Source organism: Rhodopseudomonas palustris BisB18, from assembly GCF_000013745.1.
In the GTDB taxonomy this organism is placed as follows: domain Bacteria; phylum Pseudomonadota; class Alphaproteobacteria; order Rhizobiales; family Xanthobacteraceae; genus Rhodopseudomonas_A; species Rhodopseudomonas_A palustris_F.
The window spans coordinates 2144539-2259881 of sequence record NC_007925.1 but is presented as its reverse complement, the minus strand read 5'-3'; the positions used below and the strand labels follow the sequence as shown (position 1 = coordinate 2259881).

General features: G+C 64.2%; 90 protein-coding genes and 5 pseudogenes (1 of these 95 running past the window's edge). 23 read left to right on the top strand and 72 right to left on the bottom strand.

Annotated features, from left to right (window positions below):
* The 3 genes in view from RPC_RS10325 to RPC_RS10315 are tightly spaced (at most 42 nt apart) and all read left to right on the top strand, a layout consistent with a single transcriptional unit that may run on beyond the window.
* Window positions 1–1405, top strand: the 3' portion of a protein-coding gene (locus RPC_RS10325; protein WP_011472518.1) for a sensor histidine kinase. It extends 197 nt beyond the left edge of the window; the window shows 1405 of its 1602 coding nt (coding positions 198–1602); its start codon lies off the left edge, out of view; the stop codon is at window positions 1403–1405.
* A gap of 42 nt (window positions 1406–1447) precedes the next feature.
* Window positions 1448–1669 (top strand): DUF1289 domain-containing protein, encoded by a 222-nt coding sequence (locus tag RPC_RS10320; protein ID WP_011472517.1) that lies wholly within the window; start codon window positions 1448–1450, stop codon window positions 1667–1669.
* A gap of 10 nt (window positions 1670–1679) precedes the next feature.
* The gene (locus RPC_RS10315; protein ID WP_011472516.1) at window positions 1680–2192 is read left to right on the top strand and encodes a TIGR02281 family clan AA aspartic protease; all 513 of its coding nucleotides are present in this window, start codon (window positions 1680–1682) and stop codon (window positions 2190–2192) included.
* A gap of 396 nt (window positions 2193–2588) precedes the next feature.
* Here RPC_RS10315 and RPC_RS10310 read toward each other — a convergent pair whose 3' ends face one another.
* The 15 genes and pseudogenes from RPC_RS10310 to RPC_RS10240 all read right to left on the bottom strand — a co-directional run bounded on the left by RPC_RS10310 (window position 2589) and on the right by RPC_RS10240 (window position 32744).
* Window positions 2589–3629, bottom strand: coding sequence for an IS110 family transposase (locus RPC_RS10310; protein ID WP_011471442.1), 1041 nt, complete (start codon window positions 3627–3629; stop codon window positions 2589–2591).
* A 193-nt stretch (window positions 3630–3822) separates the two neighbouring features.
* The gene (gene dusA, locus RPC_RS10305) at window positions 3823–4815 is read right to left on the bottom strand and encodes a tRNA dihydrouridine(20/20a) synthase DusA (protein WP_011472515.1); all 993 of its coding nucleotides are present in this window, start codon (window positions 4813–4815) and stop codon (window positions 3823–3825) included.
* A gap of 265 nt (window positions 4816–5080) precedes the next feature.
* Window positions 5081–6253, bottom strand: a pseudogene (locus tag RPC_RS10300) (aspartate aminotransferase family protein).
* Between the two features lie 84 nt (window positions 6254–6337).
* Window positions 6338–7765 (bottom strand): KamA family radical SAM protein, encoded by a 1428-nt coding sequence (locus RPC_RS10295; protein WP_157043180.1) that lies wholly within the window; start codon window positions 7763–7765, stop codon window positions 6338–6340.
* 219 nt (window positions 7766–7984) lie between these two features.
* Window positions 7985–8755: an acyl-CoA dehydratase activase gene (locus RPC_RS10290; protein ID WP_011472513.1), complete on the bottom strand. Its 771-nt coding sequence runs from the start codon at window positions 8753–8755 to the stop codon at window positions 7985–7987.
* A gap of 13 nt (window positions 8756–8768) precedes the next feature.
* On the bottom strand, window positions 8769–9986 hold the full coding sequence (locus tag RPC_RS10285) for a 2-hydroxyacyl-CoA dehydratase family protein (protein WP_011472512.1): 1218 nt from the start codon (window positions 9984–9986) through the stop codon (window positions 8769–8771).
* A gap of 9 nt (window positions 9987–9995) precedes the next feature.
* The gene (locus RPC_RS10280) at window positions 9996–11126 is read right to left on the bottom strand and encodes a 2-hydroxyacyl-CoA dehydratase subunit D (protein ID WP_011472511.1); all 1131 of its coding nucleotides are present in this window, start codon (window positions 11124–11126) and stop codon (window positions 9996–9998) included.
* Window positions 11123–20431, bottom strand: a complete 9309-nt coding sequence (locus RPC_RS10275) for a non-ribosomal peptide synthetase (RefSeq protein WP_011472510.1) — start codon at window positions 20429–20431, stop codon at window positions 11123–11125. Before RPC_RS10275 ends, RPC_RS10280 begins: the two co-directional genes overlap by 4 nt.
* Window positions 20415–23627 (bottom strand): non-ribosomal peptide synthetase, encoded by a 3213-nt coding sequence (locus RPC_RS10270; RefSeq protein ID WP_011472509.1) that lies wholly within the window; start codon window positions 23625–23627, stop codon window positions 20415–20417. Before RPC_RS10270 ends, RPC_RS10275 begins: the two co-directional genes overlap by 17 nt.
* On the bottom strand, window positions 23624–26935 hold the full coding sequence (locus RPC_RS10265; protein WP_011472508.1) for a non-ribosomal peptide synthetase: 3312 nt from the start codon (window positions 26933–26935) through the stop codon (window positions 23624–23626). The genes RPC_RS10270 and RPC_RS10265 overlap by 4 nt, the downstream gene beginning before the upstream one ends.
* Window positions 26936–26947: 12 nt before the next feature.
* A complete protein-coding gene (locus tag RPC_RS10260; RefSeq protein WP_011472507.1) occupies window positions 26948–28105 on the bottom strand; it encodes an acyl-CoA dehydrogenase family protein in 1158 nt (385 codons plus the stop codon).
* Window positions 28102–29880 carry an asparagine synthase (glutamine-hydrolyzing) gene (gene asnB / locus RPC_RS10255; protein WP_011472506.1) on the bottom strand — a complete coding sequence of 593 codons (1779 nt, stop codon included), beginning with the start codon at window positions 29878–29880 and terminating at the stop codon, window positions 28102–28104. Before asnB ends, RPC_RS10260 begins: the two co-directional genes overlap by 4 nt.
* 2 nt (window positions 29881–29882) lie before the next feature.
* Window positions 29883–30914, bottom strand: coding sequence for a hypothetical protein (locus RPC_RS10250; RefSeq protein ID WP_011472505.1), 1032 nt, complete (start codon window positions 30912–30914; stop codon window positions 29883–29885).
* Window positions 30914–32443 carry a class I adenylate-forming enzyme family protein gene (locus RPC_RS25035; RefSeq protein ID WP_167532071.1) on the bottom strand — a complete coding sequence of 510 codons (1530 nt, stop codon included), beginning with the start codon at window positions 32441–32443 and terminating at the stop codon, window positions 30914–30916. Before RPC_RS25035 ends, RPC_RS10250 begins: the two co-directional genes overlap by 1 nt.
* A 31-nt stretch (window positions 32444–32474) precedes the next feature.
* Window positions 32475–32744, bottom strand: a complete 270-nt coding sequence (locus RPC_RS10240; RefSeq protein WP_011472503.1) for an acyl carrier protein — start codon at window positions 32742–32744, stop codon at window positions 32475–32477.
* Here RPC_RS10240 and RPC_RS26480 point away from each other — a divergent pair.
* Window positions 32737–33057 (top strand): hypothetical protein, encoded by a 321-nt coding sequence (locus RPC_RS26480; protein WP_167532070.1) that lies wholly within the window; start codon window positions 32737–32739, stop codon window positions 33055–33057. The two genes, RPC_RS10240 and RPC_RS26480, sit on opposite strands and share 8 nt — an antisense overlap.
* On the opposite strand, the gene RPC_RS10235 is transcribed toward RPC_RS26480, so the two are convergent.
* Window positions 33045–33494: a hypothetical protein gene (locus RPC_RS10235; RefSeq protein ID WP_011472502.1), complete on the bottom strand. Its 450-nt coding sequence runs from the start codon at window positions 33492–33494 to the stop codon at window positions 33045–33047. The two genes, RPC_RS26480 and RPC_RS10235, sit on opposite strands and share 13 nt — an antisense overlap.
* 526 nt (window positions 33495–34020) lie before the next feature.
* On the opposite strand from RPC_RS10235, the gene RPC_RS25030 reads away from it, so the two are divergent.
* The 4 genes and pseudogenes from RPC_RS25030 to RPC_RS25815 all read left to right on the top strand — a co-directional run bounded on the left by RPC_RS25030 (window position 34021) and on the right by RPC_RS25815 (window position 36795).
* Window positions 34021–34686, top strand: coding sequence for a 4'-phosphopantetheinyl transferase family protein (locus tag RPC_RS25030; RefSeq protein WP_157043177.1), 666 nt, complete (start codon window positions 34021–34023; stop codon window positions 34684–34686).
* A 181-nt stretch (window positions 34687–34867) separates the two neighbouring features.
* A pseudogene (locus RPC_RS10225) lies at window positions 34868–35319 on the top strand (transposase); the annotation flags it as partial.
* 199 nt (window positions 35320–35518) lie between these two features.
* Window positions 35519–36579: pseudogene (locus RPC_RS25465) on the top strand (IS630 family transposase); the annotation flags it as partial.
* 12 nt (window positions 36580–36591) lie between these two features.
* On the top strand, window positions 36592–36795 hold the full coding sequence (locus RPC_RS25815) for a DUF2892 domain-containing protein (protein WP_085978916.1): 204 nt from the start codon (window positions 36592–36594) through the stop codon (window positions 36793–36795).
* A 119-nt stretch (window positions 36796–36914) separates the two neighbouring features.
* On the opposite strand, the gene RPC_RS10210 is transcribed toward RPC_RS25815, so the two are convergent.
* The 11 genes from RPC_RS10210 to RPC_RS10160 form a co-directional block, all read right to left on the bottom strand.
* On the bottom strand, window positions 36915–37439 hold the full coding sequence (locus RPC_RS10210; protein WP_011472496.1) for a GNAT family N-acetyltransferase: 525 nt from the start codon (window positions 37437–37439) through the stop codon (window positions 36915–36917).
* A complete protein-coding gene (locus RPC_RS10205) occupies window positions 37436–38671 on the bottom strand; it encodes an ABC transporter permease (RefSeq protein ID WP_041801634.1) in 1236 nt (411 codons plus the stop codon). Before RPC_RS10205 ends, RPC_RS10210 begins: the two co-directional genes overlap by 4 nt.
* Window positions 38668–39369 carry an ABC transporter ATP-binding protein gene (locus tag RPC_RS10200; RefSeq protein WP_011472494.1) on the bottom strand — a complete coding sequence of 234 codons (702 nt, stop codon included), beginning with the start codon at window positions 39367–39369 and terminating at the stop codon, window positions 38668–38670. The genes RPC_RS10205 and RPC_RS10200 overlap by 4 nt, the downstream gene beginning before the upstream one ends.
* Window positions 39366–40673 carry an efflux RND transporter periplasmic adaptor subunit gene (locus RPC_RS10195; RefSeq protein ID WP_041801632.1) on the bottom strand — a complete coding sequence of 436 codons (1308 nt, stop codon included), beginning with the start codon at window positions 40671–40673 and terminating at the stop codon, window positions 39366–39368. Before RPC_RS10195 ends, RPC_RS10200 begins: the two co-directional genes overlap by 4 nt.
* Window positions 40674–40686: 13 nt before the next feature.
* Window positions 40687–41484, bottom strand: coding sequence for an ATP-binding cassette domain-containing protein (locus RPC_RS26795; RefSeq protein WP_415914840.1), 798 nt, complete (start codon window positions 41482–41484; stop codon window positions 40687–40689).
* 833 nt (window positions 41485–42317) lie between these two features.
* Entirely contained in the window at window positions 42318–43256 is a 939-nt protein-coding gene (locus RPC_RS26790) for an alpha/beta fold hydrolase (RefSeq protein ID WP_011472491.1), read from the bottom strand.
* The gene (locus RPC_RS10180) at window positions 43253–44041 is read right to left on the bottom strand and encodes a S49 family peptidase (RefSeq protein WP_011472490.1); all 789 of its coding nucleotides are present in this window, start codon (window positions 44039–44041) and stop codon (window positions 43253–43255) included. Before RPC_RS10180 ends, RPC_RS26790 begins: the two co-directional genes overlap by 4 nt.
* Window positions 44038–44619 carry a hypothetical protein gene (locus RPC_RS10175; protein ID WP_011472489.1) on the bottom strand — a complete coding sequence of 194 codons (582 nt, stop codon included), beginning with the start codon at window positions 44617–44619 and terminating at the stop codon, window positions 44038–44040. The genes RPC_RS10180 and RPC_RS10175 overlap by 4 nt, the downstream gene beginning before the upstream one ends.
* Window positions 44616–45536: a lysophospholipid acyltransferase family protein gene (locus tag RPC_RS10170; RefSeq protein ID WP_011472488.1), complete on the bottom strand. Its 921-nt coding sequence runs from the start codon at window positions 45534–45536 to the stop codon at window positions 44616–44618. Before RPC_RS10170 ends, RPC_RS10175 begins: the two co-directional genes overlap by 4 nt.
* On the bottom strand, window positions 45533–46978 hold the full coding sequence (locus RPC_RS25025) for a radical SAM protein (RefSeq protein ID WP_011472487.1): 1446 nt from the start codon (window positions 46976–46978) through the stop codon (window positions 45533–45535). Before RPC_RS25025 ends, RPC_RS10170 begins: the two co-directional genes overlap by 4 nt.
* 67 nt (window positions 46979–47045) lie before the next feature.
* Window positions 47046–47252 (bottom strand): hypothetical protein, encoded by a 207-nt coding sequence (locus RPC_RS10160; protein ID WP_041801631.1) that lies wholly within the window; start codon window positions 47250–47252, stop codon window positions 47046–47048.
* A gap of 300 nt (window positions 47253–47552) precedes the next feature.
* Between RPC_RS10160 and RPC_RS10155 the strand changes: the two genes are divergently transcribed.
* Complete coding sequence (locus tag RPC_RS10155) at window positions 47553–48203, top strand: acyl-homoserine-lactone synthase (protein ID WP_011472485.1); 651 nt, start codon at window positions 47553–47555, stop codon at window positions 48201–48203.
* Here the strand turns inward: RPC_RS10155 and RPC_RS10150 are convergent.
* Window positions 48193–48951, bottom strand: a complete 759-nt coding sequence (locus tag RPC_RS10150; RefSeq protein WP_080507327.1) for an autoinducer binding domain-containing protein — start codon at window positions 48949–48951, stop codon at window positions 48193–48195. The genes RPC_RS10155 and RPC_RS10150 overlap by 11 nt on opposite strands.
* A 731-nt stretch (window positions 48952–49682) precedes the next feature.
* Between RPC_RS10150 and RPC_RS10145 the strand changes: the two genes are divergently transcribed.
* Window positions 49683–50423: a hypothetical protein gene (locus RPC_RS10145; protein ID WP_157043174.1), complete on the top strand. Its 741-nt coding sequence runs from the start codon at window positions 49683–49685 to the stop codon at window positions 50421–50423.
* 444 nt (window positions 50424–50867) lie between these two features.
* Here RPC_RS10145 and RPC_RS10140 read toward each other — a convergent pair whose 3' ends face one another.
* The 6 genes from RPC_RS10140 to RPC_RS10120 are packed head-to-tail and all read right to left on the bottom strand — an operon-like array spanning window position 50868 to window position 56319.
* Complete coding sequence (locus tag RPC_RS10140; RefSeq protein ID WP_011472481.1) at window positions 50868–51590, bottom strand: alanyl-tRNA editing protein; 723 nt, start codon at window positions 51588–51590, stop codon at window positions 50868–50870.
* Entirely contained in the window at window positions 51587–52588 is a 1002-nt protein-coding gene (locus RPC_RS10135) for a serine O-acetyltransferase (protein WP_011472480.1), read from the bottom strand. The genes RPC_RS10140 and RPC_RS10135 overlap by 4 nt, the downstream gene beginning before the upstream one ends.
* A gap of 14 nt (window positions 52589–52602) precedes the next feature.
* Complete coding sequence (locus RPC_RS10130) at window positions 52603–53517, bottom strand: PLP-dependent cysteine synthase family protein (RefSeq protein WP_011472479.1); 915 nt, start codon at window positions 53515–53517, stop codon at window positions 52603–52605.
* A gap of 27 nt (window positions 53518–53544) precedes the next feature.
* Window positions 53545–54945, bottom strand: a complete 1401-nt coding sequence (gene moeB, locus RPC_RS25460; RefSeq protein WP_167532068.1) for a molybdopterin-synthase adenylyltransferase MoeB — start codon at window positions 54943–54945, stop codon at window positions 53545–53547.
* The gene (locus RPC_RS26475; protein WP_011472477.1) at window positions 54942–55436 is read right to left on the bottom strand and encodes a Mov34/MPN/PAD-1 family protein; all 495 of its coding nucleotides are present in this window, start codon (window positions 55434–55436) and stop codon (window positions 54942–54944) included. The genes moeB and RPC_RS26475 overlap by 4 nt, the downstream gene beginning before the upstream one ends.
* A complete protein-coding gene (locus RPC_RS10120; protein WP_208855643.1) occupies window positions 55420–56319 on the bottom strand; it encodes a DMT family transporter in 900 nt (299 codons plus the stop codon). Before RPC_RS10120 ends, RPC_RS26475 begins: the two co-directional genes overlap by 17 nt.
* Window positions 56320–56487: 168 nt before the next feature.
* Here RPC_RS10120 and RPC_RS10115 point away from each other — a divergent pair, with 168 nt between their 5' ends.
* A complete protein-coding gene (locus tag RPC_RS10115) occupies window positions 56488–57915 on the top strand; it encodes a PLP-dependent aminotransferase family protein (RefSeq protein ID WP_041801628.1) in 1428 nt (475 codons plus the stop codon).
* Window positions 57916–58336: 421 nt separating this feature from the next.
* Here RPC_RS10115 and RPC_RS10110 read toward each other — a convergent pair whose 3' ends face one another.
* The 8 genes from RPC_RS10110 to RPC_RS26120 form a co-directional block, all read right to left on the bottom strand.
* Window positions 58337–59803, bottom strand: coding sequence for a sensor histidine kinase (locus RPC_RS10110; RefSeq protein WP_011472474.1), 1467 nt, complete (start codon window positions 59801–59803; stop codon window positions 58337–58339).
* A complete protein-coding gene (locus tag RPC_RS10105; RefSeq protein WP_011472473.1) occupies window positions 59803–60474 on the bottom strand; it encodes a response regulator in 672 nt (223 codons plus the stop codon). Before RPC_RS10105 ends, RPC_RS10110 begins: the two co-directional genes overlap by 1 nt.
* A 582-nt stretch (window positions 60475–61056) precedes the next feature.
* Complete coding sequence (locus tag RPC_RS10100) at window positions 61057–62058, bottom strand: helix-turn-helix domain-containing protein (protein WP_415914821.1); 1002 nt, start codon at window positions 62056–62058, stop codon at window positions 61057–61059.
* Window positions 62059–62192: 134 nt separating this feature from the next.
* Window positions 62193–63956, bottom strand: a complete 1764-nt coding sequence (locus tag RPC_RS10095) for a hypothetical protein (protein WP_011472471.1) — start codon at window positions 63954–63956, stop codon at window positions 62193–62195.
* A 7-nt stretch (window positions 63957–63963) separates the two neighbouring features.
* A complete protein-coding gene (gene flgK / locus RPC_RS10090) occupies window positions 63964–65820 on the bottom strand; it encodes a flagellar hook-associated protein FlgK (RefSeq protein ID WP_011472470.1) in 1857 nt (618 codons plus the stop codon).
* 31 nt (window positions 65821–65851) lie between these two features.
* Window positions 65852–67246 (bottom strand): flagellar hook protein FlgE, encoded by a 1395-nt coding sequence (locus tag RPC_RS10085; protein ID WP_011472469.1) that lies wholly within the window; start codon window positions 67244–67246, stop codon window positions 65852–65854.
* A 227-nt stretch (window positions 67247–67473) separates the two neighbouring features.
* A complete protein-coding gene (locus RPC_RS10080; RefSeq protein ID WP_011472468.1) occupies window positions 67474–69192 on the bottom strand; it encodes a flagellin in 1719 nt (572 codons plus the stop codon).
* Window positions 69193–69388: 196 nt separating this feature from the next.
* Window positions 69389–69550: a hypothetical protein gene (locus RPC_RS26120; RefSeq protein ID WP_157043173.1), complete on the bottom strand. Its 162-nt coding sequence runs from the start codon at window positions 69548–69550 to the stop codon at window positions 69389–69391.
* Window positions 69551–69854: 304 nt separating this feature from the next.
* Between RPC_RS26120 and RPC_RS10075 the strand changes: the two genes are divergently transcribed.
* On the top strand, window positions 69855–70895 hold the full coding sequence (locus tag RPC_RS10075; protein WP_011471442.1) for an IS110 family transposase: 1041 nt from the start codon (window positions 69855–69857) through the stop codon (window positions 70893–70895).
* 809 nt (window positions 70896–71704) lie between these two features.
* Window positions 71705–73123, top strand: coding sequence for a sigma-54-dependent Fis family transcriptional regulator (locus tag RPC_RS10070; protein WP_049766196.1), 1419 nt, complete (start codon window positions 71705–71707; stop codon window positions 73121–73123).
* Between the two features lie 88 nt (window positions 73124–73211).
* Here RPC_RS10070 and RPC_RS10065 read toward each other — a convergent pair whose 3' ends face one another.
* The 13 genes from RPC_RS10065 to RPC_RS10005 form a co-directional block, all read right to left on the bottom strand.
* On the bottom strand, window positions 73212–74204 hold the full coding sequence (locus tag RPC_RS10065; protein WP_011472466.1) for a CBS domain-containing protein: 993 nt from the start codon (window positions 74202–74204) through the stop codon (window positions 73212–73214).
* A 5-nt stretch (window positions 74205–74209) separates the two neighbouring features.
* Entirely contained in the window at window positions 74210–74395 is a 186-nt protein-coding gene (locus RPC_RS10060; RefSeq protein WP_157043171.1) for a hypothetical protein, read from the bottom strand.
* 11 nt (window positions 74396–74406) lie between these two features.
* Window positions 74407–76542 (bottom strand): phosphate acetyltransferase, encoded by a 2136-nt coding sequence (gene pta / locus RPC_RS10055; RefSeq protein ID WP_011472465.1) that lies wholly within the window; start codon window positions 76540–76542, stop codon window positions 74407–74409.
* A 23-nt stretch (window positions 76543–76565) separates the two neighbouring features.
* A complete protein-coding gene (locus RPC_RS10050; RefSeq protein ID WP_011472464.1) occupies window positions 76566–77810 on the bottom strand; it encodes an acetate/propionate family kinase in 1245 nt (414 codons plus the stop codon).
* A gap of 218 nt (window positions 77811–78028) precedes the next feature.
* Complete coding sequence (locus tag RPC_RS10045; protein ID WP_011472463.1) at window positions 78029–79201, bottom strand: acetyl-CoA C-acetyltransferase; 1173 nt, start codon at window positions 79199–79201, stop codon at window positions 78029–78031.
* 132 nt (window positions 79202–79333) lie between these two features.
* Window positions 79334–80053 (bottom strand): 3-oxoacid CoA-transferase subunit B, encoded by a 720-nt coding sequence (locus tag RPC_RS10040; protein ID WP_011472462.1) that lies wholly within the window; start codon window positions 80051–80053, stop codon window positions 79334–79336.
* Window positions 80046–80708 (bottom strand): CoA transferase subunit A, encoded by a 663-nt coding sequence (locus RPC_RS10035; protein WP_011472461.1) that lies wholly within the window; start codon window positions 80706–80708, stop codon window positions 80046–80048. Before RPC_RS10035 ends, RPC_RS10040 begins: the two co-directional genes overlap by 8 nt.
* Window positions 80705–81685, bottom strand: coding sequence for a 3-keto-5-aminohexanoate cleavage protein (locus RPC_RS10030; RefSeq protein WP_011472460.1), 981 nt, complete (start codon window positions 81683–81685; stop codon window positions 80705–80707). The genes RPC_RS10035 and RPC_RS10030 overlap by 4 nt, the downstream gene beginning before the upstream one ends.
* 34 nt (window positions 81686–81719) lie before the next feature.
* Complete coding sequence (locus RPC_RS10025) at window positions 81720–83117, bottom strand: GntP family permease (RefSeq protein WP_011472459.1); 1398 nt, start codon at window positions 83115–83117, stop codon at window positions 81720–81722.
* A 56-nt stretch (window positions 83118–83173) separates the two neighbouring features.
* Window positions 83174–83953: a 3-hydroxybutyrate dehydrogenase gene (locus RPC_RS10020; protein ID WP_011472456.1), complete on the bottom strand. Its 780-nt coding sequence runs from the start codon at window positions 83951–83953 to the stop codon at window positions 83174–83176.
* Between the two features lie 743 nt (window positions 83954–84696).
* On the bottom strand, window positions 84697–85503 hold the full coding sequence (fabI, locus tag RPC_RS10015) for an enoyl-ACP reductase FabI (protein ID WP_011472458.1): 807 nt from the start codon (window positions 85501–85503) through the stop codon (window positions 84697–84699).
* 120 nt (window positions 85504–85623) lie between these two features.
* Window positions 85624–86178, bottom strand: coding sequence for a MaoC/PaaZ C-terminal domain-containing protein (locus RPC_RS10010; RefSeq protein WP_011472457.1), 555 nt, complete (start codon window positions 86176–86178; stop codon window positions 85624–85626).
* Between the two features lie 130 nt (window positions 86179–86308).
* Entirely contained in the window at window positions 86309–87088 is a 780-nt protein-coding gene (locus RPC_RS10005; RefSeq protein WP_011472456.1) for a 3-hydroxybutyrate dehydrogenase, read from the bottom strand.
* Window positions 87089–87492: 404 nt separating this feature from the next.
* Between RPC_RS10005 and RPC_RS26785 the strand changes: the two are divergent.
* Window positions 87493–87755: pseudogene (locus tag RPC_RS26785) on the top strand (transposase); the annotation flags it as partial.
* Here RPC_RS26785 and RPC_RS26780 read toward each other — a convergent pair.
* Window positions 87751–88266: an HlyD family efflux transporter periplasmic adaptor subunit gene (locus tag RPC_RS26780; RefSeq protein ID WP_415914839.1), complete on the bottom strand. Its 516-nt coding sequence runs from the start codon at window positions 88264–88266 to the stop codon at window positions 87751–87753. The pseudogene RPC_RS26785 and the gene RPC_RS26780 overlap by 5 nt on opposite strands.
* Window positions 88267–88823: 557 nt before the next feature.
* Here RPC_RS26780 and RPC_RS09995 point away from each other — a divergent pair.
* A complete protein-coding gene (locus RPC_RS09995) occupies window positions 88824–89726 on the top strand; it encodes a LysR family transcriptional regulator (protein ID WP_011472453.1) in 903 nt (300 codons plus the stop codon).
* Between the two features lie 33 nt (window positions 89727–89759).
* Here RPC_RS09995 and RPC_RS09990 read toward each other — a convergent pair whose 3' ends face one another.
* A complete protein-coding gene (locus RPC_RS09990) occupies window positions 89760–90614 on the bottom strand; it encodes an AraC family transcriptional regulator (protein WP_011472452.1) in 855 nt (284 codons plus the stop codon).
* A 50-nt stretch (window positions 90615–90664) separates the two neighbouring features.
* Here RPC_RS09990 and RPC_RS09985 point away from each other — a divergent pair, with 50 nt between their 5' ends.
* Genes RPC_RS09985 through RPC_RS09975 form a run of 3 tightly spaced genes read left to right on the top strand, consistent with a single transcriptional unit; the run spans window position 90665 to window position 93896 of the window.
* The gene (locus tag RPC_RS09985; protein WP_011472451.1) at window positions 90665–92773 is read left to right on the top strand and encodes an FUSC family protein; all 2109 of its coding nucleotides are present in this window, start codon (window positions 90665–90667) and stop codon (window positions 92771–92773) included.
* Window positions 92770–92985: a DUF1656 domain-containing protein gene (locus RPC_RS09980; RefSeq protein ID WP_041801625.1), complete on the top strand. Its 216-nt coding sequence runs from the start codon at window positions 92770–92772 to the stop codon at window positions 92983–92985. The genes RPC_RS09985 and RPC_RS09980 overlap by 4 nt, the downstream gene beginning before the upstream one ends.
* Window positions 92982–93896 carry an efflux RND transporter periplasmic adaptor subunit gene (locus RPC_RS09975; RefSeq protein WP_011472450.1) on the top strand — a complete coding sequence of 305 codons (915 nt, stop codon included), beginning with the start codon at window positions 92982–92984 and terminating at the stop codon, window positions 93894–93896. Before RPC_RS09980 ends, RPC_RS09975 begins: the two co-directional genes overlap by 4 nt.
* 47 nt (window positions 93897–93943) lie before the next feature.
* On the opposite strand, the pseudogene RPC_RS26775 reads toward RPC_RS09975, so the two are convergent.
* The 7 genes and pseudogenes from RPC_RS26775 to tsaA all read right to left on the bottom strand — a co-directional run.
* Window positions 93944–94114 (bottom strand): annotated as a pseudogene (locus tag RPC_RS26775) (type IV secretory system conjugative DNA transfer family protein); the annotation flags it as partial.
* A gap of 276 nt (window positions 94115–94390) precedes the next feature.
* Complete coding sequence (locus RPC_RS09970) at window positions 94391–95182, bottom strand: TOBE domain-containing protein (RefSeq protein ID WP_011472449.1); 792 nt, start codon at window positions 95180–95182, stop codon at window positions 94391–94393.
* A gap of 91 nt (window positions 95183–95273) precedes the next feature.
* On the bottom strand, window positions 95274–95807 hold the full coding sequence (locus tag RPC_RS09965) for a DUF2478 domain-containing protein (protein WP_011472448.1): 534 nt from the start codon (window positions 95805–95807) through the stop codon (window positions 95274–95276).
* Window positions 95808–95824: 17 nt separating this feature from the next.
* Window positions 95825–96610: an ABC transporter ATP-binding protein gene (locus RPC_RS09960; protein ID WP_011472447.1), complete on the bottom strand. Its 786-nt coding sequence runs from the start codon at window positions 96608–96610 to the stop codon at window positions 95825–95827.
* Complete coding sequence (locus RPC_RS09955) at window positions 96607–97629, bottom strand: FecCD family ABC transporter permease (protein ID WP_011472446.1); 1023 nt, start codon at window positions 97627–97629, stop codon at window positions 96607–96609. The genes RPC_RS09960 and RPC_RS09955 overlap by 4 nt, the downstream gene beginning before the upstream one ends.
* Before the next feature lies 1 nt (window position 97630).
* Complete coding sequence (locus RPC_RS09950; RefSeq protein WP_011472445.1) at window positions 97631–98689, bottom strand: iron ABC transporter substrate-binding protein; 1059 nt, start codon at window positions 98687–98689, stop codon at window positions 97631–97633.
* Window positions 98686–99180, bottom strand: coding sequence for a tRNA (N6-threonylcarbamoyladenosine(37)-N6)-methyltransferase TrmO (gene tsaA / locus RPC_RS09945; protein WP_011472444.1), 495 nt, complete (start codon window positions 99178–99180; stop codon window positions 98686–98688). Before tsaA ends, RPC_RS09950 begins: the two co-directional genes overlap by 4 nt.
* Window positions 99181–99787: 607 nt before the next feature.
* On the opposite strand from tsaA, the gene RPC_RS09940 reads away from it, so the two are divergent.
* Window positions 99788–101971 carry a TonB-dependent receptor gene (locus tag RPC_RS09940; protein ID WP_011472443.1) on the top strand — a complete coding sequence of 728 codons (2184 nt, stop codon included), beginning with the start codon at window positions 99788–99790 and terminating at the stop codon, window positions 101969–101971.
* Between the two features lie 253 nt (window positions 101972–102224).
* Here RPC_RS09940 and RPC_RS09935 read toward each other — a convergent pair whose 3' ends face one another.
* From RPC_RS09935 to exbB, 3 genes are read right to left on the bottom strand one after another with little or no spacing between them, the layout of a single operon-like run.
* Window positions 102225–103025 (bottom strand): energy transducer TonB family protein, encoded by an 801-nt coding sequence (locus tag RPC_RS09935; RefSeq protein WP_011472442.1) that lies wholly within the window; start codon window positions 103023–103025, stop codon window positions 102225–102227.
* Complete coding sequence (gene exbD, locus RPC_RS09930) at window positions 103022–103495, bottom strand: TonB system transport protein ExbD (RefSeq protein WP_011472441.1); 474 nt, start codon at window positions 103493–103495, stop codon at window positions 103022–103024. Before exbD ends, RPC_RS09935 begins: the two co-directional genes overlap by 4 nt.
* Window positions 103496–103501: 6 nt before the next feature.
* On the bottom strand, window positions 103502–104368 hold the full coding sequence (exbB, locus tag RPC_RS09925; protein WP_011472440.1) for a tonB-system energizer ExbB: 867 nt from the start codon (window positions 104366–104368) through the stop codon (window positions 103502–103504).
* Between the two features lie 142 nt (window positions 104369–104510).
* Between exbB and RPC_RS26115 the strand changes: the two genes are divergently transcribed.
* From RPC_RS26115 to RPC_RS09910, 4 genes are all read left to right on the top strand, one after another.
* On the top strand, window positions 104511–104936 hold the full coding sequence (locus RPC_RS26115) for a hypothetical protein (protein WP_011472439.1): 426 nt from the start codon (window positions 104511–104513) through the stop codon (window positions 104934–104936).
* 198 nt (window positions 104937–105134) lie between these two features.
* Window positions 105135–105650, top strand: a complete 516-nt coding sequence (locus tag RPC_RS09920; protein ID WP_011472438.1) for an RNA polymerase sigma factor — start codon at window positions 105135–105137, stop codon at window positions 105648–105650.
* Window positions 105651–105803: 153 nt separating this feature from the next.
* The gene (locus tag RPC_RS09915) at window positions 105804–106808 is read left to right on the top strand and encodes a FecR family protein (RefSeq protein WP_011472437.1); all 1005 of its coding nucleotides are present in this window, start codon (window positions 105804–105806) and stop codon (window positions 106806–106808) included.
* A gap of 162 nt (window positions 106809–106970) precedes the next feature.
* Window positions 106971–109409, top strand: a complete 2439-nt coding sequence (locus RPC_RS09910) for a TonB-dependent siderophore receptor (protein WP_167532066.1) — start codon at window positions 106971–106973, stop codon at window positions 109407–109409.
* 90 nt (window positions 109410–109499) lie between these two features.
* On the opposite strand, the gene hutX is transcribed toward RPC_RS09910, so the two are convergent.
* The 5 genes from hutX to hutW all read right to left on the bottom strand — a co-directional run bounded on the left by hutX (window position 109500) and on the right by hutW (window position 115206).
* Complete coding sequence (hutX, locus tag RPC_RS09905; protein ID WP_011472435.1) at window positions 109500–110015, bottom strand: heme utilization cystosolic carrier protein HutX; 516 nt, start codon at window positions 110013–110015, stop codon at window positions 109500–109502.
* Between the two features lie 36 nt (window positions 110016–110051).
* The gene (locus RPC_RS09900; protein WP_011472434.1) at window positions 110052–110390 is read right to left on the bottom strand and encodes an antibiotic biosynthesis monooxygenase family protein; all 339 of its coding nucleotides are present in this window, start codon (window positions 110388–110390) and stop codon (window positions 110052–110054) included.
* Window positions 110391–110504: 114 nt separating this feature from the next.
* Window positions 110505–112856 carry a TonB-dependent hemoglobin/transferrin/lactoferrin family receptor gene (locus tag RPC_RS09895; protein WP_011472433.1) on the bottom strand — a complete coding sequence of 784 codons (2352 nt, stop codon included), beginning with the start codon at window positions 112854–112856 and terminating at the stop codon, window positions 110505–110507.
* Window positions 112857–113054: 198 nt separating this feature from the next.
* Window positions 113055–113729, bottom strand: a complete 675-nt coding sequence (locus RPC_RS09890) for an SDR family oxidoreductase (protein WP_011472432.1) — start codon at window positions 113727–113729, stop codon at window positions 113055–113057.
* Window positions 113730–113790: 61 nt separating this feature from the next.
* Entirely contained in the window at window positions 113791–115206 is a 1416-nt protein-coding gene (gene hutW / locus RPC_RS09885) for a heme anaerobic degradation radical SAM methyltransferase ChuW/HutW (protein WP_011472431.1), read from the bottom strand.
* Window positions 115207–115343: the final 137 nt, after the last annotated feature.

Genomic DNA, 115343 nt, shown 5'->3' with positions numbered 1-115343 from the left:
GATCGTGGTGATCCTGCTGGTGGTGGCGACCGGGCTGTTGTTCGCGATCTGGATCCAGCCGCTGTCGGCGGCGGCCTGGACCTGCGGCATGCTGTGCATCCATGCCGTGATGATCCGCAATTGCGGCCGCTTCCTCGGCGAACAGCAGTCGCCGTTGCGGACCCGCAAATGGCGAACCCGCTTCGTGCTGCTCGACCTGTTGTATGGCGTGTGCTGGACCGCGATCCTGGTGCACCCGCCGGGCGTCGAGGTGGTGTCCAACACGCTGTTGATGTTCCTGATGCTGCTGGTGGTGGCGGTGTCGAGCATGCTGGCGGCCAATCTGCCGATCGCCGCGCTGGCGGCGACCGCGCCGGTGACCGCGGCGATCGCGGCCAACTTCCTGTTGAGCGGCACGTTCGACAACTACATTCTGGCGCTGCTGACGGTGGCGGCGGAAGGTTATTTCGCGCTGCTCGCGCACCGGCTGCATTCCACCACGCTGGCGACGCTGGAAGCCCGCGCCGAAAAGGACGCGCTGATCGGCGAACTCGAACAGGCCAAGGCGATCTCCGACGAGGCGCGGCATCGCGCCGAAGCCGCCAACGTCGCCAAGTCGCGGTTCCTGGCGCAGATGAGCCACGAACTGCGCACCCCGCTGAACGCCATCCTGGGCTTTTCCGAAGTGATGAAGAGCGAGATCTTCGGCGCCCACGCGGTCGCGGTGTACAAGGACTACTCCGCCGACATCCATAATTCCGGCGTGCATCTGTTGAACCTGATCAACGAGATCCTGGATCTGTCGCGGATCGAGGCCGGCCGCTACGAGCTCAACGAGGAAGCGGTGTCGCTGGTCCACGTCGTCGCCGACTGCCATCATCTGTTGAAGCTGCGCGCCTCGAGCCGCGGCATCACCATCCACGAGGTGTTCGAACAGGGCATGCCGCGGATCTGGGGCGACGAACGCGCGGCGCGGCAGATCGTGCTCAACCTATTGTCGAACGCCATCAAGTTCACCCCGCAAGGCGGCGAGATCTGGCTCAAGGTCGGCTGGACCGCATCCGGCGGGCAATATCTCAGCGTCAAGGACACCGGCTCGGGCATCGCCGAGGACGAAATTCCGATCGTGCTGGCCTCGTTCGGCCAGGGCTCCAACTCGATCAAATCCGCCGAACAGGGCGCCGGGCTCGGGTTGCCGATCGCCAAGAGCCTGATCGACATGCACGGCGGCACTTTCACGCTGAAATCGAAGCTGCGGATCGGCACCGAAGTGATCGTCACCTTCCCGCCGGAGCGGGTGATGTCGGCGCTGGCCCCGATGGCCGACGAGGCGCCGCCGCTGCAGCCGTCCTACGACATCAGCCTGTCGGATGAAAACCGCAGGGTTCGCAACAAACCGATCATGAGCGCGGGGACCGGATTGTGATCCGGTGTCGCGCCCGTCGCCCCCACTGCCGAGCGATTTCCAATGAGTGAAGCATCGCCCTGCATCGCCGTCTGCATCGTCGATCCCGACAGCGCGCTCTGCATAGGGTGCGGCCGCACGGTTTCGGAGATCACCGGCTGGCGCCACCTTGCAAGCGACGCGCGCCACGCCATCATGGCGGCGCTGCCGGACCGGATGATCGAGGCCGGGCTGCGGCCGCGGCCTGCTGCCGAACCGGAACTGCCCACGGAAACCAACCGATGAGAGGCGCGAGGTGAGCCGCATTCTGCTTGTCGTGATCGTGCTGGTGGCGACCGCCGGCGCGGTGGTGGCCTATGGCGATCCGGAACGGATCGCCTCCGCCCGCGACGTCGTCTCGCGCATGCTGCACCAACGCGCCGCGCCGAAGCCGCGCGTGGTGCAGATCGATCGCGGCCAGAGCGGCGACTTCGTGCTGCGCGCCAAGGTCAACGGCGTCTCGACGCCGATGGTGATCGACACCGGTGCCACCTCGGTGGTGCTGACCTACGAGACCGCCAAGGCCGCCGGCCTGCCGCTGGAAGTGCTGGACTTCAACGTCGACGTCGAAACCGCCGGCGGCCACACCAAGGCGGCGCGGCTGTCGCTCGACAGCCTGGCGATCGGCAAGCTGGTGGAGCGCTCGGTGCCGGCCCTGGTGGTGCCGCGCGGCCAGATGAAGACCAACCTGCTCGGCATGAGCTTCCTCGACCGGCTGGAGCGCTGGGAAGTCAGCGCCGACCGGCTGCGGCTGCACGGATATCCGTAGCAAAAGTAAAACGCGCGCGACGGACTGAGGCGCGTAAGTTCGCGCCGTCATCGCATTTAGTTGGATTGAAGCATCCAACCCAAATGCACCCGTCATTCCGGATTGCGAGTTCGAAGAACGAGCAAGTCCGGAATCCATATGTGGACGGCCCCCGAGCCACAAGAGTTTTTGATGTCGGATCGGATCGCTTGCATCCATATGTCCGGCCTGTTGATGCGGTCGCTTTGGACCGCTGGCCAAGATGGTTTCCGCGACGCGAGCTCCACACATAGTCACGACCTTTACGTGCCAATGGATTCCACGGACTGTCTCGCCTCTCGGATCGATCGATCGCGCCATCTGTCTCCTCTTGCAGCTCCGGCCCGGCCGGCGGGCGAATGCCTGCCGGCCGATCTCTCAGGCGGCGTGCGGCGATGCGTTCAGCATCCGCGCGCCGTCGTAATTTTCTCCGGTCAGCATCAGCTTCCAGGCGATCCGGGCGATCTTGTTGGCGAGCGCTACCGCCGCGAGCTTGGGCGGCTTGCGCGCCAGCAGCGCCAGCAACCACGGCGACGCCCGGCCGCGGCCACGGCGCACCTGCTGGATCACCGCGGTCGCTCCCGCCACCAACAGGCTGCGTAGCAGTTCATCGCCGGCGCGGGTGATGGTGCCGAGCCGAAGCTTGCCGGCGGTGGAATGATCCTTCGGCGTCAAGCCGAGCCAGGCCGCAAAGGCCCTGGCCGAGGCGAAGGTCTGCGGCACCGGCGTTTTCATCACCAGCGCACTGGCGCCGATCGGTCCTACTCCGGGAATCTGCGCCAGCCGCCGGCTGCAGGCGTCGGCGCGATGCCAGGCCAACAGCTTGGCGTCGATCACCTTCAGCTCATTCTGCAGTCGCGCGTAGTCCTGGCCCTGCAGCGCGAACAGCTCGCGCGCCAGCGTCGGCACGGTGTCGTCCTGCGCGATCCGCAACAGCAGCGGCTCGATCTTGTCGAGACCTCTCGGCGAGATCAGGCCGAATTCCGCGGCATAACCGCGAATCGCATTGCTCAGCTGGGTACGCCTTGCGATCAGCTGCTGCCGCAGTCCCATCAGCATCAGCGCCGCCTGCTGCTCCGCGGTCTTCACCGGCACGAACTCCATCGTCGGCCGGCTCATCGCCTCGCACAACGCCTCGGCGTCGCGCCCGTCGTTCTTGTTGCGCTTGACGTAAGGCTTGACGTGCTGCGGCGCCAACAGCTTCACCACGTGGCCGAGTTTGCCCAGCTCCCGCGCCAGGTAGTGCGCCGCACCGCAGGCCTCGATCCCGATCGGCGTCGGCGGCAGCTTGGCGAAGAACGCCAGCATCTCCTTGCGCCGCAGCTTCTTGCGCAGCACCGGCTTCTCGGCGGCATCGACCCCGTGCAGCTGGAAAAAATGCTTCGACGTATCCATCCCAATGCGGATAATCTGCTCCATGGACGGCTCCCATGTTTGAGTTTGCGACAACCTCATTCTGGCACAAAGCGATGCCGTAGGGGGCCGTCCACACCATCATAACCCCTGCAGGGGTTATAGATTCCGGGCTCGTTCGCAGCTGACGCTGCTCGCGCCCCGGAATGACGGCCTGGGATTTTTGAAGCGCATCAATCTAACTCGAAAAATCATTAACTCACGCGACTTCGACGACGCGATCCTCGACCCGCGCGATCGCCTCGCGCAACACGTCGATTCCGGCGTCGGGCTTGACGCCCTGCTCGGCGAGATGGCGGCGGAACGCGCGGGCGCCGGGCACGCCGTGATAGGCGCCGACGAAATGCCGGGTGATCGAATGCAGCCGCGTGCCCTGCGCCAGTTGCGCTTCGATATAGGGCGTCATGGCTTGCAGCGCCGCGGTCATGCTCGGATACGGCGCCGGCTCGCCGAACAATTCCGGATCGACCGCCAACAATCGCCACGGCTCCTGATAGGCGGCGCGGCCGAGCATCACGCCATCGACATGGCCGAGATGCGGCTTGGCTTCGGCGATGCCGGCGATGCCGCCATTGATCACGATCGGCACGGCGGGCAACGCCGCCTTCAGCCGATACACCCGGTCGTAATCGAGCGGCGGCACGTCGCGGTTCTCCTTCGGCGACAGCCCGTTCAGCCAGGCCTTGCGCGCGTGCACCACCAGCAGGTCGGCGCCGGCGGCGACCACCGCGCGCGCCAAACTATCCAGCGCCAATTCCGGATCCTGGTCGTCGATGCCGATGCGGCACTTCACCGTAACCGGAACGCTGACCGCGCGCTTCATCGCGGCAATGCCTTCGGCGACCAGCGCCGGCTCAGCCATCAGGCAGGCGCCGAACCGGCCGTCCTTCACCCGATCCGACGGGCAGCCGACGTTGAGATTGATCTCGTCGTAGCCGAAATCCTCGCCGATCTTCGCGGCAGTGGCGAGATCGGCCGAATCCGATCCGCCGAGCTGCAGCGCCAGCGGATGCTCGCTGGCGTCGAAGCCGAGCAGCCGCTGCCGATCGCCATGGATCACCGCGCCGGTGGTCAGCATCTCGCTGTACAACCGGGCGCGGCGCGACAACCGCCGGTGGAACACCCGGCAGTGCCGGTCGGTCCAATCCATCATCGGCGCGACGGAAAACCTAAATGATTGATCTATCGGCATTTTCCGATTGAATTCCGACTGTCAGAGCGGGGCTTGTGGACACTATTGTACGCCATGATGCGACGTCTGAACCGGCTTTTCGACGCCTCAGCGGATCATTGAGTTCGCTATAGATTTTTTCGCAGTCAGAATGGCGACTACGCTCGGTCGCTCGTTCTCACGTTCCCGAAACGAATCTAAAAGAGCCGAGCGGCCGCTGCATCCGCTGCCAACTTGTCGAGCGAACGGGCGATCCGTTCCCGGATGAGGTCGATATCCGCGCGGGTCACCACCAGGGGCGGCGCAACGATGAACCATTGCCCGAACCGGCCGCCCGCCGTCTCGCAGGCGTAAACCAGGAGGCCGAGGTCGAGCGCGTGGCGGCGCAGCCGACTAATATAAGGGCTTGGAACTGCGCGACAAAGGGAGCTTTGGTCGATTTGTCGGCGACCAGTTCGACCGCGAGCAGCAAGCCCAATCCACGCACATCGCCGACCAGAGGGCAAGATTCCTTCAGCGCCTCAAGACCGATCCGCAGCTCCGTTCCCCGCCTTGTGGCGTTGGCGCAAAGATCGAGCCTGTCGAACTCGTCGAGCACCGCCAGTCCTGCTGCGCACGACACCGGGTTCGCATTGTAGAAATAGCTGAAATTGAACCCACTCAGGCGCGCCAGCGTATCGGCATGAGTTGCTGACACGAACATCGCTGCGAGCGGCGCGTAGCCGGCCCCCAGACCCTTGGCCTGCACGATGATGTCGGGCCGGCTGGCGGGCCAGTGATGCGCTGCGAAGAACTTGCCGGTTCGGCCGGCGCCGCAGACCGCCTCGTCGAATATCAGGAATACGCCGTGACGGCTGCAGGTGGCGCGAATGGCTTTGAAGAAACCCGCTGGCGGCGCCACGGCGCCGGTGGAGACCCCGCCGATCGTGAACGGCGCCGGCACCGCGTGCACCGCTTCGGCGAATCCTTCGAAGAAAGGCTGCAGCAGATCGTTTCCGCCAGCTGCCAGCGACGCGATCGTCGCCCCATGATAGGAGGGATTGAGAGAAATGATCCGGCAGGGCGATGCCTGATTGGTCGCAAGCGCATATTGGCGCGCAAACTTCAGCGCATTGTCGATCGCCTCGCTGCCGCCCGACGCGAAACTGATACGTTCGACCCCGACGCCGGCCATCCCGCACAGCTGCGCGGCTTAATCGAGGTTGGTCCGGCTTCGGGCGACCTGGGTGTAGGCGTAATCGAGCTGCAAAGTCTGGCGCGCCATTGCGGCGACGACGTTGCGATTGCCGTGCCCGAGCACGCTCACCATGGGGCCGGACGATGCGTCGATGTATTCCTTGCCGTCCTCGTCCCAGAAACGAATCCCCTCGGCCCGTGCCATCATCGGGAGCGGCACCACCTGCGGCCGGGCGTAGAACACATCCTGGGTCCCGCCGATCTCGGGGAAATCGATCGCCATCAACATCATCCTTCGGAAGGCCGGGTCCGACCGTCGTCGGGTCAACACCATCCCGGACTACGGCTCGCCTTCCTCCGCAGGGCATCAGTCCAGCAGGCATTCGGTGAGCGCGTGCAGCGGAGCTGTTCGATCGCGGTCGCCGGCCTGCTCGAAGGCAAACCGCTCGCCCCCGAATGCCGGCCGCATCTGATCGAGCCAGGTCGCGCCGGGATCGAAGGCGGCGAAGAACACCGTCTGGTTCAGTCTCGCGTCCCGTGCCTGAAGGAAATCGCAGACCAGAATCTGCTCCTGCGGATCGGCCGATGGCATGGCGCCGCCGCCGTTGTGCAACACCGCGGGCTGCTGACTATCCAGCAATTCGCTGCGCGCGACGACCCCCAGGATTCTGATCTTTCCGGGAAGCACCGACATCGTCGGCCCTTGCGCCGCGCGCGCCAGGCCGGAGACGTTCGCGGCGGCACGCCGGAAGATCTCGTGGGCGCGGACCAGCGGCACCGAGAAATAGTCGCGGGGGCCGGTGTCTCGCTCGATGAACATGTAGTACGGGATCAGTCCGAGCCGCACGCCGGTGCGCCACAGTTCCGACCACAGCTCGGGGGCATCGTTGACGTGACGGATCAGCGGCGCCTGCATTCTGATCTGGGCGCCGGTGTCGCGGATGCGCCGGATCGCCTCGCGGGCAAGCGCGGGGTGCAGTTCGACCGGATGAGTGTAGTGCCCCATGATGGCGAGATGGCGGTTTGCCGCAGCAACCTCCTCGAACAGTCTGAGGCAGTCGTCGGCGTCGGCATCCGACACGAACCTGTGCGGCCAGTAGGCGACCGATTTGGTGCCGATCCGGATGTTCTGGATGTGCGACAGCTCGGGAACCAGCAGCGGCTCGATGTAGCGCCGGAGCGTTCGGGTTGCCATGATCATCGGATCGCCCCCGGTGATCAGGACGTCGGTGATTTCCGGGTGCGCACGGAGATAGGCGACGAGCTCGGACGTGCTCCTGGTTTCGATCCGCATGCCTTGCATGCCGACGAACTGCGCCCAGCGAAAACAATAGGTGCAGTAGGCGTGGCAGGTCTGGCCCTGGGCCGGAAAGAACACCACGGTCTCGCGATATTTGTGCTGCACGCCAGGGAGCGGACGGCCGGCGAGCGTCGCCGTGTTGTGGGTGAGCTGGCCGCCGGGATGCGGGTTGAGGCGGCGGCGAATCCGTTCGACGGCGCGCGCCAGCGCCTCGCTATCGTCGGAGCTTTCCACCAAGGTTCGAACGTCGTCGAAATCAACCTCCGACAGCATGCCACGCTGCGGAAACACCAGCTGAAAGATCGGATCGTCCGGCACCCGCGACCAATCGATCAGGTTTTCCACCACGTAGCGGTTGGTCCGGAACGGCAGCACCCGCGCCACGATGTCGATCTCGCGACGAAGCTGCGCGTCGAGTCTCTGCCACTCTGGCAGTTCGGAAAGGTTGCCGCGGCCGATCGCGTGGTAGCGGGTCGGCTCTGTCGAACCGGACATCGGCACAATCGTCATGGTAGCCCCCCGAACAAGCCGTCGCGTCGCCGTCGCGCCAACCGCCGCATGGCAACAATTCTCGGAGCCGTCCCCCCGCTCCGCCCCTGCCGCTTCAACCTGGCCTTATCCGAGGATCGGTGCTTGGTTCGCGGGATCATGCTCTCGGTTCCCATTTCATATCGATCTTCGATCGGACGGTCGGCGCTGATTTTGCGGACCGCCTCAGGCCAGTCTCTGGGCGATGTAAGCGGCACCGATCGCGCCGCGCACCTGCGGATTGTCGACGATGTAGATGCTGGTCTGCAGTTTATCTTCGAGGGCACGGACCACGCCGCTGTTGAGCGCCACGCCGCCGCTCATCCCGACCGGCCCGCTGATTCCGACCTGGCGCAGCAGCACCACCGCGCGCTGGGCGATCGAGTCATGAACGGCGCGGACGATGTCAGGCACCGGCGTTCCGACGGCGACGAGCGAGACGATTTCGGTCTCGGCGAAGACCGCGCAGGTGCTGCTGATCCGAAGCGGGTTGCGCGCCAGCGCCGAGGCTTCGCCGAGTTCGGAGAGTCCGATCCCCATCGCGCGCGCCGTCACCTCGAGAAAGCGTCCGCAGCCGGCGGCGCATTTGTCGTTCATGACGAACTGTTCGACGCGCCCGCCGTCGTCGATCCGGATTGCCTTGCTGTCCTGGCCGCCGATCTCCAGGATGGTCCGGATGTCCGGGTTCCTGAGATGCATGCCGATGCCATGGCAGGTGATCTCCGAAACGTGCTTGTCGGCGAACGGCAGATTCTCCCGCCCGTAGCCCGTCGAGACGACGAACTTCACGTCGCCCCGCGTCAACCCGGACGCCGCGAGGACGTTTTCAAACGTCGTCTCGGCGGCTTTGCGGTTGGTGCCGCCGGTCAGGACCACGTCGAAAGCCACCACCTCGTCGTTCTCCATCAGGACCGACTTGGTCGAAAGCGAACCGATATCAATGCCGAGCGTAATCATCGCATCCTCTCATTCACTGCAATGTTTCCAGAAACGCGTCGACGCGGTTCTTGATATGGGGGAAGGCGTAATTGTTGCGATCGACGGGATCGATGCTGATCGTCAGGTTCTTGATTCGCTTGCGCGCCGCCAATGATCGAAACGTCGGACCGATGGCCATCATGTTGCGGCATCCCCAGGTGTTGGCGATGATATATCCCTCGACCTGGTACGCGTCGCTGATGTGATCGAGGTCGCGTTCCATTCGTTCCGCGTTCCAGTGATAGCGGATCGCACGCTCGGCGATGCTGCGCAGCGGTTGCTCCTCGTCGAGCGCCACCAGGTTCGCTTCCCACAGCGGCGCCCAGTACAGCACGTCGACGGACCGACCGAGATGCCGAAGCAATTCGTCGGATTCCCCAGGTGTCTGGCCGATCCACATCACCCGCGGGCGCTTCGGCGCCCCGGTCTCGGCCAGCACCACCGCCTCCTCATACAAGGTCTTGCAGAGATCGATGTTCTCCGGGGCGCCGAAATAGTTCATCCCGAAAATTTCCAGGAGCTCGCGCGCCACGCCGGGCAAAGCGTGGCGTTCGAGCAGCAGAGCCGCTTTCCGGTAGTACTCGCGGGCGCGATTCGAATTCACGATGCTGCTGCGCAAGAACTCCGGATCCGGATCTGACTGAAACACCCCGGCGATCCGGGTCAGCATGATCTCGATCTGCTGGACGAGATAGTCCAGCACATCCTGATCCAGCAGGTTCGGCGTGTGCAGCGCGAAGGTCGGCACCCCGTAGCGCTTGCCGGACATGAAGATGGTCTTGAGAAGCCCCTCGCAGGGCTGGTCGTTGGTGAGCACGAAGTCGGGCCGCGGATAGCATTCGGCGAGCATCATCCCGAACGGCCCGCGAAGGAACGAGCAGATATCGCGGGACAGCTCGCGTTCCTGGGTGAGCCGGAACACCTGGTCGATATCGAGCGACTGGGCCAGCATGTTCGACATCGACTCGATGTTCCACGGCAGAACACCGGCGGCGAACACGATCTCGGTCGGGAATTGCTCGGAAACGTACGCGACCTTCGCATCGGCCCTGTAGGCCTCGGCGATCCGGTCGCAGTTCACGACCGAGCGCATCCGGGTCGCGGCGAGCGCCGGCGCGGCCTCTTCCGATGGCGCCCGCTGGCGCCCGATCAGACGCAGCATGTTCTCGTATTGAGTGGCGCGCTGCTGCGCGATGTTGTCGAGGTCCATCTCGCCTCCTCAGAAAAACCGCGGCTCCAGGAACGTCTCGATGCGCGTCTTGATGCTGGCGATATTGCTGCCGTTGTGCTCGCCTTCGATGAACAGAACGGGGATCTTCTGCTCGCGCAATTTTTCCTTGATGTAGGGGTAGTCGTGCAGATTGGTGTCACAGAATTTCAGGGCGAAGTAGATCACCGATTCCACGCGATAGTCCCGCACCAAGTCGAACAGGTGCCGCAGCCGGATGTCGGTATCGATGCAGCGCGCGCTGGTGTGCTTTTCGAGATAGTAGTCGGCGATGGCGGCAACCGGCTCCGCGTCGGCATCGATCCTGCCTTCGAAATACTTGACCCCGTTGCTGATATCCCCGCAGACGATGTCGGCGCCGGTGGCCTCGATGACCTCCACGATCGCCGGTTGGTCGAAATAGCTGCCGCAGATCAACACCCGGTGCCGCTGCCGACCGGCCCGGGGTTGCTGCGAAGCCGCGGCGTCGAGCAGCGCCGCCAGGCGATCGTTGAATTCGTCCTTCAGCCCCGTTGTTGCCGCCTTCACGAGTTCGATCGACTGCTGGCCCGTCAGCAGCGGGCCGCCGCGCTTGTTGCCGTCGTAGAGCCGCTGCATCAGCTCGCGCGTGCGGTTGCACCGCGCGATGCCGTCGCGCAGCGCGCCCTCGCCGATCGGCCGGCCGTAGCGTTGCTCCAGCCGGCGGATCAGCTTGCGAAGCTGACCGGCGAAGAACGATTTCGACAATGGACTCGCGTCGTTGGGAAGTTCGAGGAACCAGCTTTCACAACCGGGAACGGTCCGAGCCCAGGTCTCCCACAGCCGCTTGCGCATATCGCAGGCATCGACGAACACGACCGCATCCGCGAAGCCATAGACGCCGGCGAGTCCCTCGCCGAAGCAGCTTAGCACGTAGGAACAGTAGTTGCTGCCAAGATGCACGCTCGCCCTATCGGTCTCGGTGCTGTACTCGCCGGTCAGCCGGAACGGGATCGCGCCCGCGGCCAGCAGGATTTCCTCGGGGGTCTGAATCGACAGGTAACCGATCTTCGGCCGGTCGATCCCGGCGAGGAGCGCGAGGCGATCGCGGTGCAGGTCGAGGACATCCTGCACCGCGGCAGCGATGGAATCCGGTCGCGTCATGGCGGCGTCGTTTCCTCTGTTGGCGTGATGACCCGGCGTTCGCCGCGCAAAGCCTCCGAGAGATGGCGGGAAAGGTTCGCGACCGACGGCGCCTGCAGCCATCGGCACAGGTCCGGGGCGACGCCGAACCGGGCCGCGAGGCGCGCCTGCAACGTCATCGCCGCAAGCGAGGTCAGGCCGACACTGCGCAGGTCGGCCGCGGGGTCGACTGCGGACGCGCCGACAAGCTCCTCGACGATGGTCCGGATCTCGGGAACGAGGCTCGGCTCCGCGGCATCTTCCGCCGGCATCGGCGGCGATGGCTGCTCCGGTATCGGCAGAGCCTCGACTTCGACCCGATCCGTCTGGTCGCGCGGGATGGCGGCGACCTGGACATAGGCCTCCGGGATCATGTAGCCCGGCAGCCACTCGGCGAGATGTCGCTTCAGGTCGCGGACCAAGGCCGAGGCCGATTCCGGCAGCACGCCGGTCGTGACGATGAGCGCGCACAGCGTCGGCTGGAGCTGATCCGCATCGCCCTGCACGATGGCCGCGTCCGCAACGTTTGCATGCCCGCGCAAGCAATGTTCGATCTCGGCCAGATAGACGCGATGGCCGTCGATCTCCACATCACCGACGCGGTCCATCAGTTCGATGCCGCCGTCCGCGAGCCGTTTTGCGCGAAGACCGGAGCGAAAGATGCGACCGTCGGGGACGTGCGGGTTTGCCGTGAAACGCCGCGAGGTCGAAGGCTCCTCGCCGAGATATCCGCGCGCCAGGCCGGTCCCGCCGAGGCAGAGTTCGCCGGTGACCCCGATCGGCAGAAGGCTGTCGTCGTGACCGAGGATATAGATCTGCGAACCGGCGATAGGCGCGCCGACGAGGCTTCCGGCGGTCTCGGCCGTCACCGGCTTGCACGTCGTCACCTCGCTGTGCTCCGGCAGCCCGAAACAGCTGACGAGTTCGTAATTGCCGCGCCGCAACGGGGTGATGGCGCCGCCGGTTGTGATCAGCGTCCGCAACGGCAGATCCACGGTCCCGGCGAGCCGTTCGCACAGCGTCGCCGGCAGCCAACCGACCGTCACGCCGTGGTCGCTCACGCCCTTCACCAGCGTCGTGGCAGACCGGCGCGCCTCCTCCGGTGCGATCCAGACCGAGGCGCCCGCGCACAACGTCGAGATCAGCGTGAGCAAGGCAGCGCCCGAGCTCAGGTCGCCGCACATCACAGTACAATCAGCCTCGACGATCGCGAACCTGGCGACAAACCATCGGGCGCGGTCGAGCAGTGATCGGTGCTCGATCATGACGTGCTTCCGAACGCCGCTGCGGTCCGTCGCCACGCCGACGACGGCAAGCGCATTCGGATCAGCCGGACCATCGGGGAGAGCCGCGACCGTTTCCGGTTCGCTCGCGCCGTCGAGCAGCAGCACCGGGATGCCGAGTTCGTCAGGTTTGGAATCGTGGTCGCAGACCAGCAGCGCCGCGCCGGTCTCGGCGAGCCGGGCCGCGACCCGCCGCGGCGGATCGTCGGCTGCGAGCGGAGTGCAGACTGCGCCGGTCGCCCAGATTGCAAGGACCGCGGCGACCATCTCCACCGAGGGACGAGCGAGGAGCGCCACAATCATTCCCGGCCCGACACCTTCCGCCGCCAACCGCCTTCCGAGCCGCCGCGTGCGTTGGTGGAGGGCGCGGTAGGTCACGGTGCCGCCGTCAAAGGCCACGGCGACGCGATCCGGAGCGGCGCGGGCCCGCCGCTCGAACAGGGTGGCCACGGTTGCCGCCGCCCAAGCGTCGTCGTCGCCGGCCGGAGCGGCGTCCCCGATGCCGGTTAGCAAGGCCGCCTTTTCGGCCGGCGTCACGATCTCGATTTGCCGCAGCGTCCGGCTGGGATCCGCAACGACCTGGCCGAGAATGTGCAGATATTGGCCGACAATCCGCGCCGCCGTACTGCGGCGGAACAGATCCGTGTTGTATTCGATTTCGATATCGAGGCGCCCCGGACGCTCGACCGCGCCCATCGTCAGGTCGAACTTCGCCACGTTGTAATGCGGGTCGATCTCTTCGATCTCGAGGCCCGGAATCTCGATGCTGGTGAAGGCTTGATCCTGAACGACGAACACCGCGCTGAACAACAATTTCCCGGTGGCGGCGTTGTGCTGCACCATGATGTCCCAGAGCTGATACTCCTGGTGCTCGACGGCGCCACGCACCCCGGCCTTGACCTCCTGAAGGAATTCGTCGAAGCGCCGCTCGGCGCGCGGCCGGCTGCGGATGACGTGGGTGCTGACGAACATCCCGACCACGTCGTGAACGTCGGCGAGATAGCGGCCGACCGTCGGCACGCCGACGATGATATCCTCGCTGCCGCTGTATTTGGAGAGCAGCACGTTGTAGGCGGCGAGCAGCAGCACGTAGACCGTGACGCCCTCACGCGTGCAAAGCGCCTTGAGGCCGTCGTGCAGCGCCGCATCGGCGGTGCAATTGATCCGGCTTCCGGCGAATGCGAATGCCTCCTTGCGCGGAAAATCCGAGTCGATCCGGATGGTGGCGGGAGGCGAATCCAGGACCCCGCGCCAATAGGCCTCATGGGCGCGCATCCGATCGCTGCGCAGATGGCCTTGAAGCCACTCCGCGAAATCCTTGTAGGTGATGGCGGGACACGGCGGATGCGAACCGGCGTAGAGCGCCGCGATCTCCTTGAACAGCAAGCCCATCGAGGTGCCGTCGCTAACCAAATGGTGCATGTCGATCAGGAGAACATGGCGGCCGGGGCCGCGCGGCACCACCGCCGCGCGGATCAGCGGCGGCGCCGACAGCTGGAACGGCCGGATGAAGTCGCGCGTGACCTCCCCGATCTCCGCGTTGCCGCAGCCGGGCAGACGGGCGATCGAGAAATCCACCTTCGGCACGACGTATTGAACAGCGCCGCCGTCCACGCTGATGAAGCCGGTGCGCAGCGCTTCATTCCGGTCGATGACCTCGCGGAACGCGGCTTCGAGCCGGGCAATGTCGAGGTCGCCGCCGATCTCGAACGCCATCGGAAGGTTGTATTCGACGCCGCCGCGGGCCGTGCAGACCGCATAGAGCAGCGCCTGGGTCGGCGTCGTGGCGTAGTGCAGGCGGTTCTCCACCGGCACCAAATGCGGCGTCGCGCTCTCCGAGCCAGCCGCGAAGTCCTCCGCCAACCTGGCGACGGTCGGCCGGTCGAATACCGCGCCGAGCCCGACGGCGGTGCCGAACGCCTTGTTGGCCTTGGCGATCATGATGGTGGCGCGCAGCGAATCGCCGCCGATCGCGAAAAAATTATCGTGAATGCCGACATGCTGCCGGTCCAGAACCTGTTGCCAGATCGCGGCCAGCCGAGCTTCGGTGGAGGTGCGGGGAGCCTCGCCGGTGTCCGGGGCGTCGTTGTCCGCGGGCGGCAGCGCCGCCAGATCGACCTTGCCGCGTGCATTCAGCGGGATTTCGTCCAGCGTCACGAAAAATGCCGGCTGCATGTAGTTAGGAAGCCGCTGGCCGAGAGAGCCGCGCAGATCGGCGAGGCGCGCGGCGGCGCGCCAGGCGATATAGGCGTAGAGCTGGTTGTCGCCCGTGCGATCTTCGCGAGCGACGACGACGGCATCCTGCACCGCCTCATGGGCGAGGATCGCGGTTTCGACCTCGCGCGGCTCGATGCGGCAACCGCGAATCTTCACTTGGCCGTCGCTGCGTCCGAGATAGTCGATCGATCCATCCGGCCGCCACCGCGCCACATCCCCGGTCCGGTACATCCGTTCGCCCGGCTCGAACGGGTTGGCGACGAACTTCTCGGCGGTCCGCACCGGATCGCCGAGATAGCCGCGCGCGAGCCCTGCTCCGGCGATGCACAGTTCGCCCGGAACGCCGATCGGAACCGGCTTGTCGGCCTTGTCGAGCAAGTAGACGCGGATATTGCCGATCGGCTTGCCGATCGATATCGGACCGTCGGCCGCAACGACCAGGCCGCTGGTGGTCACCACGGTGCTCTCGGTCGGCCCGTAATTGTTGACGAGCTGGTAGCGGCCGCGGCCGCCGCGGCGCAGCCGGTCGCCGCCGGTCAGCAACAGCCGCAGCGACCGATTGTCGAACTGCATGAAGAGTTCGCAAATCTGCGTCGGCAGAAAGCTGACGGTGATGCCGGCGTCGTCGAAATAGCGCGCCAGCCGGGCGAGGTCGAGCCGGATCTCTTGCGGGACAATGTGCAGCGCGGCGCCGGCCTGCAGCGAGGGAAGGATCTCCCACACCGAGGCATCGAAACTGAAGCGGGCGTATTTGGTGGTCCGGTCGGCGCTGGACAGCGCGAAGCTGCGGATGTGCCAGGCGCACAGATTGTTGACCGCGGAATGCTCGACCATGACGCCTTTCGGCACCCCGGTGGTTCCGGAGGTATAGATGACATAGGCGAGGTTTCGACTCGATGCGGTGACCCCAAGATTGTTGTCGTCGCCCTGGTAGAGCGCCGGCTGGCTCAGGTCGAGCGATGGCCGCCCCGCCTCGCCCCACGGCTCGACGCCGGCGAAAACGACCAGCTTGGCCTTGCTATCCTCAAGCATCATCGCGGCGCGATCGGCAGGGCAGTCGGCGTCGATCGGCAGATAGGCCGCACCGGCTTTGAGGATCGACAGGATGCCGATCATCATCTCCAGCGACGGCTCCGCCACGATGCCGACCACATCCTCGACGGCGATGCCGGTGCTAACCAGCTGGCGCGCGAGCTGGTTGGCGCGTCGGTTCAATTCCCCGTAAGAGAGCGTCTGCGTGCCGGCCACGACCGCCGCTGCATCCGGCGTCCGGTCCGCCTGCTCCTCGATGAGTTCGTGAACGGTGCGGCTTTCCGGATAGCTGGCCTCGGAGCGGTTGAACTCCACCAGGACTTGCCGGCGCTCCTGCTCAGTCAGCGGATCGAGATCGCGGAGCAGCCGCGCCGGGTCGGATGCGATCTGCTGCAGCAGATGCACGAAGTGGTCCGCCATGCGCTCGATGGTGTCGCGCCGGAACAGGCCGGTGCAGTACTCCAGTTCGAAAACAATGCCGTCGGCGCGCTCTTCGGCCAGCAGCGTCAGGTCGAACTTCGAGATCTTCCAGGGCACGTCCTCGAGCCGAACGGTGACGCCATCGGCCTGGAACGCCCTGCGTCCGCCCTCGAGTGTCGCAAACACCGTGTCGAACAGCGGATTCCGGTCGAGGTCGCGTTCGATCTCGAGCCTGTCCACCAACTCTTCGAACTGGTAGTCCTGGTTGCTGTAGGCGTCGAGCCCGTGCGCCTTCACGGTGTCGAGATAGTCGACGAAGCGAAGCTCGCCGCGCGGCCGGTTCCGCGTCGCCAAGGTGTTGACGAACATTCCGACCACCCGCTGCAGCGAGGCCATCCTCCGCCCCGCCACCGGGATGCCGACGACGATGTCCTCCTGGCCGGTGTACTTCGACAGCAGAACCGTGTAGGCGGCCAGCAGCGTCATGAACGGGGTCGCGCCGGCCGCCCGTCCGATCACGCGCAGCCGTTCGGCGAGCGCCGCATCGATCGTGAAGCGCACGAGGTCCCCATCGAACGAGCGGATGGCCCCGCGCGGAAAGTCGGTGGGAAGCGCAAGGGCCGGCGCTCCCCCCTCGAACACCGCTCGCCAATACGTCTCCTGGTCCCGAACCTCCGCGCCCGCGGAACGGAGCTGCTGCCAGGCGGCGTAGTCCTTGTACTGGACAGCCGCGCCCTCCAGCGTCCGGCCTTCGTAGAGCGCGCGCAGATCGTCAATGATGATGTCGATCGAAAGCCCGTCGGCGACGATGTGGTGGAGGTCGACGAGAATCCTGTGCTCGACCGGGCCGGCCTCCAGGATGGTCGCTCGGAGCAGCGGCGCCCGCTCGAGGTCGAACGGGCGGACAAACCCCTCGATCGCCTGCGCAAGCGATGCGGAGGCGCCGGAAGGCTGGCCTTCGAAGGCGAAATCGATCTTGGCATGCACCTTCTGAACGATCTGGTCGTCGATCAGCAGGAACGAGGTCCGCAGCGACTCGTGCCGCGCCAGCAGCGCGCGGAAAGCGCCTTGCCAGCGCGCCCGATCGAACGGCCCGGTCACGTTCAAAGCGAACGGCACGTTGTATTGAACATCCTGTGGCGCGAGCTGATGGATGATGAACAGCCGCTTCTGCGCCGCCGAGACCGGGTAATCGTCCCGCGGAGCGACGGCTGCTATTTCTGCGCGCGGGTCCTCCCCGGCTTCACCGACCAGGCCGGCGAGGCCGCGGATGGTCCGGTGCACAAAGGCGTCGCGCAACGTGACACCGGCGTGCAGCTCGCGGTTGACGCGGGCAATCATCAGGGTCGCCTTCAGCGATTGCCCGCCGAGATCGAAGAAGTCATCGTCGAGCCCGATCCGCTGAACGCCCAGCACCTGCTCCCAAATGGCGGCAATCGCGCATTCCACCGCGGTGCCGGGCGCGGCTGAACTGCGGCTTCCGGTCGGCTCGCCCGGGTCGGGCAGCGCTGTGCGGTCGACCTTGCCGCTGCGCCCGATCGGAAGGCGATCGACGATCACCACGCGTGACGGCACCATGTGCGCCGGCAGGCGCTGCGCCAGACGACGATGGAGGTCGGCGGTCTCGATCGCGCCGGCCGCGACGACATAGGCGCATAGATAGCCATCGCCGGCGGCGTCGGTCCGTGGCGACACTACGGCATCGATCACCCCGGGGCAGCGCAGCAACGCCGTCTCGATCTCTCCGAGTTCGATCCGGAAGCCGCGCAGCTTGACCTGGTCGTCGTTGCGCCCGAGGAATTCCAGCGCACCGCTTGGCAGCAGGCGCGCAAGATCGCCGGTCTTGTAGAGACGGATCTCGCGGCCGCCGAGACGCTGCATGCCAAACCGCTCGGCCGTCATCTCCGGATTGTTCAGGTAGCCGTCGGCCAGACAGGCCCCGGCGATATGCAATTCGCCGATCGCTCCCCTCGGCACCGGCAGCCCGTAGCGGTCGAGCACCAGGACCGCGACATTATCGATCGCCGTTCCGATCGGTACCGACGCCGCCTTGTCGAGCGCCGGGTCGAATTTGTAGATCATGCAGCCGACCGTCGCCTCGGTCGGTCCGTACTCGTTGTAGAGCTCGACACGACCGTCGAAGCCGCTATCGACTTTCCTCGCCAGGCCGGTCTTGAAATCCTCACCGCCGACGATCAGCGCGCGCAGCCGGCGGTTGGCGGGAGCACCATCGCGCATTGTCTCGGCGAGCAACGCCAGATGCGTCGGAGTCAGCTTGAGCACCTCGATCTGATCGTCGCGAAGAATATCCCGCATCAATCCCATGGCGTCGTCGTTCCGGTAAACGACGATCCGGTTTCCCGAGACCAGCGGCGCGAAAATAGATGTAATGGTGAGATCGACCGAAAGCGGCGAATGCAGCGCGAAGGCGGCCGGCGCGTCGCCGATATAGGTCCGCACCGCCCAGCTGACGTAGTTGGCGAGCGCGCGGTGCGAGATCATCACGCCCTTCGGCATGCCGGTCGAGCCGGAGGTGTAGATCACGTAAGCAAGGTCGTCGCCGGTCACCGCCGCGCGGTCCGACAGGTCGCCATCCACGTCGCTGGCGACGCGGTCGAGGGTGAGATCCACTGGACCGAGGCCCGCGAGCGGATGGGCGTCGGTCGGCAGCAGCACCACCGCCATCCCCGACCCCGCCGCGATCGCCCGGAAGCGGTCTGCCGGCGTGCTCGGGTCGAGCGGAAGGAATGCGGCGCCGAGCTTGAGGATGCCGAGGATCGCCGCGACCGCTTCCATCGACGGCGCGGCGACGAGGCCGACGATCGCCCCCCGTCCCGCTCCGGCCGCCTGCAGCCGCGCCGCGACCGCGTTCGAGAGGCGGTCGAGCGTCGCGTAGTCGACCGTCTTGCCGTCGCAGGCGATCGCGGGCGCCGCCGGGCTCGTGCGAACCTGGATTTCGAACAGCTCCACCACGCTCTGCGCCGCCTCCGTCGGCTGCGGCAAACCCGTGACAACGGCCCGCCTTTCGTCGACGCTCGACACGTCGATGTCGCGCAGCCGCATCGCGGGATCGGCCACAACGGCCTCGAGCGCCGTGACGTAGTGGGCAGACAGGCGTTCGATCGTGTCGCGACGGAACAGGTCGGTGCAATACTCGAAATCGAATTTCAGCTCGCCGTGCTGTTGCTCGATCACGGTCAAGGTGAGGTCGAACTTGGCGATCGCATAGTCGAGCTCGTAGGGGCTGAATTCGATGCCGCCATAGGCCGTCGGCGTTGCATTCGAGGACAGCGCGGTGAACATCGTGTCGAACAGCGGGCCGCGGCCGAGATCGCGCGGCGGCGCGATGCGATCGACGAGATCTTCGAACTGACTGTCCTGGTTCTCGAATGCGTCGAGGCACTCGTCGCGAACCTGCTGCAGATAGTCGCTGAAAGCGAGCTCGCCGCGAGGCCGGCTGCGCAGCGCAAGGGTATTGACGAACAGGCCGACCACGCCTCGGAACCGTTCGGCGTTGCGCCCGGCTGCGAGCGTGCCGACCACCAGGTCGTCCTGGCCGGTATATTTCGAGAGCACGACGTAGTAGGTAGCGAGCAGCAACATGTACATCGACACGCGGTGGCGCGCTGCGAGTTCGCGCAACGCGGCGGTGAGCCGCTGGTTGGGGCGAAGCGTCACCCGGTCGCCGTCGAACGACTGCGTGCTCGGCCGCGGGAAGTCGGTCGGCAGATTCAGCGCCGGCCGCTCGCCCTCGAGCAGGCGGAGCCAATAGTTCTGCTGCTGCTCGGCTTCCTCGCTGCCGGCGAACTCGCGCTGCCACAGCGCGAAGTCCTTGTAGTCGGCCGGCAGCGGAGGCAGCGTCTGGCCGTCATACAGCCGGCCCAGTTCGTCGCTCAGGATGTCGATCGACACGCCGTCGCAGATGATGTGGTGCAAATCGAGCAAGAGGACGTGCTTGAGCGAGCCCAGCCTGATCAGACAGGCCCGCAGCAGCGGCGGGCGATTGAGATCGAACGGCCGGACGAAGCGTCGCTTGATCGCTTCGACCTCGCTCTTGCCGCGCGCCCTCTCGACATCGAGCGGGAGGCGGAGCGGCGCCTGACGCGTCTGGATGATCGTCTCGTCAGCGATCCCGAACGACGTCCTCAAGCTGTCGTGGCGCGTCACCAGCGCCGTGAGCGCGTCCTGCAGTCGGGCCGTATCGAGCTTGCCGTTCAGCCGGATCGCGACCGGCACGTTGTAGGCGATACTGTCCGGCGACAGCCGGTTGAGGACATACATCCGCCTCTGGTTCGCGGACGCAGGATAGTTGCCCTGCTCAACCGGCGACGCCATCTCGGTGCTCCATTTGCGCCAGTGAGCCGACCAGCCGCGCCAATTCCGCTACGGTTGGCGCATCGAACACGTTCCTGAGCGTGATCTTCAGTCCGAACATCCTGCTCAGGCGCGAGGCCAGGGCGCTGGCTTTCAGGGAATGGCCTCCGATCTCGAAAAAATTTGCGGTCGCGCCGACATTCCGGGTCTCAAGCAACTCTTCCCAGACCCGCGCAATGGCGATTTCCGCCGCGCTCTCGGGGGCGCGGACGGACCGCGGCTCGGCCATCCAAAGCCGCGGCTCGGGCAGCGCGCCGTAATCGATCTTGCCGTTCTCGGTCATCGGCATGAAATCGATGCGGCAAAACGCGGACGGCAGCATATAGGCCGGAAGCCGGGCCGCCAGTCGCTGCCGCAACTCCTGCGCGCCGACGTCGGCGGCGGCGATGTAATAGGCGCACAGGAAGACGCCGCCGTCGTCGGCCTTGGCCGGGACGACGCAGGCCTCGCGTAGCCGGCCGTCCTCGAGAAGCCGGTTCTCGATCTCGCCGGGCTCGATACGGAAGCCCCGGATCTTGATCTGCCGGTCGGCCCGGCCCACGAACTCCAGCACCCCGTCGGCACGGCGGCGGACCAGGTCGCCGGTGCGGTAGAGCCGCTCCCCCGCCACGTGGGGATTCATGACGAAGCGCTCGGCGGTGAGTGCGGAACGATGAAGATAGCCCCGCGCAAGGCCGACGCCCCCGACGTAAAGCTCGCCGACCACGCCGATCGGGGTCAGCAGCATGTCGTGGTCGAAGACATAGGCCGTCGCGTTCGGGATCGGCTTGCCGATCGGTATCGTCCGCGGCTCGACCCCACCGACCACGTGACAAGTCGAATAGGTGGTGTTCTCGCTCGGACCGTAGGCGTTGATCAGCGTCAGCCGGGGGTTGGCGCTGCGAATCCGCTCGATGTGCCGGGTCGACGCCACGTCGCCGCCGGTGATGAGATAGCGCAGCGGACGGAACACCGCGGGGTCGGCATCCGCGAACTGGTTGAGCAGCGCCGGAACCAGAAACAGGATCGTAATGTCGTGCCGGGCGAGCTGCTCGCCAAGCGCGGCGTGGTCCAGCAGGGTCTCGTCGTCGATCTGGTAGAGCGGCAGCCCGTTGAGCAAGGCGCCCCAGATCTCGAATGTTGTCGCATCGAAGGCGGGCGCCCCGGTCTGAAGCATCCGGTCGTCCGGGCGGAATGCGAGATAATCGACATTGGTCACGAGATTGACGACGCTGCGATGCTCGACCATGACGCCTTTGGGTTTGCCCGTCGAACCCGAGGTGTAGACGACGTAAGCGAGATTCGACGGCCCGGTCACATGTGCCAGCGGCCCATCATCGATGCCCGGAGCCTCGGCGTCGCGCAGACGCAGCACCGGGACGTCGAGATCGAGGTCGCGCCGATCATCGTTCGGCATGATCACGACCTGCGGCCGCGCGTCGCGCAGAATGTCGTCCAGAAGGCGGCTCGGGCTGTCCCGGCCGAGCGGCAGGTAGGCGCCGCCCGCCTTGAGGACGGCGAGTTCGCCGAGCACCATCTCCACCGAACGGCGACCGATGACGGCGACGATGCTGTCCGGCCCGACCCCGCGGGCCCGCAACAACCGGGCGAGCCGATTGGATTTTCGGTCGGCGTCGCCATAGCTGATCCGGTCGTTGCTATCGGCCAGCGCGATCGCCGCCGGCCGCAGACGAACCTGCTGCTCGAACAGCTCGTGGATGCAGCTCTGCGCGGCGAAAGGCGACGGCGGCGGGTTGCATCCTTCGAGCAATTGGCGCGCCTCGGCGTCGCCGACCACGGCGAGACGGTCGAGAGCAATGTCCCAGCCACCCGCCAGCCGATCGAGCAAGGTGACGTAGTGGCGCCCCAACCGGGCGACCGTGCCGCGTTCGAAAATATCGGTGTTGTGCTCGATCCGGATCTCCGCCCCCGCCGATCCCCAATGGATGTCGAAGATCAGATCGACCTGAACCGCTTGGGTCTGGGTGGCGACATCGACCCAGCGAGCCTGCGCAACGCCATCGAATTCCGTGGTATCCTCGGGGTCAGGCACCAGGTTGAACATGGTTTGAACCAACGGAATTCGGCCATTGCCGCGGGCCGGGGCCAGCCTCTGGATCAGCCGCTCGAACGGATAGTCCTGCATGAAATAGGCTTCTTCGACCCGTTCGTGCACCGCCTGCACCAACCGCTCGAAGGTGTCGTCGAAGCGGACGTCGGCGCGCACCGCCACCATGTTGACGAAGAATCCGACGGTGTTGGCAAGCTCAGCGCTGTAGTGCCGGCCCGAGAACAGCACGCCGGAGGTGATGTCCTGCTGCTGGCAGATCTTCTGCAAGAGCACGAGGTAAGCGGCGAACAGGCTGGAAAACAACAGAACGCGCTGTTCCCAGCTCTGCCGCTGGAACGCCTCGATCAGGTGGAGCGGAATCGCAACGATCTCCAATCCGCCGTTCAAGGACATCGCCGGCGACGGCGCCGCATCGGTGGGCAGATCGAGCGCCGGCGGTTCGCTTTCGAACCGTGCCAGCCAATAGGCCTCCTGCTCGCAGGTCCGCTCGGCATCGAAATGACGGCGCTGCCAACGCGCGTAGTCCGAATAAGTCAGCGTCGTCGGCGATGCCGCGACCGGCGCATCGCGGGTCAGCGCGTTGTAGATCGACGTCAGGTCCCGCCACAGGATCAGCACCGAGGCGGCGTCCGCGATGATGTGGTGGACCCGCAGCAGCAACGCCTGATCGTCCGGGCCGAGCGTCAGCAGCACCACCTCGAACAACGCATCGTCGGGTCTCCATCGCGTGATCGGATTCCGGCAGATCGCGGCGATCTCACTGGCCAGTGCGGCATCGCGGTCGGGGCCGGCCGCCGCCGCCGCGTCGATGTGCCGGACAGCGCGTTTGAGATCCTGATCGAAGCTCTGCACCGGGCGCTCGCCGCGCCGTGACACCCGGGTACGCAGCACGGCATGCGCAACGGCCAACAGGTCGACCGCCCGGCGCAGCCGCCGCAGGTCGAACTGGCCGACCAGCCGTTTGCAGGTGTTGATGTCCCAAATCGAGCTGCCGGGATCGAGCTCGCAGAAATGCAGAACCCGCTCCTGCTGAAAGGTCAGCGGACAGGGAATGGTCCGGTCGCCGGCCGGGATCGGCGGATATCTGCGAATCCCGATCGCGGTCATGGCGAGCCGTCCCGGCAGGACATATCGCCGGCCGGCGCCGGTCGCGCCGGAATCTGCACGATGACGATGCGATCCTTGATCGGCGATGGCCGCTGAAGCATCGGCTCGATCAGCACGGCGATCTCGGCGATGGTCGGCAGCCGGAGAAAGTCCATCGCCCTCAGCCGAGTGCCAAGCGCCTTGTCGAGGGCGGCGATGAAACGCAGCGTCAGCAGCGAGTTGCCTCCGAGGTGGAAGAAATTGCTGGCGGGGGTCAGGCCGCGAAGGTCGAGCAAGTCTTCGGCGATTGCGATGATCTTGCGTTCGAGCTCGGTCGCCGCGCGTTGCGCCGGGGTCGCCGGCGCGCCGGTCAGGGTCGGGGCCGGCAGGCGTCGGATGTCGATCTTGCCGCTCGGCAGCCGTGGCAGGCGGTCGAGCGGCACAAACGCTTCGGGAATCATGAAACCTGGCAGCCATCCGACCAGGTCGCTCGAAATCCGCTCGATCGAGGTCGGACGATCTTTGTCGAAGGCGAGATAGGCGACCAGGCTGTTCTGGCCAAACGCGTCGCTCCTGACGGTCACGGCGGCCTCGGCTATGCCGTCGCAGGCTCGCAATTTCTGCTCGACCTCCGCGACCTCGACACGGAAGCCGCGGATTTTGACTTGCCTGTCGGCGCGGCCGAGGTAGTAGATCAGCCCGTCGTCGCCCCATTTCGCGAGGTCGCCGGTGCGGTACAGGCGGCGCCCCGCCAAATCGGGGCTCGGGCAGAATCGCTCTGCCGTCAGGTCTGGCCGGGTCAGGTATTCCGTCGCGAGCCCGACGCCGGACAGGCACAATTCGCCGATCACACCAACCGGAACCGGACGAAGCGCCTCGTCAAGAATATGCGCGCCGGTGTTGGAAATCGGCCTGCCGATCGGGACCGAGGTCGCCTCCGCCCCGCGCGGCAGGGAATGATAGGTGGCGTAGATCGCGGCCTCGGTTGGACCGTACAGGTTTTCGAGCCGGACCTTGGGAACCAGGCGATGGAAGCGATTCACCAGGTCGGGCTTCAGCGCCTCGCCGGCGGCGAAGACGTAGCGAAGCCGATCCAACGGCGACGCGGCGCCCGCCGGCTGGCTCTCCAACAGCACGTCCAGCATCGAAGGCACGAAATTGACGTGCGTCACCGCAAATTTTTCGATGGCCTCGAGCAGAGCGCGGCTGTCGCGCTCGGCGCCAAGGTCGAGCACCGCGAGCCGGCCGTTGTCGAACAGCCAGCCGAACAGTTCGGCGGCCGACACGTCGAATGTAAAGTTGGTCTTGAACAGGATCGTCTTGCCGGCCAGCGGATAGCTCGCCTCCAGGAATTCGAGCGTATTCATCAAGGCGCGATGGCTGACCACCACCCCTTTCGGATGGCCGGTCGAGCCCGAGGTGTAGATCACATAGGCTGCCCGTTCAGGGTCGAAGCTGTGGTCCGGATCGATGCCGGGTCCGGCGTAGGACGCCGCATCGTCGACGCGGATCACCGGCAGCGGGCCTCGCTGGCCCTGCGGATCGGATGGCGACTCGCTCGCCGCCAGCAGGCAGCGGACGCCGCCATCCTTCAGGATGAAATCGATCCGCTGCGGCGGAAAGCTCGGATCGATCGGCAGGTAGGCCGCGCCGGCCTTCAGCACCGCCAGGATCGCCACGACCATCTCGGGCGAGCGTTCGAGCAAGACCGCAACGATGTCGCCTTCGGCGACACCGGCCTCGACCAGCGTGGCGGCCAGCTGGTTGGCCTTGCGATTGACCTCGCCGCAGCTGAGCGTGCCGGCGGACCAGAGCAATGCCGGCTGGTCGGGGCTGCGCGCCGCGCGGTGTTCCAACAGGCCGACGATGCCGCGGCCGGGCGCCGCCGGGACCACCTTGCCTTCGGCAAACGAACGGACCAGTTGCCGCTCGTCCGCGTCGAGCATCGACAGATCGCGCAGGATTGCGTCCGGGCGCTCGATCATCGCGGTGAGCAGCACCTCGTAGTGGTGGAGAATGCGCCGGATGCTGCGCGGCTCGAACAGCTCGGTATTGTATTCGAGGCGCAGCTCGGCGGCATCCGGACCCGTGTGGAAATCGAGCAGCAGGTCGACCTGCGTCGCGGTGATCTCAGGCTCCAGCGCGCGCTCGCTGCGAATGCCGCTGAACGCGTGGGTCGGCTCGAAGTCGGTGACCATGTTGAACATCGCCCGGAACAGCGGATTGCGGCGATGTTCGCGATCCAGCGCGAGGCGGTCGACGAGACGTTCGAGCGGATAATCCTGCATGCGATGGGCGCCGGTCACGCGGTCGTGGACCTGGCGCACGAAGTCGCTGACGCAGGCCTGCGGGTCGACCCGCAGCCGCAGCGCGACGCTGCTGGCGAAGAAGCCGGCGAGCGCCTTCAGCCTGGGATCATGGTGCCGCCCGGAGAACACCGTCCCGATGATGATGTCGTCCTGCCGGCAATATTTGCACAGCAGCAGAGCCTGCGCGCCGAGCATCGTCGAGAACGGGACGACGCGATGCTTCAGGCTGAACGACTGCAGCCGGGCGACGAAATCGGGCGACAGCGGGCGCGATTCCACGGCGCCGCGAAATGACAGCTGCGGCGGCGTCGGAAGGTCGGTGGGAAGATCGAGCTCCGGCGGCTTGTCGGCGAACTGTGACAGCCAATAGGCCTCCAATTCGTGGGTGTTGCGCTCGGAGAAGCGGTCTCTCAGCCAACTCGCGTAGTCGACATAATCGAGGTCGAGCGGCGCCGGGTCGCCGGCGCCGACCCGCCGCGCATTGTAGAGACGTTTCAGGTCATTCCACAGAATGCGTATCGTGATGGCGTCGGAAATGACGTGATGCAGCTTCAGGATGAGTTGCCACTCCTGGTCCGACCAGCGCACCAGCACAACCTTGAAAAGCCGGCCGCCGTCGAGCGTGAAGCAACGCCCGTACTCCTGGTTCAGCAGGCTCTGCGCTTCGGCTTCAAAGGCCGCAAAGCGGTCGGCGCCGCCGCGGTCCGGGCCGGCAGAACGATCGACGAACGCGAAGCTGCCGTCGGCGCCGTCGAGCCGTGATTGGAACAGCGTGCCGTCGACGAGGGTGATCCGGGTGCGAAGCGCGGCGTGGCGATCGATCAGCGCCGCGACCGCATCTTTCAGGGCATCGATGTCGAGCACGCCGGACAGCCGCCGGCACGATGCCCGGGTCCAGATCGATTTCTGCGGCGAGATCTCGTCCAGATAGAAGATGCGTTCCTGCTGAAACGACAGCGGATACAGCGCCGTGTCCGACGCCTGCGCGAGATTCCGGTTCGCGATATTGATGGTGGGCATCCCCGTCTCCCTTCACCGACCCGGAATCCGGGGCGAACGCGCCTTGATCATCTCGTCGGCGATGATCAGACGCTGGATTTCCGATGTGCCGTCGCCGATCTCGGTCAGCTTGGCGTCGCGATACAGCCGCTCCAGCGGCAGGTCCCTGGAATAGCCGGCGGCGCCGTGAATCTGGATCGCGTTGCGGGTGATCTCGACCGCCATCTCGGAGGCGAACAACTTCGCCTCCGACGCCACCTTGGCCAGCGGCAGCCCGCGATCGCGTAGTTCGAGGCCGTGCGCCAGCAGCAGATTGGCGGCGTCGATACTGGTCTCCATGTCGGCGAGCATCCGCTGCACCAGTTGGAAGCGGCCGATCGGCTTGCCGAATTGCCGCCGGCCGACCGCATGGTCGACGCAAAGATCCCGGGCCCGCTCGGAAATTCCGATGGCGATCGCAGCCATGTCGAGCCGGGCCGCCGGCAATGTCTGCTGCAGGATCGCGAAGCCGCCGTTCCGGCGTCCGATCAAATTGTCCTTGGGAACCCGGACATCGGTAAACGCGAGTTCGCCGGTGTCGGAGGCCCGCATGCCGAGCTTTCGCTCGCGCCGCCCCGACGTCTGGAATCCCGGCATCCCTTTCTCGACCGCAAACAGGCTCAGTCCGAGGATGCCGGCGGCCGGTGACGTCTTAGCCACCACCACGGCCACGTCGGCGACATTGGCGTTGGTGATGAAAACCTTCGCGCCGTTGAGAAGATAATGGTCGCCGGCCTCCTTCGCAGTGGTCGCGGTCGCGGCGATGTCGGAGCCACTACCGGCTTCGGTCATGGCGAAGGCACCGATGGCGTCGCCGCCGATCAAAGCCGGGAGCAACCGTCGCTTGAGCCGCTCGGAGCCGCCGAGGAAAATCGGCAGCGCCGCCAGCGTGGCATGCGCCACGGCGCTCATCGCGGTCGAGGCACAGGCCTGCGCGATCTCCCGGATCAGCCCGGCATAGACGGCGAAGCCGAGCGCGAGGCCGTTATAGTCGCTCGGAAAGCCCGCGCCGAACACACCGAAGCGCCCGACCGCCCGAAACACATCGATCGGAAACTCTTCGCGCTCGTCGGCGGTCGCCGCGCCCGGCGCCACCACGCGCTGGACGAAGGCTCTGCCATTGCTGAGGATTTCGGACTCTGCGCTTGTCATGCCGCCACCCCGAAGGCCCTGTGCCACGCATCGAGCGCGACCAAAGCGTGCGCGGTCCTGAAGATCGCAAGATTGTCGGTGCGGGCGAACTGGTTCTTCTTGTGAAAGAAGTCGTCGACCTTCTTCCTGTCGAAATAACCGGCGATGCGGGACTCCGGCGCCTGCACCAGCGCGTTGGCGCGATTGCGCTCGGTCCAGATCGATTTCGGATCGACCGGGATGGGAACAGGCCGCTTCCGCCGCGCGACCACGGCGGCGGGCAGCAGATCGGCAGCGAGGGTCCGCAGCACCACCTTGTTGCCGTCCGGCTTTGCCTTGTACGCCGCCGGCAGGTCGAGGACGTATTCGACCAGGCGGTGATCCAGGAACGGCACCCGGGATTCCACGCCCCACGCCATGCTGGTCTTGTCGAGACGTTCGAGCATCTCGACCAGATAGTACTTCAGGAACAGGTAGAGCAGCTTGTTGAGCGGATCGTGGCTCTCGAAGCTCGCCATCTCGGCCGACAAGGTGGTCCGGATCCGGTCGCGGCACCGCGTTCTCGCCACGAAGGCGGGATCGAGAAGTGCTGCGACCTCGTCGAGATAGGGCGCCCACGGGAATTCGGCCGGTGTGCCCGCGCCGCATCCATCGAGAAAGAAATGGTAGCCGGCAAACAGCTCGTCGGCACCCTCCCCCGACATCACCACGGTCACGTTCGGCTTGACCTCGCGATAGAGCAGGAACAATGACGGCGCGGTCAGGTCGACCGGCTTCTCGACGTGCCAGGTGACGCGGCTCATGACGTCGCGATATTCGTCCGACCGAAACAGAAATTCGGTGTGGTCGGTGTGATAGGCGCGCGCTACCAGCTCGGCGTAGGGGGCATCGATGTCGTCGTGCCGGAGCGTGTCGCCGTGGTCGTAGCCCATCGCGAATGTCTTGAGCCGCCCGCCGACATGTCCGGCGGCGAGCGCCGAGACCACGCTGGAATCGAGGCCGCCGCTCAGAAGCGTGCCGAGCGGAACGTCGCTCACCACTTGCGCCCCGACCGCCGCGTCGAGCATTCCGCGCACCACGTCCCGGCTGTCCTCGAGCGAGGTGCCGGCGTGGCGCACGGCCGCGCGCGGCATCGACCAATAGATGTGAAGCCGCAGTTCGCCGCCCTGCAGCGCGAGGATCCCGCCGGGCGGCAGCGAGCGGATTCCCCGGAACATCGTTCTGCCGTCGAGCAGCGACGTACAGAGCAGATAGTCCGCGACACCGTCGTGATCGACCTCGCTGCGGGCCGCCGGGTGCGCCAGGATCGCCTTGATCTCGGAGGCGAACAGGAAAACGTTGCCGAACACGCCGTAATAGAGCGGCTTGATGCCGAGCCTGTCGCGCGCCAGCACCAGCAGCCGCTTGGTGTGGTCCCAGAGCGCGAATGCGAACATGCCGTTGAATTGCGTGACGCAGTCGATCCCGTCTTCCTCGTAGGCGTGGACGATGATCTCCGTATCGCAATCGGTGGCGAAGCGATGGCCCCGGCGCTGCAGCGACGGCCGCAATTCGCGGTAATTGTAGATTTCACCGTTGTAGGTGACCCAGACGGTGCCGTCCTCGTTGCCGAGCGGCTGACGCCCGCCGGCGAGATCGATCACCGAGAGCCGCCGATGGCCGAAGCCCACGGCGCCGTCGATGTGGACGCCGGACTCGTCGGGACCACGGTGCGAGAGCTGCGCCGTCATCGATGCCAGCGCCTCCGGCGAAACCGCCGCGTCGCGCAAGTCGAGGACGCCGCAGATCCCGCACATCGCTAAGCCCTCGGCCGGCAATTATCGCAGGAGCGGCACAGCAGATCCCTTTCGATTTCCGAAGCCAGATCGATGACGGTGCCGCTCGGATCGTTCAGCTTGTCGAGCGCCGCCTCGCGGGACAGGATGCCGAGCCTGACCAGCCGGCTCATCTCGTAATCATAGGGATGGAATTGATACAGGTTCTTGTGCCGGATGATGCCGAACGCGTTCAGCCGGCAATTGGTCGAACTTGGATCGACGTCGGTGGGCTTCGACCAGCCGAGCTCGGCGAGAACGCGGTAGATCTCGTCCTCGTCGTAGCCGACGATCGGCAGCGGACTGACAATCGTCGGAAACGGGCGGGTTTTGTACTCGTCGGCGGACAGCATCAGATAATCATACGCCCACGATCCGGTGCGCTCCGCCAGCCGCGCGAACAACTGCCGCCGCAGCGGATGGGGAATGACGTTGTCCTTGAAGATCAGCTCCTGATCCGAGGCGAGCACCTGACCTGGCGTGTTGCCGAGCATCACCAACGGGACATTCTTCTCGATCGCGACGCGCAGCATCGTGGTGATGACGATGCGGATGCACGAGATGCAGACGCTGCTGCCGAACTTGGTCAGGTGGTCCGGATAGACCCGCGCCAGCGCGCTCTCCAGGAACAGCGCATTCATATGATCCTGGCGGTGCCGCACGATGATGTGGTCGATCGCCAGCGCGGAGACCACGTTGCGCATGTTGGTGAGGCAGGCCGCCGACACAAAACCATTGTCGAACGTCACCGCCAGCAGCCTGAGGCCGAACCGCGACGCCAGCAGATGCAGAAGATAGGAGCTGTCCTTGCCGCCGCTGAACGCCACCACGGCGTCGTAGCGATGGCTCTGTCGCTTGGCGTCCGCGATGACGGCCGACAGCGCCTCGGTGAGGCGTGCGGAGGGACCCGACGGATCTCCGGTGGAAAACTCGCGGCACAGCGAGCACACGCCGTCCTGGTCGATGGTGATTCCGGGGAAGCTCTCGGGAAGCACGCATACGCTGCACCGGCGCATCACACCTGCTCCATCCTCAGGCGGCCGCGGTCGATCTTGCTGTTGCCCGTCGTAGGCAGGCTGTCGACAAAGACGACGTCGTCCGGGACCATGTAGTAAGGCAAATGCCGCCGGCAGTGTTGCGCAACCGCGGTCTCGCCGAGTGTCGCGCCGCGTCGGCACACGATGAAGGCGCGCAACGCTTGCGCGCCGCTGGGGTCCGGTCGGCAGGTCACCGCGGCCAGCGCGACCCCGTCGAGCGTTTGCAGGCAGGCCTCGACGTCCTCGGGATAGAGCTGATAGCCGAGCCGCTTGACCATGGTGTCCTTGCGGCCGACGAAGCGGAGATAGCCGTCTGCATCAAGCGTGCCGAGATCTCCGGTGTAGATGCGACCGTCGCGAAAGGTCGTGGATGTCGCACGCTTCCAATACCCGGGCGACACGAACGCGCCCGCATGCACGATCTCTCCGACGGTGCCTGGGGGACAGGGCTGTCCGTGCTCGTCAACGATGCCGATGGTCACGCCGGACAGCGGCCGGCCGGCCGAGCCGCGCTTGGTAAAGAACTCCGCCGGAGCAAGACAGGTCGATCGGAACGCCTCGGTGGTTCCGTACATCATGTAGAAATCCGTCGACGCCAGCGTGCGCTTGAGCCGAAGCAGGTCGGCCTCGGGAAAACTCTCCCCGATCAATGACAGGTAGCGCAGGCAAGGCAGCGCCGCGTCGGCGAAGACGGGGTAGCGGTCTTGCATCATGCGCCAGAACGAGGGAACCGCATGAACGCCGGTGATCCGCTCGGCGGTGAGCGTCGCCAGCACATCCTTCGGAAACAGCGAGTCCTGTAGAACCAGCGTCCCGCCGACCAACGTCATGGTGAAGAGCTGGCTCAACGCGCCGTCGAACGAGAACGGCGTCAAGCTGATCAGGCGGTCATCGGCGACGTTGCCGAGCAGTTGCGCAGAGACCAGCGTCGCCTGTGACAGGATCCCGTGGGTGACCATGATGCCCTTTGCGGACGCCGTGGTGCCGGAGGTGTAGATGATCGCCGCAAGATCGTCAGCGACGCTGAAAACGTCGGCGAAAGTCTCGCCGGCCGCAGCCAGATCGTGCAGGATTGTCGAGAGTTCGATCGCCGCGACGCAACCCGCATCCGGGTCGGCGGCGACCACCGGGCCGTCGGCGCCGAACCGGATCAGCAGCGGCGGCAGCGCCGAGGCGCGGGCGGCGCGCGCGACCGCTCCGCGCTTGCTCGGATGAAAAAACAAGGCAGCGGGCTCGCACTCCGCCAGCACGTGAAGGAGCTTGTCGTCGCGGAACGCAGGGTTGACATGGACCAGGACCGCGCCGAGCTTCATGATGGCGAAGATCACCGCGACCTCCTCGACGCATTTCGCGGAGTAGATCGCGACGCGCATGCCGCGCTCAACGCCGGCGTCTTTAAGGAATGTTGCGATTTGGCTCGACATCTCGTCGAGCGTCGCATAGTTGATGCGCCCGCCATGCCAGGCAATCGCCTCCTTGTCGGGGCGGTCGCGCGCCGTTCGGCGCAACATGTCATGAACCGGGATCATTCCAGGTGGGCTACCCATGTGAACGCGCGGCGGCGGCGTGAGCGGTGTTCGCCTGAAGAGTCAGGACCAGGTTCACCAGACCATCGACGGTGCCGAAACTAGCCATGTCGATCTCATCGCCTGTAATTTCCAGACCGAACGTCTCTTCGATAAACGCCACCAACGACAGCACGTCGAGCGATGTCAGCACGCCGCTTTCAAATAGGTTGCTGGCATGGTCGAATCCGCGCTCGGATGAAATCTCTTCGATATAGACGACGATCGAATCGCGAATGCTCATCGGCATTTCCTCGGGCGCTGGCGCTTGCTCGGTTACTCTGGGCAGTTCAACTTTCGACACTTTCGCTCGCGAGACTTCAACTACTGACGAATATTCAACTCTCGACCATTTTGCTCACGACAGTCTCTCTCTCGTCTCTCTCGACCCAATCTCTCTCGACCTGCGGCCGGAACGCCGCGCAGTGGCGACAGGCCCGGCGCATCATTCGCAGGCGCAGCCGTTCTCAGCAGCAGGCGTGACCAGATCGGTCCGCCTGCGCGCGTTGAATCAGGGGATAGGTTTAGTGCACGTCCGGGCCGCTCAGGCCGCCTGACCCGTGCTGGGAACGACGGTGAGCCAAGTGCCGGCCGCCGCGACCAGAACGGCCGGGACCTCGATCCGCCGCGTGAGAACCGCATTCGGATTGATCTTGATGAACGCCAGTCGCGGCTCCTGCGTCGGCGCCGCCTTGTCGGTGCCCTCCTCCGTCGGCTTGACGTCGGCCTGCTCCTTCGCAGCCGGCTGCTCGCCCTCGGCAGGCGGCGCCTCCGCGGCGACCGGACCGAGCGCCGGATACTCAATGTCGATTACATCCCCGGCGGCAATCTCGTACTGCGCCCCGTTGAGATCGACGAGGTGAATGGCCTCGGTGCTCGTCAACACCGTCGCGACGATCAGAACATCGGCTGGTGCCGCGCCTGCCTTGGTGTCGGTTGTCGACGCCGGCCTTGCTGCTGACTGAAGTGCGGCTGCCAAGTGATCGACGGTCATTTTGCGCTCCTCTGAGTGACCTCTCGTTGCGGACCCAAGCGTCGTATGCGCCCCGCCCCAAAACGTCGGGCGCCTGATAGGGGAGTTGTTTGTCGGAGCGACGGAAGCGGAGAGCGTACTGACGAGCCTAACGCTGCGCAGGCACCCGCGAACTCTTTCGCGGAACAGATTACCTACGCGCTGTGCGCGCTTTTGAATGTCGATCCGTGCGTGGTCTTTGTTATTGCGGACGAAAAATACCGCCCGAAAGCTTGATAATGTCGACGTTTCCGTTGAGCACCGCTGGAAGACAGCTTCCGGGAAATGGAACGACCCAGGCTGCTACGAATGCGATGCCACGAACGTCTCGCGTCTTGAACGACGACCTGATCAAAAAATAACATATCGCATCGTTTTGGCAACTGCTAATTGTAGATTCCCGTCGAAGGTCTGCCTGTAGCAAGATGTAGCAGTATGTAGCAGGATGTAGCAGTGAGAAAATCACTGAACGACTAAGCCGCGACTTCCGGTGTGGATCACAGCTGCGATGTGGGAACGTCTCACCGAGGTGACTGCCAATTTCCCCGGCGATGCGCGGGTGTACCTCGCGCAGATCGGGCCTTCCGCGCCGTCGCTCGCTGAAGCGAGCATTCTGAGCATCGGGGAACGGACACGTGCAGAGGTGTTCGAGCTCCCGTTCCTGCGCTGCCGCTTCATGTGGCGACGGATCCTTCTGAGAACAGTCATTGCCACGCGTCTTGGCTGTCAGCCCGATGAGGTCGACCTGCAGTCTTCTTCCATGGGACGTCCATTCGTCGCGGGTGCGGAATTTGACTTCAGCATGAGCCATTCGCGCGACGTCGCGCTGATTACCGTTACGAGCGGCTGCGGGCGGATCGGCGTTGACATAGAAGCGGTGGTGGCGATACCGGATCAAGAGCAGATTGCAGAGATCGCATTCACCACGCACGAGCAGAGCGAATTGAGGCGGTATGATCTCTCAAGCGAAGCGTTCTACCGAATTTGGACCTGCAAGGAAGCGTGCCTCAAAGCAATCGGGACCGGCTTCCACCTGGACCCGCGAGCCGTGGACATCGGCATCGTGGATCTGGCCGCACCGACGGTGCGACGCGCTCCAAGATCCTCGAGACTCTCATTGATGTGCTTCGAGCCGACCAACGGGTACACCGCCGCGCTGGCGCTGCGCCAATGAACTCGCCCCGTTTGGGTCAACATGTTTTCACTCCTCGGTTCGGAATATCGACGCCCGGTCACAGCGTTGCGCGGCATTGCGATCGCCGCGTTCGCAACATCCGTGCCCCAGGGCTGCTGACGTTGCCCCCGCGGCCTAATCCAGGTTGAAGTTCGTTCTGGCCCAAGACGAGGACCAGAACATGAAGCGCAGTGGATTTTCGGAAGAGCAGATCATCGGGATTTTGAAGGAGCACGAGGCCGGCGTTACCGTCGCCGATCTGTGCCGCAAGCACAGCGTCAGCGATGCCAGCATCTACAAGTGGAAGGCGAAGTTCGGCGGGATGGACGTCTCGGAGGCCAAGCGGCTGCGGTCGCTGGAGGACGAGAACACCCGGCTGAAGCGGCTGCTAGCCGACGCCATGCTGGACAACGCGGCGTTGAAGGATCTCCTGGGAAAGAAGTGGTGGCGCCCGCGCGGAAGCGGAAAGCTGTCGCTCATCTTCAATCGGGATTCGAGATGAGCGAACGGCGGGCGTGTAAAGCCGTCGGCTGCTGCCGCATGACCATGAGATACAAGACCACCCGTTCGGACGAGGCAGGCCTTCGTCTGCGGATGAAGGCGATCGCCCATGAACGCCGCCGCTTCGGCTATTCCAACTGTCCCTTTGCCCTTGTTGCTTTGTGTTGTGGTGCCGGCGAGATTTTCACTCGACGGCGTAGCTCCGATCGGCTGCCAAGACGCTCCAAACGCTAGTGAAGCGGACTTATACCAAAGGCGCCGCTCTCTGACTCATTTGTGATCCCCTCGGTGGGCGCGGATCTGATTCGATGGCGTGGGGAGGATTCGCGCCATGCCATCAGCAGTGCCATTGCGAACGGATTTTTCGGCCGGCGAGCTTCGGCTTTTGGCGAAGCGATCGAAGGACAACAACCAAAGCCGGCGGCTGTTGTCGTTGGCGGCGATTGTAGACGGGATGAACCGGACCGACGCAGCCCGGATCGGCGGGATGGATCGACAGACGCTGCGGGACTGGGTTCATCGCTTCAGCGAAGCTGGACCCGAGGGGCTGCTGGACAACTGGGCCAGTGGACCGGCTTCACGGCTGTCGCCAGATCAGCAGGCCGAACTCGCGGCGATCGTGGAGGCCGGCCCCGATTGGGAGGCAGACGGCGTGGTCCGCTGGCGGCGCGTCGATCTGAAGCGAGTGATCTTCGAGCGCTTCGGCGTCGAATATCATGAGCGGCATGTCGGGACGCTGTTGAAGAAGCTCGGCTTCTTGCACATCAGCGCGCGGCCGCGTCATCCCGGGCAGGATGCCGAGATCGTCGAGGCTTTCAAAAAAACTCCACGCGCGCATTGAGCGTGCATCTGGCGGAGGTGCCCGAAGGCACCCCGATCGTAATCTGGTTCCAGGACGAGGCCAGGATCGGCCAGAAGAACGGCGTGGTCCGGCAATGGGCCAGGCGCGGATCGCGGCCGCGACAGCCCGCCGACCAGCGCTACGAAGACGCCTACCTGTTCGGCGCGATCTGTCCGGCGCGCGGCACCGGCGCCGCGCTCGCGCTGCCGCAAGCCGACACCGAGGCCATGCAGCTTCATCTCAACGAGACATCCCGTCACGTCGCCAAAGGCGCGCAGGCCGTGCTGCTGATGGACCGCGCCGGATGGCACACCACGACGAACCTCGACATGCCCAACAACATCACGCCGATCTTCCTGCCATCGCGTGCACCTGAACTGAACCCGGTCGAGAACATCTGGCAGTACATGCGGGCCAACTGGCTCTCAAACCGCGTGTTCGAAAGCTACGACGCCATTGTCGATACCGCCTGCGAAGCGTGGCAAAGACTCGTCGCGCAACCCGACACAATCACTTCAATCGGGATGCGAGACTGCGCTCATGTCGGTCAATCTCAATGCCGGATGAATATCGATCAGGCTGTGCTCGGCTTCGCTGGCGCTATCGTCCTTATCGGACTTGGGTTCGGCTGGTTCGTCACCCCGTATTGGCTGCTGCTGCCGGCTTTTGCCGAGGTGAACATGATTCAGGCATCGTTCACCGGCTTCTGTCTCGCCGCAATAGTGTTCAAGAAACTCGGAGCGCGCAGCGGTTGCGCCTTCTCGTGACGCGCCTGGTGCCCACCGCGCCGAAGCCTCCGTTGAAGGCTTCGATGAACGCGCTATCGGTCCGCTTGCCAGACCGCTGACGTCGAGCGTGACGCCATCGACGTCGGCAACGCGGCACCTCATGGATCTCTGAGACATACGAAGAACGGACCGGCCGAGCCATAAGCCTCGACATATCCGTGCTGGTTGAAGCCGAGCCGATGTAAAAGAGCGATCGCCCGGCTGTTCTTGGGATTGGTGATGGCGCAGACCGCCTGCGCGTCCAACGCGACGAAGGCGTGGCTGATCAATCGCCACATTGCCTCGCCGGCCAGTCCTCGTCCCCAATGCTGATGGCAGAACCTAAAGCCGACCTCGAGCAGCGCAGACTGCTGGAACGGCTTGACATAGACCCAGCCGACAAATTGGTCGGAGCTGCGATCGCGCACGGTCCAGAATCCGAGTTGCGGGTCTTGGTCGGCCGCGATCGCGGCGCGAATCCGGGCGCGGTGCTGATGCGGCTCGATCTGGTCGAAGGCGTAGGCCGCGACGCGCGGATCCATGTCCATGGCGAGGCAGTCTTCGAGATCCGCGATCCGCCGTCGCGCCAGCCGCAGCCGTTCGGTCATCAATGGCGGAACCGGCTGGATCGCGCCCGTGGTCATGACAGGCTTCTCAGCGCGACGATCGGATCGAGCCGGGAGGCCCGCAGCGCCGGCACGAACCCGAACACCAGGCCAACCAGGGCGGAGAACAACAGCGCGCCCAGCACATGATGCGCAGCGATCAGTGTCGGCCACGCGGCGATCGCCGCGATCGCCGCCGCCAATCCCCAGCCGATGGCCACGCCGACCGCGCCGCCGGTCGCAGCCAGCAGGCCGGCCTCGGCGAGAAACTGCGCCAGGATGTTGGCTCGTGTCGCCCCGATCGCCAGTCGCAGTCCTATTTCCGGGATCCGTTCGGTCACCGCGACCAGCATCATGTTCATGATTCCAACCCCGCCGACGAACAGCGAAATCGCCGCAACGGCGGCCAGCAGCAACGACACCGCGTTGGCGCTGGAGGCCACCGCATTCATGATTTCGGTGAGATTTCGAAGCTGGAAATCGTCCTCCTGATCGGAGACCAGCCGGTGGCGTTGCCGCAGCAAGGCGCGGACCGATTGGCTGGTTTCGGACAGCACCGCGCCGTCTTCGGCCTTGACCAGGATCGCTCCGACGCTGCCGTCGCCAGTCGGGTTGCCGCCAATGATGCGCCGCCGCACGACGTCGATCGGCACGATCACCAGGTCGTCCTGATCCTGCGCCACCATCGACTGGCCTTTGACCGCGAGCACGCCGATGATCCGCAGCGGAACGCCGCGGATGATGATCTGTTCGTCGATCGGATTCTGCTCGGGGAACAGCAAGCCGGCCACGGTCCGCCCGATCAGCGCGACGGTTTCCCCGCTGCGGCTTTCCTCGGCATCGAACCGCCGGCCGATTTCCACATCCCATTCTCTAGCGGTCAGGAAGCGGTTGTCCGCGCCGAACACCGAGGTCGCGGTGTTGGTTCCATTGCCGAGGACTTGCGCCTGAGTGCGCAGGAACGGCGAGGCGGTGACGGCCTCAGGAATCTCGTTCTGAATGGCATCGGCATCGGCTTCCGACAGGTTAGACGTGGTGCCCGCACCGAGGCGCAGGCCGCTCTGGAAGCCGGCGCCGGAGGTCACGATGATCAGGCTAGCACCGAGCGCGCGAATTTGTTGCGCGACCGCCGCCCGTGCGCCCTCGCCCACCGCCATTACCGCGATCACCGCCGCGACGCCGACGACGATGCCGACCATCGTCAGCGCCGAGCGCAGCCGGTTGGCGCTCAGCGATCGCAAAGCCATCCGGCCGAGGTCCTGGATCATCATCGGACGGCGATCCGCGGAGCGCGCGCGTCGTCGACGACCCGGCCATCATGCAGCCGGATGGTTCGACCGGCATGCGCTGCCACCGACCGATCGTGGGTGACGATGATCACAGTCGACGACGCTCGATTGACGTCCGCCAGCAGTTGCAGGATTTCTTCCGATGTGGCGCTGTCGAGCGCGCCGGTGGGCTCGTCCGCCAGCAACAGTCTTGGCCGCATCACCAATGCGCGCGCGATCGCGACCCGCTGCTGCTGGCCGCCGGACAGTTCCGGCGGCTTGTGCAACAGGCGTTCTCCGAGGCCGACTCGTTCGAGCATCTCCCTGCTGCGACGGAGCCGCTCGGCAAGCGGGCAATCGGCATAGATCAGCGGCAGCGCGACATTCTCAAGCGCGGTTTCGCGCTGCAACAGATGAAATTGCTGAAACACGAAGCCGATCTCGCGATTGCGCAGCGCAGCCAGTTCGTTGTCACCGAGCCGCTGGGTGGGACGCCCGGCCAACAGGTAGTTTCCGCTGGTCGCGCGATCGAGGCAGCCAATCACCGCCATCAGCGTCGACTTGCCGGATCCCGAGGCCCCGGTGATCGCGACGTACTCCCCCTCGTCGATCAACAGCTCGACATCGCTGACGGCTACCACCTCGGTCTCCGGCATGCGGTAGATTCGCGACACCTTCTCGAGCGAGATATGGACGGTCATTGCAGGCTGATCCGGGGACCGCCGTTGGCCGCGCCGGTTCCCAGGATGACGCGATCGCCGGCGTGGATGGCCCCCGCCAGCACGGTCGTCACGCTGCCGTCGGAGACACCGATCTCCACCGGCACCGGGCGAGGCGCGTCGGGGCGGTCCAGCACGTAAACCGTCTGCGTCGAACGCTCCTCGGGTTTGGCGTTCGGCGGTCGCCAGCGCAGCCCCGCGTTCGGAACCACCAGCGCTTCGGGAATTTCGTCGGTTAGAATGCGAGCCGTCGCGGTCATGCCGGGAAACAGCTCCCCGTCCGGATTCTCGACGCTGACCAGCGCGGTGTAGGAGACGACGTTCTGGTTGATCTGCGGCGCCACACGGATTGCCAAGATCGTCCCCTTCAGCTCGCGTAGCGGCTGCGCCGGCACCGAGAAAATCACCTGCTGTCCGCGGCGGACGCGCTTCACCGCGGATTCGTCGATCACCAGATGCAGCTCCATGCGTTCCAGGCTCTCGGCGAGGGTGAACAGCGTCGGCGTCGCGAACGAGGCCGCGACGGTCTGGCCCAGTTCTACGGTTCGCTGGAGGATCACACCGCGGACCGGAGCGACGATATTGGTGTGCTCCAGTTCGACCGCGGCCTCCTCGGCCTTCAACTGCTGGATATCGACCGTGGCGGTTGCGAGCACCAACTCGCGTCTGGCAATCTCGTGCTCCTGCCGCGCGGCATCCACCGCGATCCGCGCGGTGGCGAGTTGGGCTTCCGCCGACGCGGTCGTCGTCTCGGCCTGGCGCGACTGCACGGTGACCGAGTCGAGATCGGCGACGCTGATCGCGCCGGTCTTCGACAATTCCCGCCGCCGCGCCAGCTGCCGTCCGGCGATGTCTTCGGCCAAGCCGGCATTGCGCAGTTTGGCTTCCCGATCGGCCACCTCCGATCGCGCCCGCTCCACCTGCACGGCCGACAGTTCCACTCTCGCCTCCCGCAACGACACGTCGGCCCGTGCGCTTGCCAGCTGCGCCAGCAGGCCCTGGTAGCGCTTGCCGATCTGATCGGACGAGATCCGGGCAATCACCTGATCTCGCTCGACATGGTCGTTCGGCTTGACCAGAATCTCCACCACCTGCCCCGACACTTGCGAGCCGACCAGGACTTGGGAGATCGGCTGCAGCGATCCGCTGGCGCGAACCACCGCGACAAACGGCCGGCGCTCGACCGACGCGGTGCGATAGTGGATCGCGCCATTGATCCCGACGCCGTTGCTTCGGGTGATCAAGAGCACGTAGGCGCTGCTGGTCGCCGCGACGATCAACGCCACCCCATATAGCAGTCTATTTCGCGATAGCCTCACCTTGTTCCTCCACTGCGCCAACCCACCGATGCTGCCCGGCGACGCCGAGGGCATCCCTGCCGCGCAAACGAACGACCTGCGCATCCGGCGGTAGAAGGGCTTCATCATGGGTCGCAATCACCAGCGCCCGTCCCGCGCGACGCAGCGCGGGAACGATGGCGTTGAAGAAACAGCTCTTGAATTCGCCGCTCTGGTTCGCCGTCGATTCGTCGAGAATGACGAATGCCCGCTGCTCGGCCAGCACCAGCGCCAGGTCGACGCGGCGGCGCTCGCCGTAGGACAGCTCCGTCAGATCGCTCCACGCGCCGTCGAACCGGAGCTTGTTCGAGAGGCCGACCATGTCGATCGCCGCTTGCAACGCTGCGCTGCACCGCATCGGCAGCGGCACGTTCGCTTCGGCGAACAATCCGGAAAACAACTGCCGGCGCATGGCGTCGTCGGCGATCGTCGGGGGCCCGGAGCGCGGCACCATGATCGCCTGCCCTGAGGCCACCGGGTAAAGCCCGGCGAGCGACTTCAACAAGGTTGTCTTGCCCGCGCCATTCGGACCGACGACGAAGATGACGTCGCCCGGCCGCAGATCGAAAGTGAAAGCGCCGCCGGACCATCCGCCGCCGGCCGGCTCCGGGACGAGGCCCCGGAATTGCAGGCAGGCCACCGCGGCCGGCTCGCGGTCCGCCGGCTCCGGTAGCACCGGCAGGCCGTCCCAGAATGCGCGCAGACGATGCCGCGCGGTGCCGACTTCCGCCAGCCGGGCGTAGAATGCCGAGGACGTCATCAGCGCTGGCAGCAGCAGCAGGATCAGGACGGCATAACCGCTGGCAAGCCCGGCTTCGACCAACCCGGCCGCCGCGGACCACGCCAGACCGAGCGCGAAGCCGGCGACGATGGCGAAGCCAAGGGTCTCGCTGAGCGAAAGGTGCAGCGCCTCACGCCGCTCGCATTCGCCGTCGGTCCGCGCCACCGCGTGAAAGCGCTCCAGCAGCGAGCGGCGGATCAGCGTCCCCAGCCGCAATTCGCGCGCCGACGCCACCGCTTCCTTCTGCGCTTTCAGATAACAATCACGATGCCGCGCCATCCTACGATCACGCTCGACCACCGTGTGGAAGCGCCATCGCATCGAGCCGACGAATGCGGCAATGACCGCCGCCAACAGCACGGTCACGAGCGGCGACAGCCAGACCAGCGCTGCCAGCAGAACCACGACCGATACCAGCGACGGCACCAGCACGCGCAGATCCAGCACCAACGCCGAGATCTTCTCGATGTCGGCCACGATCGATTCCGTTTCGGCGTTGAACGAGCGCTCGACATCGCGCAGTGAGCTGCCGAGGGTGCGATCGGCGGTGATGCCTTCCAGCCGCCGCCGGACTCGTCCGGCCTCGGACACAATCGCCCGACCCAGAATGATCCGCAGCCCCGCGATCACGATCAGGGCGAGCGCGCCGGCCGTTGCCGGATACGGCACAGCTTCGAACCCCAGTTGCGGCAGCCCCGCAACGCCCCGCAGGCCGGTGACGGCTGCTACGACAAACATCGTGAAGCCGCTTTCCGCCGTTGCCAGCGCCGCGACGCAGACAGCCACCAGCCAAAGCCGCGCGTCTGCGATCCTCATGCCGGCCTGTCCCGAAAGAAAGCGGAGATTAACGTCATGATGTCCGGCTTGCGATCGACACCGTCCTGCAACAGCACGTGATCCGCGCCCGGGACCACCACCAGCCTGAAGTTCTTGGCGCGCGTCGCCCGGAACCGTTCTTCCAGCATCCGCGCCGATTCGACCGGCACGTTCTCGTCGCGCTCGCCGAAGATCATCAGCACCGGGATCTTGAGCGCGAGATAGGTCGGCGCGGGTGATCGATCGAGCACCGAGGACCAATAGCGATGGGGATAGCCGAGCACCGATTTGCGGGTGTTGGCAGGGTCGGCATCGACCTCGGCGAAGGCCTGCTGGAACGTATCCGTCCCCTTCCGCGCGTCGAGGACGCGGGCAAGTTCGCGGAACGAGAGGCCGCCGGAGCCGATCACCGCGAGATGGCGGACGGCCGGATTGGCCTGGGCCAGTTCGGCTGCGATCTGTCCGCCTTCGGAAACGCCGAGGATGCCGGCGACCTCGCCATGCCGCCGGATCACCTCGTCGAGAGCAACGGCGTTTCTCTCTTTCAACGTTTCGAAATTGTAGTTGTCATTGAACTCGTCGCTGCAGGACAGTCCGGGACTGGACCGCGGGACGCCGGCCTTTTGCGCCGCATAGACCTGCCAGGAGCCGGTCAGGCCGGTCAGATAGGATCGCAGGAAGTAGGACAACGAGGCGCAGCCCGAGCCCGACACGAAGAAGATCGCCGACCTCGGCGGCGGTCCGATCTCGATCGAATACAGATCGATCGTGTCGCCGCGTGGCGAACCAATGGCTTCCACGCCGGGCGGGTTCAATGCGGCGTCGGAGACGAAGGACGCGTAGCGCGCCGCGCAGCCGGACAGCACCAGCGACATCGCGACCATCATCGCTGCGAACCGCGCTGAACCGCGTCGCAGCTTGGTGCGAGGCGTCATGAGGTATGCACCAGCGTCCTGAGCAACTCCAGCACCCCACCCGAGGACTGGCCGCTCGGGCTGGCGTTGCCGAGAAATATCAGCATGTGGGGCGGCTCGCCCACGCTGACGCCATTCGCGTTCAGCCATTGCAGGGCCGTTTCGAATCCTCCCAATTGGTCGACCAGCCCGATCTCCAGCGCGCGGCGGCCGGTGATCAATCGGCCATCGAAGATCTCGTCGATCTCGCCGCCGCCGATCCCACGCCGGTCGCGGATCAGTTCGGCAAACTGGCCGTGGATGTCCTGCAGCACCGAATGGATCGCGGCATCGTCCTCCGCCGTGGGAGCCCGATGCGGCGAGCCAAAATCCTTCAGCGCAGTGGTCTTGTAGACGGTGGCGAGCAACCCGAGTTGCGCCCGCAGCCGGTTCTCCCCGGGCCATGTCATCATCACGCCGAACGCGCCGATCATGGCGCTCGGTTGCGCGATGACGTGATCGCAGCAGGCGGCGATCGCCAGCCCGGCCGACAGGCATCTTTCCTCTATGACGGCGATCACCGGGCAGCTCAACCTGCGATAGAGGTGGTCGACCCAGCCCATGATGTTCTCGGCGCAGGTCAAAGTGCCGCCGGCGGTTTCTAGCGTGATGATCAGCGCGGCGTGTTCCTGCGGCGTCAGCTGTGGCAGCACATTGAGCAGGTCCTGGATCATCGCCGACGACACCGCGATCTCGCCCCGCAGCCGCAGCACGGCCACCGGCTTCTGTTGCGGTCCCGCCGCGGGTCGTTGCCGGCGCAGCATCATGACGCCCGCTCCCGTAAATCGATGTCGATGAGATGCCGGTGGCTACCGAGCAGCAGCCGCTCGCGCCAGCGCATGCGCAGCTCCGGCGCCGCCGCATCGATGCCCTGGCGCCGGAAGTGCAGCGCGAAGATCATCGCCGCACGTTCATTTTCGAAATTGGCGAACAGCCGCAACCGCGGCCATTGTTCGGCACGGCAGCAGCCGACGAAATGTTCCGCCAGCCGCAGCACCAGCCGCGGATCGAACGACCTGCCGAGCGCCGAGACCGCGATATTGGACGAGGTGACGCGAAAGCCGCTCCTGATCTGGTAGCAGCTCGCGGCGCAGATCCGGCCGTCCAGTTCGGCGACATGGAACACGGTCCGTGGCCGGCGCAGCAAAACGGCGACGCTTCGGATTCGCGCTCGTCGCGCCCGGCGCTGGCCGGCGCTTTGCGGCCTGCCCGGAAAGAAGATCCGCTCCAGCAGGCGGGCGATCGAGCCGATATCCGTGCTGCGGCCGCAGCGGATCAGCGCGCAGCGATCGCCGCGCCGGATCGCGGTCTGGCGGGTTTCGAATGCGGCAAAGGATGCGGTCATAGCACGGTCTCGGCGAGAGGTTCGGCCGCGGTCCGATCGGCGAACGACCAGCGCGAGGGCAGCGTCGGCCAGAACGTCCATTGCGTCGGCGCCGCGCGAATCGCCTGTTCGATGCAGGCATTCATCTGGCATGCCAGATCGAACGCGGACTCGATGTCGTCCGCCGCTTCGACCGGCCGGATCGCTTCGCCGATCTTCACGACATAGGAACCGGGCGTGTCGCGCAGCACAAAGACCGGCAGCAGCGGGATGCGCATCTTCGCGGCGATCATCGGCAGCCCGGCAGGGGTGGCGCAGTCCTTGCCCATGAACGGCGTGACGAACATGGAGATGTCAGAATAGAAGAAATCCATCATCGCCCAGATCGGACGCCCGCTCTTCAGCCGCTTGACGATCTTGAGGCCGATCTGCGGATCGCTCAGCGCCAGCACCTCGATCTGCTTGCCGGTGATCGCGCACAGCCGCTCGATCAGCGCATCGCGGCCCTTGCTTTGAAAGCGGCGAATGATCGAGACGCTCGGGAAGATGTCTTTGCCGGCGAACGCGGCTAGATAGAAACACGCGAAGTGGGCACCGAAGATGATGTAGCGGCCGTCGGCAAGGTCGCGCCAGCGTTCGGGGTGATCGACCCGCACACGGCCCTCGAACGCCGTATTGATCTGCTGCCGGCTACCATGCATGAGCACGCCGACGTCCGAGAAATAGCCGCCGAGCCCGCCGAGCACTTCGCTGGCGATGCGCTTGGCGTCGGTGCCCTGGGCCACACCGGATTGTTCGACCACTTGCGGAATGAAACCGGCGTCGGACAACAGTCCGGACCGGCCCGCGGCCGTCAGTGTCGCCGCCACCAGACTGCGCGGCAATCGATGCAGCAGCCGCGCCGACCGCCGCTCAAGGAAGTCGTAGTAGTTGATCAACTGACGCTCCTGGGTCGTTGGGCCGTGTTGACCGGATGCGATGCGGCCGCACGGTTTGCGGTTTCGGAGATGATCGACGCGCGGCGGCGATCCGGCGGGTAACGTTCATACCAGTCGAGCAGCCGGTCGCTCCGTGCGATGCGCCGCAGTAGGCTGTGGTTGATCCGCTTCGACACCAGGCACTCTGTGGAATCCGGTGCGTTCAGCGAGCCTCTGGCAAGGCAGGTGCCGCCGCACAGGCCGAACCAGGTGCATCGGTGGCAGGCCGCAAGTCGCGACGGCCTGCTTCGCATGATAGCCGCCTGAGGTGACGCCAGGGCCGCGCCGAACGTGGTGGCCGGAAACACCCCCAGGCGCAGCGAGGCACGGTCGATGATGTCGCAGCCATGCACGATGTTTTCGGCCGACAGCGACAACAGCCGGCCGCCGGCGCCGCAGGGACCGTTTCCAGGCAGGCACATATCGTCGCGACGCGGCGACAGCAGATTGTCGAGTCGGCGCAGCACCGGCTTGATCGCAATCTCGTCGCACTCCCCGGCTTCGATCAGGTCGAGGATCGGCTCCAGCGCCGCGCTATACGCCTCGCCGCCCACGGCGAGCTGCGGATACAGCGCGCCTTTTCCGCTGAGATCGAACAGCGTGGCGTCCCATGTCCGGAAGCCGAGGTCACGGACATGCCGAACGATTTCCGGCAACGCCCCGACATTGCAGGCCATCACCGTCGTCATGATTCCCGCATGGGCCGTCAGGTAATGCGCGTAGCGGCGGTAGGAGCGTTCGAACAATCGGTAGGTGCCGGTGCCGTCGGCCATCACCCGCATCTGATCGTGCAGCTCGGCCCAGCCGTCGAGCGACACGCCGACGCCGAAGTGATGCTTCTGCAGAATGCCGATGATCCTGTCATTCAGGATCGAGGCGTTGGTCTGCACGAACACGCCGACCTGCTTGCCGAGACCGGCAGCCTGATCGCGCGCGTGAGCGGCGACGCGATCGAGAACATCGATCCGGAGAAACGGCTCGCCGCCGTGGAACAAAAGGTTCAACGTCGGTCCGCATAGCACCAGCGCCTCGTCCGTCGCGTCGAACAACGTGTCGATCGCGGCGTCCATCTCGGCCCGCCCGCCGGCGTCGTAGCAATGTCTGCAGGCCTCGTTGCAACGGTTGGTCACCTTCAGGATCAGGGTGTCCAACTTCGGCTCGCAGCGCTGCAACGCGGCGGAGCGATAGCCCAGGGTGGCGTCAAGCACGCCCGCATAGAGCGGATGCGTCGGTGCTAGTTCGACCGGATTCACCGTATCACCCCGAAGTCCGAGCCCCGGCATGTCCGCATCTTCGATCAGAACCCAGGCCCCACTGCCGGGATGGATCGCGGCGGCACGCCGTGGATCTCCCAACGGAACGATGTGAATGATTGGCGACGCTTCATCAGATTCAGACGACATCGGTGTTCCCGCACGTTCGACGGTCAACGCAAAGGCCCGAAAGGCGATTGCCTTCCGGGCCCTCGCGTCAGCAGGTCGCCTTAGTCCAGCTACAGGTGGCCTTGGTCCAGCTGCAGGTCGCCTTGGTCCAGCTTGCCGCGGCGGTCGGACCTTCGAGCGGGCTGGCCGAAGCGCTCAGCCGGACCACGTTGAGTTTGCCGTCGGGACCGGACCGAATGACACGAACAAGCTTGGCGTTGTCCGATGTGCCGGTGGAAGTAATAGCTGCGTCCATTTCGTTCTCCTTGAGTAAACGATGTCTGGCACCATGTCGTCTGGTACCATGTCCAACTCGCCATCGGTTATGGCCGAGCGCGCGCAGTGTTGCCTTCCGCGCGCGGCCGCTCAATATGACTAAATCGATATATCCGTTCCGGCACGCTGCGACCGTTCGACATCGACCGGCCCCGCTTCTGTCGACGACCAACCAGCCCCCGAGGGTGGCAGCTGCACAGCGCCTGTAAACCTATCGATTTCGATAGATTGCGGACCGCGTTTCGATCCCTCTGAATCGGCGTCTTCAGAGGACCACCCGATGCTGAAAGTCTTGACACGGCGCGATGCGACCAATCCGCTCTTCGACCAAATGTTCAGGGCCCGCGCCATCGTGCTGCGCGACCGGCTGGGCTGGTCCCTGAATGTCGTCGACGGCATGGAGATCGACTATTACGACACGCAGGCCGATCCGATCTATCTGGTGACGCTGGATGATTGCGGTTTTTCGACCGGCTCATTGCGGCTGCTGCGCGCCAACGGCCAGTGCATGCTGGACAACGAGTTCCGTGACTTCTTCGATCCGCCGGTCGAGATCCAGAGCCCGCTGGCGTGGGAATGCACGCGGTTCTGCGTGCATCCGACCGTTCCGCCCGGCGCCGCCCATGCCGTCGCGGTCGAACTTCTCGCAGGGCTCTGCGACCTGGCGCTGCGCTCCCGGATCGACCGCATTGTCGGCGTCTACGACGCCGCGATGAGCAGGGTCTATCGCCGCATCGGATGGTCGCCGGTCGTGCTGGCGCGATCTCGGGCGGAGGTCGGACATCTCTATGCTGGGCGATGGATGGTCAGCCCGCAGGTGTCCCACGATCTCCAGCAACGGGTCCGCAAGGCACAGCTCGCTCGGGGCGATGCGCTGTCTAATCGGCCGGTCCCGGATGATCGGCCGGCGCTGGGCGGGCTCACGCCGTGATCAGTTCAAGCGAAAGGGCGATCGCTATCGCCTGGCTGGTCGTCGACGCCTGAAGCTTGCGGCGCGCCGAACAGAGATAGAGGCGGATCGCACTTTCGGAGAGATCCAACAGCGCAGCAATCTGCTTCGGGAGGAATCCCTTGGCGAGCAGCTCGATACACTGCTTCTCGCGCTTCGATAGCGGCAGCGGCCCGTCCCCCCCGCGCAGACCTGTGCTGATCATCGCCCGCTGATGGAAATGATTGGCGATGATCTGAAACTCATGGATGCAGGCGTCGCGCTGCCGGGTCCATTGGGCGGCATTGGCGTTCGACGTCACGGTGAAGAGGGAGCGCTCTCCGCTCGGTCCACGGACGGTCGTCGTCAGGCCGTGCCGCCCGACGCCGAACTCATCGGCTTCGCGAAAGAATTTCGCGGACGACGCGGTCTTCTGATCGATCGTGGACCAATCAAGCGAGAGAAATCCGACGCGCCCGATGGCAACGACGGGGTCGATCTTGAAGTAATCACGCCGGGTGTAGTTCTCGACCCATTCAGCCGGGTAAGTCAGAATCAGCAGTGGTCGCTCCGCCCTGACCGCTGGCGTGTCGGTGGCATGGAACACCGCATGTGCCAATTGATAGGCCTCGCAGATATGGCGGAGTACGTGATGGAGATCGTCGGCCGTGGCCGCAACGCGGATCTTCTCCAGACACCATAGGATCGCACCACTCGTCATCACGGCGCTCCGCCCTACGCCGTCAGCCATGCTGCGGAGGCCAATGGCAAGGGCAGCGATCGCCGCTGCATTCCATACGTCTGCATCCCATACGTCCGCGCGGCGACGCGGTTCGCGCGCCGGCCCGACGGACCGCCAACACCAGTGAGCACCGCCTTGCCGGCCGGGCCAGTTGTTTTGCTGCAGTCCACAATGAGTTCGCGCGAACTAACCAACGGTGCCGCGACTGCTGCCGGATGGCTCGATCCCTAAACAAGCGCCCCCCCTAAGGTTTTCGCCAGACATTCGTCGGATCGATGCATGCCCGTCTCGAATGTCGTTACCAAGCGGTTCGCAGGGGTCTGCTGATCAGCTGGACATAGCGACGTGGCGAGAAGTCGGCACCGTTGCAACTTTAAATTGCATTCAATGATCGCATTGGTCATTGATGTGGATCAATGCGTCTCGTCGCGCGCTACGTCGATCGCAAGTCTGCGCCGACGATCATTCGCGGCGATCCAGCATGATGCACTGCGATTAGCTGCTACGCCATCCGACCGTCGCATCTCGTCGACTGAGCCAGCTACGCATCGACGATGCGACAGCGTGGCTGGTCTGCGTCACCGCGTCGCATCGTGCCAACGCACGCCGAAACCAATAAATCATCACGTCGGCGGTTCATCAGGTAGACACAATTTGCGGTAATTCATAGGAACTTCACGCTGAACACAAACGGGTCGCGAGTGGTGCCTCCGGTCCCTCAACACCGAACCGCAGCGGCGGTGCTGATCGATCCAACCACCGGAGCTCTGTCGGCACGGCTTGCGCCGATGATGGAGGTGGGAGCCTGGGAGGCTGATCGTACCGGCGCTGCGTGGAAGCGGCTGGCGATCACCCTGTCCGTGCTGGCGCATGCTGCGGGGGTGTCTGTCGTCGTGCTGTTGAAGCCGACCCCGTTGCTTTTGATCGACGAGGTTGCGATGGAGGTCTCGATCATCGTCGACGACGCTTCCTCATCAGGATTTGGCGCGGTCTCTGCGGTACCAGCCGTCGCCACACCGGCGGCGAGCCCGAACCAGACCTCGGCCGTGGTGCCGGTCGATCCCGGCGGTCCGGCGATTGTCAGTTCCGCGAAGTCTCGAACCAACAAGCCCGCCGAGTTCGACTGGGGTTCGACATTCGACATCGGCAAGATCCCGCCGCATTTCGGCCTCGGGGCGTTCGACGCCTTGCAATGTCCGCTCGGCCGGTTGGCCGAACGCAATCCCAGATCGAAACGCACTACCGGCTGCGACCCCATACCTGCGCAATTTCCTGAGGGGTTTTCGGTGAGGTCGAGGTATTCACCGCCTGCTTCGTCCGATCCGGGATCGGACGGCCCCGGACGAGGCGATGGTCACGCGCAACTGGTGTGGGAGATGAAGCGCGATCCGCTGCCGCTCCCGGGCTCTGAGTATCTGCCGACCGAACGACCGCCTGCCATGCGCAGCTTGCGAACATGGCTCGGTCAATTGTTGCACTGAAGCTGGCGGGCCTTCGCGGGGACCCAGACCGGATTACGGCCAGCGTCCGCTGCGACCCGACGGGCGTCGGTCGCGCGATAGGACCGTCCCGCGAGAAGCGGCGCGTCGGCATTTGGCACCGCGACGTGGCCAACTGTTGCGGCAATGGTCCGTACCGTCGCGCGACCTCCGATGCCACATCCCTGGCGCCGGCGTCTCCTCGGCGAAACGCGCCTCGCCTTGTCGCCCTCCGATGAACTGCGGGCGTTAGCTCGCAACCGCCACTGACGCTTGCTAGCGAATGCCATTGACCTCTAAGTCGCGGGATCGTCGGCCGGGCGAGGGCGATCATCGGCGTGCCCGCTGCCCTTGGCGCATTTAGACGAGCATTGCGACGCCGCATCGGACCGGGCCCGACCTACCCCGCACAGCCTCTCGTGGCGCCGCTCCCTCTGGTGTCGAGCATCACGTGAACCGGACACTGACCCGGCGATTATGCCGGCTCTTCTTCTCGATCTTCGCGCAAACCACGCGGCCAATCTCCCTGGAGCTAGCAACGTGGGTTCCGCCGCATGGCTGCAGATCGACATCGGCGATCTGCACAAGATTGATTTTGCCATCCCGCACCGGCGCCTCGACTAATTTGGTCCGTGTCAGCCGCATGACCTGTTCGAGATTTTCGGTTGCCCGCACCCGCCTCACCGGATGATCAACTTCAATGAGCTCATTGAGCCTGCGGGAGATCTCGTCCTTATCCAGCGTCATTTCCGGCAAGTCGAAATCCAGCCGTCCCTTGTCGGCTGCGATACTGCACCCGGTGACCGGCGCGTCGATCAGGCTGCACAGAAGATGAAGGCAAGTGTGCATCCGCATATGGCCATAGCGTCGTTCCCAATCGATCACGCCCTGTACCGACTCGCCCCGCAACAGGCCGTCCGGCCCCGGCTCGCAGTCGTGCCAGATCAGTGCTGGATTGTCCCGATCTCGGTACGTGTTGGTGACTTTGAGCACCCGGTCAGCGGCGACGATCTGGCCGGTATCGCCGGGCTGGCCACCGCCCTGCGGATAGAAACACGTGCGATCGAGCGCCAATGCGGTCTCAGTTGCAGCCAGCACGTTTGCCGAAAACTCCCGCATGTAAGGCGCGTCGTCGAACAGATCGCTGGTTCGCAGGTTGTGGAAATTCATGAGACCAAACTCACCTGTTGGGATGCCAATGACGCGCTCTCGGCCAAACTGGCCAAGCCGGGCGGCTCAATCAGAAACGACGTTTCCTTCGGCGAGCTGAGCTCCAAATTGAGCGGCCGCCTAACGCCGATGGGAACCATCGATCGACCGCTGACGGCGTATTGCACGTGATCTCGCGAGGCCTGCAACTTTTGCAGAGATAGCCAATCAGCCGGCATGAAGTCCGAATCGACGATCGAAACCGAGAATTCCATCGCATTCGTGCCCACCAGGTGCAGTCGGTCGTCCTGTGCGTAGGCGCTCACGCAATTGTCGCGACGCACGCCGGACGGTCGGGCAATCTGCAGCTGATTGACGATGGTAACGCGGGTGTTGGACGGGATATTCCGCGTCACCACGCATGAGGGGCTGATGAATGCGTTGTCGCCGATCTCGACGGCACCAAACACCCTGACATTGGCTCCAATCTGAACGTTGTTGCCGATCCGGGGGTGGCGGCGGCGTCCTGCAGGATTGTCGGCGATCCCACTGGAGCCGAGCACCACTCCGTTCAAGATGTAGCAATCGCCTCCGATGATGCAGGTTTCACCGATCACGGTGCCGTACCCGTGATCCAACACGAAGCGCTCCCCAATCTGCGCGGCCGGATGAATGTCGGCGCCGGACGCTACCTTGCCTGCCCCGGTCAACTTATGAGCCATCACCTCTCTGAGCGAGCGGTCGAGTCCGTCCATCCGCCACAGCCTGCTCGCCACCCGGAAATATAGCACCGCTTCAAAAGAGACGTAGCTATCTAGGATCAGTCTGGTATTGCCGTTCGAGGCCGGATCGCGATGGGCAAAGGCCAGCAGATCTCCCTGCAGCAGCGCACCATCCTTGATCAGGATGTCGGCCAAGAATGGCAGAAGTGCGCCGAGTTCACGCGAGCTTAGACTGACGGCGAGATGCTCACGAATGGAGGCGTGAATATCGAGGTTCAAACGACCATCTTGCGTCATGAGGCACTGCTCCTCTAGCGAAAATACGAAAGATACGAGTCGATCGTGTCGTATGACAAAGTGAGAACCGTGGATCCACGGTCCAAATCCCCCGCGATCTTGCTGATCGCCACCAAATTAGCGGCCGACGAAATGCCGAGGCTGATGGACTCCCGACGCAGGGTCGTCTTCGCCATTTCGATGCAGTCGGCTTTCGCGACCTTGATCATGCCGTCGAGAATGCCGAGGTTGAGCACGGCTGGAACGATCCCGACCGACAAGCCCTGGATGTCGTGCGGAGCGTGGCGATCGTTCAATAAATCGCATTGCTCGGGCTCTACCCCGTAGGCTTTCATCTCCGGCCAGCGTGCTTTCAGCGTCTCCGAGATGCCGGTGATGTGGCCGCCGGTCCCAATCCCGCCGACAAATACGTCGATCCGTTGCTCGCCGAAGTCAGCCAGAATTTCCCGTGCCGTCGTCCGGCGATGCACCTCTGGATTGGCCGGATTGCGTTGCTGGTTCAGCATCACGTATTCCGGATGCATCAGCTGTATTTCCATGGCCATCTCGCCGTGCGAATTGTTGCCGCGACGACTATCGGACAGAACGACCTCCGCGCCATGTAAGCGCAACAATTCTTGCTTCTCCTGGCTATAATTGTCCGGGATCACGAGAATCAGCTTGTAGCCGAGCTGGCAGCCAACCAACGCCAACCCGATGCCGGTATTGCCTCCGCTGGGTTCGATGATGGTCTGTCCGCTGCCGCGCGTCAGGATGCCGCGGGCTTCGGCATCCTCGATCATCGCCTTGGCCACACGGACCTTATGGCTGCCGCCGGGGTTAAACGATTCGAGCTTGATCAGAGCATCGATTCCGAACTCCTTCGACAGCGCGCAGAGACGCACGACCGGCGTGTTACCGATGAGATCGAGAACGCTGTCATTGATCATGCCCCTTAGTCCCCATCCACAACATAGTCAGTAGATCGGCATCGTCGGTTCGACGTCCCTCACCCAACGCTTGATGCCGCCTTCCAGGATGCGGAAATCGTAAACTCCGGCATCGAGAAACCTCGCCGCGGCCGACTTTGCCCGCGCTCCGGAATGACAGATGATGCAATGCGCGCGATCGCGCGGCAGTTCGTCGAAGCGGCTCACCAAATCGGCCAGCGGGACGTTCAGGGACCCCGGGATAGCACAGATCTCGAGTTCGTTCGGATCGCGCACATCGAGCAGCACATATCGATCGAGGTTCTCGGCCAGCTCTGTCGGCGAGATGAACATTGCCTGCGGCAGTTCGGCCGCACGAGGCGCCGCGAGCATGCTATCCACGGATCGATCCGGCGGATGCATCTGACTGCGCCGGCTGCCGCAATCCGGGCAGTTCGCCCTGTTGGAAAACCGAATCTCGTCAAACTTCATTTCCAGGGCGTCGTAGCGCACCAGCCGACCCGAGAGCGAATGGCCAAGCCCCAAGATCAGCTTGACCGCCTCCGTCGCTTGGATCGCCCCGATCACCCCCGGCAGCACGCCGAAGACGCCACCGGCATTGCAGCTCGGCGACAATTCGGCGGGCGGGCGTTGCGGGAAAAGACAACGGTAACACGGCCCGCCGTCGTGGTTGAATACGCTAACCTGGCCCTCGAACCGATAGATCGCGCCATAGACCAGCGGCCTCTTCAGGATCGTGCAGGCATCGTTGACGATATAGCGACAGTTGAAATTGTCGCTTCCGTCGACCACGACGTCATATCGGCCGACCAGGTCGAGGGCATTTTCAACGCTGAAGGCTGTGTCGTAAGTCTCGACCGTGATCGCAGGGTTGAGCTCGTTTAGCCGCGCCTTGGCCGAATTGACTTTCGGCATCCCGATGGTGTTTGTGCCGTGCACGACCTGCCGCTGCAAGTTGCTCATCTCCACGACATCGAAATCAACCAGTCCGATCACGCCGACGCCTGCCGCGGCGAGGTAGAGGCTGATCGGCGAACCTAACCCGCCGGTGCCAATAATCAGCACCTTAGCGTTCTTCAATTTCGCCTGGCCTTCGCGGCCGACCCCTGGCAGCGTGATGTGGCGAGCATAGCGCCTCACCTCCTCGTTGCTGAGCCCGCCATCGCTCCCACCCGAGGTTGCAAGCATGATCTCCACACGGGAATTGGCCGGCAATTTCTGATCCGGCCGGATCACCTCGCCTCGGCAAGTCAAAAGAAAATGTTCTTTGAGATTGCCGTTGGCATAAAACAGATGTTGTTGGAGCGGGCCGTGCTCCTCACAGATGTTCTCGATTGCTGCCTTGAGAGTCTCGCCATCCCCGCCGAGTTCGGAGCATGGCAGACTTGCAACGCGGGCAACCGCGTCAGGGAATTTAACGCGGATCATCGACGTCTCCTTGCATGGGCCTCGCGATAGGACTGATCAATGGGAAACACTCTGGCGCAGAAAAAGCCGGCTTTCCGCCACACGAAAAGCTTGGCTTCCAATGCTTTTGCCCGGCGGACGTCGACCACCAAATAGTCGACGGGGTAAACTGGCGTTCCGAGGAAGAGCGCCTCGTCGCTGTCCTCCTGACTGAAATACGCGCCGACGTCGGGATGCGAGTGATAGATCACTGACGCCGGATTTGCGGTCTCGAAGCTCCCGTTCAGGGCTAGAGTGTCGGCAACCGACAGGGTATAGCCGGCCGTCGCCCCGTGGCGGTAGCGTGCGGGATCGATTGACTTCAGGTCGTCTTGGATGTTGACGCACGCGCGGACCTCGCCGTCAGCGTAGACAAAGCCGCAGCATTCCTTGGGGTATGCCTGCTCCGCATGCCTGACGATGAGCGCCAGGGTCTCTTCATTCAGCGTTGCCATGTCATTCAGCGCGGTCATGGCGCATCCCTTTTGTTGCCTTTCGCAACAGCGGCTCAATCGGAAATTTGGTGATTGCAAAGCCTCCCAGCACGACCGCCATATTCAGCAGAAAGTCGGACGCCATCGGCAATCCTTCGTACCAGGCGCCGATCACCACGGCGAAGACCGGGAAAATGATGAAGACGAACGACAGAATGATCGGACTCATCCGTTTAAGCAGGAAGAAGTACACGATGAAGCCGCCGACCGAGGCCACCAGCCCAAGATAGATCAAGGCGAGCAAGGAACGGGATGAAATCGCCGTCAGCTGCGGGTGCTCAATCACCACGCCGGCGGCGGTCATGAATACACCGGCAATGGCGATCGGGAGCGCATTGAAGGTGACCACGCCGATGTTGCCACCCACGCGTTTCGTAATTACATATGCCAAGGCGTGCATGCCGGCTGCGACCAAAATGGCGAGCACGCCGAGGAATCTCGTATAGTCCAGCTCCTGGCCTTGAGAATTGATGATCAGTGCAAGCCCCATGCATCCGACGATCATTCCTATCAGTTGCGAGACGAGCACGCGTTCCTCAAGCAGGAACGCGGACAGCACTAGAATGAAGACAGGCATCGTACTGAATAACAGCGCCGTCAGCCCGGACGAGACGTATTGTTCGCCGTAGTTCAACAGCCAATACGGAACGCAGAAATAAAAGAGCGTGACGAAGATGAAGAACGACGACATACCTTTGGGGAAAAGAATAGGATCGCCGCGCAACCATGCGAAACTCAGAAACAACGGGAAGGCGATGAGAAAGCGCAGCCCCGCCGATGTGATCGGCGGAACGGTTTCGACCGCGATCTTGATGCCGAGCCAGGTGGTCCCCCAACTCAGGCAGACGATCAGAAACAGCATGGTCGTTACGGCTGCGGAGCCCCAGGAGGAGTGCCATCGTTCTCTTGCCGCGCTCAATGTTGTCATCGCCGTGCCTGATCTGCATGGGCGTCGCCGCCCCCTTTAACGTTCATTGAATGGGTGCAATTTAGAAAATTGCACCTTTTGAGATATGGTACGCAATACAAAATGGCTGTCAATTTGAATAATGACACCGTTTCAATCCTTCATAGCGCGTTGCGCGAAGGCATGGGACCGAAGTACCGGCGGCTGGCGCGACGGCTCGAGGCACTAATCCTGAGCCGCGGGTTACGGACCGGCGAAAAGTTACCGGCTCACCGCGACCTGGCTGCGCTCCTGGGCGTGACGGCAGGAACGATTAGTCGGGCTTACGGCGAGTTGCGGAAGATCGGGCTGATTTCGTCCCGCGTGGGCGACGGCACCTTCGTGCTGGAATTGGCAAAGAAGAAGCGCAAGGAAACCGACTTCAAGCCTTACGGGGGCGGCGAACCGGGTCGCTACGACCTCAGTCGGAATACGGCGATCCCCGGCCGCATGCTAACATCGGTCAGCGAAACGTTGCGGCGTCTGGCGCTGCAGCCGGAGGCTCTCGAAGAACTGCTGCAATATGGGCCGGAGCTTGGATTGAATCGCCACCGCGCGGCGGGAGCCCGGTGGCTCAGCAACCATCATTCCGACGCCAACGCCGAACAGATCGTCTGCGTCAACGGCGGCCAGCACGGCTTGTTCTGCGTGCTCATGGCGCTGCTCGAACGTGGTGACACCCTGGTCTCCGAACAGTTCACCTATCCGGGATTGATATCGGCCTGCCGAATTCTTGGCATCAATCTGGTCGGCCTCAAGATGGATGACGAAGGGCTGATTCCGAAATCGCTCGATGCAGTCTGCCGGACTGCAACGGTCAGAGCGCTGTTCTGCACGCCGACGCTGCAGAATCCCACCACGGCGGTGCTTGGCCTGGAACGGCGCGCCGAGATCGCCCGGCTTTGTCGCGCGCATAATCTATTGGTCATCGAAGATGACGCGCACGGCGTCTTGGTCAAGGATCGTCACCCGCATATCGGACATTTCGTACCGGAACGAAGCATTCTGATTTCAAGCCTGTCAAAAGCGATCGCGGCCGGCCTGAGGGTCGGCTACGTCCATGCGCCGTTGCCATTGGTCGGACGCATCGGCACCATGGTGCGAACCAATTGCTGGATGGCGAACCCTCTGGCCTTCGAGATGGTCAGTCTCTGGATCGAGGACGGCAGCGCGCTGCGCTTCCTCGAAGACCAGATCGAGGAAATCGTTCGACGCAAAACCCTCGTTCAACCGCTTCTGGACGGCTTCGTCGTCAAAACCCATCCAAGGAGTCCGCACTTCTGGATCGAAGTTCCAAGCCCTTGGCGCGCCTCAGAGATTGCAAGCGAGTTAAGGCAGAAGAACTGTCTCGTTGCGCCTGCGGAGGCATTCGCCGTGGACCGTGACCGCACCGTCCAATTTCTGCGGGCTAGCGTTAGCAGCGCTGAAAAGACCGACGCTGCCATCAGTGAAGGATTTCGCATTCTCTCCGCCGTATTGAGAAATCCTTCAACAACTACCGCGATCCACTAGCTTGCGATTACGAACGTAATGTTGCTACGCGTGAAAAGTGTCGATGAATTCAAATAACTATTTGGGTCCAGCCCCACGCCCGAACGCTCGGCTTCTTCGAGATTTTCGCAAAATGCTTGGTACGCCGATTAGCTCACATCAATGCAGAAGGCATTTTCCGATTGAATTCCGACTCCGAGCGGATCGGGCGGCGCGAGGCCCACGATCACGAACCCGGACTCTCGCAAAGGGGCGGGCCCGAAAGACAATCGCGAAATGGTGGGGATCGGTGTTCGATCAGTTCGTCGGGCGGATGAGCGGCAGCCCGCATGGCGGATGCGCATCAGCGTCACCCGTCATGTCATCGAGCGCTGCGGCTCGGCGCGGTTACGCCTGCCGCCTTCGCTTTGCGAGCTTCGGCGTCAAGCTAGACTAACAGCAACTACAGGATCTTTGTGGAGGCTCCGGACAAAACCGGCACGACCTGCCTCGATTTGCTCGGGGGCGGCTTCGCCTGATGCGCAACCTGGAAGCTCAATTCTACCGTCGTTCCGCCTCCTGGCGTCTCACAGATTGCGACGCTACCATTGTGTGTGGACATGACTTGCGAGACTATCGAGAGACCAAGTCCCGTGCCTTCGGTGGCAGCATTCCCGCGCTTGAAAGGCTCCCACAAGGCCTCCGGTTCGCCGCAGCGCAGACCGGACCCACGATCAACCACGCTCAAGCTAGCCGGCGTATCGACGCTGACCAGGATGGGGTGAATTGCCCCCGAATGTTGCACCGCATTGCGGATTAGGTTCGAAAGCGCCACAGCGATGGCAGGGTCTGAGCCCTGCACCCACACGGGACAGCCTGGTCCTACAAAGGCGATCTCGCTGCCGTGCTTCAGGGCCATCGGCACGTGTTCGGCCGCAACCCTACGGGCAAGCGCGACAAGATCGATCCCGGTCAGGGCTGCAGCCTCTGCGGAAATCCGAGCAAGTTGAAGGAGCATGGTGACAATCGACGAGAGTTTCTGGTTCTCGGCAATGAGCCTGGCGCGAAGCCTGGGATCCTGTACCTGTTCGATCGTGGTGCGAGCATTCGTCAAAGGGGTTCGCAGTTCATGCGCCGCATTGGACAGAAAACTCCGTTGCGCCTTTGCCGCGACATCGATGCGCGACAGCGCCCGATTGAACGCCGCGACCAGTGGCAACAGCTCGGCCGGCGCGCCGTCCTCCGGCAGGCGGCGGCCGTCAGGAACCCCGTCGATCATCTCGGCGTTCCTTGCAACAACAAGAACCGGCCGCGCGATCACCCAGGGTACGAAAACCAGGGCGGTCAGAGCGGTCGCCAGCAGGACGAGCAGGACCGGAAGCGCAATGAAAGCTGAATCGGTGAGCGTTCCCACCATCAGCTGTGATGCGGTGTAAGCCACGCCGCCGGTCTCGATCCAGATCTCACCAACCGGCGTGTTTCTGAGCGCGGTCATTTTCTTGAGAGTTTTCGACTCGCCGTCGATCGCGTAAGCTAGAAAGCTCGTCCCGCTTTGATGCTGTGCATTTTTGGGCGGGCGCCAATCAGGTATCGGCCCGTAGCGAACCTCCCCCATCTTGTCAGATACGATGTACCAAAAAGACGGAAACTGCCGCGCAAACACCTCCAATCGCGCCGTCTTCCTGACCACCAATTGACCTTGATCATCGCGCGCGACAGCCTCTTTCAGAGCGTCGCCCACGTCGGCGGCGCCCCACGTCCCGTCATCATCGCCCCCGAGCCTGATCACCAGCACAGCGGCGCAGATCAACATGATTGTGGTAACGACTCCAATGAGCGTCGCCGCCAACACCGCAATGGATCGATGAATGCGCTTAAAGGCCAGCCACCTTAAGGCTGCCACGGTCGGCAGGAACGGCGACTTCGGCATCATTCGCTACTCAATAAGTAGCCCAGACCACGAACCGGCCGGATCGTAACCTTACAGTTGGCCTCACGAAACCGGCGGCGTAGCCGGGAAACATGGGATTCGACCGCGTTCGACTGGATATCGTCATCAAAGCCATAAGCGGCAACCTCGAGGGTTTCGCGCAACACCACCCGGCCGACACGCCGCACCATGGCTTCGAGGATCGCAAGCTCGCGCCGCGGGACGACAATGGGATCTTGCCCGACATAGACGGCGCGATTGATGATGTCGTAGCTCAAATTGCCGATCGAAACCACGGCACCTTTGTCGAGAAATAAGCGCCGCAACACGGCTTTGGCCCGTGCAACCAGTTCGATCGGTTCGAATGGCTTGGCGACGTAATCGTCGGCTCCATTGTCCAGCGCCCGCGCGATATCCAGCGGATCGTCAAGCGCCGTCAATATGATGGTGGCGGGGCACGGCTGCTGACCTCTGAGGTCGAGCAGGAGCTGCACACCGTCACCATCAGGGAGCCCGCGGTCGATCACGACAAGATCGAAACTCCGGACAGCAACCGCAGCCCGCGCTTCGTCCAGCGTTGTCACCAAATCAGACGCGCCGAACGCGACAGCAAGCGTATCGCGAAGCCATGGCCCCAATTGGGGGTCGTCCTCAACGATCAAAACTCGCACCGCATTTTCCTGAACTGCCTGACCACCCGCGTCAGACCATTCCTTTGATTACCAAAAGATTGCAGTAACATTACGGCGCCAAGCCTGACCCGCACCTGCTGGGCCTCCTGATGTTTCTTCTTCGAACGCAACCGCTGGTTACGAACGCAACACGGAGCCTCGAAAAGGCCAATCGCGCGTCGCAGCCCGATCAATTTGACATCGCAAGCGCTTCCCGGGCGCCCGACTTGGCGATCGGCGTCAAGTTCGGATCTCACTTTGATGACCGTCGGACGTCGGACCGCGTTGGTTTCTCGAAAAGATCAACGCGACACCGGGAGCCCCCCACCGCTCATACCTCGCCGGTTAATCGGACCGCCTTCTTCGAAGGCCGCGACCGGCACCTATCGAGGATGTCGTACGCACAGCGGACAACGCCGAGGCCCGGTCCGTGGAATTCGTCGGGGGGCACTGCTTATCTTTGAGATTCGTCGGATCAAGCCTCTGCGCAACGATATCGCGCATCACCGATCGGAGAGAAGCCGTTGCTATCGTCGATCGATCAGCAGAGCACGTCTTCAACCCAAGCAAGATGCGAGCACGTCATAGGTTCTGTATCCAGGACGCCAAAAGAGCACCCTTTTCCTGGATCGCCACCGTCTGGTACGTTCTATTCACCTCGCGCGGATTGACGCCATACCGGCGATGGAAAGCGCGGCTGAACATCTTCGCCGATTGGTATCCGCAGGCATAGGCGACCGACGACACGCGCTGGTGCGATCGCCCTTCGACTCCGGAAAGCATCAGCATGGCTCGAGCGAGCCGCCGGCTTCTAATGTAACTCACGATCCCGCCGTCAACCTCAAATAGCTTATAGAGTGGGGTCCGGGAGAGGCCAAACCGCGCGCAGAGCAATTCGATTCCGAGATCCTGGTGCTGAATATTCTCCTCGATGAATTGGCGGACTTCGATCGCGGCAACGGCCGGTTCATTGTAAGAACTGTCTTCAGGTGGCGTGAACGCCGCGTTGCAAATCGCAATCGCCGCCGAGGTCAGAAGATGCAGTTGCTCAGCAACGGCGTGATGCAGGCATGTTCGCATGTTCAGCAGATGATCCGCCATCAACTTCAGAAGCGGTTCACCCTCGGAGCGAAGGATTTGCATGTGCCGAGCACCCATTTTTCTTGCATGGTTCTCGAATCGCCTTCGCGGCAGGCAAATATGGATCGCCGACATCCCTTCGGTTGCGAATTGGAATCGTTGGGAGAGATCGAGGACCACAAGGTCGCCAACCCCGGCCATTGCAACGCCGTCCGAGCGCATCAGCAGCGTCGTTCCGACGGTTTGCAAGCCGAGAAGGATATGATCGACTCCCTGCGTCACGATCTGAGACGGCGTCCGCTCGGCGCCATATGCGCCGGCGCTGTGGTCGAAAAACAGCAACCGATCCAGATTGTAGCAACGAAAGGAAAGATCGCGAGAGCCGACCATCGGGCTCTTCTTGCTCGCCACGAACAGGCTTGACGTGAGCTGCTGCCATTTCTCAAACCTCATTTGATCATCGTCAACTTCCGAAAATCTTGGTTCTATGAGTTTGAGCGCCATGGGGGTGTTTGGGTCCGAACCTCCGATCGAGACCCATGATCGCCTGGAAGCTTGCAGTCGAATTACGTCAAGGTTCGGCATCCGCGTTTCCGCGACTCTTTTCTCCTGTGAGGTTGGCCCGTACACGACGCGATCTACCGAAGGTAGTTCACCAAAGACAATTTCAGGAGCATCGCGGTCACCTGGTAACTCGTCTGTAATCTATTCTGCACATCAAGCAGTTTGACTGCGATCTCCTGCGAGGAAACCGATTCGATGCCATCCACTTGCGACTGAACAATCCCCCGGGCCGCCTTATTCCGCGCTTGCGCCTCCGACAGAGAGCTGGACGCGATGCCGAATTCCGTGGAAATGGCCTTCAGCGGTTCTTCCTGCGGGAGCAGTGAAGCCGATCGCTCGGCCAGTGCTTTCCAGCGATCTGCGGCCTGTGTGAAAGCACTTGCTGCGCTACCTACCGCGACGGCCGCGAACCCCGACAGAATGGTGCGGATCGCCTCCTCGTTGGCCCGCGCGCCGATTCCAACCGTGCTTGTCGCGCCGGTACGTACAGCAAACGACGTGCGTGGATCCGTGGGCGATGTCTCGCCTCTGTACCAGATCACGGTTGTCTCCGAGGAGGTCGAAGCGTAAGCCGGCACGGCTCCTGTGAAATCGATCCGTCGCGGTGCAAGGCCCGCTACGTTCGACCCTGCGAAGAAGTCCTGCGTTGCGCGGATTGTCGAACTTGCAGCAAGCGACGTCTCCGCAGCCTGCTTCAGACTTCGCCCAAGCGTATTTGATAAATTCTGCGCGGTCTCGGCAGGTGTCGCGCCGATCACGAAATCGGTGCGCGACATCGGGTCGGCATTGGTTCGCGCGTAGAGGGTCAGCGCGGTCGTGGTGCCGTCGCGAAGCCCAAGCGTGATCCGGATCTGATCCCCGTTTGCAGGTTGCGCGACGACGTTGATCGTGAACGACGCCGGCGCGGTCGTGTTCGCAAAGGATGCAGAGAGACCGGGAGGCGACGCGCTCTGAACGCTGGCGATCTTGTCGTTGCCGATCAGCGCTTTCAAAGACGACGCTGCGTTCGCGGCCGAGCTTACGTCCGCGAGGTCGGCGCCCGTCAGGTCGTAGGTCTTCTGCCCTCCACCGGCCTGATTGACGACGACTCGGAAGTGATCATCAGCTGCCGGTGGCTTCGCAAAACTTAGCGTCGCGCCTTCGGGGGGACTGGCAGCATAGCTGATCGTCGCGAAACTGCCTGAAGACGTTGGTTGGGCGGAGATCGAGAAACCAAGATTCGCCCTGGCGCTGGCGTCCGCGTCTTCCCGCACCTCGATGCTCGTGGATGACGGGGTCGACAACGTCAAGCGGCCCAAACCCGTCCCGAGATCAGCCCTGATTTGCTCGTTGACCAGGGTCTTGACGCCCGCGAGCGGCTTCACTGGATCGCTCGTGTCACCGTTGAGGAGAATAATGCCTGAGAGGACTGGTGCTTGGGTCACCTCCCGACCACCGAACAGATATTGTCCCCCGAGCTGTTGATTGAGCGCGTCGATCGCGCCGTTTAGGCTATCGCGCGCCATCGCCCTATTCGCGTCGGCGTCGCTCCGATTAGTGGTGAGACCGTTACGCAGCGTCGTGGTCATTTTCGAAATTCGGCCGAGGCTCGCAGACGCAAGCTCGACACGTGGCCGAACCGATGAAATGGCGGCGTCGTAGCCGTCAAGCGCGCTCAGCATACCACGCGCACTGAGGCTCTCGGACCGTCGCACGCCAAGCTCTGCATAGGTTTCCGCAACACGCCCCGAGCTCAACTGCCTGGTCAGCGTATTGACCTGTTCTTTGAGGGCCAGCAGATCCGCGGTCTGGCGGCTGGTCGAATATGCGCCGGCGCTGAAGGCTGTTATGGACGTCATCGTGACCTCAGATCTTCATCAGAACGTCGAGCATCTCGCGCACGGCTGACAGCACACGGGCATTTGCGGCGTAGGCGGTCTGCAGCGACATGAGGCGTGACATTTCCTCATCGATATTGACGCCCGCACTTTTCGAGAACCGACCTTGTGCAACGCCAAGGGCAACCGTCTGCCCGTCATCGATTTGCTTCGCAGCCGCCGCAGCGGAGCCCTGGGCGGCCACAATCTCTTGAGCGAAGGCGGCGACCGTCGCGACATGGGGGGCTTGAGTGCCGCCAATCCCGTTTACCGATGAGAAGGCCAGCTTGCTGCTCGTCAGCGCGTCGTAAACAAACTGCGGACGGGACGGATTGGGCGAGCTACTCGTTCTGCTGGCTGCAACGAGAACCGAAGAGTCGCCGATCAGCGCCGCGTTAACCGACAGGCGCTGAGCTAGGCCGGTGCGTTGGGGCGCGCCGTCGAGCGACCCGGTGACGAGTGCATTGCCCAAGCCGTCCACGAACATGGCTATCCAAGGATGAGCCCCAGAAACATCGCCCGCCGATTTCGGCTGCGTGCTAATCGCAACGACGCCCTGAATGCCTGCGCCAGACAAGGTCAGCTTGCCGGACGTGGTGCTGGCCGCGGTGAGGCCCGGAGCAACGACCGAGAGCGCAGCCGAAATGGCAGTCGCATAATCCCGCGCGGTCGCCGGCGCAGCCGGGATCGTGAAGGTTTGGACTTGCGCATTGGCGTCGATCGTCTGGTTTGCGTCGACCGGCCGCGAAGCAAGTGACGACGCCACCAGGATCACGTTGCGGATCGCGCCGCCCGCGCTGATCGGAATGGTGATGGTATTGCCGGGCTTGAGACTGGCGAGATCGGCGAGGTTGAGGTCGACTCCGGCCGCGCTCTGCGTTCCGACCGCGCTCTTGTCGGTGAGTGACTGGGCCAAACCGAACGCAAGATCGTCGAGCCGTCTCTGGGCCAGCGGAAGAGCGACGTCACGCAGTTCCAATTGTGCTGCGATCGAGCCCGAACTCAGCGCGCCACGAACACCAAGGTCGATGACAGCGCCCCCAGGCAAGGTCGCGGTGATGGTCCCGACCCCACGCGCGGACGGATCTGTTGAATACGCCGACGTCGGCCCCAAATTGCCGCGGCCGTCGAAAGAGAGCGTTGCCGCTGCGTCGCGATCGACCAAGACGACGCCGGACGTCGTCATCAGCGTCATGGCGCCGTCGCGCTGCTGCATCGATTTCACGTCGAGATAGGACGACAGCTGCGTTATCTGCTGGTCCCGTTGATCGAGGAGTCCGGCCTGGGCGGAATCATCGGACGTCGCGGCCAGCTTGGCGTTCAGGCTCGCGATCGACTTCAACAGATTGTTTGCGGCCCCGACATCCGAGCCGAGCCGATTTTCGATGCCACTGCGCAGCTCCTGCACGTTACCCGCAAGGCTGCGGATCCGTTCGGTGAGAGCGGCGGCTTTGTTAAGCACCGTGCTTCGGCTCGCCACCGAGCTTGGGTCCGTTGCGAGCCCTTGCAGCGACTGTGTGAACGCGTTCATGCGGCCATCGAGCGCCGTGGCATCGCCCGGCTTGCCGAACAGCTTGTCGAGCTGCGAGAGAACATTCGACTTTGTCGAGCTGTAGGCAGCGCCCGAGGCTTCCAGTCGCAACTGCTTCAACGCCGCGTCTTCAAAGACGCGATTCACCGTCCCGACAGCAACGCTGGAATTGCCTGGTCCGGACGCGACCGTTGTCACGGTGCGTCTGACGTAGCCGGCCGTGCCGGCATTCCCCACGTTTTGCGAGACGACTCGGATAGCTTTCTGCGCGGCCTCAAGACCGGCCACCGCGGTGCTGAAGGCGGTCGTCAGCATGCTATCTCTCCTGGCTCATGTGCCCGGGCCATCAGCGAACTGCATTGAGCAGATCCGCCATCATCTGGTTCGCGGTCGTCATGACCTTCACGTTCGCGGAGTAAGCCTGCTGCGTTGCCACCAGTTTCGAGAACTGCCCCGCGACGTCTGAATTGGAGCCCTCGATGTTGCCTCCAACGATGGTTCCACCGTTGAGGCCCGCGAGCGGCGCGCCGGAATCGCGAGACTGCTCGTAGTTGCCGCCGGACGTCGGTCGCAGGCCATTGGGATTCATGAAGTTGACGACGCCTGCCGTTGCGACGGAGGCTGTCATCTCATTGGAGAACGAGCCGACGATCGTGCCATCCCCGCTGACGGAAAGGCTTTTCAGGCTTCCCGACGCGTAGCCGTCCTGTGCCAGCGCGTTGGTCGTCACGGTGCCGGCGGAGGCGGCATTTTGAGTGAGCCCGCTGCTGCCGAGATTCATCGTGATGTCGCCGACGCTCACACCATCGACGGCGACTTGCGGGATCTTGAGAGAGACGGCTCCGCTGCTTGATACGGTTGCATGGGCCGGCGGTACGAGCTTTCCGGCGGAGTCGAACGAGAAGGCCGATCCGACATTGACCCAGTCGCTGTCCTTGGCGGCAGTCGAGCTCGACGCATAGAACAGATTCCAGATCGCGTTCTTCGGCGGCGTCGCCGTGGCTGCGGCGTCCTGCACCTTGGCCCAGCGCGTCGACAGCGACGCCGGGCTTCCTCCGGCCATATACATCGTCAGCGACGGGCCCATCAGCGACTTATCGAGGAAGGCCGGCACCTGCGCTGCCCCGACCACCTTCTTGGTGAGGTCCGGTGCTGTCAGTGTCGGGTCAATGACAACAGCGCTCGCGACCGTGTAAGGCGATGAATCGCCGCCGACCGAAGCCGTCGTCGTCGGCACCTTCGGCAGGTTGGCTGCGTAGTCGATCCGCGTGGTCTGCCGCCCGGGCAAGGTGGTATTGGCGATCTTGATCAGACCGGAAGACGTTACTCGGCCTGACACGGGATCGAGATTGTTGCCGAGTAGATAACCGCCAGTTCCGTTGACCAGATACCCTTGTTTATCGACCGCGAAGTCACCGCGGCGGGTGTACACGGATTGTGCGGAGCCGGACTCCCGCTGCATGACGGTGAAGAAGCCCGAGCCATTGATCGCCATGTTGGTGCCGACGCCAGTGGCGGTCAGAGGGCCTTGCACGGACGTTGTGAACCTTGCCTCTGCAAGGACAGGTCCCGCCAGGGTACGCTTGGGACCCTGATTGGAGACGAGATCCGCGAAGCTGGTATCGATCCGCTTGAACCCTGGTGTATGCGCGTTCGCTATGTTCCCTGAGATGTTGCCGATGGCATAGGACTGCGCGGCCATTCCACTGATTGCCGTGTTGATTGCGGCGGTGATGCTCATTGTCTTGCCTTGTCGTAGGGGGGATGAATTGGTTCGCGTGCCTGCGCAATGCCGTCTCGTGGTGACGCGGGTTGGGACTTGACGGAGCTACTCCCATTCGGAGGAATCGCTGGCGCGGCACAAAGCTCGCCGCGCCAGTGGCTCCAAATGGACTTCTGCGATGCCCCGTTCTGGGGCCGCAGAGGCCGAGCTGCCCGCTCCCTCCTCGAACTACTTCTGAAGACGTACTAGCCTCGCAGCAGCTGCAGGATGCTCTGCTGCGATTGGTTGGCGAGCGACAGCGCGGAGATCGAGAGCGAGTTGCGTAGCGACAGCGCCTGCTGGTTCGCTGTCTCCTCGTTCAGATCGGCCCTGGTGAGATCGGATGCACCCTTGTCGAGGATGTTCATCATGTGCTTGGTGAAGTTCTGCCGGTTCTGCACCACCGTCAGATTCGAGCCGAACGTCGAGGCCTGGCTTCGCAGCGTCGAGGCAGCATTCGTCAACTGACTGGTTGCTGTCTTGATTTCCTCGTTCGACGCAAAATTGCCGGTCACCTGCGTGATCCCGAGACCCATGGCGTCGAACTTCACACCCTTGATTTCGAGGAAGCTCGAATCCTTCTCGTTGAATTGCAGGTGCAGAGTGTTCTCCTTCGGATCGCTGCCCGTGCGATACAGAAGGTTCATGCCCTGATAGCGGGCATCCTGTGCGGTCTGCGAGATCTGCGTCAGCAGGTCGTTGAACTGCTGCGCCAACACGGCGCGTTGATTGTTGCCGTTGGCAGCCGTCGCGCCTGCGCCGGCCGCTGTTCTGGCCTTGGTGGTGTCACCGCCAATACCGAAGCCGATATCCTTGGTGCTGGTCGAGGCCGAGGTGACCGTGATCTTCTGATCACCGCCCGCCGCCGTGGTGCGTAGCGAGACCGTGCCGGCGACGTTGTCGTAGGTGGCCACGACCTTGCCCGAAATTCCGGTGTCGGATTTGAGCTGGTTGTTGATGGCGGTCGCGATATCCTGCGCCTTCAGCGTGGCCACGCCGAGACTCGCATCAGCGGTCTTGTTGAGGTTGATGGTCTTGGTAAGCCCGTTTCCGAGCTGCACGGAGATGGAGGCGTCGCCGCTCGTGAGATCGAAGTTACTTGCCGCACCAAGCGCGGTGATGGTCGCCCCCGAGACACTCGCCTTGGCCGAGCCGTCCGTCGAGTCGATGCCGGTCGCGGTGACGGTTGTACCGACGTTGGCGCCAAAGCCGACATCGACCGTGTTCCCGGTCAGGGTGGCGACCTTCAGCGCCGCATCGGTCCCAGTCATCGTCGATGTGAAGGTCAGCCGGCCGTCGGTCGTCAGCGAGGCGGCCGCAAAACCACCGGCCTGGCTAAGCTGCTGATTGATCTGGGACACGATCTCGGTCGAGGTGACCTTCGAGAGGTCCTTGACATTCTGAGCCAGGCGGTTGCGATCCAGCGTTACGGTCGCGGCATTTCCAAAGCCGTCCGTGACACTGAAGATCGAAGCGGCCGCGGTGCCGTTGGCGCCGCTGTAGTCGTGGGTACCGTCGGCCGCGGCCCCGGTGCCGCTCGAGCCCGTCGCAAGCAGCGACTTTCCATTGGCGGCAGCCACCACGGCTCCTGTCGCCGTCGATCCGGCCGATGTGTTCTGCACAGCGAGCGCCTGCTGCGCGGCGCTCTTGGCGGCGTCGATCAGGCCCTGGATTCGGGTGATGCCTTGGTTGGCGGCCTGGACGGTCTGAACGCCATTGGCGATGCCGTCCATCAGGTTGAGAAGGTCGGCCGAGCGCGCGCTGAGGCCTTGCGCGGCAAAGTAGTTGACCGGGTTGTCGAGCGCCGAATTGACCTTCTTTTGGGTCGAGAGCCGGCTCTGCGTGGTTGCCAGCAATTCCGCCGTATCCTGCAGCGAGAGCAGATTCTGGCGTGTGGCGGAGGACAAGGTGATGTCGGAGGGCATAGACGAGATTCCTTCTGGTTCTCATCGCATTCATGATGCGACAAGTAGAAGGCTACGTCCGATAGAGTTTAACGCATGGAAACCATTGACTGTTCTACAGTTGAATGATGGGACTATTCGTCCTGAATATGGTACTTTGCGTACTAGAACGTTCACGCCATATATATTACTTGCCCGCCCCCTTCATTTTCTCGATCTATTCTTTGTCGTGACTGTCGATCACAGCCGCGGTCAGCACGCGGTGGTTGACCAGCGCGCCGGCGCGCGGGAGCCAATGCGATCCGGAGTGGCGGAGGAACTGGTCGGCGGCCTGGTCGCGGAACAGCTCCATGGCGTTGCGGCGCTCGATCAGGGTCATGCCTCGGCGGTGAGGCGTCCAGTTCGACCGATGGGGAAGTGGGCACGACCATCGGGCGATCGAAGAGCGCCAGTCTGAACTTCCTCGACGAGACTTGGGCAGCTTCGTCTTCCAGAATTAGAGCATTTTCGGTGAGGATTGAATCATCCAACCAATGTCGGCGTCATTCCGGATTGCGAGTTCGAAGAACGAACAAGTCCGGAATCTCTACTCCCTGCGGTGGTTATGATGGTGTGGACGGCCCCCTACGGCATCGCTTTGTGCCAGAATGAGGTTGTCGCAAACTCAAACATGGGAGCCGTCCATGGAGCAGATTATCCGCATTGGGATGGATACGTCGAAGCATTTTTTCCAGCTGCACGGGGTCGATGCCGCCGAGAAGCCGGTGCTGCGCAAGAAGCTGCGGCGCAAGGAGATGCTGGCGTTCTTCGCCAAGCTGCCGCCGACGCCGATCGGGATCGAGGCCTGCGGTGCGGCGCACTACCTGGCGCGGGAGCTGGGCAAACTCGGCCACGTGGTGAAGCTGTTGGCGCCGCAGCACGTCAAGCCTTACGTCAAGCGCAACAAGAACGACGGGCGCGACGCCGAGGCGTTGTGCGAGGCGATGAGCCGGCCGACGATGGAGTTCGTGCCGGTGAAGACCGCGGAGCAGCAGGCGGCGCTGATGCTGATGGGACTGCGGCAGCAGCTGATCGCAAGGCGTACCCAGCTGAGCAATGCGATTCGCGGTTATGCCGCGGAATTCGGCCTGATCTCGCCGAGAGGTCTCGACAAGATCGAGCCGCTGCTGTTGCGGATCGCGCAGGACGACACCGTGCCGACGCTGGCGCGCGAGCTGTTCGCGCTGCAGGGCCAGGACTACGCGCGACTGCAGAATGAGCTGAAGGTGATCGACGCCAAGCTGTTGGCCTGGCATCGCGCCGACGCCTGCAGCCGGCGGCTGGCGCAGATTCCCGGAGTAGGACCGATCGGCGCCAGTGCGCTGGTGATGAAAACGCCGGTGCCGCAGACCTTCGCCTCGGCCAGGGCCTTTGCGGCCTGGCTCGGCTTGACGCCGAAGGATCATTCCACCGCCGGCAAGCTTCGGCTCGGCACCATCACCCGCGCCGGCGATGAACTGCTACGCAGCCTGTTGGTGGCGGGAGCGACCGCGGTGATCCAGCAGGTGCGCCGTGGCCGCGGCCGGGCGTCGCCGTGGTTGCTGGCGCTGCTGGCGCGCAAGCCGCCCAAGCTCGCGGCGGTAGCGCTCGCCAACAAGATCGCCCGGATCGCCTGGAAGCTGATGCTGACCGGAGAAAATTACGACGGCGCGCGGATGCTGAACGCATCGCCGCACGCCGCCTGAGAGATCGGCCGGCAGGCATTCGCCCGCCGGCCGGGCCGGAGCTGCAAGAGGAGACAGATGGCGCGATCGATCGATCCGAGAGGCGAGACAGTCCGTGGAATCCATTGGCACGTAAAGGTCGTGACTATGTGTGGAGCTCGCGTCGCGGAAACCATCTTGGCCAGCGGTCCAAAGCGACCGCATCAACAGGCCGGACATATGGATGCAAGCGATCCGATCCGACATCAAAAACTCTTGTGGCTCGGGGGCCGTCCACATATGGATTCCGGGCTCACTCGCAGCTGACGCTGCTCGTGCCCCGGAATGACGGCCCGGACTCTTGAACCGCATCAATCCGAACCGAAAATGCTCTAGAGCGAGACCGCCTTATCAAGTTTGGAAAAGAACGCGCGCTTGACGGTGCAGGCCCCGTCACCGTTGGCATCGATCTAGGATACATCAAGACGATCCCATCCCATGCGGTCGCCGTGCATGGCGCCATCGTTTCAACTAAACAGATAGATCTCGCCCGCATTGCGCGCGGGCGCCTGGGATTTGTCGGCAAAGAGGCGATCAGCGCGATCGTCGTCCTACAACATTTACGTCGACGGCCCCCCAAGGAACGCGGGCGATTTGCGCTGCCGCGGTCTCGGCCAGCCGGGGCGTAGCCTCAGGGCGCACGATATGAGTTCTGCCGCTCGCTCGCGGCGTTGATCCAACGCAAGGCGTCCAGACCAATTCAGGACAGAACTGCGGCGGGCTTTGAAGGGGATTCAGGCATGCTATGCGCACGGAACGAACAATTCGCCGCGGCACGCGATCTGTTGGAGATGATCGACGAAATGATCGATGGGGCCCTCCTGATAGACCAGGACTCCCGCATCGTCTGGCTTAACGAGAAGCACGTCTGGTTCAGCCCAAAGCAGATGACCTTGTTGGGGCTCGGACCCGACGCCTGCGCCAAGGCGGTCGGCAAGCCTGTGGAGAGCCTCATCCCGCACAGCCGCATGCGCGAAGTTGTGGAAACCGGGCGCTCTATTCCACTCGATGTCATAAAGTATGGCGAGCACACGCTTCTGGTGAGCCGGCTGCCGTTACGGGATCAAACCGGGGCCGTCATCGGCGCGATTTCTTTCTCTCTCAAGAACAGCGTCACACTGCTTCGGCCGATCGCGGATCGCTTCAACAAGCTGCAATCGCGTCTGGTCCTTATGGAGAAGAAGCTCGCGGCCGCCCGCACATCGAAATACACGGTGGAGAATCTTGTGGGCTTCAGTCCCGCCATGCTCCGGTTGAAACGGCTGATCCGAAAAGGCGGCCAGATCAACTCGTCCGCCCTTCTGTTGGGCGAAACCGGGACTGGTAAGGAGCTGGCGGCGCATGCCATCCATGCGGCTTCGGATCGGGTGAATGGCCCCTTCGTCGGCCTCAACGTTGCTGCCATTCCCGAGAACCTGCTCGAGGCGGAATGCTTCGGCGTCGCGCCCGGAGCCTATACGGGTGCCAGCCATCAGCCGCGTCCCGGCAAATTCCAGTTGGCGCATGGCGGCACGCTGTTCCTTGACGAGATCGGCGACATGCCGTTGTCCTTGCAGGTCAAGCTGCTGCGCGTGCTGCAGGAGCGCGAGGTCGAGCCGCTCGGGTCCAATCAGGTGGTGAAGGTCGACGTCCGTATTATCGCGGCAACAAGTCGGGCGCTCCCGGAAATGATCAAGGAAGGCAAATTCCGCGCCGATCTGTTCTACCGTCTCAACGTCTTTCCGGTTCACCTGCCTCCGCTGCGGGACCGTAAGGAGGATCTGGAGATCCTCGCCTCGCTGTTTTCAGAACGGACCGCAGCCACTTTCGACCAGCCGATGCGCAACGTCACGCCGCAAGCGTTGGAGTTGCTGCACGCCCACGACTGGCCCGGAAACGTGCGCGAATTGGCCAATGTCATCGAGCAAGTCTATGCGCGCACCGATGGGGATCAAATTACGGCCGACGACTTCGCCGAGATTCTTCCGCAAATCGCCCCCCGTCTCGCTGCGCCGAGCCGGAAACGCCCGCTGGCCGAAGCGGTCGATGAGTACGAGCGCTCGCTCATCCTGACCGCGCTCACCGAGGCGAAAGGCAACAAGCTGGAAACTGCGCGGAAGCTCGGACTGGCACGCACCAATCTGTATGCGAAGATGAGCAGGCACAACATCTCGCTCGATACGCAATATGGTGTTGCCGCGGAAGCTGAACAGCGAGAGCTGGGGGCCTGACTCCCCCTGCTTAGTTCGACTGGCCTAGTGCCGGACTGCTACCGCGTCTTCAGGCCGGAAGCCGCGATAGGACGGCGGGCGATCCCGATCAGCGACCCCATCGCAGGGTGAGACCCGCATCGCCGGGAAAGCCGTTGGGGAAGTCGAGGATCTGGGCGGTGAGCCCGAATCCCTGTGGCTTCAAGTCCTGCTGCCAGCGTGCGAACACGTCGGCCGCCTCCCCGATCAAGGTCTCGGGCCAGCTCGGATCCATGGCATTGATGGCGCGCCCGCGATCGCTGCACAGCTCGGACGGAAACCGGATCAGCAGGAATTCGCGCAGCCCGAGCTTGGCCGCGCGCCGCGCCCCCTCGATCGCGGTGTGCCAGGCCGCCTCGCTGAGCGTCTTCTGCTGCAGCTCTGATACCAGCGCGCGCCGCGTCTCGCCCGCCAGTCGCTCGGCGGCGGCGCGTTGCGCGCGTTCGGAGTCCTCCGCGGTTGCGACAAGAAGGTCGAATTCGTGGGCGCTGGGCCGCTCTGCAACTTCGGAGGCCGAAGGATTTGGCGCCGGCAGCGGCGCGGCGGCGCGGGCCGGCGGGGCGATCGAGGATGTCTGTTCGAACGGCACGCGCGGCGGCGGCGCGGACGGAACGGTCGCGGCGAAATACGCCCGCACCAGGTCGCTCCGCGACACCACGCCGACCAGGCGACCGTCACGGGTGACGAAGACCCGTTTGATCCGATGTTCGGTAATCAGGCGCGCGACTTCGGCGATGGGCGTCGCCTCCGGGACGGCGATCAGCGGCCGATGCATGATCTCAGCGGCGCTTCGGTTGGCTGGATCGACGGATTGCAGGTACTCGGCCGCCAGAGGTTGTCCTTCCGCCAGTCGCGACAGCCATTGATCGCGTTTGGCGATGCGGTCGCTGGTGCGCTGGCCGACGAGATCCCATTCGCTGACGACGCCGATCGGAGCGCCGTCGCCGTCGACGACAGGCACGGCACTGACGCGCGACGCGAGCAGTACGCGCGCAACATCGGCTGAGGATGAACTTAGTCCCACGACGGAAACTCCGGCCGTCATCACATCACGAGCAAGCATCTTCGTCACTCCATGCAGCGCCGCAACCGCGGGCGGGGATCACCTTGGTCGTGCAGCGCCATTTTCGAGCGCACGTCCACGTCACTATCGGGCAAGTACGGATCGCGCAGGCTGAGCTGGAGCTTGGCATCTGCGTCCATCCACGAGCCGAGCTTGCCTTGACCTCCTCGCGATCCGGCGCCGTCGCGCATCGGCTCGCTCCTCACTCTGCCGCCGCGGCCAACTTGCCGCCGGCGTCGCGGGCGGCGGCTTGGATCGCGGTGAGCGCGATGGTGTAGACGATGTCGTCGACCAGGGCGCCGCGCGACAGGTCGTTGACCGGCTTGCGCAGCCCCTGCAGCATCGGGCCGACCGAGATGACGTTGGCCGAGCGCTGCACCGCCTTGTAGGTGGTGTTGCCGGTGTTGAGGTCGGGGAAGATGAAGACGTTGGCGCGGCCGTCGAGCGGGCCGCCCGGCGCCTTCTGCCGGCCGACGCTTTCCACCGTGGCGGCGTCGTATTGGATCGGGCCGTCGACGATCAGATCCGGGCGCAGCGCCCGCACCTTGTCGGTGGCGCGGCGCACCTTGTCGACGTCCTCGCCGGCGCCGGACGCGCCGGTCGAGTAGGAGATCATGGCCACCCGCGGCTCGATGCCGAACGCGGCGGCGGAGTCGGCCGACTGAATCGCGATCTCGGCGAGTTCGTCGGCGGTCGGATCCGGGTTGATCGCGCAATCGCCATAGACCAGCACCTGATCCGGCATCAGCATGAAGAACACGCTGGAGACGATGCTGGAGCCCGGCGCGGTCTTGATCAGCTGCAGCGCCGGACGCACCGTCGAGGCGGTGGTGTGAATGGCGCCGGACACCAGTCCGTCGACATCGTTTTGCGCCAGCATCATGGTGCCGAGCACCACGGCATCTTCCAGCATGATCTCGGCCTGCAGTTTGGTCAGGCCCTTGGCTTTGCGAAGCTCGACCAGCGGCGCGACGTAGCGGCTGCGTTGCTGTTCGGCATCGACAATCTCGACGCTGTCCGGCAGGTCGATGCCGTGCGCCGCCGCGACCTCGCGGATGCGCTCCGGCGCGCCGAGCAGGATGCAGTGGGCGATGCGTTTCTCCGCGCAGATCGCGGCGGCGCGAATGGTGCGCGGCTCCTCGCCTTCGGGCAGCACGATCCGACGGATGGCGGCGCGGGCCCGCTCGACGAGACGATGCCGGAACACCGGCGGCGGCATCAAGCCGTCGACCGGCAGGTTGAGACGATCCGCCAGCGGCGCGGTGTCGACCTGCTCGGCGATGAACGAGATCACCCGCTCCATGCGGTCGGCATCGGCGCGGTTGACGTGCGCCGACAGGTTGGCGAGCTTCGAGGCGGTGATAAACGTATCATCTTCGGTGCAGAGCAGCGCCAGCCGATCGAGCGGCGCCGCCGCCAGCACCGCCGCCACCTCGGGCGCCGGACGCCCGCCGCAGGTGAACACGAAGCCGGCCAGCGGCATGCCGCGTTGCGCCACCAACGCGGCCGCAAGGATTGCGTCGCTGCGATCGGCCGGCGTCACCACCAGAGTTCCGGGCCGCAGATCGCCGAACAGCTTTTCCGCCGAGCGCGCGGCGACTACCACGGTCTGCACCCGCGAGCTCTCGATGTCGCCGCGGTTGAGGATGCTCAGCCCAAGATCATCGGCGATGTCGATCAATCGCGGCGCCCGCAGATGCGCGGCGTTCGGCACCGCGGCGAGGATTCGAACCGGCGTGGAGTAGCCCTTCAGCGTCAGCGCGCCGAGCGCGGACAACGCCGTCGCCGCCGCGGCATCGGCGCAGCGGTTGATCAACAGGCCCGCGATCGGCCGACGGCCATCGTCGCCATATTGCTCGGCGGCGGCGGCGGCCTTCGCGGCCAGCGCCGCCGCACTGTGCGCGCCGCCGGCCAACACCGGAATGAGATCGGCGCCGAGCGAGCGGATGATCTCGATGTTCAACCTCGTCGCGATCTGGAAATCGACGTTGGGAATGAGACCCTCGACGATCACCACGTCGCAGTCGGCGCGCACCGTGTCGACCATCGACACCACTTCTTCCATCAGCCCGCCGAGCTGGCCGGAGCGCACCATCTCGGCGGCGTGATCGATCGAAATTGGATCCGGCGCGGAGGCCCCGCACAAGGTGCGGGCAAAATGCGCCGCAAGGTCCAGATCACCGGAGCGGACCTCGGGCTGCACGATCGGCTTGACGAACCCGACCCGTAGGCCGGTGAGGTGCAGGGCCCTGACCAGACCGAGCGTCACGGAGGTGAGCCCGGCATCGCGGGACACCGGGACAAGATAGAAAGTACGATGGCGCGACGGCGTATTCATGAGGTTCTTCCGGCGATGGTGGATCAGGCGAAGTGAAGGTCGTGGGGCTGCGCCGGAGCGCTTGCCGAGGGAAAGATGCCGACCAGGGTCGCGGCGTCGTTGGCGATCAGGCCTTCTTCATCGGTGGGGATGACCACGGCGGTCGGCCGCCGGCTGCGGCTGATCCGGCCGGAACGGCCGCCGAACATCCGCTCGTTGGCCTCGCGGTTCAGCGTGAAGCCGAACACTCGCAGGCTCTCGATGGTCTTGGCGCGGATCAGCGCCGAGTTCTCGCCGATGCCGCCGGTGAACACCAAGGCGTCGAAATTATCCAGCGAGGCGGCGAGCCCGCCGATGTGGCGCGCCAGCCGGTGCACGAACACGTCGAGCGCCAGGATGGCGCCGGCGTGGCCGGATTTGGCGGCCTGCTCCAGCGTGCGGCAGTCGCTCGACAGTTCGGAAATGCCGAGCAGCCCGCTTTCTTTATTGAGCATGGCGTCGACCTCGTCGAGGCTCAGCCGCGCGGTGCGGGCGATATGCGCCACCGCGCCGAAGTCGATGTCGCCGCAGCGGGTGCCCATCACCAGGCCCTCGATCGGGGTCATCCCCATGGTGGTGTCGACGCTCTCGCCGTTGCTGACCGCGGTCGCCGAGGCGCCGTTGCCGAGATGCGCGATGACGATGCCATGATCCTGCGGATCGAGCCGCAGCAGCTCGACCGCCTGGCGGGCGACGTAGCGATGCGAGGTGCCGTGGAAGCCGTAACGCCGCACGCCGAAGTCGCGATAGAGGTGCTGCGGGATCGCGTAGGTGAATGCCGCGCACGGCATGGTCTGATGGAACGCGGTGTCGAACACCACCACCTGCGGCACCGACGGCAACCCTTGCGAGCAGGCGCGGATGCCGAGCAGATTGGCCGGGCCGTGCAGCGGCGCCAGCGCCGACACCGCCTCGATGTCGGCGAGAACTTCCGGCGTCACCAAAGCGGACGCGGTGAAGCGCTCGCCGCCGTGCACGACGCGATGCCCGACCACGACGATGCGATCGAGCAGGCTTTGCTCGTCGAGATAACGCAGGATCGCCGCCAGCGCCGCGTCATGGGCGCCGCCGTGCAGCGAATTGCTGGTCTTGGTCTCGCCGGACTTGATCACCAGCCTCGCCTCGGCAAGCCCGAGACATTCCGCCAAACCGCTCGCCAGCGGCGCGCCGCCGAGCGCGGGAATCACCGCGAATTTGAGCGACGAGGATCCGCAATTGATCACCAGGACGAGTTGCGACGTATAGGACATGTGGATTCCATGTTGCTGATAGCGACAAACGACGTCGGCCGACGGCCGAAACCAGGCGCGACAAAGCGATCGCGGACTACTGGTCGTTCCGCGTGACTAATCGATCCAAAATCCCGCGATTTTGGCGTCCGCAGGTGGCGACGCGGAGCCGGTCTGTGACCGGCGCGGGCGGAGTAATTGCTCGGCAGGCCGCGGCCTGCCGAGCAATTGCGGCCGCTCTAGCGTTCGACGCAGAGCGCGACGCCCATGCCGCCGCCGATGCAAAGCGTGGCAAGCCCCTTCTTGGCATCGCGCTTTTGCATTTCGTGCAGCAGCGTGACCAGGATGCGGGCGCCGGATGCGCCGATCGGATGGCCGAGCGCGATCGCCCCGCCATTGACGTTGACCCGCTCCGGATCCCAGCCCATCTCCTTGTTCACCGCCAGCGCCTGCGCGGCGAAGGCCTCGTTGGCTTCGATGAGATCCAGCGCATCGACGCTCCAGCCGGCCTTGCGCAGCGCGAGGCGGCTGGCCGGGATCGGGCCGGTGCCCATGATGGCGGGATCGACGCCGGCCGTGGCCCAGGACGCGATGCGAGCCAGCGGCACCAGACCGCGACGCACCGCATCCTGTTCCCGCATCAGCACCAGCGCGGCGGCGCCGTCATTGAGACCGGAGGCGTTGCCGGCGGTCACCGTGCCGTCCTTGGCGAAAGCCGGGCGCAACTTGGCCAGGGTCTCCGCCGTGGTACCAGGCTTCGGATGTTCGTCGCTGTCGACCACCACGTCGCCCTTGCGGGTCTTGACGGTGATGGCAACCAGTTCATCGCGGAACCGGCCGCCCTGCTGGGCGGCGGCCGCCTTCTGCTGCGACTTCAAGGCGAACGCGTCCTGCGCCTCGCGGGTGAGGTTAAACGCCCGCGCGACGTTCTCTGCGGTGGTGCCCATGTGATAGTTGTTGAAGGCCTCCCACAACCCGTCCTTGATCATGGTGTCTTGCAGTTCGGCGTTGCCCATCTTGATGCCGCCGCGCAGCTGCACGAAATGCGGCGACAGGCTCATGCTTTCCTGACCGCCGACCACCATGATCTCGGCGTCGCCGGCCTGGATGGCCTGGGCGCCGAGCGCGACGCTGCGCAACCCGGAGCCGCAGACCTGGTTGATGCAGAACGCGCTGGATTCGGCGGGAATCCCGGCGGCGATCGCCGCCTGTCGCGCCGGGTTCTGCCCCTGCCCCGCGGTGAGCACGTGGCCGAGGATGACCTCGCTCACGTCGGCCGGTTCGGTGTTGGCGCGAAGCAGCACCTCGCGGATCACGGCGGCGCCGAGATCGTGGGCGGGAATGCTGGCGAGGCTGCCGTTGAAGGATCCGACCGCGGTGCGGGCGGCAGCGGCGATGACGATGTTACTCATGATGTGGTCCTTGAGGGCGATTCAGAAGAAGCAGTGGCCGATGAAGAACACCGGCAACGTAGCGGCCGTGCCCAGCCGCCATTGCCACCGCGCCGGCCGTCCGGTCGGCACCGGCAACAATGATATCAACGGTCAACGGACTTGCTCTGGCAGTGGGCTCGACAATGGCGCGACGTCGGCAACCTTGCCGCCGGTCTCCACATCGATCGGCATCGTTGGCACATAGACCGGAATGATCAGCTCAGCCTCGGTGGCAACGATGACCTGTTCGACGGTGACGCCGGGGGCGACCTCGCGGAGCAGCAGGCCGTCCGGGGTCGGCTCGATAACGGCGAGGTCGGTGACGATCAGATCGACCCGACGCACCGAGGTGACCGGCAGCGTGCAGCGCTTCAGGATCTTCGACTGACCCTTGGCGGAGTGCTGCATGGCGACGATCACCCGCTTGGCGCCCGACACCAGATCCATCGCGCCGCCCATGCCCGGCACCATCTTGCCCGGCACCATCCAGTTGGCGAGCTGACCCTGCTGGTCCACTTGCAGCCCGCCGAGGACGGTGACGTCGAGATGCCCGCCGCGAACCAGCCCGAACGACATCGCGCTGTCGAAGGCGGCCGCCCCCGGCACCGCGCCGATCGGGCCGCCGCCGGCGTCGGTGAGGTTGTCGTCCTCCAGTCCCTCCTCCGGCAATGCCTGGACGCCGATCAGGCCATTCTCCGACTGCAGGAACACCTCAACGTCATCGGGCAGATAGCGCGCCACCAGCGTGGGCAGGCCGATGCCCAGATTGACGAGCTCGCCGTCGTGTAGTTCCAGCGCCACACGCTTGGCGATGATGGTTTTCTCATCCATGACGACGCTCCTTGGCTACCAGGTGGTCCACGACGACGTTCGGCGTGACGACCGCGTCGGGCGAGATAACCCCGACCGGCACGATCTCATCGGCCTCGGCGATGACGGTCGTGGCCGCCATCGCCATCAGCGGGTTGAAGTTACGCGCGGTGAACGCGTATTCGAGGTTGCCGCCGTAGTCCGCACGCTTGGCCGCGACGAGGGCGAAATCGGCCCTGAGCGGCCTTTCCAGCAGGAAGGTCTGGCCGTCGACATCGACGGTCGCCTTGCCCTCCTCGACCAAGGTGCCGAGGCCGGTGAGGGTGAGGATGCCGCCGAGGCCAAAGCCGCCGGCGCGGATGCGTTCGGCCAGCGTTCCCTGCGGCACCAGTTCGACCTCGATCTCGCCGGCGATCATCTGCTTCTGGGTGTCCGGGTTGAGGCCGATGTGGCTGGCGATGACACGCGAGACAAGTCGCTCGCTGACCAGCTTCCCGATGCCAACATTGGGCCGCCCGGTGTCGTTGGTGATGATGGTCAGCTCACTCTTGCGCTGCCGCACCAACTCGTCGATCAGCCGCAGCGGCGCGCCGATGCCGGTGAAGCCGCCGATCATCAGCACGGCGCCTTCCGGAATGCGTTCGACCGCATCGGATAACGCGATGACTTTTCTCATAGCTGCCCCCCTTTGCCGCCGGCGACCTTGCGCTGCGCGTTGGAGCGGGCCGCCCAGCCCACTTCCGCCTGCCCCTTCAGACCAAGGATCTGACGGGCTTCCGCGGGGCTCGCGATCTCGAAGTTCAATTCCTTGGCGATGCGGATGATCTTCTCGACCTGCTCGGCGCTACTCTTCGCCAGCTGGCCGGGTCCGATGTAGAGATTGTCCTCCAGCCCGACACGGACGTTGCCGCCCAGCGTCATGGCCAAAGTGAGCAGCGGCATTTGATTCCGGCCGGCGGCGCAGCACGACCACACGAAGTTTTCCGCACCGATCAGCTTCTGCGCGGTATCGACCAGGAACAGCAGATTCGCAGGCGTCGCCGGCATGCCGCCCAGGATGCCCATCACGAACTGCAGATAGACCGGAGTCTTCAGCGCGCCGGTGTCGATCAGGTACTTAATGTTATTGATCATGCCGACGTCATAGACTTCGAGCTCCGGTTTGGTGCCGACCGCCTGCATGCCGGCAGAGAACACCTTGAGGCTCTTGAACGTGTTCGGAAACACCAGGTCTTCGGTGGATTTCAGGTAAGGGATCTCCCAGTCGAATTTCGGCTGCTTGATCTTGTCGGCCAGCGGGTGGATCGCGAAGTTCATCGAGCCCGCATTGAGCGACGCCAATTCCGGTCGCAGGATGTTGACCGGCTTCAACCGTTCTTCCGAAGACATGCCGAGTCCGCCGCCGGTGGTGATGCAGATCGCGGCATCGCATTGCTGATCGATAGCGCTGACGATGTCCTCGAACACCTGGACGTCGCTGCTTGGGCGACTGTCCTTGGGATCGCGGGCGTGGATGTGAACCACCGCCGCGCCGGCGGCGGCGGCGCCGACCGCCTGTTCGATGACCGTTGCCGGGGTGTGGGGGAAATAAGGCGACAGGCTGGGGACGTGGACGCCGCCCGTGATCGCTGCAGTGATGACCAGCTTACTCATAGTCTTTCTCCATGGTTGATTTGCAGATGAAGGCTCAGACCCACCCGGTCAGGTAGTAGATCCCGATCACCGCGAAAGCGGCGAAGGTCTTGCAGATGACAATTCCGAAAATGTAGGGGTAGGCTTCTCTGTGGTTGAGGCCGCAAACGGCCATGATGGTGATGACCGCGCCGTTGTGCGGAAGCGAGTCCATGCCGCCGCTCGCCATGGCGGCGACACGGTGCAACACCTCGAGCGGGATGCCGGCTGCGTTGGCGCTGGCCACGAAGCTGTCGGCCATCGCCGCCAGCGCAATGCTCATGCCGCCCGACGCCGAGCCGACGATTCCGGCCAGCGCATTGATGGTGATGGCCTCGTTCAGCAAGGGATTGGGGATCGACGTCAACGCGTCGCGAATGACGAGGAAACCCGGCAGCGCGGCGATCACCGAACCGTAGCCGTACTCCGTCGCCGTGTTCATGGTCGCCAGCATGGCGCCACCCACAGCGGTTTGACTGGCCGCCGCAAACTTTGCCTTCAATGTCTTGAAGGAGGTGCAGACCACGAACAGACAGGCGATCGCCAGCGAGATCTCGACCGCCCAGATGCCCTGAAGTGCAGGGAGATTCACCGTGATCGGCTTGGTAATCGCGTTCATCTCCACCACGATCTTGGCCGGGTACCAGACCGGCAGCATCTTGGTGAAGAACAGGTTGAGCACGCCGACCATGACCAAGGGGCTGATCGCCACCCAGGGATTCGGCAGGCTTGCGTCGGCGAGGACTTCGGGTTCCGAGCGCAGTTCGCAGGTCGCCGCATAGCCTCCGCCCTTGGCCATCATGCGGCGGCGAGACCACTCAAGGTAAGCGTAGCCGCTACAGAAGATCAAAGTCGCACCGATCATCCCAAGCACCGGCGCTGCGTAGATGTTGGTGTGGAAGAACGAGGTCGGAATGATGTTGACGATCGCCGGCGTCCCCGGCAGGCAGTCCATCGTGAAGGTCGCACCACCGAAAATGATGGTGGCGGGAATCAGATTTTTGGGAACGTCAGTGGATCGGCACATTTCCGCGGCGAACGGATAGACGGCGAACGCGACGACGAATAGCGAAACTCCGCCGTAGGTCAGCACGGCTGATACGATGCAAATCGCCAGCAGAGTTTGATTGCGGCCGATCATGCGCAGCACCGTGGTCACGATCGACTGCGCAAAGCCCGACATCTCGATGAGCTTACCGAACAAGGCGCCCAGCAAGAACAGCGGGAAGTAGTTCTCGATGAACGTCACCATCTTGCTCATGAACAGGCCGCTGTAGACCGGCAGAATGTTGCCTGGGTCGGTCAGCATGACGGCGCCAATGGCGGCGATCGGTGCGAACAAGATGACGCTGAAGCCCCGATAAGCCACGAACATCAGGAAGGCGAGCGATAGGAGGCAGATTAGAAAGTCCATGACTTCCTCCATGAAAGGGGGTTACGGCAGATCCTCGACCTGCCGTTGGCTGCGCGTCAGTGAGCGGTGTAGCCGCCGTCCACGGCGATGGCGGCGCCGGTGATGGAGCCGGCCTCCTCCGAGCACAGGAAGGCGATGGTGGCGGCGAGGTGTTCGGGCGGGATGATCTTCTTCGTCGGGATTTCGCGGAGGAAGACTTCCTTCATCACCTGATCCTCACGCAGGCCGGTGGCCAGCGCTTGCTGAGCGATCTGCTTTTCGATGATCGCGGTCAGCACCGTGCCCGGACACACCGCGTTGCAGGTGACGCCGTGCTCGGCGACTTCGATCGCCACCGATTTGGTCAGGCCGATCAGGCCGTGCTTCGAGGCGACGTAGGCCGGCTTGTGCGGCGCGCCCACCATCCCGAGCACCGACGAGGTGTTGACGATCCGCCCCCAGCCCCGCTGCATCATCCCGGGCACCACGGCCTTGATGATGTGGAACGCAGCGCTCAGATTCACCGCGAGCAACAGATCCCATTTCTCGTCGGGAAAGTTCTGCACCGGCGAGACATGCTGCGTGCCGGCGTTGTTCACCACGATGTCGAGCGGGCCCAAGGCTTCGTCCGCCTGCGCCAGCATAGTGCGGATTTCTTCCGGCCGGCTGAGGTCGGCGCCGGAGTGGACGACCTTGGTCCCGCTGCGCGCGGCGATCTCGGCGCACAGCCGATCGATCTCCCCGGCGTCACCGAAGCCGTTGAGCATGACGTGGCAGCCACGATTGGCGAGTTCGCGCGCGGTCGCCAAACCGATTCCACTTGTGGAGCCGGTGACAAGTGCATTTCTGTTTTTCATGATTTGTCCTAGCAACGTCTTCGGGTGGGTGAGAGCAACCGCGTCAAGACGCACGTGATGCGTCGATGATGCCGGTGCTTTGGCAAGCCGCGCCTTCTGCTATCCATCAGCCCGACCGACCTGCCTTCGACAACTATCTCTGCGATAGTCCCGAAGGCCGACGTTGAGGTCCGCTTTGCATTCCGCACGTTTCTTGTCGACAACTGCTCAGCAAGCGTCATGCCAACGAAAAATCGTCATGTAACTCGATCCGGCACAGCGGATTTCGGCGCAATTTGCGGATTTCAACGATCCCGGCGGCGCCGCCGTGCAGTAATTCTTGACGCGGCTTTGTCCTGAATTCTGACTCGGTCCGAGCGGCGGCATCGACTAACTAAACCGGCACCGGAGCAACAACGACCGACGCGTGGCATGCCGCCGGCGGCAACGCATCGCTGCGCGGCGGACCGACGGCTTTCGCGTCCGATCAAGAGGTCAGTTCGGAAGAAGGCGGGCAAGGCTGGCCCTGCTGAGTCAATGCAACTCGGGCTACATAGCCGGCACCGGCCACAATTCGCCGGCCTGTACGGCCAGAAACGCGCTGCGCTTCGTCGACGGGATTCGGGCTGCCGCGCGAAACACCCGGAACGGCAAAACCCGCTTGACCGGCCGCGGATATCGCGGCCGATCAAACGTTGATCAACTTCTAATGGTACGGTTTGGGCTGGCGTCTATCGTGTCTTCCAACCCGCTCCTTGCTCGGTTCAGCCGACGGTGTTGTAGCCGCCATCAATGTAGTGCAGTTCACCGGTGACCGAGCGCGCCTGGTCAGTCATGAGAAAGCCGGAATACGCGCCGACCTCCTCGATCGTGGTGAGCTGATGCGTATGCGCGCGTTCCGTCGCTTTGGCGATCAACTCGTCGAAGTGACCGATACCGCTGGCGGCGCGGGTCTTCAGCGGGCCTGGCGAGAGCGTATTGACCCGAATGCCCTTCAGACCAAGTTCGGCCGCCAAATATCGCGTCACGCTTTCCAGCGCCGCCTTCACCGGCCCCATGATATTGTAGTGATCAACCACCTTGTCGGCGCCGAGATAACTCAGGGTTTGGATCGATCCTCCTTCGGGCATCAGCGGTTCGGCCAGCTTGCTCATGCGAATGTAGGAATGGCACGACACGTCCATTGCCATCATGAAGCCTTCGCGGGAGCAATCGACGACGCGCCCGTGCAGGTCCGCCATCGGGGCAAAGGCAATCGAATGCAGCAGGCCATCCAACCGGCCCCATTTGCTGCTAATCGTGTCGAAGACGGCCTCGAGTTCACCTTCCCGCGTCACGTCGGCCTTCAAAATGATCGAGGCCTCGAGCTGCTCGGCCAACGGACGGACGAACCGCTCGGATTTGTCGTTCAAATACGTGATCGCAAGGTCAGCCCCCATGGCGCGGTAAGCCTTGGCGCATCCCCACGCGATCGAGCTATCGTTGGCGATGCCGACGACAAGGATTTTCTTGCCCGACAGGTTGAACAGCCCCTGATCGGGGGACAGGGTGGAAAAAGATTTGTCGTCCATTGTGATAGCTCCGGTTCTCAACTGAGGTCCATGAAGTGGAAGGATCGCGATCGGACCGATCAAAGAGTATCGGGCGAACGATCGTTTGGGGTCTGACGCCGCGTAGCAACGCGACGGCAGCTAGGCCGTGACGGTGTGGGACTGCCGGGGCAGTGCCTGGTGTCTCTCATGGTGGAGCACTTGCAGTTCCGGCAAATCGGGGCGCTGCCGCACAATCCGTTCGACCGGCGCGATCACAAGAGCGGTTCCGACAACCACATCGGTGCCGTCCTGGTTCAAGCAGCGGCAGTCCAGCGTAACCCGCTTCTTCTCGTCGTCCTTGGCGGTCACCGTCACCGTGACGGTGATCCGGTCGCCGGGCTTGACCGGGCAACAGAACCGCAGGCTCTGGCTCAAATAGATCGCGCCAGGCCCAGGCAGCATGGTTCCGAGGATCGTCGAGATGAACCCCGCGGTGAGCATGCCGTGGGCGACGACGCCGTTAAACATCGAGGCGGCGGCATATTCCTCGTCAAGATGCGCCGGGTTCACGTCGCCGGAGAGTGCCGCGAAGATGGCGATGTCGTTTCGCGTCACCGTGCGGATGAAGCCCGCCGAACTACCAATATCCAACTCGTCATAGGTGACGTTCTCGATCAGCGTCGGCTTTACGGTGTCTTTGAGAAGAGTGTCCATGATAGTCGTTCCTAAAGTGCAAGTATTTGAGCAGAGCGCGACGGTGGCCGGATGATTGGCAACGCGCGCTCCACGTCCGCAGGCAACGCGCTCCGCTGGGGCAGATCCTCGACCTGCCGTTGGCTGCGCGTCAGTGCGCGGTGTAGCCGCCGTCCACGGCGATGGCGGCGCCGGTGATGGAGCCGGCCTCCTCCGAGCACAGGAAGGCGATGGTGGCGGCGAGGTGTTCGGGCGGGATGATCTTTTTCGTCGGGATTTCGCGGAGGAAGACTTCCTTCATCACCTGATCCTCACGCAGGCCGGTGGCCAGCGCTTGCTGAGCGATCTGCTTTTCGATGATCGCGGTCAGCACCGTGCCCGGACACACCGCGTTGCAGGTGACGCCGTGCTCGGCGACTTCGATCGCCACCGATTTGGTCAGGCCGATCAGGCCGTGCTTCGAGGCGACGTAGGCCGGCTTGTGCGGCGCGCCCACCATCCCGAGCACCGACGAGGTGTTGACGATCCGCCCCCAGCCCCGCTGCATCATCCCGGGCACCACGGCCTTGATGATGTGGAATGCAGCGCTCAGATTCACCGCGAGCAACAGATCCCATTTCTCGTCGGGAAAGTTCTGCACCGGCGAGACATGCTGCGTGCCGGCGTTGTTCACCACGATGTCGAGCGGGCCCAAGGCTTCGTCCGCCTGCGCCAGCATAGTGCGGATTTCTTCCGGCCGGCTGAGGTCGGCGCCGGAGTGGACGACCTTGGTCCCGCTGCGCGCGGCGATCTCGGCGCACAGCCGATCGATCTCCCCGGCGTCACCGAAGCCGTTGAGCATGACGTGGCAGCCACGATTGGCCAGTTCGCGCGCGGTCGCCAGACCGATTCCACTTGTGGAGCCGGTGACAAGTGCATTTCTGTTCTTCATGATCTGTCCTAGCAACGTCTTCCAGTGGGTGAGCGCAACCGCTCAGGGATTGCGCACAGCCTTTCCGGCAAACAGTTCAGCAAGCACCGTGCCAAACGAACTAATCGATGTATAACAAGGGATTAGTAGGATAAGGCGAAGCCGGAGGGGAGATCGTGTCCGCGATCCCGCACAGTGGCGGCGCCGCCCGGCGCCGATATCGCAGAATCTGCAGCCAACGCGGTGCGCCGATTGTTGACAGCTGCCTGTCTGGAATTCTGACGTTGGCTTGCTGCGGCGCTCCGGCTGAGCCGGACTGCAAACTTGACCAATGCAACCAGGGGTAAGAGAGGTGGTCCGGAAATCTGCATCGACGATAAGTGAGAGGTCTGCCTGACGGTGGCGATGAGCGTCGCGACCCGGGGATGAGCAGACGACTGCGCCGGAACCACACACCGGCTTTCAAAGGTTGCGTTGGCGGCTATCAAGGGCGATCGAACGCTGGTTCATCTGGTGAACATGTCGGTGTTCACCCGAGCCAGATCACGACGTGGAAGGCGCAGCTCGAGGGCGGCTTCCGCGGTCTTCGGGCCATGACGGACGGCTCCGATTGAGCCGGCCGTGGACGTCAAATCGCTGCATGCCAAAGATCGGCGAATTGACGCTGGAGAATGGTTGTTTGGCTAGATACCCTGCTGAATGTGAGCGGCTGCTGCGCTGCGATTAAGCAGCGTTGCCAAGGGCGGCCCGGTTCCGATTAAGCCGGTATGGATCGTCGAGCGGACCGACATGCCGGATCGAAGTTTGGCGGCACCGCGGTTGTTGTCGAGGACGATTTTGATGACGACCCCATCGTCACCGCTTCGAGATGCAACGTCGCCATTCTGAAACATCCCAGGGTCGTCGCCGTCGCGCAGAGCCAGGCCGACGACATGTCCGGTGAGCTGCAGATTCGGCAACGCTGCGATTTCGATCCAGACGGGCTGCCCTTTGGCAACATAGGTCATCTGCGACACGGCAAGGCGAGCGATGACGTAGGGAGGTCCCGGCAGGACGAGCGACATCAGGGGAGCACCCGCCGCTACGGCCTGACCAATGTGAAGACCATTGATGTTGACGGTCCCGGCAGAGCGCGCGACGATGGTGATGACCCGACGTGGCTCGCTGTTGGCCAGCGCGCGTGACGGTGCCGTGCCCACATCATGACATGCGGTTTGGACGCGGAGACGCTCCAGCGCGTCGTCGGCCAGCTCGAGTTTGGCGACCGCTTGCCCAGCCGCGACCTGCTGATCGTCCACCACAAGAACATCCCGCACGGTGCCGGATTGGGGCGTGACGATCCCGACATCCTGCGTCTTTACAACGGCGTCGTCCGTGGAGACGAGATATTGATCGACCGTCAAATATTCGAAGACCCAGTTCGCCGCCAGAGCGAGCCCGATCAGCAGCCCGACGCAAATCGCCGGCCAATAACCGCGCCGTTGCGGGCGGTTTCGCGTTGACACGGCTGTGGATGCGGCATCGTGGCGCCTCGCGGCCGACGCGACATGGTGAGACCGGCTCGAAGATTGTTGTTGGTCCACAGCTCGTTCCTCCGTGTTCGCCGGCAGACCGGCGTGGTGCCGGATTTGATGCTCGCCGTCTCGCGCACGATCACGGCAACCGGTCGTTCGTGGTCTCTTCGGGCAATTTGAGCATTCCAACTCAGTTTGATAAGAATGAAGAAACCGAATTGGGTCTTTGGAGACGGCAAACAATGGCGCGGGTCGAATTGGCCGAATTGGCCGCGTTCGTCGCGGTCGCAGATCACCTGAGCTTCACCAGGGCGGCGCACCAACTTGGACTGTCGCTGCCCACCGTGAGCCTGACGGTAAAGGCCCTCGAAGACCGGTTGGACGTCCGGCTTTTCAACCGGACCACCCGTAGCGTGGCTCTCACCGAGGCCGGCGAGCGACTGCTGGCGGAGATCCAGCCGCTTCTGCAAGGCGTCGACGATGCGATCGAGAGCGTCAATCGCTATCGCGATAAGCCGATTGGAACGCTGCGGCTTGCAGTGTCACGGACATTCGCAACCCGCGTGCTCGCCCAACTGATTAAGCCGTTCCTCGACGAATATCCCGAGATCCGACTCGATCTGGAAATCGACGACACCAACATTGACATTGTCAGGCACCGCTTTGACGCGGGCATTCGCGTTGGCGATATGGTCGAACGGGACATGAAGGTCATCAGCGTCTTCGATCCGTTCCGGCTGATCGTGGTCGCCTCGCCGGTCTATCTCGCAGGCAAGCCGGCTCCGGTGCGCCCGGAAGACCTTCGCGGCCACAATTGCATCCGGTATCGGCTGCCACACGATGGTTCGATCCAACGTTGGATCGTCGAGCGGAGCGGGCGGCAGACCGAAATCGCCGTCGAAGGCTCGCTCATCGTCAACGACTTCGACCTGATGATGGGCGCGGCGCTCGACGGAGTGGGGGTGGCGTACCTGTCAGAGCCGTTGATTCAGGGCGCCCTCGCCGACCGCAAATTGATCCGCGTGTTGCCCGGCTGGGGCCACACCCTTCAAGGAATTTATCTGTACCACCCCAGCCGCCGTCAAGTACCAATGCCGTTGCTGGTGTTCCTGCGTTTCATCAAGGAATGGCGAAAGACGAAATAGGATAGCGACGAGGAGGCGCTGGTGCCCGGGACATTAATGAGTTGCTGAGCGCGCCTCTTGGGACTGCACCATTGTCGCTCTTCGTTGCGCAAAGTACTGCGCGGGCGTGCTCCCGAGCGCCTTCTTAAACATCGTGATGAAGGCGTTGACCGAGTCGTAGCCCAGCTCGGCGGCCACGTTCTGCACCGTCGCACCACTGGCCAGTTCCCGAAGCGCAACGACAAGCTGCAGCTTCTGGCGCCAACGGCCGAACGTCAGACCGGTGTCGCGGATCATCAAACGCGCCAGCGACCTCTCGCTCATCGCCACGCGCTTGGCCCATTCGCCCATTGTACTGCGGTCGGAAGGTTCGAGGGTCAGAGCGTCTGCTATCGCGCGGATTTTTGAGTTGTTGGAAATCGGCAGACTGAAACGCTCTCGCGGCATCTCAACCAATTCATCAAGCACCACCCTCGCGAGCCGAGCCGCATGGCTGTCGGGAAGATAGTCGGCGCCCTCACGCGCCAGCCGATAGACCATCTCGCGGATCATCGGAGAGATCGACAAGGTGCAACAGTCCTCAGGCAATCGCGCGGCCCCCGGCTCCACGAACAGGTAGATCAGCCGGGCATTCCCTGTCGCCCTTGCGCTATGCCGGACACCGCCCGGAATCCAGACTCCACAATCGGGCGGCACGATCCAGATCCGGTCGTCCGCCGTGCAGGTTACTGCTCCACGCAGCGAGACAATCAGCTGGCCCTTGCGGTGGACGTGGACCGGCACCTCCGCTTGATGACGTGCGAAGTCGAGCTGGCTTGCAACCGCCGGCAGTTTCGCCAGATCGGGGTCGAAAACAGAAGCTGCGGAACCCGAAACCAGCATGGGATTGTCCGAATTTAGATATTTCATGACAGGATACCGAATTTATTTGCGAATGCAACGCAGCAATAACATCCCCGATGGACACCTCGAACAGCGCCACCAAAAAATCGAGCGTCGGGATGGTGCGCGCGTGTGCGAACTTCCTTCGTTCGCCCTCCGCGAAGCTAGATTCGGACGCACTGCTATTTTCGGCAAAGAGCTTCGCCGCGGCGATGTTGGCCTACTACATTTCGCTGCGCGTCGGGCTTCCAAAGCCTTATTGGGCGATCGTCACCGTGTACATCGTCTCACAGGGCTCCGCGGGCGCGTCGCTCAGTCGGGGCGTCTATCGGCTCGCGGGGACGATCGCCGGTGCCGTTGCGACGGTGGCGATTGTGCCGCACTTCGTGAACAATCCCATTGCGTGCAGCGTGGTCCTCTCCTGCTGGATCGGTCTGTGCCTGTATTTCTCGCTGATGGATCGCACCCCACGAGCCTACGGCTTCGTTCTTGCCGGCTATACCACGAGCCTGATCGGCTTCCCCAGCGTGCTCGATCCCGGTGCGGTCTTCGACACGGCATCGCTGCGGGTCCAAGAGATATCGATCGGAATTCTCTGCACTGTCCTGATGCATCGCTTCGTCCTGCCGAAGCTGGTGACCGACCAGTTCATCGGTAAGCTGTCAGCTACCCTGCGGGACGCTCGCCGTCTGGCGGGTGACGCGCTGAACGGAACGCCGGGCGAAAAGACCCGTGGCGATCGCAGCCGGCTCGCGGTGGATCTGCTGGCGCTGCAGGGGCTAGCGATCCACCTGCCGTACGACCCGGCTCCTGTTACGCCAAGTCACGGGAAGCTCCAGCAGCTCCATGACCGGCTGGCGCGACTGCTTCCGCTCGCGATGGAGATCGAGGACCGGATCAATGCGCTTGGGACGGAACACCGCGATCGGTCCGATGAACTGACCACGTTGCTGGGTGACGTCGAAAGCTGGATCGCCGCAGTCGATGCCGCCGAGCGTCCTGGCGCCGCAATCGAACTGATCAACCGCACGCGATCGCTCCAGGGCCACATCGGCACGAACGCCGTGACGGCTGGCGATCGGCTCGCCGTCAATCTCGCCGGCCATCTTGCCGAAATGATCGGCCTGCTGCACGACTGCGATCGTCTGGGGCGGCATCTCACGACGGCTGACCGATCGCGTGATATCTCCTCTCTCCACTGGCCGAGGCGCACCGAGGGCTACGTCTATCACCGCGACCCATGGATGGCCGGACGCGCTGCGCTGGGCGCGGTCATCGGAATCCTCACCAGCTGCGCGTTCTGGATCTGGTCGGCTTGGCCGGATGGCGGGATGGCGGTTTCAATTTTTGGCGTCTGCTGCACGCTGTTCGGGAATGTTGACGCGCCAGCGCCAAACGTCGTCAAGAATATTGTCGGCTCGATCTACGGGGTGGCCATCAGCCTCGCCTACGGCTTCGTCATCCTCCCCCGGGTCACCGACTTCAGCGTACTTGTCGCCGTGCTCGCGCCGGTCTTCCTGTTTGCCGGTTCGCTGCAGGCGCGTCCGCAGACCACGCTCATGGCGTTCGGTATCACCCTCACCGTTCCGATCCTGGCTGGCTTGGGCCCCAGCTACACCGGCGACTTCGCCCAGGCTCTCAACACGGTCATCGCGCTGTTTGCGGGCGTGATATTCGGGGTGGTGAGCATGACGCTGTTCCAGACCGTTCCGGTCGACGCGGCGATCAACCGGCTGCTCCGCTTGAGCCGGAAGGACGTCATGCGGCGAGCCCACGGTCACGCGCCTGATGAAGCGCACTGGACCAACCTGATGGTCGATCGTACTGCGTTGCTGTTCCCAAGGCTCCAGCAGTCCAAGAAGTCCTATTGCGGCGTCCTCGACGACACGCTGCACCATCTTCGCATCGGCCGTGCCGTCGGCCATCTACGCCAGAAGATGCAGCACCTCGACGGCGAGGTCGGGGACGAAGCGCGCGATCTTCTTGCGGCGATCGCCGCAAGCGTGGGCGCCCGGCCCGGCACGGAAGCTGCCGAAACCGTCGATTTGGTCCGGCGAATCGACGCCTTGATGGCGCTGATCGCTGACACCGCGCTCGCGGATCGTTCTTCACTCCTCGACCTGCTAATCGACCTCCGCTTTGCCCTGGGGCCGATTGGATCGGCGGATGCGGAGCGCGACCTATGATCGTCGATTTCGACATCGGCGGCGTCCTGATCCCCAGCCTGCTGGTGATTGCGCTCGTCGCGCTGGTCGCAACCGTCGCTCTGATCCGTTTCCTCGCGGTCGCGGGGATCTATCGCGCCTTCGTCTACCCGTCGCTTGTCGAGCTCGCCATTTTTTCAATCGTCTACGGCCTACTCGTGGAGCACATGCCATTCATCGGACTGTTCAAATGACGCCTCTTCTAACCGTCTTCGGCCGCTACACCCTGACCTTCGGCCTTGTCGCGATCGCCGCGCTCTTCGCGGCGCAATTGTGGGGGCGCTACGAGCAAAGCCCCTGGACACGGGACGGCCGCGTGCGCGCCGACGTGGTGCGTCTCGCGCCCGACGTGTCCGGCCTCGTCAGCCAGGTGCTCGTGCATGACAATGAAGAGGTCCACGCCGGCGACGTTATCTTCCGCATCGATCAGGCGCGCTATCGGCTTGCCATGAAAACGGCTGAAGCCAAAGCCGACAGCAGCAAGGCCGCGCTGGACATGGCCAATCACGATCTCGTCCGTTATCGCCAGCTCAGCGACACCACCGTTACCAGGCAGAAACTGGAACAGGTGGATACCACCATGCAGCAGACAGAGGCGACCTACCGGCAGGCGCAACTCGACCGGGATCTCGCCGCACTCAATCTGGAGCGTTCTTCGGTCAAGGCGCCCGTTGATGGTATCGTGACCAATCTGAGCATCCATCCAGGCGACTACTTGGCGGCGGGGGCGCAGGCGGTGGCGCTCGTCGACACCGCCTCGCTGCGTATGGAGGGATACTTCGAGGAGACGAAGCTGCGGCGGGTCTCGATTGGCGACCGCGCCAAAATCCGGCTGATGGGCGAGGATGCGGAGATCACCGGCCGCGTCGAGAGCATCGCTGCCGCCATCGCTGACGATCAGCGGGACGACACGCGCAATCTTCTCCCGAAAGTCGTGCCAACTTTCTCTTGGGTCAGGTTAGCACAGCGCATCCCGGTCCGGATCCGCATCGACCCGAGGCCGATGGGCATCAGGCTGATCGTGGGCAGAACGGCAACGGTCGAGATCATCCCCGCCAGCTCGACGACCAGCCCCGTCGTCGATGTGGGGAAAACCGGGACCTGACCTGCTCTTGATGAGGCGGCGGAGATCGCGTCGGTCGAATCGAATTTGAGCACACGACCGAACCGTGACCGGAAACCAGCCGTCAGCGTCCAATTTTCTCCCTTGATGTCGTAAACGATCGTGGTTCCAGGCCAGGTCAACAACGTCGCGACAACGAGGCCGACGCCTTCTCCCGACCTTGTCGGTGCAAAGCACAGCATATGTTTCCGGTCCGTCATGACGCAAATAGTGCTCGCCGTAGCAACCGAGGATGACGCCGTCGGGACGAGCAACCCGGCGTTCCGGATATCCCATTCGGAGGCCCCGCGGGCTGAGCCGTAGGTCTCGACGCTCGGCGCGCGGCATTACGATCCCAGCCCCCGCTTCCGGCCGAGCTGCCAGGACACGACCGTGCCAACGTCGTTCGACGCCCAGCGGACGAAGGCCAGAACGCTGCCGGCGCGACGGCAACGGTGCTGCGACAGCGATCGACGATCCGCTTCGAGGCCGGCTAGTCAATCCACGGCGATGATGACGTGATCCGGTTCGAACGTCACGGCGGCCTCGGCACCTTCGGCGATCGCGAGATCCTCGGCATGATGACGCTGCACCACCGCGATGATGGTCTTGCCATTGCCGATATCGAGATGAATCTCGGAGTGAACCTCGGCGTCGACGCGTCGCTTCACCAGGCCCCGGAACAGATTACATCGCACCTTCGACGCTTCAGCCAGTGCTACCAGGCGCACGAACGGGGCTTTGACCAGGGCCAACGCCTTGCGACCGGTCGCCAGCCCAAGCTGTTCGGCGGCCGCATTGGTGACGGTGGCGTGGATCAGATGTTCTTCGGAAACCTTGAGGACCACCTCGACATCGACCGGCCAACGTCGAAGGTTCACCACCTCGGCACGGAAGACGTTGCGCGCCGAGACTTTGAATCCGGCCCACAGCAGCGCCGCGTCGTCGATTTCCTCGAGCCCTTCTTCCGCGATCAGCGATGAGATCTTGGTCAGATGGTCCTCGAGACGATGGAAGACGGCGATCAGCCGGCGGCCTTCCGCGGTCACCTCGGCGGCGCCGCCAACGCGACCGCTGGTCCGCGTCACGAACGCCGGCGTCGGCAACAGGTTGTTGATGGCATCGACGGCTTCCCAGGCGGTCTTGTAGCTGAGCTCCATCGCCTTGGCGGCCTTGGTGATGCTGCCGTGTTCGGCGACCGCCTCGAGCAGGCGGATGCGGTCGCGACCGAGCAGCAAGCGACCGCCGCTGCGCAGCACCAGGAATGCATCAATCTTGTCGTCTGCCATCGCCGGAGTCGCGCCACCTGTGTCGGGCCACGACCCTAGGCCATCCGCGGACGACGGGAAAGCGCGGCGCACTATGCCGACTGTCTCGCCATCAGGCGCTCGCCGCAGCCTCTTGTTCGAGCGCGGCGAACCAGCCGACGATCGCCTCGACATCGAGGCTGAGCGCGGTCCAGTCTTCGCCGGCGAATTCGCTCCAGCCGGGCAGCATCGATTGCTCCACCGCAACCAGCGCCGGAATGCCTTCGACGAGCGCCAGCCCGATCTCCTCGCGAATGCCGCGACCTGCGAGCTCCTCCTTGGCGAAGCGTCCGAAAAACATCAGATCCGGCCGCGTTGCGATCGCCTCGGCCAGCCGGAGCCGCGCCGTGGCAAGGCCATCGGCGCTAAGAATGCACGAGGTCGATCCGGCGCCGAGATCCTGCGACAAGGCGATGGCATCGCCGCGCCCGATGTCGTCGAGCCACAGCGAAGCGCGGCCGTTGGAATGCTGCGCCCCGAACCGCGGCACCAGGCCGGCGATCCGGATTCCGGGACGGCCAGCCAGCCGATCGCGCGCCGCGGCCAATGTCTGTTCGAGCGGATCGCCTTTGCTGTGCACGACGACGGCGAGCGGATGCGGGGCCATGATGGCGATCTCCTTGATCAGATGGGGAACGGGGCGGCGCGCGTCACCACGCGACGGCCCGACGGGGTGGTCTCGAGGCCAAGCGCAAGGCCGTAAAGATCGCTGAGCCGGGCCGAGGTCAGAATCTCCTCCACGGAGCCGACCTCGAAGCGCTGACCGCGGCCGATCATGGCGACGCGGTCGGCGATCGCGAAAGCATGTTCCGGCTCGTGCGTCGACACCAGCAGCGACAGGCCTTGTGCCGCTAGCGTGCGGATCTGGTCGAGCAAGGCCAGGCGGTTGCCGAGGTCGAGGCTGGCGGTCGGCTCGTCCATCACGATGAGCTCGGTGTCCTGCACCAGCGCGCGGGCGATCAACATCAGTTGCCGTTGGCCGCCGGAGATCCGATCGGCGGATCGCTCGGCGATGTCGGCGATGCCGAGTGCCTCCAGCGCGCGCCATGCCGCCGCGACGTCGTCGCGACCCGGCGCGCTGAACAGGCCGAGCCGCGCGGTGCGACCCATGACGACGATGTCGATCACCGTATGGCTCGGATCGCCGAGGTAGGCTTGCGGGACGTGGGCGATGCGGCGCGCGATCTGCTCTCGGCTCAGCGTCGCGACGTCGTCGCCGCCGATCAGCACGCGCCCCTGCAAAGCCGGCTGCAGGCCGAGGAGGGTTTTGAACAGCGTGGTCTTGCCGACGCCGTTCGGCCCCATCAGGCAGGTGGTGCTGCCGCCGCGAAGTTCGAGATCGATGCCCTCGACCAGCGCTCGATCGTCGTAACCGATCGCCACATCCTGCAATGTGAGGCGGGCGGTCACTCGCGCCTCCAGACGTCGCGGGCGCCGCGGCGGGTCATCAGCCAGACGAACAGCCCGCCGCCGATCAGCGCGGTCAATACGCCGATCGGGATTTCGATGCGCGCCGCGGTACGCGCCAGCGTGTCGACCAGCACCATGAAGGCCGCGCCGATCAGGATCGAGGTCGGCAGCAAACGGTCGAAACGTGGTCCGACCAGAAGCCTGGCCATGTGCGGCACCATCAGCCCGACCCAGCCGATCACCCCCGACACCGCAACGACGCTGGCGGTGATCAGCGTCGCCGCGGCGATCACCACCTGTCGGGTGCGCCGGACATCGATGCCGAGCGTGCGCGCGTCGTCGTCGCCGCACGACATCACGGTGATGCGCCAGCGCAGCAGAAACAGCGGGATCAGCCCGACGGCGACGGTGGGCGCGACGATGGCGATGTCGTCGGGGCGGACGCTGGCAAGGCTGCCGAGCAGCCAATAGGTGATCATCGGCAGTTGCGAATAGGGATCGGCGACGATCTTCACCAGCGAGATCGCCGCGGCGGCGAGCGAGCCGACGACGATGCCGGCCAACACCAGCATCAGCACGTCGCCGCGCTGGCGCAGCGACCAGGCGATGGTGGCGACGATGATCACCGTCAGCGATCCGGTGATGAAGCCCATCAGTTCGATGATCGCGACCGGCAAGCCGAACAGGATGCCGATCACCGCGCCGAAGCCTGCGCCGTGCGAGACGCCGAGAATATCCGGCGACACCAAGGGATTGCGAAACAGGCACTGATAGGCCGCGCCGGCGGCCGACAGCGCCGCGCCGACGCAGATCGCGGCGGCGATGCGCGGCAGCCGCACCTGAAACAGCACCACCGCAACCTGCCCCTCGTCAGGACGACCGGCAAGCCGGTCGACAATGGCGGCGACGACGTCGCGCGGCGGAATCGAATAGGGCCCGATGCCGGCGGCGAGGATCACCACGACGACGAGCAGAGCCGAAAGCCCGATCACCACCGGCGTCACCCGCAGGTTTGCCACCTCAGTGACCAAGCCCCTGCAGCAGCCGCGCGATCTCGGCGTCGGGCACATCGACCTGATAGAACAGCCGGTAGAACTCGCGCAGTTCGGCGTTGAGATCCGACGCGACGCGGTCGGGATAGAACGCGTGGACCAGGATCGACAGCCCGATCAGGCGATTGACCGACGGCGGCAGATCGATAGTGCCGAACGGTTGGTTCGGCGCGAGAAACACCCGCCGCTTCTGCACCGCAGGAATCCCTCGCCACTCCGGGCGCTCCAGGATCAAGCGCCGCACGGCGGGATCGGTGGTGATGATGGTGTCCGGCGCCCAACCGATCACCTGCTCCGGCGACACCCGCGCGATGCCGCCGGCGTCGCGCACGCCCTCGACGACGTTGACGCCGCCGACCCGCTCGATGATCTCGGTGTTGATCGAACCGCGCGATCCGGTTTCGAAGCCGTCATTGCCGCGGGCGAGATAGACGCGAGGACGGTCCGCCGCGGGGACCGTCGCCACCACGCGGTCGACACGCGCGAAAATCGCCTCCGCGGCCCGCGCCAGCGCCTCGCCGCGTTCGCTGACGCCCAGGATCTCGGCGAACAGCCGCAAGGCTGCGGCCGTGTTCTGGAAGCGTCCGTCGATCAGCACGTAAGGAATGCCGGTCTGGGCCTGGATGCGGTCGGCCAGCGATCCGTAGGTTTCGTTGGTCGAGCCGAAATCCACGATGAGGTCCGGCCGGCTCGCCATCAGCCGCTCGGTGCTGATGGTGTCGCCGCGTCCGGTGAGCCGTCCGAGTTCGGCCATCTCCCGGGTGCTCGGCAGCAGAAAAGGCTTGTCCTCGTCGCGGGGCGCGCGGCCCCAGCCGATCATCTTTTCCGGCGCAACGACATAGAGCAGGATTCCCGCCGGCGGGCCCGAGGCGAACACCCGCCGGATGCTGTCCGGCACCTCGACGCGGCGGCCGGCGGAATCCACCACGCTGCGCGCCTGCGCGGGCGCCGCTGCGCCGACAATCAGGGCCGCGAGAGTCAGGGCGATCAGGACGGCCGCCCGCGACGCCGTGCGAAACATGGTCATGCGTCGCCGACCAGAAAGTCTCCGGGTTTCGGCGGCGCCAGCGGCACGAATACCTTGCGATCGGGCTTCAGATCGACCAGCGGGGTGCCGTTCAGACAATCCAGCCCGCGGACGAACAGGTTGTTGCCGTCGCGGCTTTCCAGGCGGACCACCGAGGTCCCGATCGGGTTGGGTCGGATCGGGGAGCGGATCGAAAAGGTGCCGTGCGGGACGCCGTCGTTGCGCGGGCACTGCTGCAACAGATCGCGCCGTGACCGGTGCAGCCAATAGAACACTTCGAGCAGCGCGCCTTCGTCGAGGCCCGCGAGCGCCGGCCCCCAGGTCTCGAAGATCTCGATCCGGCAAAGCGGTCCGTCGGCGCGGCCATGCCGCGGACAGTCGGCGAGTTCCGACCACGGCGTATGAATCCGGCCGATGAAAACCACGTCGGCATCGGCGCCGGACCAGTCCGCCGCCAATTCCCCGGGTCTGATTTGGTTATCCGCTTGCATTCGCCGCCTCGTTCCACTCGGCCGGCCCCCGCCCACTCTTTGAGTGCACCAGAGCCGGCAACCTGACTTGTATATTCTATTTACATAAACGGAACCGGCGGCGAATCCAGCGGTATTTGCTGTCGACGCGCAACATCGGATCGTTTTCTGCAATCAAACTTGCCCTGCGTGCCGAGCACATGTTGCATTTTTGACGCATTTCGGCCGCAAAATCTGGAACTTCCGCTCTCCCAGACCGATTTTCGCTACTAAATTACCTTGCGCGCACGCCTGGCGTGCATCGTGGTTCCGGACGCGTTTCCGACGATTGCCACCCCCGTAAAACCCTCCAACAGATCCTTCATGTAATTATTTTCTATAAACTCGTGGGTCCGATGCCGTTGCGCGCGAATATTCTCGGAGGGCTGTCAGCCAGCCGCCTCCCCGGCGGCGGCTGCAATCGCAGCCATTCCGGACCGAGATCGGTCCGCACTGCATCAGCCCGACAGCGTCGCGCTCCGCGTGGCGACCCGGCGGCTCCTCGCCAACCCAAACATCGCACTCCCAGCCGGCCGCGCGCGCTGTGGTGCCTCTCACTTCGACGCGGAAAACAGCCTTGGGGGGCGCAATGAAAACCATGAAACGGATCACCATCCTGCTCGCGGGCGCGGCGACGGTCTCGGCCGTCGATGCGGCGTGGGCGGGCAATGACGGCGTCTACGAACTCGGCCAGATCAACGTCACCGCGGCGCCCGAGCAAGGCTCGGAATTCGGCGCCTTCGGCGGCAGCACGATTAGCAACGCGCAGACCGAGCGCTTCAACAAGGGCTCGCTCGACAAGGCGATCGACCTGGTGCCCGGGGTCAGCGCCGCCACCACCGGCACGCAACGCAACGAGACCAACATCTACGTTCACGGCTTCGATCGTCTGCAGGTGCCGCTGTCGATCGACGGCGTCCGGATCTATCTGCCGGCCGACAACCGCCTCGACTTCTCGCGGTTTCTGACCGACGACATTTCGCAGATCCAGATCGCCAAGGGCTACGTCTCGGTGCTGGATGGCCCGGGCGGGCTCGGCGGCGCGATCAATCTGGTCACCAAAAAGCCGGTCAAGGCGTTCGAAGGCGAATGGCGCAGCCAAGCTGAATTCGGCAACGACGGCGCCTTCGACGGCTTCAAGAACTACGGTCGCGTCGGCAGCAAGCAGGACAACTACTATTTCCAGGCCAGCGCGGCGTGGCGCAAGCTCGAGGGCTGGGAGCTGCCGTCGAGCTTCTCGCCGACCGCGATCGAAAACGGCGGACGTCGCGATTATTCCGCCTCCAACGATTGGAGCGTCAACCTGAAGGCCGGCTGGACGCCGAATCCGGAGGACGAATATTCGATCAATTTCATCCGGCAGAACGGCAAGAAGGACGCGCCGTACAATGTCGAGCCGACCGCGTCGCCAAAATACTGGTCGTGGCCGTATTGGAACGTGCAGATCCTGTCGGCGGCGACCAAGACGGCAGTCGGCGATGACGCCTACGTCAAGACCCGGACGTTCTGGGAGACCTTCGACAACGCCATCGACATGTGGGACGACCCCGCGCAGACCCAGCGCTATTCGTCCAGCGCGGCGCGGTCGATCTATCAGGACTGGGCGGTCGGCAACTCCATCGAGATCGGCAAGGATTTCGGCACCCTCGACACCCTCAAGCTGGCGACGCATATCCGGCGCGACAACCATTCCGAATGGAACGAGACGTTCACCGACCAATACGGCTTGAACGCCACGACGACGCCGAAGAGCGCGACCTGCAGCACCAGCAAGGCCTCGAGCCACAGCTGTTTCGTCGAGCCGACCCAGGTCTCCACCGAGGACACCTATTCGGTCGGGTCGGAAAACACCGTCCACATCACCCGCGACTTCGACTGGGTGCAGGGCATCGGCTATGACTGGCGGCATCTCAGCAAGGCCGAGGACTATTCCCTCGGACAATACAAGTCGCCGGTCTATTACGCGCCGTACTGGATCAACTACCGGCTGACCGACGATTCGGCGTTCAACTGGCAGACCGCGGCGATCTGGCGCTATTCGGACACGGCGAAGCTGTTTCTGAACATCTCCGACCGCACCCGCTTTCCGACGTTGTCGGAGCGGTTCAGCTCGAAATTCGGCACCGCGGCGTCGAATCCGGAATTGGCCCCGGAACGCGCGGTGAATTATCAGATCGGCTGGACCAATGCCTTCGCGCCGAACAGCCAGGTGTCGGTTCTCGGCTACTACGCGACCGTCACCGACATGATCCAGTCGGTCGCGACGGGGAAATCCTATACCGACCCGATCTCCAAGAAGGTGTCGGCGATCACCCAGAACCAAAACGTCGGCGACGGCTACCGCTACGGCGTCGACTTCGCCGTCGACTACGCCGTCAACGCCACGCTGATGCTGGGCGGCAACGTCTCCTACATCCACAACCAGCTCACCAACCCGAGCGATCCGACGGTGCAGCAGACCGGCATTCCGACCGTGAAGGGCATGCTGTATGCGAGCTACAGCCCGATCGAGTCGGTGACCCTGACGCCGAGCCTGCAATATGCCGACGAGCGCTGGTCGCAGAAGAACCAGGTGATCGCCAACAAATCGGTCAACAGCTACGTCAAGACCGGCGCCTATCTGTCGGCCAATTTCGCCGCCGAATACCGGATGCGCGACAACCTCACCTGGTCCGGCGGGGTGAAGAACATCTTCGATCAGTACTACGCCCTCGCCTGGGGCTATCCGGAAGCCGGGCGAACCTTCTATGTCGGCATGAAGGCGACGTTCTGAGCCGTCGGGACTTGCGACCGCCGCTTCCGGCGGGGCCAGGACATAACGCAAGCTTGGACCGCGCCGGATCAATCTCGGCGCCCCGCTTTCGAGCGGGGCGTTCAGCGCGCGCGGTTCGCTGTAGCTGTTTGCCCCTCACAGCTGGTCGAGTCTTCCGAGCAATGCGCGCAGAGTTGGCAGTCGTGCCGGCGGTTGCTGAAAACCTCTAAAGAACGAAAGAGAAAAGTCTACAGAGGCGGGCTGACATCACGCCTCAGCGGTTGAACCTGACCGGGACCGACAGCGAGATCGACGAGCCGCCGACATTGGCGGGCGGCGGCGGCACCGGGCTGGCACGGCGAACCAGGCCGACCGCCTCGGCATCGAGCGCGGCGTCGCCGGACGATCCAACCAACCTGGCCGCGCGCACCTCCCCGGACCGATCGATCGTGAAGGCGACCTGTGCCATGCCGGCACCGCCGCCGGGAGGAAACCGCTTGTGTCGGTTGAGATGTGCCATCAATGCGCCACGCCACGACGCCGCTGAAGCCGACGACGTCGAAGCCCCCGCCGCCGGCGCGGCCATGCGATCGGCGCTCTGCGCCTGCGCGGCCGGCGGCGCCGAGGTCTGCGTCGCTTTGGAGCGGTCGGGGTTGATCGGCTTCGTGCGCTCGGCCTCGCGTTTTTTCTTCGGCGGCGGTTTCTTCTCCGGCTTCGGCGGCGGCGGCAGCACGGCGGCGGCCTCCAGCTTGGCGGTGTCCGGAAGCTTGATGTCCGGCGGCTTGTCCTCGACTGGGACCTCCGGCTCGGGCTCGGCTTCGGGTTGCGCCTCTGTGAGCTGCGGCCCCGGCGCCACCTGCTCCGTCGACTCCGGTGCCACCGCGAGCGGCGCCAGCTCCATCATCAGCGCGGCCGGCGGATCGCCCGCGGCCTCCGCCGGCTTCCAGTTCAACCCGGCCATCACCGCCGCGACATGAAGTCCCGCGACCGTCACGGCCGCAAGCAGCCAGCGCACTCCGGCGCGCGGCGACACGCGGTCAGGCCCGGCGTCGGGATCGTGCCAGCCGAATATCATGGCCGCGGCGCTTGCGGCATCGCCGGCGTGGCGGCAATGGCACCGCCCGCCCCAAGGTCTTCCAGCGCAACCAGCGCCACCTTGAGATAGCCGGCACCGCGCAGCAGGTTCATCACCGCCATCAGTTCGCGATACGGCACCACCCCGTCGGCGCGCAGGAACACGCGTTGCTCGCGATCGCTCGCCGTCTGGCCGTCGAGCGCGGCCTGCAACGCCTCGCGGGCGATATCCTGGTTGCCGAGCGCCAGCGACAGGTCCGGCTTGACGGTGAGATACACCGGCTTGTCGGGCCGCGGCTGCGGCTGCGCGGTGGAGGTCGGCAGATCGACGCCGACATCCACCGTCGACAACGGCGCCGCCACCATGAAGATGATCAGCAGCACCAGCATCACGTCGATGAACGGCGTGACGTTGATTTCGGACAGTTCGGCAAGGTCGCCGTCGTGCGGGTCTTTCAACGTCACCGCCATGATCGGCTACTCCGCCGCCAGCCAGCGCGAGCGCGCCGGTGCGGCCCGCCCGGCGGGCGCAGCCTTCTGTTGCCGCTCGAGATCGCGCGACAGATGCTGCAGTACCTCGCCGGAAGCATCCGACAACAGCGCACGATAGCCGGCGATGGCGCGGGCGAACACATTGTAGATGATCACCGCGGGGATCGCTGCGACGAGCCCGATCGCGGTGGCGAGCAGCGCCTCGGCGATGCCGGGCGCCACCACCGCGAGGTTGGTGGTCTTGGTCTGCGCGATGCCGACGAACGAATTCATGATGCCCCACACCGTGCCGAACAGGCCGATGAACGGCGCGGTCGCCCCGATCGTCGCCAGCAGCCCGGTGCCGCGCGCCATGTCGCGGCCGGCCTCGGCCTCGATCCGCGACAACGCGATGGCGAGCCGCTCCTTGACGCCCTCCGCAGACAGATCGTTCGAGCGCTCGGTCTCGCGCAACGCCGCCTGCGCCAGATCGGCGACCGGACCATCGCGGGTCCAGTCCGCATCGATCTGCTGCCTGGCCTGTACCAGGCTGTCAGCGCGCTGCAGTTTGCGCACCGCGCTGCGCGCCCTGCGCTTGGCGCTGGTGAGTTCGACGATCTTCACCAGCCACACCGTCCAGGTCGCCAGCGAGGCAAGCGCCAGCCCGACGATCACCGCCTTGACGATGTTGTCGGCGGCGAGGAACATCGCCCAGGGCGACAGATCATGCGGCAGCCCGGTGGGGACCGCGAGCGGCGTCGGCGGCGGCGGCAATGTCGCATCGCCGGGCGATGCGGCGTCCTGCGCCGAGGCCGGCAGCTGAACCAGCGCGAGCAGCAACCCCAGAGTCAGTCGGCGCGTCAGATTCTTCATTACATTCCGCCTTTTCTATCCGACTCATTCGGCCCACTCCGATCATCCGAGCGGGCAACGATCCTCGCCAACGTGATGCGCACAACTTGCCACGCGGTCACTTGCGGAGCGCTCTGACCTGCGGCCGGCGGTACCCGCCGCAGTGGACGTCGTCACCGCCGGCATCGCCCGCCGACACAATCGCCGTCGTCAACCGCACTTCGCCGACAACACGACGCCGCAGCACACGTTGAACAGTTCTAAAGCGCAGCTCGATGTGAGTAGGATTAAGGTTGTTCGCCACGCCCCGCAATCTTGCGCGCTTACAATCAATCTAAGCTATCGGCTTCACGTTGCGCCGATCGCCGCTTGCAACGAGCGCAAGGCCACAATTAGTTGCCACCAAGCATTGACCCGTGTGGAGCGCGTGCTGCAAAGTTCAGACAAGTCGAGCAACGGCGGTGGCCGCAATGCCCACGGCCTCTCCTGCTGGAAAGCCAACGACCAAGCTCAACTACGGCACCGCCGTCTTGCGGTCCCGGGCAGAACCCGCTTGCAGTTTGTATTCGTTCTAATTGATTGTCGTTGAATGCGAATCCGCTTCTGCTAATAGCCCTTCTCAATCTGGGCACGACGCCGGACGCTCAGGAGACGGGTACGCATCGATCGTGGGAACAGGCCAGGCCGACGGACCGATGGTCATCAATCGCAGCCAACTGCGGATTCCGCGGCCGGTCCGGACCATCATCGTGCCGGCGGATGGCGCCGCGTTGGCAGGGGCCGCGGCATGCTTGCGGTCTTGAACAACGTCTTCTTGCATCATCGCAAATCGCTGATGTGGAGCGCCATGCGGATCGTCCGCGATGCGCAGGCGGCCGAGGATGTCGCCCACGAAACCTATCTGCGGGCCCGCAAGGCGATCGAAGCCGGACCGATCGATCACATCGAGGCATTCCTTCACCAAACCGCGCGCAACCTGGCGATCGATCACTTGCGGCGCAAGAAATTGCGCGGATCGTTTGAACGAAACGATCATCCAGACACCACGGTGATGAACGTGCCGGCCAATGTGCCGTCGCCGGAGGACGCGCTGATCCAGCGCGAGCGGCTGAAATTGCTGGATCAGGCGTTGGCCCAGCTTCCCAAGCGGGCGCAGAGCGTTTGGATTCTCAGTCGGGTCAGAAAATGGCCTTATCCAAGGATCGCCGAACATCTCGGAGTGTCGCAAAACACGGTTTTCAATGATCTCAAACTTGCGGTCGGACATTGCCACGATGCGCTGGCACGGATCGACCGCAGATGACGGCGCAGGCCCAGCGTCGCGGATCGCAATGGAATGCAACGAATGGACGCGCGGTTCGCCGACGAAGAACACCTCCTTTTGTGAGATTTCAATCTGCCGAACGTCTCAGCTATAACACCGCGCGATACACCAGCTTTGTTTCGGATGACCTGAGTGGAACATGATCGGGCCAAACGCCCCGCGCCAGAAACGCATTATGTCCATCCCGATCCGGTGACGGACGCGGCGCTGGACTGGTTTGTCCGCTTGCAGGCGAGCCCCGAGGACGCGGCGGTCAGCGACGATTTCGCGCGATGGCGAAACCAGAGCCCAAACCACGCCGAAGCCTTCGCGAAGCTCACGCAGATCTGGACCTCCCCCGAAATCGAACTCGCCACCCAGCGCCTCGCGCAGCGTAGCGTCCACCCGCTGCCGATACGGCGGAGGTCTCCGCCTCGCAGGCGCTGGACGCGGTCGATCACCGCGATCGCCGCGGCCGCGCTGATCGCGATCGGGCTGCAGTGGGTCCCGGCGTTGATCATCCAACGGCAGGCCGATTACATGACGGCGACCGGCGACCGGCAGCAGGTGATCCTTCCCGATGGCTCGCGCATGACCCTGAACACCGCGTCGGCCGTCGCGTTGCGCTTCAGCAACGGCGAGCGATCGGTGCGGCTGCTGCAGGGCGAAGCATTTTTCGACGTCGTGCCGGACGCGACGCATCCATTCACCGTGGCGGGTCGTTTCGCGGAGGTCGGGGTCAAGGGGACGGCGTTTTCGGTGCGAACCGACGACCAGCAAGACGTCGTCGTTCTCGCACGCGGCTCCGTCGAGGTGGCCCGGCTGCCGGACCGGGCCGAGACCGCGCGGCTCGAGCCGGGCTATTCTGTTTCCGCTTCGGCAACGGCGCTGTCCGGCGCCAGCCACATCGACATCGCCAGCTCGCTGGCCTGGCTAGACGGCCGCATCGTGTTCAACGATCGTCCGCTCCGGCAGGTGTTGGACGAGGTCAAGCGTTACTATCCGCGGCCGGTTCTGATTGCTGATCGTCGGATCGGCGACGTCACCGTCAGCGGCAGCTACCGTCTGGCGAATCCGGAAGGCACCATCCGATCGCTTGCAATGGCGGCGGGCGCAACGGTGACGCGCATTCCTGGAGGCCTCCTAATTCTGCGTTAAATTCGCAACTTCCGTTGTGAGATTTGCTTCGCCCATTCGTCGAGTTTGACAGGAGCCGCCCTATGCGCGCGCGGACCGGCTCGCAATTCATGACGAAGAGGGATTTTTCCAATGGAGTTCGGTTTCGGCGTGGGCGCCTCAAATGCGATTAATAACGACAGAGTGACAAAACGCGCGCGTCGGCTGCTGCCCACCCTGATCTCCACCACGATGCTGGGCAGCGCCAGTCTGTTCGCCGCGACCGCGGCCACCGCGCAGCAAGCCCAGCCGCCGGCCGCTCAGCTGGTGACCCTCGCCATCCCCGCACAGCCGCTGGCCTCGGCAATCGCCGCCTTCATTCGAACGACCGGGTGGGAGGTCGGCTATTCCTCGCAGATCGTCGGCGGCAAGACCTCCTCGGCGGTGTCCGGCGTGATGCCGCCGCAACGCGCGCTGCAGACGCTGCTGGCCGGCACCGGGCTTCGCGTTCGTGCCACCGGCCCGACCACCGTCGCTCTGGTCGATCCCAGGATGACCGCGATCGACGCCATCGCCGGCGACGGCGTCATCGCGATCGATACGATCAACGTCGACGGACAGTCGGCGTTCGAACATGTCGACGGCTACGTCGCGCAGAACGCGTCGACCGGCATGAAGGGCGACATCCCGATCCTGCAGACCCCGCAGGCGATCTCGGTCGTCACCTCCGATCAAATCAAGGACCAGGGCGCCCAGAGCATCAACGAAGCGCTGCGCTACACCGCCGGCGTCCGCACCGAGGCCAGCGGATCGCAGGCGCTCGACAATCCGCTGTACGTCCGCGGCTTCTTGCAGAGCAGTCTCGACACCTATCAGGACGGGCTGCGCAGCGTCACCCCGGGCTATTTCGGCTTCTTCGCCACCGATCCCTACGGCCTGGAGCGCGTCGAGGTGCTGAAAGGGCCGACCTCGGTGCTGTTTGGACAACAGACCCCCGGCGGCCTGATCAACGCCGTCTCCAAGCGGCCGACCGCCAATCCGGTCAACGAAATCGAGCTGACCTATGGCAGCTTCAACCACGCCCAGACCGCGTTCGACATCGGCGGGGCCAGTCCCGACAAGTCGCTGCTGTATCGCTTCGTCGGCCTCGGCCGCAACGCCGACACCCAGGTCGACTACGTCAAGAACGATCGGGTGTATTTCGCACCCAGCGTCACCTGGCTCCCCAACCCGGACACCAACCTCACCGTGCTGACCTCCTACCAGCGCAACGAAGGCGATTTCTACGCCCAGGTTCCGGCGGCGGCGGTGCTGCTGCCGAACCGATACGGCCATATCCCGTTCAGCCGGTTCCTTGGCGAACCGAGCTGGGAGGGCGAGACCTCCGAGCGCACGGCGCTCGGCTACGAGCTGGAACATCGCTTCAACGAGACGGTGAAATTCGAGCAGAATTTCCGTTACACCCACATGACCAATCATCGGCAATATCTCCAAGCGTCGGGCGCCCTGGTGAACGAGCGAACCCTCAATCGCCGCTACACGCTTCGCGACATCGACAGCGACGCCGTCACCGTCGACAACCGCCTGAGATTCAATTTCGACACCGGTCCGATCGAGCACAAGGCGATCGTCGGATTGGACTATCTGTGGGGAACGTCGCATTGGCTGGAACAGAGCGGCGCCGCTGCTTCGATCGATATCTTCAATCCGGTCTACGGCGCGGTCGTCAACACCAACGCCTACACCAGCAGGTCGCTGCAGGACATCACCGCTTCGCAGGCCGGGCTCTATCTGCAGGACCAGCTGAAGCTCGACAAGTGGTTGCTGACGCTGGGCGTCCGCCAGGACTGGGCCTGGCGCGACACCGACAATCTGATCGCCAACAGCTCCCGATCGCAGGACGACGGGGACTTCACCAAGCGGGCGGGGCTGACCTATCTGTCGAAGTTCGGGCTTGCGCCCTACATCAGCTATGCCGAATCATTCACGCCGGTGGTCGGCACCGATCGGCTTGGCAATTCCTACCTGCCGGAGACCGGACAGCAATATGAGGTCGGCGTGAAGTACCAGCCGACCGGCTACAACAGCTTCGTGACCCTGAGCGCCTTCGACCTTCGCCGTCAGAACGTCCAGACCATCGACCCGGTCAACACCAACTACTCGGTGCAGACCGGAGAGGTTCGGGTTCAGGGCGTTGAAATCGAGGCGGTCGCCAGCCTCGATAGCGGCTGGAGCCTCACCGCGGCTTACACTTACACCGACGCGGAGATCACCAAGACCAATACCGCCGGCCAGATCGGCAACACGCCCTACCGCGTGCCGGCGCATTCGGCGTCGCTCTGGTTGAATTACGAATTCCAGACCGCCGCGCTTGCCGGCTTCGCGGTCGGCGGCGGCGTCCGCTACATCGGCGAAACCTGGGGCGACGACGCCAACAGCTTCAGGGTTCCGGAATTCACCCTGGTCGACGCCGCGCTGCGCTATGATCTCGGCAAGAAATTCCTGGCGATGAAGGGATTCACCGCCAGCGTCAACGTCACCAACTTGTTCGACAAATACTACGTGCCGGCGTGCTTCACCGTCAACGCCTGCAATTACGGCTCGTCGCGAACTATCATGGGCAAGCTGGCCTACCGATGGTGAGATGACCGCTCCGACCACGCGGCCTCGCGCGCCGCGTGGTCAGCCTGCCAGGGATTTCACGCGCGATGACCGGCGTCGCCCAGCCAAGCCTCATGCGACGCCGCTGCCACCGACCCGATCGGCGAGCGCTTGGAAGCGCTGCAATTGATCGGCGCGCAGCGCCCCAGTCTCGTCGCGGCCGACGAACACCTTGAACATGATGCCGCCCTCGGCGTTCAGAAACGCGAGGAAGGCGGTGGCCTTGCCCATGAATGGGCGCTCGACGAAGGCCACCGCGGCGCAGCGCTCGTGCCGCAGATGGCCGTGCAGGCCCTTGGGTTGCATCAGGTTGAAATAGCCGCGAGCGATCTCGCCTTGGGGGATCGCGCCGGTGAACTCGAAGATTGCGTCCACGGTGTGCACGATTAGCGTGACCTCGCCCCACTGCGCGATGTCCCGCATCGCCGGCACGAAGGCATCGCCCGGCCCGATCCGCACCATTCGGTCCGGAAGGGCCTCAAGCACGGTTCGCGGCGAGACGTTGCGCTCGCGCGCGACCTCCTCGATCACCGCACCGGGATTTTCAGCAAGGTAGGTCGCGAGCGCGACGAGATCGGTCCTCAGCATGGCAATTTCCTTCAATGGATTGGCACCGCGCGCCGCTCATGCCGCCGCGCTGGATTTGCGTTCCGAGCGGATCACCTCGAAGCCCTCGAATTTCGGATGGCCCAGGTAGATGCTCGGGCCCGCGCTGTCGTTGCCGGCGCGGGCATGCGAGCGGCGGAACTGTTCAGACGTCGTCCAGGCTTCGAACGCGGCCTTGTCGATCCAGGTGGTGTGGGTCGAATACAGCGTGTGATCCTCGGCTTGCGGTCCTTTGAGCAGATGAAACTCGACGAAACCTGGCATTTGGTCGAGATAGGATTCCCGCCTCGCCCAAATTTCTTCGAACGTTGCCTCAGACCCGGTCTTCACCTGAAACCGATTCATTGCGATGAACATTGTTCTCTCCTGTGAAATTGACTGCCGGGCGCAAGATGGCTGGGTGGCATTTCGCTGGATGAGCCGCGTCGGGGCACCGACGCGGCTCGGAGGTTCAGAGACAGATGATGCGAGCTAAGCGCCTCCGAAATGGACTTTCAATCCTCCCTTGTAGACGATGCCGGGACCGGGGCTGCTCCAAATGGCATCGTTTTGCGTGGTCCCGTCGCTTGCCGAGCTAGGAATTGCATACGGCCGATAGTACTCGTTCAGAACGTTGTCGACCGAAAAGCTCAACGTGATGTCGGCGGTCGGTTGGTAGGTCACATAGAGGTTGACCAGATCGTACGCGGTCGACGGCAGATATCCAACCGGGATATCGGTATTGGCGGCGACCGCCGACCATAGCGCCGCAATCGTCAGCTTTCGTTCCAGGAACCGCACTCCCCCGCTGGTCGTCACCTTGCGCGGCTGCACGGTGGCCAGGCCGATATTGGTCTGCGTGTTCTTGCCGTGCTGCACGGTCGCCGACACGCCAGCGAACCATTGTCCGGCGTCGTACATGGTTTCGGCCTCGAAGCCCTCGATCCGGGCGTGCGGCGTGTTTTGGTACTGATAATATTTGCTCGACGTTCCGGAAATCGGGAAGCCCATGAAGATCGACGTATATCGTTCCGGGGTCGATGCGACGAGATCGATGTAGTCGTCGATATCGTTGCGGAACAGATTGAACTTGCCGCGGAAGCTGTCGCCCGCCGTGAACACGCTGTCGTATTTCAGGTTGACGCCGACCTCTTTGTTCTTGCCGACTTCCGGCCGCAAGGCGGCGTTGGGCAGAAAGCAGAACAGCCCCGAGGTGCCATCCGGACAGTTGAACAACACCGGGCCGCCGCCGGTGGCGTGCCCGCCCGAGATCAGCGTCTCGGTGATCGAGGGGGCGCGATAGCCCTCGGCGTAGCTGACATAGGGCGTGAAACCCTGCAGCGGCGTGACGCCGACGGAGATCTTTGGCGACAGGCGTTCGCCGCTGGCGCTCGTCGCGCCCGAGGCGAGTTCATAATGATCGTAGCGCAGCGCGCTGACCACCTCGAGCCACGAGGAATAGTTGTTCTTCAGCTGCACGAAGCCGCCGGATACGGTGCGCGTTCCGCTCGGCGTGGTGATGTTGGAATTGCCGCGGCTGTCCCAGGTTGAAACGTCGTCCTGGAAGGCATCGACGCCGTAGGTGACGGCGTTGCGCCAGTCGCCGAGATCGAAACGGCTGGTGTTGTTGACGTCGAACCCGATGGTGTCCAGCAGATAGCCGCGCCTGTCGCCGACGCAGCCGGAGATGTTGTTGCCGGGATTGGCAATCGTGCAGACGCCGCTGCCGGCTGAGATCCGGTTGTTGTAGGTCTTGACCTGATCGTTGTCGGTGCGATTGCCGTACAGGCTGATATTCCAGTCGAACCACATGTCGTCTGGCTTGGAGTATTTCCAGTTCAGCGTGCCGGTGTAGTTCTTGGCGTCGGAATCGTAAACCGAGGACCCGGCGATCGCACTCGCCGGCGCCGCCGTAGTGGTCGCGCCGCGGTTGAACTGGCCGATGCTGTATTGATAGTCCTGGAACACGCCGCCGAATTTGATCTCGTGGCCGTCGGCGGGCCGCACCGTGAGCTTGAGCAGCCCCGCGGCGATCTCGTTGCCGGTGTTGCCGATTTCGGTGCCCGCGCCGTCCTTGTAGTTGCCCTGGGTGCGGTAGACCGCGCCGCCGAACACGTCGACGGTGGGATCGACGCGGACACCGCCGAACACCGAGCCGAGCCCGCGACCGTTGTTGGAGCCGACCGCGCCGTTGAGGTCGACGCCCCAACGCTCGCCCGGCCGCAGCACGTCGTTGATGTCCTTGGTCCGAAACGACGCCACGCCGCCGATCGCGCCTGAGCCGTAGATGTTCGCGGTCGGCCCGCGCACCACGTCGATGCTGCCGATCAGTTCCGGGTCGAGGAAGAACGAGCCGTTGGCGTTATGGCCGGTGCGCTGATAGTTCTGCCGCGCGCCGTCGACCACCACCGCGACCCGGCCGAAATCCTGCAGGCCGCGGATATTGATCGCGGTCGCCGGATCGTCGCCGCGATCCTGGAACGACACCCCGGGCACGGCGCGGAACACGTCGGCCAGCCGGTTCGGCTGAATGCCCTGGATTTGCTCCAGCGTCACCACGCTGACCGGGGCCAGCGCGTCGATCGCCCTCTCTTCAGTCTTGCTGGCGGCGACGGTGATGACGTCGAGCGACTGATAGGTCGGCTGGCCGATCTGCGCGCGCGCCTGAAGCGCCGCAGGTGCCGGCTCGACCACCGCACGCTTGCGCTTGGCCGGCTTGGGTTTTGCCGGTTGCGGCGCCTGCGCTTCCGGCGCCGCCGATTGTGCGTAGCTTGGCGCGGTGGCCAGCGAAACAACAGATACAGATAGAAGTAACGCGCAGGCGCGCGTGCTCAGCCCCAGCATGACAGCCCCGAATTCCTGTGAGTTACGGCTGGCGGGCGTCGCCCTTTCGGGCAGCTGGCTGGCAGTGGCAACGCTGGCTTTTGCCAACGGTTGTCATTTGGTAACGGTAGCGTGGGACCCGGTCAACCAAGCCGCCGCTCAGTTTAAAGCAATTGTTAATCACGACGGGGTGCCGCGACCTTGCCCATCGTTCGGCGGTCAGATCGCCGCCGAGGTCAGCAAAAATTCCTGGATGTCGCTCGGCTCGGCCGGCAGGCTGCCGCGGTCGACGGCCGACAGAATGCGACCGATCGTGGCGGGCGTGGACAACGCCGTCAGCACCAGCTGGGCGAGGGCGGCGCGGCCGATCCGGCCGTGCACCCGCGGATCGTCGTACAGCGCGCCGGTGGCGGTGGCCTCCGCGTCGGTCAAGCCTCCTGGCCGGATGATGGTCCAATCGAGATCGAGGCCGCGCAGATGATCCTCCGCACGGGTCTTGGCATCGAGCACCGGCCCGATCGCCGCGACGATGCGCTCGGATGCATAGCGACGACTGTCGCCGCAGCCGAGCGACGAGATCTGGATCACGCGGCGCACGCCGGCCGCCTGCGCCGCGTTGGAAATCGCGATATTGCCGACCTCGTCGACCAAGGGGCCGACCGGCGACATGCCGCCGATCGCTGAGATGACGGCATCAGGCGCCACCGCCCGAACCACCCGCGCCACATCGCCGGCGTCCGCCAGTTCCGCCACGCTCCAGCCGTTGGGCGCCGACAGAGCCGGCAACTGCAAGGGGTCGCGTCCACTGGCATGCGCCAGCCAGCCGAAGCTCTCTGCCAGATCGACCAGATGGCGCCCGGTGCGACCGGTGGCGCCGAAAATCAAAACTCGCATGCGGATGTTCCGGCGTTTGAGAGATGTGAGCTAGCGCATCTCGCGCGGCGCTTCATCATGATTAGCCTCCTTCGCCCTTTGCCGACGGCGCCGATCGTAGCGCGGCATAGAAGCCGCCGGTCAGTTTGGTGATCCAGAATGCGCCGGCGCGGCTCGGCTGGAAATGGTCTTTGACGATCTCGCCGAGCCCGACCTCGGTCCAGTTCGCCAGCAACGGTGCCGCCGCGACGCGAAACCCCGGATGCAAGCTCTCCACCGCGGCGAGATCGAGCCGCCCGGCCTCGAGGCCCGCGGTGATCACCGCTTGCGCGGCATATTGCAGCGGCACCCGCGACAGCCCCTCCACCGGGGCCACGCCCTGCGCCAGCATGGCGCGGCGCTGCTCGACGTCGATCACATTGCGCCAACGATAACCGTGCGCCTGCCCGCCGGCGCCCGGACCGAACGGCAGGCAGGCCGATCCCTGCTTGATCAGGGCGTTGTAACGGTTCTGCTCGTGCGGCGAGCGGATCAGATGCGACTGATAGGCCTGCCGCCAGCCGAACCCCAGCAACCGATCGACGCCAGCGGCGTAGTCCCGCGCCTGCGCGGCGATGTTGGCCGCGGGCGGCAACTTGCCATGCTCGATCGCGGTGGCGAGCGGGCCGCCGGGAAACAGGTTGAGCGCATACAAGGTCACGCCATCGAGCCCGACGGCGTTGGCGATGTCGATGTCGCGCAGCCAGCCGTCGTGATCCTGTCCGGGCAGGCCATAGATCAGATCGCACACGATACTGGCACGACCGAGCCCGACCAGATCCTCGAGAAACGACGCCACCTCCGGCCCGGACTGTTTGCGTCCGAGCCGGCGGCGGACAGCGGTGGAGAAGGTTTGCACGCCGAGCGAGATCCGGGTCGCTCCGGCCTCCAGCACCGCAGCCGCCTTGGCCACGCCGAAACCGTGCGAGCGGCCCTCCAGCGTGATCTCGCAATCCGGCGTCAACGGCAACAATTGCCGCAGGCTGCCGATCAGCCGAACGAGCTGTTGGTCCGGCAGCGCCGAGGGCGTGCCGCCGCCGATATAGACCGCCTCGATCGGCGCCGACGCCACCAACGGCGTCGCCGCCTTGGCGGCGATTTCGGCAATCACGTCGTCGACAAAGGGCTCTGCGACCTCCGGTCGCCAGACATTCTGAAAGAAGCCGCAGAACAGGCAGTGGTTCTGACAGTAAGGCATATGGATATAGGCGATCGCAGGCGCGCTACGCGGCGTCGCGAACAATCGCTCGAAGGCGGCCGCGGCCTCGCTCGCCGCAACCTCGATGCTGCCGTGCCATGGCGGCGAGAACTCTCGACCGCTGAACGCCTGCGTCAAGGCATCGCGACCGGGCTCGACAAGGAAGGCACTGACCGGCTTCGGCCCGCCATGCGGATGGCCGCGCCCCATCACGGCGTGCGGGGGTGCGGCCAACGCCGACGCCGCGGCGATCGCCGTCATCGGTCGCACGACCGGCTGTGGATCGCGCAATTACCCAACAAATCACACGCGGTTTTCCCGGCATCGCCGCGCAACGCCAAGACGCGCAACGCCAAGACATGCAACGCCAAGACATGCCACTCCCCGCCCCCGTCAAC

Excerpts from the sequence above, each read along its gene's own strand:
- RPC_RS10095 (WP_011472471.1), bottom strand. The coding sequence starts at position 63,956 with ATGACGTCCATAACAGCCTTCAGCGCCGGCGCATATTCGACCAGCCGC.
- RPC_RS09920 (WP_011472438.1), top strand. The coding sequence starts at position 105,135 with ATGCTTGCGGTCTTGAACAACGTCTTCTTGCATCATCGCAAATCGCTG.
- RPC_RS10025 (WP_011472459.1), bottom strand. The coding sequence starts at position 83,117 with ATGGACTTTCTAATCTGCCTCCTATCGCTCGCCTTCCTGATGTTCGTG.
- RPC_RS10080 (WP_011472468.1), bottom strand. The coding sequence starts at position 69,192 with ATGCCCTCCGACATCACCTTGTCCTCCGCCACACGCCAGAATCTGCTC.
- RPC_RS10320 (WP_011472517.1), top strand. The coding sequence starts at position 1,448 with ATGAGTGAAGCATCGCCCTGCATCGCCGTCTGCATCGTCGATCCCGAC.
- RPC_RS10020 (WP_011472456.1), bottom strand. The coding sequence starts at position 83,953 with ATGAAAAACAGAAATGCACTTGTCACCGGCTCCACAAGTGGAATCGGT.
- RPC_RS10085 (WP_011472469.1), bottom strand. The coding sequence starts at position 67,246 with ATGAGCATCACCGCCGCAATCAACACGGCAATCAGTGGAATGGCCGCG.
- hutW (WP_011472431.1), bottom strand. The coding sequence starts at position 115,206 with ATGACGGCGATCGCCGCGGCGTCGGCGTTGGCCGCACCCCCGCACGCC.
- RPC_RS10135 (WP_011472480.1), bottom strand. The coding sequence starts at position 52,588 with ATGACGCAAGATGGTCGTTTGAACCTCGATATTCACGCCTCCATTCGT.
- RPC_RS10140 (WP_011472481.1), bottom strand. The coding sequence starts at position 51,590 with ATGAATTTCCACAACCTGCGAACCAGCGATCTGTTCGACGACGCGCCT.
- RPC_RS26795 (WP_415914840.1), bottom strand. The coding sequence starts at position 41,484 with ATGACGTCCTCGGCATTCTACGCCCGGCTGGCGGAAGTCGGCACCGCG.
- dusA (WP_011472515.1), bottom strand. The coding sequence starts at position 4,815 with ATGCCGATAGATCAATCATTTAGGTTTTCCGTCGCGCCGATGATGGAT.
- RPC_RS10075 (WP_011471442.1), top strand. The coding sequence starts at position 69,855 with ATGGAGCAGATTATCCGCATTGGGATGGATACGTCGAAGCATTTTTTC.
- RPC_RS10175 (WP_011472489.1), bottom strand. The coding sequence starts at position 44,619 with ATGACCGCATCCTTTGCCGCATTCGAAACCCGCCAGACCGCGATCCGG.
- RPC_RS10160 (WP_041801631.1), bottom strand. The coding sequence starts at position 47,252 with ATGGACGCAGCTATTACTTCCACCGGCACATCGGACAACGCCAAGCTT.
- RPC_RS10280 (WP_011472511.1), bottom strand. The coding sequence starts at position 11,126 with ATGACGCGACCGGATTCCATCGCTGCCGCGGTGCAGGATGTCCTCGAC.
- tsaA (WP_011472444.1), bottom strand. The coding sequence starts at position 99,180 with ATGCAAGCGGATAACCAAATCAGACCCGGGGAATTGGCGGCGGACTGG.
- RPC_RS10030 (WP_011472460.1), bottom strand. The coding sequence starts at position 81,685 with ATGAGTAAGCTGGTCATCACTGCAGCGATCACGGGCGGCGTCCACGTC.
- RPC_RS10250 (WP_011472505.1), bottom strand. The coding sequence starts at position 30,914 with ATGCGCCGGTGCAGCGTATGCGTGCTTCCCGAGAGCTTCCCCGGAATC.
- RPC_RS10240 (WP_011472503.1), bottom strand. The coding sequence starts at position 32,744 with ATGAGCATTCGCGATTCGATCGTCGTCTATATCGAAGAGATTTCATCC.
- RPC_RS10060 (WP_157043171.1), bottom strand. The coding sequence starts at position 74,395 with ATGCGCGACGGCGCCGGATCGCGAGGAGGTCAAGGCAAGCTCGGCTCG.
- RPC_RS10115 (WP_041801628.1), top strand. The coding sequence starts at position 56,488 with ATGGCTGTCAATTTGAATAATGACACCGTTTCAATCCTTCATAGCGCG.
- fabI (WP_011472458.1), bottom strand. The coding sequence starts at position 85,503 with ATGGACGACAAATCTTTTTCCACCCTGTCCCCCGATCAGGGGCTGTTC.
- RPC_RS10040 (WP_011472462.1), bottom strand. The coding sequence starts at position 80,053 with ATGGATGAGAAAACCATCATCGCCAAGCGTGTGGCGCTGGAACTACAC.
- RPC_RS10120 (WP_208855643.1), bottom strand. The coding sequence starts at position 56,319 with ATGCTGTTTCTGATCGTCTGCCTGAGTTGGGGGACCACCTGGCTCGGC.
- RPC_RS09935 (WP_011472442.1), bottom strand. The coding sequence starts at position 103,025 with ATGATATTCGGCTGGCACGATCCCGACGCCGGGCCTGACCGCGTGTCG.
- RPC_RS09895 (WP_011472433.1), bottom strand. The coding sequence starts at position 112,856 with ATGCTGGGGCTGAGCACGCGCGCCTGCGCGTTACTTCTATCTGTATCT.
- RPC_RS26480 (WP_167532070.1), top strand. The coding sequence starts at position 32,737 with ATGCTCATCGGCATTTCCTCGGGCGCTGGCGCTTGCTCGGTTACTCTG.
- RPC_RS10035 (WP_011472461.1), bottom strand. The coding sequence starts at position 80,708 with ATGAGAAAAGTCATCGCGTTATCCGATGCGGTCGAACGCATTCCGGAA.
- RPC_RS10045 (WP_011472463.1), bottom strand. The coding sequence starts at position 79,201 with ATGAGTAACATCGTCATCGCCGCTGCCGCCCGCACCGCGGTCGGATCC.
- RPC_RS09990 (WP_011472452.1), bottom strand. The coding sequence starts at position 90,614 with ATGAAATATCTAAATTCGGACAATCCCATGCTGGTTTCGGGTTCCGCA.
- asnB (WP_011472506.1), bottom strand. The coding sequence starts at position 29,880 with ATGTGCGGGATCTGCGGCGTCCTCGACTTGCGCGACGCGGCGGTTTCG.
- RPC_RS10005 (WP_011472456.1), bottom strand. The coding sequence starts at position 87,088 with ATGAAGAACAGAAATGCACTTGTCACCGGCTCCACAAGTGGAATCGGT.
- RPC_RS25025 (WP_011472487.1), bottom strand. The coding sequence starts at position 46,978 with ATGTCGTCTGAATCTGATGAAGCGTCGCCAATCATTCACATCGTTCCG.
- RPC_RS10295 (WP_157043180.1), bottom strand. The coding sequence starts at position 7,765 with ATGTCCGGTTCGACAGAGCCGACCCGCTACCACGCGATCGGCCGCGGC.
- RPC_RS10265 (WP_011472508.1), bottom strand. The coding sequence starts at position 26,935 with ATGCCCACCATCAATATCGCGAACCGGAATCTCGCGCAGGCGTCGGAC.
- RPC_RS10100 (WP_415914821.1), bottom strand. The coding sequence starts at position 62,058 with ATGGCGCTCAAACTCATAGAACCAAGATTTTCGGAAGTTGACGATGAT.
- RPC_RS10065 (WP_011472466.1), bottom strand. The coding sequence starts at position 74,204 with ATGCTTGCTCGTGATGTGATGACGGCCGGAGTTTCCGTCGTGGGACTA.
- RPC_RS10130 (WP_011472479.1), bottom strand. The coding sequence starts at position 53,517 with ATGATCAATGACAGCGTTCTCGATCTCATCGGTAACACGCCGGTCGTG.
- RPC_RS09890 (WP_011472432.1), bottom strand. The coding sequence starts at position 113,729 with ATGCGAGTTTTGATTTTCGGCGCCACCGGTCGCACCGGGCGCCATCTG.
- RPC_RS10205 (WP_041801634.1), bottom strand. The coding sequence starts at position 38,671 with ATGATGATCCAGGACCTCGGCCGGATGGCTTTGCGATCGCTGAGCGCC.
- flgK (WP_011472470.1), bottom strand. The coding sequence starts at position 65,820 with ATGCTGACGACCGCCTTCAGCACCGCGGTGGCCGGTCTTGAGGCCGCG.
- RPC_RS10290 (WP_011472513.1), bottom strand. The coding sequence starts at position 8,755 with ATGATTACGCTCGGCATTGATATCGGTTCGCTTTCGACCAAGTCGGTC.
- RPC_RS25815 (WP_085978916.1), top strand. The coding sequence starts at position 36,592 with ATGAATATCGATCAGGCTGTGCTCGGCTTCGCTGGCGCTATCGTCCTT.
- RPC_RS10155 (WP_011472485.1), top strand. The coding sequence starts at position 47,553 with ATGCTGAAAGTCTTGACACGGCGCGATGCGACCAATCCGCTCTTCGAC.
- RPC_RS26790 (WP_011472491.1), bottom strand. The coding sequence starts at position 43,256 with ATGACGCCTCGCACCAAGCTGCGACGCGGTTCAGCGCGGTTCGCAGCG.
- RPC_RS09985 (WP_011472451.1), top strand. The coding sequence starts at position 90,665 with ATGGACACCTCGAACAGCGCCACCAAAAAATCGAGCGTCGGGATGGTG.
- RPC_RS10010 (WP_011472457.1), bottom strand. The coding sequence starts at position 86,178 with ATGGACACTCTTCTCAAAGACACCGTAAAGCCGACGCTGATCGAGAAC.
- RPC_RS09975 (WP_011472450.1), top strand. The coding sequence starts at position 92,982 with ATGACGCCTCTTCTAACCGTCTTCGGCCGCTACACCCTGACCTTCGGC.
- RPC_RS09980 (WP_041801625.1), top strand. The coding sequence starts at position 92,770 with ATGATCGTCGATTTCGACATCGGCGGCGTCCTGATCCCCAGCCTGCTG.
- RPC_RS25030 (WP_157043177.1), top strand. The coding sequence starts at position 34,021 with ATGTGGGAACGTCTCACCGAGGTGACTGCCAATTTCCCCGGCGATGCG.
- RPC_RS10310 (WP_011471442.1), bottom strand. The coding sequence starts at position 3,629 with ATGGAGCAGATTATCCGCATTGGGATGGATACGTCGAAGCATTTTTTC.
- moeB (WP_167532068.1), bottom strand. The coding sequence starts at position 54,945 with ATGATCCGCGTTAAATTCCCTGACGCGGTTGCCCGCGTTGCAAGTCTG.
- pta (WP_011472465.1), bottom strand. The coding sequence starts at position 76,542 with ATGAATACGCCGTCGCGCCATCGTACTTTCTATCTTGTCCCGGTGTCC.
- RPC_RS10200 (WP_011472494.1), bottom strand. The coding sequence starts at position 39,369 with ATGACCGTCCATATCTCGCTCGAGAAGGTGTCGCGAATCTACCGCATG.
- RPC_RS10050 (WP_011472464.1), bottom strand. The coding sequence starts at position 77,810 with ATGTCCTATACGTCGCAACTCGTCCTGGTGATCAATTGCGGATCCTCG.
- exbB (WP_011472440.1), bottom strand. The coding sequence starts at position 104,368 with ATGAAGAATCTGACGCGCCGACTGACTCTGGGGTTGCTGCTCGCGCTG.
- RPC_RS10260 (WP_011472507.1), bottom strand. The coding sequence starts at position 28,105 with ATGACAAGCGCAGAGTCCGAAATCCTCAGCAATGGCAGAGCCTTCGTC.
- RPC_RS10070 (WP_049766196.1), top strand. The coding sequence starts at position 71,705 with ATGATCGACGAAATGATCGATGGGGCCCTCCTGATAGACCAGGACTCC.
- RPC_RS09950 (WP_011472445.1), bottom strand. The coding sequence starts at position 98,689 with ATGACCATGTTTCGCACGGCGTCGCGGGCGGCCGTCCTGATCGCCCTG.
- exbD (WP_011472441.1), bottom strand. The coding sequence starts at position 103,495 with ATGGCGGTGACGTTGAAAGACCCGCACGACGGCGACCTTGCCGAACTG.
- hutX (WP_011472435.1), bottom strand. The coding sequence starts at position 110,015 with ATGCTGAGGACCGATCTCGTCGCGCTCGCGACCTACCTTGCTGAAAAT.
- RPC_RS09900 (WP_011472434.1), bottom strand. The coding sequence starts at position 110,390 with ATGTTCATCGCAATGAATCGGTTTCAGGTGAAGACCGGGTCTGAGGCA.
- RPC_RS10180 (WP_011472490.1), bottom strand. The coding sequence starts at position 44,041 with ATGATGCTGCGCCGGCAACGACCCGCGGCGGGACCGCAACAGAAGCCG.
- RPC_RS26475 (WP_011472477.1), bottom strand. The coding sequence starts at position 55,436 with ATGACCGCGCTGAATGACATGGCAACGCTGAATGAAGAGACCCTGGCG.
- RPC_RS26120 (WP_157043173.1), bottom strand. The coding sequence starts at position 69,550 with ATGACCCTGATCGAGCGCCGCAACGCCATGGAGCTGTTCCGCGACCAG.
- RPC_RS09965 (WP_011472448.1), bottom strand. The coding sequence starts at position 95,807 with ATGGCCCCGCATCCGCTCGCCGTCGTCGTGCACAGCAAAGGCGATCCG.
- RPC_RS09940 (WP_011472443.1), top strand. The coding sequence starts at position 99,788 with ATGAAAACCATGAAACGGATCACCATCCTGCTCGCGGGCGCGGCGACG.
- RPC_RS10150 (WP_080507327.1), bottom strand. The coding sequence starts at position 48,951 with ATGGCTGACGGCGTAGGGCGGAGCGCCGTGATGACGAGTGGTGCGATC.
- RPC_RS10270 (WP_011472509.1), bottom strand. The coding sequence starts at position 23,627 with ATGACCGCGATCGGGATTCGCAGATATCCGCCGATCCCGGCCGGCGAC.
- RPC_RS09995 (WP_011472453.1), top strand. The coding sequence starts at position 88,824 with ATGGCGCGGGTCGAATTGGCCGAATTGGCCGCGTTCGTCGCGGTCGCA.
- RPC_RS10235 (WP_011472502.1), bottom strand. The coding sequence starts at position 33,494 with ATGACCGTCGATCACTTGGCAGCCGCACTTCAGTCAGCAGCAAGGCCG.
- RPC_RS10275 (WP_011472510.1), bottom strand. The coding sequence starts at position 20,431 with ATGGCGTCGCCGGTTGAGCAGGGCAACTATCCTGCGTCCGCGAACCAG.
- RPC_RS10210 (WP_011472496.1), bottom strand. The coding sequence starts at position 37,439 with ATGACCACGGGCGCGATCCAGCCGGTTCCGCCATTGATGACCGAACGG.
- RPC_RS10285 (WP_011472512.1), bottom strand. The coding sequence starts at position 9,986 with ATGGACCTCGACAACATCGCGCAGCAGCGCGCCACTCAATACGAGAAC.
- RPC_RS10110 (WP_011472474.1), bottom strand. The coding sequence starts at position 59,803 with ATGCCGAAGTCGCCGTTCCTGCCGACCGTGGCAGCCTTAAGGTGGCTG.
- RPC_RS09970 (WP_011472449.1), bottom strand. The coding sequence starts at position 95,182 with ATGGCAGACGACAAGATTGATGCATTCCTGGTGCTGCGCAGCGGCGGT.